The sequence below is a fragment of the Sphingopyxis sp. genome (genome assembly GCF_040216815.1).
Classification (GTDB): domain Bacteria; phylum Pseudomonadota; class Alphaproteobacteria; order Sphingomonadales; family Sphingomonadaceae; genus Sphingopyxis.
Genome location: NZ_JAVJOJ010000009.1, coordinates 458,281 through 571,896 on the forward strand (window position 1 = coordinate 458,281; position 113,616 = coordinate 571,896).

Annotated in this window: 107 protein-coding genes, 1 tRNA gene and 3 riboswitches (2 of these 111 cut by a window edge); of the genes, 56 read left to right on the forward strand and 52 right to left on the reverse strand. The window is 65.2% G+C overall.

The genetic code is table 11. The annotated features are described in order from the left end of the window. Window positions 1-544, forward strand: partial view of an oxygen-dependent tRNA uridine(34) hydroxylase TrhO gene (gene trhO, locus RIA72_RS12695; protein WP_350032422.1) — the 3' portion only. It extends 185 nt beyond the left edge of the window; 544 of the gene's 729 nt are visible here — the last part of the coding sequence; its start codon lies off the left edge, out of view; it ends in the stop codon at window positions 542-544. Window positions 545-548: 4 nt separating this feature from the next. Here the strand turns inward: trhO and RIA72_RS12700 are convergent, their stop codons facing one another. Next, window positions 549-1,175, reverse strand: a complete 627-nt coding sequence (locus tag RIA72_RS12700) for a class I SAM-dependent methyltransferase (protein WP_350032423.1) — start codon at window positions 1,173-1,175, stop codon at window positions 549-551. Further along, window positions 1,172-2,149, reverse strand: coding sequence for an SRPBCC family protein (locus tag RIA72_RS12705; RefSeq protein WP_350032424.1), 978 nt, complete (start codon window positions 2,147-2,149; stop codon window positions 1,172-1,174). The genes RIA72_RS12700 and RIA72_RS12705 overlap by 4 nt, the downstream gene beginning before the upstream one ends. Before the next feature lie 127 nt (window positions 2,150-2,276). On the opposite strand from RIA72_RS12705, the gene trxB reads away from it, so the two are divergent. The 16 genes from trxB (at window position 2,277) to cobU (ending at window position 18,238) form a co-directional block, all read left to right on the forward strand. After that, window positions 2,277-3,242 (forward strand): thioredoxin-disulfide reductase, encoded by a 966-nt coding sequence (trxB, locus tag RIA72_RS12710; protein WP_350032425.1) that lies wholly within the window; start codon window positions 2,277-2,279, stop codon window positions 3,240-3,242. A gap of 76 nt (window positions 3,243-3,318) precedes the next feature. Further along, a riboswitch (cobalamin riboswitch) is annotated at window positions 3,319-3,539 on the forward strand. Between the two features lie 176 nt (window positions 3,540-3,715). Next, window positions 3,716-5,566 (forward strand): TonB-dependent receptor plug domain-containing protein, encoded by a 1,851-nt coding sequence (locus tag RIA72_RS12715; protein ID WP_350032426.1) that lies wholly within the window; start codon window positions 3,716-3,718, stop codon window positions 5,564-5,566. Further along, the gene (gene cobO, locus RIA72_RS12720; RefSeq protein WP_350032427.1) at window positions 5,566-6,174 is read left to right on the forward strand and encodes a cob(I)yrinic acid a,c-diamide adenosyltransferase; all 609 of its coding nucleotides are present in this window, start codon (window positions 5,566-5,568) and stop codon (window positions 6,172-6,174) included. Before RIA72_RS12715 ends, cobO begins: the two co-directional genes overlap by 1 nt. Further along, on the forward strand, window positions 6,171-7,040 hold the full coding sequence (locus tag RIA72_RS12725; RefSeq protein WP_502957955.1) for an ABC transporter substrate-binding protein: 870 nt from the start codon (window positions 6,171-6,173) through the stop codon (window positions 7,038-7,040). The genes cobO and RIA72_RS12725 overlap by 4 nt, the downstream gene beginning before the upstream one ends. Window positions 7,041-7,045: 5 nt before the next feature. Next, the gene (locus RIA72_RS12730) at window positions 7,046-8,038 is read left to right on the forward strand and encodes a FecCD family ABC transporter permease (RefSeq protein ID WP_350032821.1); all 993 of its coding nucleotides are present in this window, start codon (window positions 7,046-7,048) and stop codon (window positions 8,036-8,038) included. After that, on the forward strand, window positions 8,032-8,817 hold the full coding sequence (locus RIA72_RS12735; RefSeq protein ID WP_350032428.1) for an ABC transporter ATP-binding protein: 786 nt from the start codon (window positions 8,032-8,034) through the stop codon (window positions 8,815-8,817). Before RIA72_RS12730 ends, RIA72_RS12735 begins: the two co-directional genes overlap by 7 nt. Before the next feature lie 21 nt (window positions 8,818-8,838). Further along, window positions 8,839-9,028, forward strand: a riboswitch (cobalamin riboswitch). A gap of 146 nt (window positions 9,029-9,174) precedes the next feature. Then, a complete protein-coding gene (locus tag RIA72_RS12740) occupies window positions 9,175-11,112 on the forward strand; it encodes a TonB-dependent receptor plug domain-containing protein (RefSeq protein WP_350032429.1) in 1,938 nt (645 codons plus the stop codon). Further along, on the forward strand, window positions 11,112-11,654 hold the full coding sequence (locus RIA72_RS12745) for a hypothetical protein (protein ID WP_350032430.1): 543 nt from the start codon (window positions 11,112-11,114) through the stop codon (window positions 11,652-11,654). Before RIA72_RS12740 ends, RIA72_RS12745 begins: the two co-directional genes overlap by 1 nt. Window positions 11,655-11,661: 7 nt before the next feature. After that, entirely contained in the window at window positions 11,662-12,069 is a 408-nt protein-coding gene (locus RIA72_RS12750) for a DUF1636 domain-containing protein (protein WP_350032431.1), read from the forward strand. After that, complete coding sequence (gene cobT, locus RIA72_RS12755) at window positions 12,066-13,082, forward strand: nicotinate-nucleotide--dimethylbenzimidazole phosphoribosyltransferase (RefSeq protein WP_350032432.1); 1,017 nt, start codon at window positions 12,066-12,068, stop codon at window positions 13,080-13,082. The genes RIA72_RS12750 and cobT (RIA72_RS12755) overlap by 4 nt, the downstream gene beginning before the upstream one ends. Next, on the forward strand, window positions 13,079-13,648 hold the full coding sequence (locus RIA72_RS12760) for a histidine phosphatase family protein (protein ID WP_350032433.1): 570 nt from the start codon (window positions 13,079-13,081) through the stop codon (window positions 13,646-13,648). The genes cobT (RIA72_RS12755) and RIA72_RS12760 overlap by 4 nt, the downstream gene beginning before the upstream one ends. Next, a complete protein-coding gene (locus RIA72_RS12765) occupies window positions 13,645-14,364 on the forward strand; it encodes an adenosylcobinamide-GDP ribazoletransferase (protein WP_350032434.1) in 720 nt (239 codons plus the stop codon). Before RIA72_RS12760 ends, RIA72_RS12765 begins: the two co-directional genes overlap by 4 nt. Beyond that, window positions 14,361-15,341, forward strand: a complete 981-nt coding sequence (locus RIA72_RS12770) for a threonine-phosphate decarboxylase (RefSeq protein WP_350032435.1) — start codon at window positions 14,361-14,363, stop codon at window positions 15,339-15,341. The genes RIA72_RS12765 and RIA72_RS12770 overlap by 4 nt, the downstream gene beginning before the upstream one ends. After that, the gene (gene cbiB / locus RIA72_RS12775) at window positions 15,334-16,272 is read left to right on the forward strand and encodes an adenosylcobinamide-phosphate synthase CbiB (protein ID WP_350032436.1); all 939 of its coding nucleotides are present in this window, start codon (window positions 15,334-15,336) and stop codon (window positions 16,270-16,272) included. Before RIA72_RS12770 ends, cbiB begins: the two co-directional genes overlap by 8 nt. After that, complete coding sequence (locus RIA72_RS12780) at window positions 16,260-17,729, forward strand: cobyric acid synthase (protein WP_350032437.1); 1,470 nt, start codon at window positions 16,260-16,262, stop codon at window positions 17,727-17,729. Before cbiB ends, RIA72_RS12780 begins: the two co-directional genes overlap by 13 nt. Continuing rightward, window positions 17,726-18,238, forward strand: a complete 513-nt coding sequence (gene cobU, locus RIA72_RS12785; protein ID WP_350032438.1) for a bifunctional adenosylcobinamide kinase/adenosylcobinamide-phosphate guanylyltransferase — start codon at window positions 17,726-17,728, stop codon at window positions 18,236-18,238. The genes RIA72_RS12780 and cobU overlap by 4 nt, the downstream gene beginning before the upstream one ends. A 37-nt stretch (window positions 18,239-18,275) precedes the next feature. Here the strand turns inward: cobU and RIA72_RS12790 are convergent, their stop codons facing one another. The 8 genes from RIA72_RS12790 to RIA72_RS12825 all read right to left on the reverse strand — a co-directional run bounded on the left by RIA72_RS12790 (window position 18,276) and on the right by RIA72_RS12825 (window position 28,661). Further along, the gene (locus RIA72_RS12790; protein WP_350032439.1) at window positions 18,276-18,770 is read right to left on the reverse strand and encodes a MarR family winged helix-turn-helix transcriptional regulator; all 495 of its coding nucleotides are present in this window, start codon (window positions 18,768-18,770) and stop codon (window positions 18,276-18,278) included. Window positions 18,771-18,780: 10 nt separating this feature from the next. After that, window positions 18,781-19,359: an NADPH-dependent FMN reductase gene (locus RIA72_RS12795; RefSeq protein WP_350032440.1), complete on the reverse strand. Its 579-nt coding sequence runs from the start codon at window positions 19,357-19,359 to the stop codon at window positions 18,781-18,783. 2 nt (window positions 19,360-19,361) lie between these two features. Next, on the reverse strand, window positions 19,362-21,605 hold the full coding sequence (locus RIA72_RS12800) for a TonB-dependent receptor (protein ID WP_350032441.1): 2,244 nt from the start codon (window positions 21,603-21,605) through the stop codon (window positions 19,362-19,364). Between the two features lie 23 nt (window positions 21,606-21,628). Continuing rightward, complete coding sequence (locus RIA72_RS12805) at window positions 21,629-23,335, reverse strand: sulfatase family protein (RefSeq protein WP_350032442.1); 1,707 nt, start codon at window positions 23,333-23,335, stop codon at window positions 21,629-21,631. A 120-nt stretch (window positions 23,336-23,455) separates the two neighbouring features. Beyond that, entirely contained in the window at window positions 23,456-24,730 is a 1,275-nt protein-coding gene (locus tag RIA72_RS12810) for an acyl-CoA dehydrogenase family protein (RefSeq protein WP_350032443.1), read from the reverse strand. A 79-nt stretch (window positions 24,731-24,809) separates the two neighbouring features. Further along, complete coding sequence (locus RIA72_RS12815; RefSeq protein ID WP_350032444.1) at window positions 24,810-25,301, reverse strand: MarR family winged helix-turn-helix transcriptional regulator; 492 nt, start codon at window positions 25,299-25,301, stop codon at window positions 24,810-24,812. Window positions 25,302-25,447: 146 nt separating this feature from the next. Then, on the reverse strand, window positions 25,448-26,407 hold the full coding sequence (locus RIA72_RS12820) for a 5'/3'-nucleotidase SurE (RefSeq protein WP_350032445.1): 960 nt from the start codon (window positions 26,405-26,407) through the stop codon (window positions 25,448-25,450). A 16-nt stretch (window positions 26,408-26,423) separates the two neighbouring features. Continuing rightward, window positions 26,424-28,661 carry a TonB-dependent receptor gene (locus RIA72_RS12825; protein WP_350032446.1) on the reverse strand — a complete coding sequence of 746 codons (2,238 nt, stop codon included), beginning with the start codon at window positions 28,659-28,661 and terminating at the stop codon, window positions 26,424-26,426. 340 nt (window positions 28,662-29,001) lie between these two features. On the opposite strand from RIA72_RS12825, the gene RIA72_RS12830 reads away from it, so the two are divergent. Then, entirely contained in the window at window positions 29,002-29,811 is an 810-nt protein-coding gene (locus RIA72_RS12830; RefSeq protein WP_350032447.1) for an IclR family transcriptional regulator, read from the forward strand. A 222-nt stretch (window positions 29,812-30,033) separates the two neighbouring features. Here RIA72_RS12830 and RIA72_RS12835 read toward each other — a convergent pair. Continuing rightward, window positions 30,034-30,108 (reverse strand) — tRNA-Gln (locus RIA72_RS12835). Between the two features lie 57 nt (window positions 30,109-30,165). After that, on the reverse strand, window positions 30,166-31,251 hold the full coding sequence (locus RIA72_RS12840) for a branched-chain amino acid aminotransferase (protein WP_350032448.1): 1,086 nt from the start codon (window positions 31,249-31,251) through the stop codon (window positions 30,166-30,168). A 76-nt stretch (window positions 31,252-31,327) separates the two neighbouring features. Between RIA72_RS12840 and RIA72_RS12845 the strand changes: the two genes are divergently transcribed. Further along, the gene (locus RIA72_RS12845) at window positions 31,328-31,840 is read left to right on the forward strand and encodes a MarR family winged helix-turn-helix transcriptional regulator (protein WP_350032449.1); all 513 of its coding nucleotides are present in this window, start codon (window positions 31,328-31,330) and stop codon (window positions 31,838-31,840) included. A gap of 15 nt (window positions 31,841-31,855) precedes the next feature. Here RIA72_RS12845 and proC read toward each other — a convergent pair whose 3' ends face one another. Beyond that, window positions 31,856-32,686, reverse strand: a complete 831-nt coding sequence (gene proC, locus RIA72_RS12850) for a pyrroline-5-carboxylate reductase (RefSeq protein ID WP_350032450.1) — start codon at window positions 32,684-32,686, stop codon at window positions 31,856-31,858. A gap of 14 nt (window positions 32,687-32,700) precedes the next feature. Beyond that, window positions 32,701-34,368, reverse strand: coding sequence for an alkaline phosphatase family protein (locus RIA72_RS12855; RefSeq protein WP_350032451.1), 1,668 nt, complete (start codon window positions 34,366-34,368; stop codon window positions 32,701-32,703). A 100-nt stretch (window positions 34,369-34,468) separates the two neighbouring features. Here RIA72_RS12855 and RIA72_RS12860 point away from each other — a divergent pair, with 100 nt between their 5' ends. The 5 genes from RIA72_RS12860 to RIA72_RS12880 all read left to right on the forward strand — a co-directional run bounded on the left by RIA72_RS12860 (window position 34,469) and on the right by RIA72_RS12880 (window position 39,021). After that, window positions 34,469-36,526, forward strand: a complete 2,058-nt coding sequence (locus tag RIA72_RS12860) for a protein-disulfide reductase DsbD family protein (protein ID WP_350032452.1) — start codon at window positions 34,469-34,471, stop codon at window positions 36,524-36,526. A 103-nt stretch (window positions 36,527-36,629) separates the two neighbouring features. Beyond that, window positions 36,630-37,370, forward strand: coding sequence for a TlyA family RNA methyltransferase (locus RIA72_RS12865; RefSeq protein WP_350032453.1), 741 nt, complete (start codon window positions 36,630-36,632; stop codon window positions 37,368-37,370). A 61-nt stretch (window positions 37,371-37,431) separates the two neighbouring features. Then, window positions 37,432-37,983 (forward strand): TspO/MBR family protein, encoded by a 552-nt coding sequence (locus tag RIA72_RS12870; protein WP_350032454.1) that lies wholly within the window; start codon window positions 37,432-37,434, stop codon window positions 37,981-37,983. Between the two features lie 49 nt (window positions 37,984-38,032). Then, window positions 38,033-38,374 carry an accessory factor UbiK family protein gene (locus RIA72_RS12875; protein WP_350032455.1) on the forward strand — a complete coding sequence of 114 codons (342 nt, stop codon included), beginning with the start codon at window positions 38,033-38,035 and terminating at the stop codon, window positions 38,372-38,374. Between the two features lie 140 nt (window positions 38,375-38,514). Then, a complete protein-coding gene (locus tag RIA72_RS12880) occupies window positions 38,515-39,021 on the forward strand; it encodes a type III secretion system chaperone family protein (protein ID WP_350032456.1) in 507 nt (168 codons plus the stop codon). Between the two features lie 38 nt (window positions 39,022-39,059). Here RIA72_RS12880 and RIA72_RS12885 read toward each other — a convergent pair whose 3' ends face one another. The 5 genes from RIA72_RS12885 to RIA72_RS12905 all read right to left on the reverse strand — a co-directional run bounded on the left by RIA72_RS12885 (window position 39,060) and on the right by RIA72_RS12905 (window position 45,820). After that, window positions 39,060-40,013, reverse strand: coding sequence for a right-handed parallel beta-helix repeat-containing protein (locus RIA72_RS12885; RefSeq protein ID WP_350032457.1), 954 nt, complete (start codon window positions 40,011-40,013; stop codon window positions 39,060-39,062). A gap of 93 nt (window positions 40,014-40,106) precedes the next feature. Then, on the reverse strand, window positions 40,107-42,734 hold the full coding sequence (metH, locus tag RIA72_RS12890; protein ID WP_350032458.1) for a methionine synthase: 2,628 nt from the start codon (window positions 42,732-42,734) through the stop codon (window positions 40,107-40,109). Window positions 42,735-42,852: 118 nt separating this feature from the next. Next, window positions 42,853-43,902 (reverse strand): homocysteine S-methyltransferase family protein, encoded by a 1,050-nt coding sequence (locus tag RIA72_RS12895; RefSeq protein WP_350032459.1) that lies wholly within the window; start codon window positions 43,900-43,902, stop codon window positions 42,853-42,855. After that, a complete protein-coding gene (metF, locus tag RIA72_RS12900) occupies window positions 43,899-44,837 on the reverse strand; it encodes a methylenetetrahydrofolate reductase (protein WP_350032460.1) in 939 nt (312 codons plus the stop codon). Before metF ends, RIA72_RS12895 begins: the two co-directional genes overlap by 4 nt. Then, entirely contained in the window at window positions 44,834-45,820 is a 987-nt protein-coding gene (locus RIA72_RS12905; protein ID WP_350032461.1) for an ArsR/SmtB family transcription factor, read from the reverse strand. The genes metF and RIA72_RS12905 overlap by 4 nt, the downstream gene beginning before the upstream one ends. Window positions 45,821-46,048: 228 nt before the next feature. Between RIA72_RS12905 and RIA72_RS12910 the strand changes: the two genes are divergently transcribed. The 4 genes from RIA72_RS12910 to RIA72_RS12925 all read left to right on the forward strand — a co-directional run bounded on the left by RIA72_RS12910 (window position 46,049) and on the right by RIA72_RS12925 (window position 47,931). Further along, entirely contained in the window at window positions 46,049-46,366 is a 318-nt protein-coding gene (locus tag RIA72_RS12910; RefSeq protein ID WP_350032462.1) for a hypothetical protein, read from the forward strand. 175 nt (window positions 46,367-46,541) lie between these two features. Beyond that, on the forward strand, window positions 46,542-46,838 hold the full coding sequence (locus RIA72_RS12915; RefSeq protein ID WP_350032463.1) for an entericidin EcnAB: 297 nt from the start codon (window positions 46,542-46,544) through the stop codon (window positions 46,836-46,838). A gap of 75 nt (window positions 46,839-46,913) precedes the next feature. Then, on the forward strand, window positions 46,914-47,111 hold the full coding sequence (locus tag RIA72_RS12920; RefSeq protein WP_350032464.1) for a hypothetical protein: 198 nt from the start codon (window positions 46,914-46,916) through the stop codon (window positions 47,109-47,111). A gap of 32 nt (window positions 47,112-47,143) precedes the next feature. Next, a riboswitch (ZMP/ZTP riboswitch) is annotated at window positions 47,144-47,233 on the forward strand. Between the two features lie 20 nt (window positions 47,234-47,253). Continuing rightward, entirely contained in the window at window positions 47,254-47,931 is a 678-nt protein-coding gene (locus RIA72_RS12925; protein ID WP_350032465.1) for a DJ-1/PfpI family protein, read from the forward strand. Here the strand turns inward: RIA72_RS12925 and RIA72_RS12930 are convergent. From RIA72_RS12930 to RIA72_RS12950, 5 genes are all read right to left on the reverse strand, one after another. Continuing rightward, window positions 47,928-48,692, reverse strand: coding sequence for a glutaminyl-peptide cyclotransferase (locus RIA72_RS12930; protein ID WP_350032466.1), 765 nt, complete (start codon window positions 48,690-48,692; stop codon window positions 47,928-47,930). The two genes, RIA72_RS12925 and RIA72_RS12930, sit on opposite strands and share 4 nt — an antisense overlap. A 174-nt stretch (window positions 48,693-48,866) precedes the next feature. Next, the gene (gene groL, locus RIA72_RS12935; RefSeq protein WP_350032467.1) at window positions 48,867-50,510 is read right to left on the reverse strand and encodes a chaperonin GroEL; all 1,644 of its coding nucleotides are present in this window, start codon (window positions 50,508-50,510) and stop codon (window positions 48,867-48,869) included. 63 nt (window positions 50,511-50,573) lie between these two features. Beyond that, on the reverse strand, window positions 50,574-50,861 hold the full coding sequence (groES, locus tag RIA72_RS12940; protein ID WP_350032468.1) for a co-chaperone GroES: 288 nt from the start codon (window positions 50,859-50,861) through the stop codon (window positions 50,574-50,576). Window positions 50,862-50,997: 136 nt separating this feature from the next. After that, window positions 50,998-52,431 (reverse strand): MATE family efflux transporter, encoded by a 1,434-nt coding sequence (locus RIA72_RS12945; RefSeq protein ID WP_350032469.1) that lies wholly within the window; start codon window positions 52,429-52,431, stop codon window positions 50,998-51,000. A 134-nt stretch (window positions 52,432-52,565) separates the two neighbouring features. Next, window positions 52,566-53,126: a Pycsar system effector family protein gene (locus RIA72_RS12950; RefSeq protein WP_350032470.1), complete on the reverse strand. Its 561-nt coding sequence runs from the start codon at window positions 53,124-53,126 to the stop codon at window positions 52,566-52,568. A gap of 152 nt (window positions 53,127-53,278) precedes the next feature. Between RIA72_RS12950 and RIA72_RS12955 the strand changes: the two genes are divergently transcribed. From RIA72_RS12955 to RIA72_RS12965, 3 genes are all read left to right on the forward strand, one after another. Further along, complete coding sequence (locus RIA72_RS12955; protein ID WP_350032471.1) at window positions 53,279-53,515, forward strand: acyl carrier protein; 237 nt, start codon at window positions 53,279-53,281, stop codon at window positions 53,513-53,515. A gap of 108 nt (window positions 53,516-53,623) precedes the next feature. Continuing rightward, window positions 53,624-54,826, forward strand: a complete 1,203-nt coding sequence (gene spt, locus RIA72_RS12960; protein ID WP_350032472.1) for a serine palmitoyltransferase — start codon at window positions 53,624-53,626, stop codon at window positions 54,824-54,826. 113 nt (window positions 54,827-54,939) lie between these two features. Then, window positions 54,940-56,916, forward strand: coding sequence for an ATP-binding protein (locus RIA72_RS12965; protein WP_350032473.1), 1,977 nt, complete (start codon window positions 54,940-54,942; stop codon window positions 56,914-56,916). Between the two features lie 41 nt (window positions 56,917-56,957). Here RIA72_RS12965 and RIA72_RS12970 read toward each other — a convergent pair whose 3' ends face one another. The 3 genes from RIA72_RS12970 to RIA72_RS12980 all read right to left on the reverse strand — a co-directional run bounded on the left by RIA72_RS12970 (window position 56,958) and on the right by RIA72_RS12980 (window position 59,641). After that, window positions 56,958-58,310, reverse strand: a complete 1,353-nt coding sequence (locus RIA72_RS12970; RefSeq protein ID WP_350032474.1) for a DNA recombination protein RmuC — start codon at window positions 58,308-58,310, stop codon at window positions 56,958-56,960. A 213-nt stretch (window positions 58,311-58,523) separates the two neighbouring features. Next, window positions 58,524-59,003: a vgr related protein gene (locus RIA72_RS12975; protein ID WP_350032475.1), complete on the reverse strand. Its 480-nt coding sequence runs from the start codon at window positions 59,001-59,003 to the stop codon at window positions 58,524-58,526. 107 nt (window positions 59,004-59,110) lie between these two features. Further along, the gene (locus tag RIA72_RS12980; RefSeq protein WP_350032476.1) at window positions 59,111-59,641 is read right to left on the reverse strand and encodes a copper chaperone PCu(A)C; all 531 of its coding nucleotides are present in this window, start codon (window positions 59,639-59,641) and stop codon (window positions 59,111-59,113) included. Between the two features lie 153 nt (window positions 59,642-59,794). Here RIA72_RS12980 and dnaK point away from each other — a divergent pair, with 153 nt between their 5' ends. Beyond that, window positions 59,795-61,699 (forward strand): molecular chaperone DnaK, encoded by a 1,905-nt coding sequence (gene dnaK, locus RIA72_RS12985; protein WP_350032477.1) that lies wholly within the window; start codon window positions 59,795-59,797, stop codon window positions 61,697-61,699. 58 nt (window positions 61,700-61,757) lie between these two features. After that, window positions 61,758-62,888: a molecular chaperone DnaJ gene (gene dnaJ, locus RIA72_RS12990; RefSeq protein ID WP_350032478.1), complete on the forward strand. Its 1,131-nt coding sequence runs from the start codon at window positions 61,758-61,760 to the stop codon at window positions 62,886-62,888. 100 nt (window positions 62,889-62,988) lie between these two features. Here the strand turns inward: dnaJ and RIA72_RS12995 are convergent, their stop codons facing one another. Beyond that, the gene (locus tag RIA72_RS12995) at window positions 62,989-65,304 is read right to left on the reverse strand and encodes a patatin-like protein (RefSeq protein ID WP_350032822.1); all 2,316 of its coding nucleotides are present in this window, start codon (window positions 65,302-65,304) and stop codon (window positions 62,989-62,991) included. Window positions 65,305-65,487: 183 nt separating this feature from the next. Next, on the reverse strand, window positions 65,488-66,645 hold the full coding sequence (locus RIA72_RS13000; RefSeq protein ID WP_350032479.1) for a serine hydrolase domain-containing protein: 1,158 nt from the start codon (window positions 66,643-66,645) through the stop codon (window positions 65,488-65,490). A 130-nt stretch (window positions 66,646-66,775) separates the two neighbouring features. Between RIA72_RS13000 and RIA72_RS13005 the strand changes: the two genes are divergently transcribed. Next, window positions 66,776-67,075: a hypothetical protein gene (locus RIA72_RS13005; RefSeq protein WP_350032480.1), complete on the forward strand. Its 300-nt coding sequence runs from the start codon at window positions 66,776-66,778 to the stop codon at window positions 67,073-67,075. 24 nt (window positions 67,076-67,099) lie between these two features. On the opposite strand, the gene RIA72_RS13010 is transcribed toward RIA72_RS13005, so the two are convergent. From RIA72_RS13010 to RIA72_RS13035, 6 genes are all read right to left on the reverse strand, one after another. After that, window positions 67,100-67,345, reverse strand: coding sequence for a hypothetical protein (locus tag RIA72_RS13010; protein WP_350032481.1), 246 nt, complete (start codon window positions 67,343-67,345; stop codon window positions 67,100-67,102). Beyond that, entirely contained in the window at window positions 67,345-68,133 is a 789-nt protein-coding gene (locus RIA72_RS13015; protein WP_350032482.1) for an AraC family transcriptional regulator, read from the reverse strand. The genes RIA72_RS13010 and RIA72_RS13015 overlap by 1 nt, the downstream gene beginning before the upstream one ends. Before the next feature lie 231 nt (window positions 68,134-68,364). Then, window positions 68,365-69,288, reverse strand: a complete 924-nt coding sequence (locus RIA72_RS13020; RefSeq protein WP_350032483.1) for an alpha/beta fold hydrolase — start codon at window positions 69,286-69,288, stop codon at window positions 68,365-68,367. Between the two features lie 261 nt (window positions 69,289-69,549). After that, on the reverse strand, window positions 69,550-70,434 hold the full coding sequence (locus RIA72_RS13025) for a pirin family protein (RefSeq protein ID WP_350032484.1): 885 nt from the start codon (window positions 70,432-70,434) through the stop codon (window positions 69,550-69,552). Between the two features lie 100 nt (window positions 70,435-70,534). Further along, window positions 70,535-70,894 (reverse strand): DUF2200 domain-containing protein, encoded by a 360-nt coding sequence (locus RIA72_RS13030; RefSeq protein ID WP_350032485.1) that lies wholly within the window; start codon window positions 70,892-70,894, stop codon window positions 70,535-70,537. Window positions 70,895-70,904: 10 nt separating this feature from the next. Continuing rightward, window positions 70,905-71,195 (reverse strand): BolA family protein, encoded by a 291-nt coding sequence (locus RIA72_RS13035; RefSeq protein ID WP_350032486.1) that lies wholly within the window; start codon window positions 71,193-71,195, stop codon window positions 70,905-70,907. Between the two features lie 69 nt (window positions 71,196-71,264). Between RIA72_RS13035 and RIA72_RS13040 the strand changes: the two genes are divergently transcribed. The 3 genes from RIA72_RS13040 (at window position 71,265) to cobS (ending at window position 73,389) form a co-directional block, all read left to right on the forward strand. Next, window positions 71,265-71,858, forward strand: coding sequence for a J domain-containing protein (locus tag RIA72_RS13040; protein ID WP_350032487.1), 594 nt, complete (start codon window positions 71,265-71,267; stop codon window positions 71,856-71,858). Between the two features lie 10 nt (window positions 71,859-71,868). Then, window positions 71,869-72,306, forward strand: coding sequence for a nuclear transport factor 2 family protein (locus RIA72_RS13045; protein WP_350032488.1), 438 nt, complete (start codon window positions 71,869-71,871; stop codon window positions 72,304-72,306). A 93-nt stretch (window positions 72,307-72,399) separates the two neighbouring features. Beyond that, window positions 72,400-73,389, forward strand: a complete 990-nt coding sequence (cobS, locus tag RIA72_RS13050) for a cobaltochelatase subunit CobS (protein ID WP_350032489.1) — start codon at window positions 72,400-72,402, stop codon at window positions 73,387-73,389. A 16-nt stretch (window positions 73,390-73,405) separates the two neighbouring features. Here the strand turns inward: cobS and RIA72_RS13055 are convergent, their stop codons facing one another. Continuing rightward, on the reverse strand, window positions 73,406-74,503 hold the full coding sequence (locus tag RIA72_RS13055) for a DUF5694 domain-containing protein (RefSeq protein WP_350032490.1): 1,098 nt from the start codon (window positions 74,501-74,503) through the stop codon (window positions 73,406-73,408). A gap of 180 nt (window positions 74,504-74,683) precedes the next feature. Between RIA72_RS13055 and RIA72_RS13060 the strand changes: the two genes are divergently transcribed. Beyond that, window positions 74,684-75,865, forward strand: a complete 1,182-nt coding sequence (locus RIA72_RS13060) for an alpha/beta hydrolase (protein ID WP_350032491.1) — start codon at window positions 74,684-74,686, stop codon at window positions 75,863-75,865. A 9-nt stretch (window positions 75,866-75,874) separates the two neighbouring features. Here RIA72_RS13060 and RIA72_RS13065 read toward each other — a convergent pair whose 3' ends face one another. Both RIA72_RS13065 and RIA72_RS13070 read right to left on the reverse strand, forming a co-directional pair. Continuing rightward, window positions 75,875-76,009 carry a hypothetical protein gene (locus RIA72_RS13065; RefSeq protein WP_350032492.1) on the reverse strand — a complete coding sequence of 45 codons (135 nt, stop codon included), beginning with the start codon at window positions 76,007-76,009 and terminating at the stop codon, window positions 75,875-75,877. Then, window positions 76,006-77,223, reverse strand: a complete 1,218-nt coding sequence (locus tag RIA72_RS13070; protein ID WP_350032493.1) for an MFS transporter — start codon at window positions 77,221-77,223, stop codon at window positions 76,006-76,008. The genes RIA72_RS13065 and RIA72_RS13070 overlap by 4 nt, the downstream gene beginning before the upstream one ends. Before the next feature lie 161 nt (window positions 77,224-77,384). Between RIA72_RS13070 and cobT (RIA72_RS13075) the strand changes: the two genes are divergently transcribed. From cobT (RIA72_RS13075) to RIA72_RS13095, 5 genes are all read left to right on the forward strand, one after another. Further along, complete coding sequence (gene cobT / locus RIA72_RS13075; protein WP_350032494.1) at window positions 77,385-79,208, forward strand: cobaltochelatase subunit CobT; 1,824 nt, start codon at window positions 77,385-77,387, stop codon at window positions 79,206-79,208. Between the two features lie 212 nt (window positions 79,209-79,420). After that, entirely contained in the window at window positions 79,421-81,067 is a 1,647-nt protein-coding gene (locus RIA72_RS13080) for an acetolactate synthase large subunit (RefSeq protein WP_350032495.1), read from the forward strand. A 91-nt stretch (window positions 81,068-81,158) separates the two neighbouring features. After that, window positions 81,159-82,592, forward strand: coding sequence for an aldehyde dehydrogenase family protein (locus RIA72_RS13085; RefSeq protein WP_350032496.1), 1,434 nt, complete (start codon window positions 81,159-81,161; stop codon window positions 82,590-82,592). A 230-nt stretch (window positions 82,593-82,822) separates the two neighbouring features. Further along, entirely contained in the window at window positions 82,823-83,695 is an 873-nt protein-coding gene (locus tag RIA72_RS13090; protein ID WP_350032497.1) for a UDP-2,3-diacylglucosamine diphosphatase, read from the forward strand. After that, window positions 83,692-84,744 carry a glycosyltransferase family 4 protein gene (locus RIA72_RS13095; protein WP_350032498.1) on the forward strand — a complete coding sequence of 351 codons (1,053 nt, stop codon included), beginning with the start codon at window positions 83,692-83,694 and terminating at the stop codon, window positions 84,742-84,744. Before RIA72_RS13090 ends, RIA72_RS13095 begins: the two co-directional genes overlap by 4 nt. Window positions 84,745-84,754: 10 nt before the next feature. Here RIA72_RS13095 and RIA72_RS13100 read toward each other — a convergent pair whose 3' ends face one another. Next, window positions 84,755-87,169, reverse strand: coding sequence for a TonB-dependent receptor plug domain-containing protein (locus RIA72_RS13100; protein WP_350032499.1), 2,415 nt, complete (start codon window positions 87,167-87,169; stop codon window positions 84,755-84,757). A gap of 196 nt (window positions 87,170-87,365) precedes the next feature. Here RIA72_RS13100 and guaA point away from each other — a divergent pair, with 196 nt between their 5' ends. The 3 genes from guaA to RIA72_RS13115 are packed head-to-tail and all read left to right on the forward strand — an operon-like array spanning window position 87,366 to window position 90,201. Next, window positions 87,366-88,955, forward strand: coding sequence for a glutamine-hydrolyzing GMP synthase (guaA, locus tag RIA72_RS13105; protein WP_350032500.1), 1,590 nt, complete (start codon window positions 87,366-87,368; stop codon window positions 88,953-88,955). Then, window positions 88,946-89,695, forward strand: a complete 750-nt coding sequence (locus RIA72_RS13110) for a hypothetical protein (RefSeq protein WP_350032501.1) — start codon at window positions 88,946-88,948, stop codon at window positions 89,693-89,695. Before guaA ends, RIA72_RS13110 begins: the two co-directional genes overlap by 10 nt. Window positions 89,696-89,715: 20 nt before the next feature. Further along, on the forward strand, window positions 89,716-90,201 hold the full coding sequence (locus RIA72_RS13115) for a GFA family protein (protein WP_350032502.1): 486 nt from the start codon (window positions 89,716-89,718) through the stop codon (window positions 90,199-90,201). A 147-nt stretch (window positions 90,202-90,348) separates the two neighbouring features. Here RIA72_RS13115 and ahpF read toward each other — a convergent pair whose 3' ends face one another. From ahpF to RIA72_RS13130, 3 genes are all read right to left on the reverse strand, one after another. Then, window positions 90,349-91,905, reverse strand: coding sequence for an alkyl hydroperoxide reductase subunit F (gene ahpF, locus RIA72_RS13120; protein ID WP_350032823.1), 1,557 nt, complete (start codon window positions 91,903-91,905; stop codon window positions 90,349-90,351). Window positions 91,906-92,102: 197 nt separating this feature from the next. Beyond that, window positions 92,103-92,666: an alkyl hydroperoxide reductase subunit C gene (gene ahpC, locus RIA72_RS13125; protein WP_350032503.1), complete on the reverse strand. Its 564-nt coding sequence runs from the start codon at window positions 92,664-92,666 to the stop codon at window positions 92,103-92,105. Window positions 92,667-92,927: 261 nt separating this feature from the next. Next, a complete protein-coding gene (locus RIA72_RS13130) occupies window positions 92,928-93,221 on the reverse strand; it encodes a hypothetical protein (protein WP_350032504.1) in 294 nt (97 codons plus the stop codon). Between the two features lie 145 nt (window positions 93,222-93,366). Between RIA72_RS13130 and purT the strand changes: the two genes are divergently transcribed. The 5 genes from purT to RIA72_RS13155 all read left to right on the forward strand — a co-directional run bounded on the left by purT (window position 93,367) and on the right by RIA72_RS13155 (window position 99,163). After that, complete coding sequence (gene purT, locus RIA72_RS13135) at window positions 93,367-94,545, forward strand: formate-dependent phosphoribosylglycinamide formyltransferase (RefSeq protein WP_350032505.1); 1,179 nt, start codon at window positions 93,367-93,369, stop codon at window positions 94,543-94,545. Next, window positions 94,542-95,006 carry an AAC(3)-I family aminoglycoside N-acetyltransferase gene (locus RIA72_RS13140; protein ID WP_350032506.1) on the forward strand — a complete coding sequence of 155 codons (465 nt, stop codon included), beginning with the start codon at window positions 94,542-94,544 and terminating at the stop codon, window positions 95,004-95,006. Before purT ends, RIA72_RS13140 begins: the two co-directional genes overlap by 4 nt. 57 nt (window positions 95,007-95,063) lie before the next feature. Then, window positions 95,064-97,874, forward strand: coding sequence for a DNA polymerase I (gene polA / locus RIA72_RS13145; RefSeq protein WP_350032507.1), 2,811 nt, complete (start codon window positions 95,064-95,066; stop codon window positions 97,872-97,874). Next, window positions 97,871-98,368: a hypothetical protein gene (locus RIA72_RS13150; RefSeq protein WP_350032508.1), complete on the forward strand. Its 498-nt coding sequence runs from the start codon at window positions 97,871-97,873 to the stop codon at window positions 98,366-98,368. Before polA ends, RIA72_RS13150 begins: the two co-directional genes overlap by 4 nt. A gap of 120 nt (window positions 98,369-98,488) precedes the next feature. Continuing rightward, window positions 98,489-99,163, forward strand: coding sequence for a CDP-alcohol phosphatidyltransferase family protein (locus tag RIA72_RS13155; protein ID WP_350032509.1), 675 nt, complete (start codon window positions 98,489-98,491; stop codon window positions 99,161-99,163). 9 nt (window positions 99,164-99,172) lie between these two features. On the opposite strand, the gene RIA72_RS13160 is transcribed toward RIA72_RS13155, so the two are convergent. Continuing rightward, complete coding sequence (locus RIA72_RS13160) at window positions 99,173-100,066, reverse strand: prephenate dehydratase (RefSeq protein ID WP_350032510.1); 894 nt, start codon at window positions 100,064-100,066, stop codon at window positions 99,173-99,175. A gap of 170 nt (window positions 100,067-100,236) precedes the next feature. Here RIA72_RS13160 and RIA72_RS13165 point away from each other — a divergent pair, with 170 nt between their 5' ends. Both RIA72_RS13165 and RIA72_RS13170 read left to right on the forward strand, forming a co-directional pair. Next, entirely contained in the window at window positions 100,237-100,869 is a 633-nt protein-coding gene (locus tag RIA72_RS13165; protein ID WP_350032511.1) for a c-type cytochrome, read from the forward strand. Beyond that, window positions 100,869-101,297 carry a c-type cytochrome gene (locus tag RIA72_RS13170; protein ID WP_350032512.1) on the forward strand — a complete coding sequence of 143 codons (429 nt, stop codon included), beginning with the start codon at window positions 100,869-100,871 and terminating at the stop codon, window positions 101,295-101,297. The genes RIA72_RS13165 and RIA72_RS13170 overlap by 1 nt, the downstream gene beginning before the upstream one ends. Before the next feature lie 110 nt (window positions 101,298-101,407). Here RIA72_RS13170 and RIA72_RS13175 read toward each other — a convergent pair whose 3' ends face one another. Then, window positions 101,408-102,283 (reverse strand): LOG family protein, encoded by an 876-nt coding sequence (locus RIA72_RS13175; protein ID WP_350032513.1) that lies wholly within the window; start codon window positions 102,281-102,283, stop codon window positions 101,408-101,410. Window positions 102,284-102,342: 59 nt separating this feature from the next. Further along, window positions 102,343-103,044: an extensin family protein gene (locus tag RIA72_RS13180; protein WP_350032514.1), complete on the reverse strand. Its 702-nt coding sequence runs from the start codon at window positions 103,042-103,044 to the stop codon at window positions 102,343-102,345. A gap of 171 nt (window positions 103,045-103,215) precedes the next feature. On the opposite strand from RIA72_RS13180, the gene RIA72_RS13185 reads away from it, so the two are divergent. The 3 genes from RIA72_RS13185 (at window position 103,216) to RIA72_RS13195 (ending at window position 107,318) form a co-directional block, all read left to right on the forward strand. Beyond that, entirely contained in the window at window positions 103,216-104,343 is a 1,128-nt protein-coding gene (locus RIA72_RS13185; protein WP_350032515.1) for a phosphoserine transaminase, read from the forward strand. A 104-nt stretch (window positions 104,344-104,447) separates the two neighbouring features. Further along, window positions 104,448-106,034, forward strand: coding sequence for a phosphoglycerate dehydrogenase (gene serA / locus RIA72_RS13190; RefSeq protein WP_350032516.1), 1,587 nt, complete (start codon window positions 104,448-104,450; stop codon window positions 106,032-106,034). Between the two features lie 171 nt (window positions 106,035-106,205). Further along, window positions 106,206-107,318, forward strand: coding sequence for an ATP phosphoribosyltransferase regulatory subunit (locus RIA72_RS13195; RefSeq protein WP_350032517.1), 1,113 nt, complete (start codon window positions 106,206-106,208; stop codon window positions 107,316-107,318). A gap of 3 nt (window positions 107,319-107,321) precedes the next feature. Here the strand turns inward: RIA72_RS13195 and RIA72_RS13200 are convergent, their stop codons facing one another. The 7 genes from RIA72_RS13200 to RIA72_RS13230 all read right to left on the reverse strand — a co-directional run. Further along, window positions 107,322-107,699, reverse strand: coding sequence for a DOPA 4,5-dioxygenase family protein (locus RIA72_RS13200; protein WP_350032518.1), 378 nt, complete (start codon window positions 107,697-107,699; stop codon window positions 107,322-107,324). Between the two features lie 51 nt (window positions 107,700-107,750). Continuing rightward, window positions 107,751-108,665: a hypothetical protein gene (locus RIA72_RS13205; RefSeq protein WP_350032519.1), complete on the reverse strand. Its 915-nt coding sequence runs from the start codon at window positions 108,663-108,665 to the stop codon at window positions 107,751-107,753. After that, complete coding sequence (locus RIA72_RS13210; protein ID WP_350032520.1) at window positions 108,662-109,471, reverse strand: hypothetical protein; 810 nt, start codon at window positions 109,469-109,471, stop codon at window positions 108,662-108,664. The genes RIA72_RS13205 and RIA72_RS13210 overlap by 4 nt, the downstream gene beginning before the upstream one ends. Next, window positions 109,468-110,157: a hypothetical protein gene (locus tag RIA72_RS13215; RefSeq protein ID WP_350032521.1), complete on the reverse strand. Its 690-nt coding sequence runs from the start codon at window positions 110,155-110,157 to the stop codon at window positions 109,468-109,470. The genes RIA72_RS13210 and RIA72_RS13215 overlap by 4 nt, the downstream gene beginning before the upstream one ends. Window positions 110,158-110,174: 17 nt before the next feature. Further along, complete coding sequence (locus RIA72_RS13220; protein ID WP_350032522.1) at window positions 110,175-111,950, reverse strand: hypothetical protein; 1,776 nt, start codon at window positions 111,948-111,950, stop codon at window positions 110,175-110,177. Next, the gene (locus RIA72_RS13225; protein WP_350032523.1) at window positions 111,940-112,695 is read right to left on the reverse strand and encodes a hypothetical protein; all 756 of its coding nucleotides are present in this window, start codon (window positions 112,693-112,695) and stop codon (window positions 111,940-111,942) included. The genes RIA72_RS13220 and RIA72_RS13225 overlap by 11 nt, the downstream gene beginning before the upstream one ends. 232 nt (window positions 112,696-112,927) lie before the next feature. Continuing rightward, on the reverse strand, window positions 112,928-113,616 hold the 3' portion of the coding sequence (locus RIA72_RS13230) for a hypothetical protein (RefSeq protein WP_350032524.1). 517 nt of this gene lie beyond the right edge of the window; only the last 689 of its 1,206 coding nucleotides appear in the window; its start codon lies off the right edge, out of view; it ends in the stop codon at window positions 112,928-112,930.

Below are 113,616 nucleotides of genomic sequence, written 5' to 3' on the forward strand. Positions count from 1 at the left end.
CCGCGCGCTGCCCGACTGCGCCGCGCTCGACGTCAAATTTTCCGCCGCCGCCGTCATGCCGTTCCAGCGGCTGAAAGTGCGGATCAAAAAGGAAATCGTGACGATGAAGGTGCCGGGACTCGACCCGGCGCGCAACGCCGCGCCCTATGTCGACCCTGCCGACTGGAACGCGCTCGTCGACGATCCGGACACGGTACTCATCGACACGCGCAACGGTTTCGAGGTCGGCTATGGCAGCTTTGCCGGCGCGGTCGATCCCGAAACCAAAAGCTTTGGCGACTTTCCGGACTGGTGGCGTGCGAATGCGGAACGGTTCGCGGGCAAGCGCATCGCGATGTTCTGCACCGGCGGCATCCGCTGCGAAAAATCGACCGCCTTCCTGCGCCGCGAAGGCGTCGAAGACGTCGTTCACCTGAAAGGCGGCATCCTCGCCTATCTCGAACAGGTGCCGGCGCGCGAAAGCCGATGGCACGGCAGTTGCTTCGTCTTCGACGAGCGCGTCAGCGTCGGGCACGGGCTGATCGAGGTCGGCGAAAAGAGTTGAACCGTCAGCCCGAGATCCGCGCCGCGCCATATTCGACCCAGCCGAAGGGGCGCGGCGTCTTGGGCATATAGGCAGCGCCCTGCCGCTCGACCGCAAAGCCCGCAGCGGCATAGGCGTCGCCGATCGGGCGGGTAAGGTGGCAATTGCCGCCAATACGCTTCCACACCGGCTCGATCCGCCGCTGCCATTTCGCAACCCCGCTGTCGGGTGCCCCGCCATGTTCGAGAAACAGCGCGGTGCCGCCGGGTTTCAGCACGCGGCGGATTTCGGCGAGCACCGCCGCCTGATCGGCGACCGAGCAAAGGGTAAAGGTCGTGACCACCGTATCGAAGCGCGCATCGTCGAACGGCATCGCCTCGCCCGCGCCGCCGCGAATATCGGCCGCGATGCCGCATCGCGCCGCGGCCGCGCGGCTCATCGCCAGCAGTTCGGGCGAGGGGTCGAGCCCGGTGAAGCTCGCGATCTGATCGGGCCGGTAAAATTCCATATTGATCCCGCCACCGCAGCCGAGTTCGAGCACATGCCCGCGCGCGTGCGGCACGACCCGGCTTCGAAGCTTCATGATCTGTCCCTGCGAACAGGCGCATTTGATCAGGCGCGGGACGCCGTGCCGTTCCCACCAGCTGCTCATCGCGCATTCCCCTCCATCGCATCCTGTGTGCGCCCGGCGACGATTGCGAGCACATTATCCTGAATGTCGCCCAATATACGCTCGCCCCACCAGGCGGCATAGGCGTTGAACGGCGTCGCGACATGATAGCGCGTCCACAGCCGGATCTTGGTCTGCCCGGCGGCAAGCGCGATCAGCCGATAGCCGCCGCGGTCGATCCACAGATGGCGGCCGTGCGGTTCGATATGCCGGTCGGTGCGCTCGTGGATCGACGGGTCGGGAAAGGCAAAGCGCCATTCCAGCGCTTCACCCGGCCGCCAGTCGGTGACGATCTCCTGAAAGCGGATACCGTCCTGCCAATAGGCATCGCGTACAGCCCCGGGGCCTGCGCCCGTAAGATGCGCTTCGACCGGGCGCGGCAGGCGCAGCAGGTTCTGGCTGATCGTCCAGCGTCCCTCGCCGGGCGCGATCGCGGGGATGGCGAGAAGCCGCGGCCACACCGCCGAAGCGGGCGCGTCGACGATGATTTCGCGCACGACCGTCCGCGTCTCGCGCGGCGGCGTCATCTGATGATCGAGAGCGAGCGCAAGAAAAGGAAGCAACAGCAACGCATGGGCGCGAAAGGTTGCGGGATCGACCATCCACCGACTGCGGCGATACAGATAGACCGGCCAGATGCCGAGATAGCCGAAAGCGATCCAGAAGGGCAGCACCATGATCAGGCAGACGATGCCTTCGCGCAGGAAAATCGCGCCTATCGCGGTGGCGACGAGCGCCAGCCACAACGGCACCGACAAAAAGGCGCCGCGCGACCAGTTGCGTCCGATGCTCCCTGCCCAGGCGACAAAGGCCGAAAGCGACGCGGGCAGCACGACCATCAACGCATAGCCGATCGCACCGCCAGCCCCCGCCTCGGCCACCGCATAAACCGCCAGCGCCGCGGCCAGCGCGACGAGGATTATCGCAATAAATCGCCAATTGTCGCGGCGACGCATTGTCGGCGCCGTTGCCCTCGGCCGGTCGGTCGGTATCACGCACTCCCCCTTGGCGCACAGCCTGTCCCTTGCTAGCGCGCTTGGCAACACCCATTTGTGCCTGCCAGCACCCTGTTGAAAGACCGTCATGCCCAGCACCCATCACACGAAAATGCTCATCCTCGGTTCCGGCCCCGCCGGTCTGTCGGCCGCCATCTATGCTGCGCGCGCGGGGATGCAGCCGATCGTCGTACAGGGGCTGCAACCCGGCGGACAGCTGACGATCACCACCGATGTCGAAAACTATCCCGGTTTCGCCGAAGTGATCCAGGGCCCGTGGCTGATGGAACAGATGACCGCGCAGGCAACGCATGTCGGCACGTCGATGATCTGGGACACGATCGTCGATGTCGACCTGACGCAGCGCCCGTTCCGGCTGACCGGCGACGGCGGCGACGTCTATCTCGCCGAAACGCTCGTCATCGCGACCGGCGCGCAGGCGAAATGGCTCGGCGTCCCCGGCGAGCAGGAACTGGGCGGCAAGGGCGTGTCGGCTTGCGCCACATGCGACGGCTTTTTCTATCGCGGCAAGAAGGTGGTCGTCATCGGCGGCGGCAACACCGCGGTCGAGGAGGCGCTCTACCTCACCAACCATAGCGACGACGTGACGCTGATCCATCGCCGCGATTCGCTGCGCGCCGAAAAGATCCTGCAGGACCGCCTGTTCGCCAATCCCAAGATCAAGATCCTCTGGAACAAGCAGGTCGAACGCTTCGTCGCGGGCGAGGGCGTATCGGGCCTGGTCGGCGTCGACCTGATCGACACCGTCACCGGCGCGGCGAGCCACGAGCCGACCGACGGCGGGTTCGTCGCGATCGGACACAGCCCGTCGACCGAATTGTTCAAGGGCAAGCTTCCGCTCGACGCCGACGGCTATCTCGAGGTGACGCCCGGCACCTCGCTGACGGCGATTCCCGGAGTCTTTGCCGCGGGCGACGTCACCGACAAAATCTATCGCCAGGCGGTCACTGCAGCGGGCATGGGCTGCATGGCCGCGCTCGACGCCGAGCGCTTCCTCGCCGAAGCCGAATATCACGCGATGGTCGACGCCTGAACGGTAGAGCGAGGGCAAGGAAAAGCGATTGCCAAAATATGGCATTTCGCTATGGGCCACGCCGTGAGGACAATGTCCTCGCAATGATCGCGCCGGTGCCCGAGAGGGCTTAATATGGGAACGCGGTGAGGCGGCCTTGGCAAAAGGCCGCCGAATCCGGGGCTGTCCCTGCAACTGTAAGCGGCGAGCGCGATGCACCGGTCCGATTGTTCGGATCAGCCACTGGGGCGACCTGGGAAGGCGTGCATCAAGCCTTGACCCGCGAGCCAGGAGACCTGCCGGCGCGGGTCGCTCAATGCCCCGGTCCAGGAGAAGGCCGCGGCACGGAAGCTTCCGTCGAGCGACGACCAGGCGGCCGGAGCCGCCACGGTGCCGCGTCGCAGGCGATCACGCCACCTGCGCCGCCGACATCGGCCGTTCGCCCCCGCGCGCCCGGCAGGCTCCGCCTTCGTTGCGGCGTCGAGGGGCCTTCCATGTTCAGATTCGCATCCATTTCCCTGTTCGCGCTTGCTACGGCGGCGCCCGCACTCGCACAGACGAGCGGCGACAGCGACGATATCGTCGTCACCGCATCGGGCATCGAACAGCCGCGCGATGAGGTCGGGCAGGCGATCACGCTCATCGATGCCGACACGATCGAAAGACGCCAGGCGGTCGACGTCATCGACCTGCTCGCGGCGACGCCGGGGGTTCGCTTCACGCGCAACGGCAGCACCGGGTCGGTCGCGGGCGTGTCGCTGCGCGGCGCCGAAACGACGCAGACTTTGGTGTTGATCGACGGGGTGAAGGTCAACGACCCGAGCGGCATCGGCGACGGATATGATTTCGGCCACCTCTTGACCGGCAATATCCGCCGGATCGAGGTGCTGCGCGGATCGAACTCGGTCGTCCACGGCAGCCAGGCGATCGGTGGCGTCGTCAGCCTGTCGACCGCAACCCCTGCCGAGGGGTTCGCTGGCAGCGCATCGGCGGAATATGGCTATAGCGACACGCTGACCGCCAAAGCCGATATATCGGGCTCTGCAGGCGCCGTGTCGGGCGGGATCGGCGGTGCCTATTTCCGTACCGACGGCATTTCATCGGCCGCCGTCGGCACAGAGAAGGACGGATACAAGAATTTTGCGGGCAACGCGCGCATGAAGGTCGCGTTCAGCGACGCGCTGAGCCTTGATCTTCGCGGCTATTACATCAACGCCGACCTCGATTATGACAGCTTCTTCGGCGCCCCCGCCGACAGCGCCGACATCGCCAAGCTCGACCAATATGTCGGTTATGCGGGGCTGAACCTTGGCCTGTTGGACGGCAATTTCACCAGCCGCGCCGCGGTCACGTGGATGCGGAACGAGCGAGATTATTATTTCGTGCGCGGGGCGGCGCCCGATTACGGTTATTCGGGCACCAATTTACGGTTCGAATATCAGGGCGTCGTGACGCCGGTGCAGCAAGCCAAGCTGATCTTCGGATATGAGCATGAGCGCCCCGACTATGATTTCTTCGGTTTCGGATCGACCGACAGCCAGAAGGCCAATATCGACAGCGCCTATGCGCTGGCGATCCTTCAGCCCTTTGCCGGGCTGTCGTTGTCGGGCGGCGTCCGCCACGACGATCATAGCCAGTTCGGCGGCGCGACGACATTCGGCGCCAACGCCAATTATTCGCTGGGCGGCACGACCAATTTCCGCCTGAGCTATGGCGAGGGGTTCAAGGCCCCCTCGCTCTACCAGCTTTACGACGCGTTCAGCGGCAATGCCACACTGCGCCCCGAACGGTCGAAGAGCTATGATGTCGGCATCGACCACAGCCTTGCGGACGGACGCGCGCTGATTTCGCTGACGGCGTTCCTGCGCAACACGAACGATCAGATCAATTACGACAATGCGACCTTCACCTATGGCAATGTCGACCGCACGCGCGCCAAGGGGATTGAAGCGACAGTGGCGCTGAAGCCCGTCGATGCGCTGAACGTCGCGGCGGCGTACAGCTATATCGACGTACGCGACCGCTCGGGCCGCCCGGCGTTCGACGGCAAGCGCCTGCCCCGCCGCGCCGCGCACGCGGTCAGCCTGTCGGCCGATTACGACTGGTCGTTCGGCCTCTCAACCGGCGCGACGCTGACGATGGTTGGCGACAGTTTCGACGATTTTGCCAATAACATACCGCTCGACGGCTATGCGCTCGCGGGCATTCGGGCGTCCTTCCCGGTGGGCTGCAATTTCGAGATTTACGGCCGGATCGACAATCTGTTCGACGCCGATTATGCGACCGCCTTCCGTTACGGCACCTATGGGCGTGCAGCCTATGGCGGCGTGCGGGCACGTTTCTGATGAAGGCGCGCAGCGACGCCGAACATGCGGCGAAGATGAAGAAGATCCAGGCCGCACAGGCAAAGAAGATCGCGACGAAGACCGTCGAAAAGGGGCTGGTGATCGTTCATACCGGCCCTGGCAAGGGCAAGACCTCGGCGGCGCTCGGCATGGCGGTGCGCGCGATCGGGCACGGAATGAAGGTCGGTGTCGTGCAATTCGTGAAGGGCGCGATGGCGACGGGCGAGAAAGCGGTGTTCGACCGCTTCCCCGACCTCATCGAATTCAAGCCGATGGGCGAAGGCTTTACCTGGGACACACAGGACCGCAGCCGCGACATTGCGGTGGCGCGCGAAGCGTGGGAGGAGGTCAAGCGGATGATCGCCGACCCTGCCTATGCCATGGTGATCGCCGACGAGCTGAATATCGTGCTGCGTTATGATTACCTGCCCGTCGACGAGGTACTGGCGGCGCTCGCCGCGAAACCGCATATGACGCATGTGATCGTCACCGGACGCAACGCTCCCGAAGCGCTGATCGGCGCGGCCGATCTCGTGACCGAGATGGCGCAAGTGAAGCACCCGTTCCGCGAACAGAATGTGAAAGCGCAAAAAGGTATCGAATTTTGATCGGCAGGCGCGGCCTGCTGGCGGCGGCCGCGCTGCTCGTGGGCGGCGCGGGACTGCTGTGGGCAGCCTCTCCGCCCCCTTCCCCGCGCCCCAGCGCCGCGCGTGCACCGCAGCGGATCGTGTCGATCAACCTTTGCGCCGACCAGCTGGTGCTTGCACTCGCCGACCGTGGGCAGATCGCCGGACTGACCCGAAATGCGACCGATCCCCAAATGTCGGGTGAGGCTGCCAAGGCAAAGGGCATTGCGCGGCTCAGCAATTCGGCCGAACAGATTTTGGCGATCGAACCCGATCTGATCGTCGGTATGCCCGCAAGCCGCAGCGCAGCGCTCAATGCGCTGCCGCGGCAGGATTATCCGCTGCTCGACCTTGCGACCGCCAACACGCTGCCTGAAATCTACGCCTCGATCCGCGACACCGCGGCAGCGGTCGGCCGCCCTGCACGCGGCACCGCGCTGATCGCGCGGATGGAAAGCGAACTGGCAGGCCTGCCCCGTGTGGGCAAGGGGCGCGTGGCGGCCTATTATCAGCGGCGCGGCTATATGACCGGCACGGGTACGCTGATCGACGAATTGATGACGCGCGTGGGGCTCGTCAACCTGGCCGGAAAACTCGGCAAGCCGCCGCTGTCGCAGCTGAGCCTTGAGGAGATGGTCGCCGCCCAGCCCGACTTTCTGATCGTCGAAAGCGCCACCGACGTCGTGACCGACCAGGGTAGCGAGATGCTCCACCATCCCGCGCTCGACGGCATCCCGCGCATCAGCGTGCCGCAGGCGTGGACCGTGTGCGGCAGTCCCGCCTATACGCTGGCCGCGCGCGGCATCGCGGCGCAGATCGCGCGCCACGATGCGGGCGATCGGCCGTGACGCGCCTGACCTTGCCGCGCCGGTCGCTGATCGCCGCGCTGACGGTGCTGGCGGCGGTCGCGGCGCTCGCCTCGCTCTTGTTCGGATCGGTCGACCTGTCGCTGGCGCGCCTCTTCGCCGCCGCGACGGGCAGCGGCGACCGGGTGGCGAGCATCATCCTCTTCGACCTCCGCCTGCCGCGGACGCTGCTCGCGCTCGCGGTCGGCGCGATGCTGGGCCTCGCGGGGGCGGCGCTGCAAGGTTATCTGCGTAACCCGCTGGCCGAACCCTCGGTGCTCGGCACATCGAACGCCGCCGCGCTCGGCGCTGTCGCGGCGCTCTATTTCGGGCTGGCCGAACTGCATCCCGCTGTCCTGCCGCTGCTCGCGACGGGCGGCGCGCTCGCGTCGCTGGCGCTGCTGTTCGCGCTCGCGGGCCGCGCCGAGAGCCCGCTGACGCTGATCCTCGCCGGGATCGCGGTTGCGACGCTCGCGGGCGCGGGGATCAGCCTGTCGCTGAACCTGTCGCCCAACCCGTTCGCGGCGATGGAGATCATGACCTGGCTGCTCGGTAGCCTGGAGAACCGGTCGTTCGACCATCTGTGGATCGCCCTGCCCTGCATCGCGCTGGGCACCGCCCTGCTGCTGTGGGACGGGCGCGCGCTCGACGCGCTGACGCTGGGCGAGGATGCGGCGCAGGCGCTCGGCACCGACCTTGGACGGCTGCGCCTGCGGCTGCTCATCGGCACTGCGATCGGCGTCGGCGGCGCGGTGGCGGTATCGGGGGCGATCGGCTTCGTCGGCCTGATCGTGCCGCATCTGATCCGCCCGCTGACCGACCGCAGCCCGTCGGCGATCCTGCTGCCGTCGGCAATCGGCGGCGCAGCGCTGCTGACCCTCGCCGACCTCGGCGTCCGCACCCTTCCGACGACCAACGAGCTGAAGCTCGGAGTCGTCACCGCCTTTCTCGGCGTGCCGGTGTTCCTGATTCACCTGATGCGCGAGCGGCGGCTATGGTGATGCTGGCACTCGAACAGGTCGGTGTGACATTGGGTCGCCGAACCGTCGTGCGCGGCGTCGATGCGGCGTTCGCGGCGGGGACGCTGACCGGCATTGTCGGCCCCAATGGCGCGGGCAAATCGACGCTGGCGCGCGCGATGCTGGCGCTTGTTCCGGCAACCGGCCGCGTCCTGCTGGACGGCGAAGCGGTCGCGGACATGCCGCGCGCCGAACTCGCACGGCGGATCGCCTATCTGCCGCAGGGACAGACGCTCCACTGGCCGCTGACGGTCGACCGGCTCGTCGGGCTGGGGCGCCTGCCGCACCTCGCGCCGATGTCGAAAGTCGGCGGCCCCGATGCCGAAGCGATTGCGCGCGCGATGGAGCGCGCCGACGTGATGGACCTCAAAGACCGGAACGCCACCGAATTGTCGGGCGGCGAGCGCGCGCGGGTGCTGTTCGCGCGCGCGCTGGCGGTCGAGGCGCCGGGGCTGATCGCCGACGAACCGCTCGCCAGCCTCGACCCCGGGCATCAGATCGACGTGATGGAAATGCTGCGCGGCGAGGCCGACGCGGGCGCGATGGTGGTCGCGGTGCTGCACGACCTCACCATGGCCGCGCGCTATTGCGACCGCCTGTTGCTGATCGACGGCGGCGCGGTGGCGGCGGACGGCCCACCCGCCGAGGTGCTGACCCCCGAATTGCTGCGCCAAGTGTATGGCATTGACGCGCGCGTTGAAACCGGCGGCGACTGGCCGACGGTGACGACATTCGGACGGGTGCGGGACAAGGACGATTGACCGCCACCCGGCATTCGATGTAACGGCGCGCCAGCGACAGGTTCCCCGAGAGGGGATCAAAAGGGAATGGGGTGCAAAACCCCGGCTGCCCCTGCAACTGTAAGCGGAGAGCCATCGGGCCCTATGCCATTGGGACACAAAGTCCTGAGAAGGCGGCCCGGACCGGCACCGACCCGCGAGCCAGGAGACCTGCCCGTCGCCGTCGTCTTTCGTGCGGACAGGGTGTGCCGGGCGGACGGGGAGTGAACCCGAGCGACGACAAAGGTGGCCGTGCGCGCGCACGGGCCGATGTCGTGCGTCCAATCCCGGACAACCGCATCGACCCGGCGCGCGAGCGGTCTTGTCGATGGGGTTATCATGTTCAGGACTATCATTCGTACCACGCTGTCCGTGGCCGCTCTCGCGGCTGCGCTGCCTGCGCTTGCCGAGGAAGCGGGCGAGGCCGACAGCATCATCGTCACCGCTACGCGCGCACCGCTGACGCTCGACGAAATCCCATCGTCGGTCGCGGTGCTCGACAAGCAGGCGATCGACCGCAGCCAGGACATCGGCGTCACCGAATTGCTGCTGCGCACGCCGGGGATCAGCATGTCGCGCAACGGCGGCTACGGCACCGCGACCTCGCTGCGTATCCGCGGCGCCGAATCCGAACATTCGGTGGCGGTGATCGACGGGGTGAAGCTCAACGATCCGTCGTCGACCGGCGGCGGGTTCAACTTCACCAATTTGCTCGCGGGCGACATTGCGCGGATCGAGGTGTTGCGCGGGCCGCAGTCGATCCTGTGGGGCAGCCAGGCGATCGGCGGCGTCGTGAACATCGTCACCGCTTCCCCCGAAAAGGCGCTGGAGGGCAGCTTCGACCTCGAGGCAGGGTCGCGGAGCACGGTGAGCGCGCGCGCCGCGATCGGGGGGCGCACCGGACCGCTCGCGTGGCGGATCGGCGGGCAGCGCTTCACGACCGACGGTATTTCCTCGCACGCCAGGGCATTCGGCGGAGTCGAGCGCGATGGTTATCGCAACTATAACGCCTCGGCCCGCGCCGAACTGACACTGGCCGACGGGGTCAGCATCGACCTTCGCGGCACTTATGCGAGCGGACGGGTCGAATTCGACGGCTTCAACACCGACAGCAACGACTATGGGTTGAACAGGGAATTTGTCGGCTATGCGGGGGTGAATGTCGACCTGGCGGATGGGCGTTTCCGCAACCGATTCGCCTATGCCTATACCGACACCAACCGCGACAATTTCAACCCTGACCGCGCGCGTCAGCAAAGCTTCGAGGCCGATGGCAGGAACAGGCGCTTCGAATATCAGGCCAGCGTCGACATCACCGACCGCATCGCCGCAATCTTCGGCGCCGAAAATGAGCGGTCGCGCTTCCGCAGCCGCTCGCCCTCGGCATCGCTCGCCGTTCCGGTGCCCGATTTCGCGCGCGGTGAAGCCGAAATCACAAGCTTCTATGGCCAGCTCGGCATCCAGCCGATCGACGGGCTGACGCTGAACGGCGGGGTGCGCCATGACGACCACGACCGCTACGGTGGGCAGACGCTGTTCGCCGCGGGCGGCGTGTGGCGGCTGGCGACCGGCACGGTGCTGCGCGCCAGCTATGGCGAGGGGTTCAAGGCGCCGTCGCTGTTTCAGTTGTTCAGCGAATATGGGAATGTCGCGCTCGATCCCGAGGAAGCCCATGGCTGGGAAGTGGGGATCGAGCAGCAGCTCTTCGATCGCAAGCTGGTGATCGGGGCCGCCTGGTTCGACCGCACCACGACGAACCAGATCATTTACAACAGCTGCTCCGCCACCTCGACCGAACCGCTGTGCTTCGTTCCCGGCGACCCGGCGACGCGGCGCTTCGGCTATTATCGGAACGTCGCGCGCAGCAAGGCGCACGGCATCGAGGCGGCGGCGGCGCTCACGCTCGGCGGTTTGCGGCTCGATGGCAACTACAGCTGGGTCGTCGCCGAGGACCGGTCGCCGGGCGGCGCCAATTTCGGTAACTGGCTGCCGCGGCGCCCGCGCCACACCGCCAATGCCTCGGCAAGCTATGCGTTCGGCTTCGGGCTGGAACTGGGCGGGGCTGTCCGCTGGTCGGGCAAGAGCTATGACAATGCGAGCAATGCGACGCGGCTGGACGATTATACGCTGGTCGACCTGCGCGCCGAATATGCGCTGTCGGACGCGGTAAAGCTGTTTGCGCGCGCCGAAAATCTGTTCGACGAGGAGTATATGACCGCGTTCCGCTATGGCTCGATCGGCCGCAGCATCTACGCCGGTATCAGGGGGCGCTTCTGATGGCGGCGCTCCGGATAAACGGCGCCTCTGCGCTCTGGGTGTCGCTGCTGACCGCGGCGAGTATGTCGACGACGCTCGTGCTCGCCTGCGCGACCCCCTTCCCCTCGCTCGCGGCGCTCGCGGCGGTGCATATGCGCCGCCGCGACGGCCTGGTGCTGATGCTGCTCGCGTGGGCGGCGAGCCAGTTCGTCGGCTTCTTCCTCCTCGGCTATCCACGCGACGGCAGCACGCTGGCGTGGGGCGCCGGACTCGGCACTGCCGCGATCGGCTCGGCGCTCGCAAGCTATGCAGCGCTGCGCCTCGCGGGCTATCGCTCCGCCGCGGCGCAGCTCGGTCTCGCTTACGCCGCGGGCTTCACCGCGTTCAAGGGGATCATTCTGCTCTGGGCGCTCGTGCTTGGCGGGCTGCACACCGCGATGGCGCCCGACCTGCTCGCCGAACAATTGCTGCGCAACGGCGCGATCCTGATCGGGCTGTACGCGCTTTATCGCCTGCTCGTCTTCGTCGGCGTGCCCGCGCCGCCGAAACCGGCGACCGCATGACGGGCCCGTGCTGATCCCGGTCGATCCCGGCCCCGCGATCGTGGCGTGCAGCACCTGCCGCCACGACCGGCTGGCGCGCACCGATGCCGAGGGCCGCACCGGCGGCGCACGGCTGATCGAGGCGCTGGACCGTGTCAAGGCGACCGACGCGCACTACGCCGACATCGCGGTGCAGGCGATGCCGTGCCTCTTCGCGTGCCAGGACCATTGCGCCGTCCATCTGCGGGCGCCGGGCAAGATCGGCTATGTCCTCGGCCGCTTCGCTCCCGATGAAGGGGCGGCGCGAGCAATCCTCGACTATGCCGTTCACTACGCCGCCAGCGAGCATGGCCGCGTCGCCTATGCGCTGTGGCCCGAAGGGGTGAAGGGCCATTTCATCACGCGTACCCCGCCGCCTGGATTTGTCGCCGAATGACCATCTTCGCCTCCGTCGCCGCCTTCGAAACCGCCCTCGCCGACCTGCCCGGCCCCGACAGCGAGGCGCAGAATGCCGCGCGCGCGCGGCAAGCGCAGCTCACCAAACCCGCGGGATCGCTGGGACGGCTTGAGGAGATCGCGATCTTCTTCGCTGGCTGGCAGCGCCGTGAGCGTCCGCGGCTCGATCGCGGCCGCGCCGCGATCTTCGCGGGCAATCACGGCGTCACTGCACATGGCGTCAGCGCCTTTCCACCGAGCGTGACCGCCCAGATGGTCGCCAATTTCCATCGCGGCGGCGCCGCGATCAATTCGCTTTCAGCTGTCGCCGGGCTGGAACTCGTCGTCGTGCCGCTCGACCTCGACCGTCCGACCGCCGATTTCACGGCCGGCGCTGCGATGAGCGCGACCGAATGCCTCGACGCGCTCAATGCGGGCGCCGCGGTCGTCGATGAGGATCTCGACCTGCTGTTGCTCGGCGAGATGGGGATCGGCAATTCGACCGCCGCGGCAGCGCTCTGCGCGCGCAGCTTCGGCGGCGGCGCCCACGAATGGGTCGGGCCGGGCACCGGGGTCGACGCCGAAGGCGTGGCGCGGAAGATCGGGGTCGTCGACCGTGCGCTCGCCGTCCACACCTATGCCGCCGCGTCGGCTTTTGAAACCCTCCGCCGCGTCGGCGGGCGCGAGATTGCGGCAATGGCGGGCGCCGTGCTGCGCGCGCGCCAGCTCGGCGTCCCCGTCCTGCTCGACGGGTTTATCAGCTGCGCGGCCGTCGCGCCGCTCTTTGCCGACAATCCGTCGATCGCCGATCACTGCGTCGCCGCCCACTGCTCGGCCGAGCCGGGGCACGCCTTGCTCCTCCGCAAGCTGCGGCTCGCGCCGCTGCTCATGCTCGGAATGCGGCTTGGCGAAGGGAGCGGCGCGGCGGTCGCGGCGGGCGTCGTCCGCGCGGCGCTCGCGGCGCACGACCAGATGGCGACTTTTGCAGAAGCAGCGGTATCGGAATCGCTTTGACCGGCTTTGCCCTCCACCTCCTGCGCCACGGCGCACCCGACCATCCGGGGCTTTTGATGGGGCGCACCGATGGCGCACCGACGCCGGAAGGCATCGCCGCCTGCGTCGGCCAAGCCGCCGATCTAGGCGCCGAGCAACTTGTCGCGTCCGACCTGCAACGCTGCCGCCTTGCCGGCGCGGCAATCGGCGCCCGGCTGAGCCTCCCGCTCATCATCGACGCCCGCTGGCGCGAACTCGATTTCGGTGACTGGGACGGCAAGGCGAGCGAGGACGTCGACCGCGCGGCGCTCGGCCGTTTCTGGCACGACCCGGACACCAATCCGCCGCCGGGCGGCGAAAGCTGGCGAGCGCTTGTCGCGCGCGTGTCGGCGGCCATCGACGCCCTTGCCCCGCGCCCGACGCTGGTGGTCACGCACGGCGGCGCGATCCGCGCCGCACTCCACATCCTCTGCGGGTTCGATCACCGCCAGCTCTGGTCGTTCGACCTGCCCTATGGGGTGCTTCTGTCGCTGTGCGTCTGGCCGGGCGAGCCGCCAAGCGCCCAGATCGCGGGGCTCTATCCATGAAGGGCCTTGTCGTCGCGATCCAGTTCCTGACCCGGCTGCCGACCCCCCGGCTGCATGTTTCGGCGGCCGAGTTCGCCGCCTCGATGCGCTGGTTCCCCGCCGTCGGCCTGATCGTCGGCGTAATCGTCGCTGCGGCGGCGTGGAGCGGAGCACGCCTCGACAGCTGGACCGGCGCGCTGCTCGGCCTGGTGGCGTGGGCCGTGGTTACCGGCGCGCTCCACCTCGACGGGCTCGGCGATATTGCCGACGCCAGCGGCGCGGCGCACAAGGATCGCGAACGGATGCTGGCCGTCCTGTCCGATCCGCATGTCGGCAGCTTTGCCGTCGTCACCATCGCAGTGCAGCTGGCCGCCAAGCTCGTCCTGCTCCACGCGCTCGCGGGCGCGGCGGCCTGGACCGCCATCGTGCTCGTTCCTTTTGCAGCGCGGATCGGGCCGCTGCTGTGGTCGCGCTGGCTGCCCGACCTGCATTCGGGGCTGGGTTCGCGCTTTCGCGGCGTCATCCGGCCGGTCGACCTCGCGGGCTGGGCGGCGTTGCTTGCTGCCGCCGCCTGTTGGTCGCCGTCGCTCATCGCCGCGCCGCTCGTTATCGCCGGCTGGGGCTGGTGGCTTCGAGCGCGGATCGGGGGGATTTCGGGCGATGGCCACGGCGCGGGCATCGAGGTGAGCGAGAGCCTCCTGCTGCTGGTGGCGCTCGTCTGGTCGCATCTCGCATGACCCAAAGCTGGACCTTCCACGGCGGCGATCTTGCGGCGGCGAAGCGCCACTTCGGCGATTGCGGCGCGCCGTGGATCGACCTTTCGACCGGCATCAACCCCCATCCCTGGCCCGGCGCTGCCGAAATGCCGATCGACTGGCAGCGCCTGCCCGAACCCGGCGCCCTCGCCGCGCTCGAAGCCGTCGCCGCCGCCTATTTCGGCGTCGACCCCCAATATGTCTGCGCGGTTCCCGGCACCGAGATTGGCCTTCGGCTCGCCGGACGCCTGATCGGCGGCGCCGCGCACCACATCGCCCCCGGCTATCGCACCCATGCGGCGATGATCGAGGCGAGCACCGCTATTGGATGGAGCGCGCTAGCGGACCGTCACGGAACCATCGTCTTTGCCAATCCGGGCAATCCCGACGGCCGCGTCAGCGATCCCGCCGCGCTGCGTGCGCTGCTCGATCGGCACGGCGGCGACGGCTGGTTGCTCGTCGACGAAGCCTTCGCCGACTTCGATGAGGCGCTCAGCATCGCATCGTCGATCGACGACGCCCGCCGCCTCATCCTTTTCCGGTCGTTCGGAAAATTCTTCGGCCTCGCGGGTGTGCGCTTGGGCTTCGTCCTCGGACCTCGAAGCTTCCTCGGCGATCTTCGGGCGCTGCTCGGCGCCTGGCCGCTCTCGGCCGCGGCGATCAAAATCGGCACGGCCGCTTATGCCGATGGCGACTGGATCGCGGCGGCGCGCCGCAGCCTTCCTGTCCAGGCAGCGACGCTCGACGCGCTGCTTTCCGAGAGGGGCTATGTCGCGACCGGCGATTGCCCGCTGTTCCGGCTGATCCGAACGAACCGCGCGCATGACCTGTTCTATCGGCTGGCACGGCGCGCGATCCTGACCCGCCCGTTCGCCGACGCGCCGCAATGGCTTCGTATCGGACTCCCCACAGGGGACGCAGCTCTCGCGCGCCTCAGGGCAGCGCTCGCCGATGGCTGAGCCCGTCGCTCTCGTCGCGCTGGGGATCGACGCCGCGCTCGGCTGGCCCACCGCGCTCTATCGCCGGATCGGCCATCCCGTCGGGCTGTTCGCACGGCTGATCCACCGATACGAAGCCTGCTGGAACAACGCCGCATGGCCGCCCCGAATGCGGCGCGCGCTGGGCCTCTTAACGATGCTGCTGCTGATCCTTTTCGCCGGCGGCACGGCATGGCTCGTACAAACGCTGCTTATCGACCGCCTCGGCGGCTTCGGATGGCTTGCGGTCGGCCTGCTCGCATGGCCGGCGCTTGCCCAGCGCAGCCTGTTCGATCATGTCCGTGCGGTGGCAACGGCATTGGATCATCATGGCCTGTCCGCGGCGCGGTCGGCCGTTTCCGCGATCGTCGGCCGCGACACCGCCGCTCTCGACGAAAGCGCGATTTCGCGCGCCGCGATCGAAAGCCTGGCCGAAAGCTTTTGCGATGGCGTCGTCGCCCCTGCCTTCTGGCTCCTGCTGTTCGGCTTGCCGGGCGCCTGGGCCTACAAGGCGATCAACACCGCCGACAGCCTGATCGGTCATCGCGAACCCCGTTGGCGGGCCTTTGGGTGGGCCGCGGCGCGGAGCGACGATCTGGCGAACCTGCTTCCGGCGCGTCTGTCCGGGGTGCTGCTCTGTCTGGCAGGCGGCGGCGGGTGGCGCGTCATGTGGCGCGACGCGGGCCGACATGCCTCGCCCAACGCCGGTTGGCCCGAGGCGGCGATGGCCGGTGCGCTAGGGCTTCGCCTCGCCGGGCCCGTCGCCTATGACGGCATCATGCACGACAAGGCCTGGATAGGAAGCGGCAGGGACCGCGCATCGAGCCGCGATATTCACCGGGCGCTGGGTGTCTATCTCGGCGCCTGCCTCCTGCTGTGGCTGATCGCGGGAGGCGCAGCGTGGGCGCTCTGATGCTCCAAGGCACCGGCTCGGACGTCGGCAAGTCGGTGCTCGTCGCCGGGCTCTGCCGCGCTTTCACCCAGCGCGGCCTTCGCGTCCGCCCCTTCAAACCGCAGAATATGTCGAACAATGCCGCGGTCACGATCGACGGTGGAGAGATCGGCCGCGCGCAGGCGCTGCAAGCCGCCGCCTGCAGGGTGCCGCCACACAGCGACATGAACCCGGTGTTGCTGAAGCCGCAGGCCGATCGCACGTCGCAGCTGATCGTCCACGGCCGCGTGCGCGGTGCGCTGGGCAGCGGCAATTTTCGCGAAGCACGCGGCACGCTGCTGGCCGAAGTGCTCGAAAGCTATGACCGGCTGCGCGCCGATTGCGACCTCGTCGTCGTCGAGGGCGCGGGCTCGCCCGCCGAAATCAACCTTCGCGCGGGCGACATCGCCAACATGGGCTTTGCGCGCGCCGCTTCGGTCCCCGTCATCCTGGTCGGCGACATCGATCGCGGCGGGGTGATCGCCTCGCTCGTCGGTACGCGCGCGGTGCTGGACGCGGAGGATGCGGCCATGATCCGCGGTTTCCTGATCAACAAATTTCGCGGCGATCCGGCGCTGTTCGACGATGGCTATCGCGCGATCGAGGACCGCACCGCATGGCGCGGATTCGGCGTGATCCCGTGGCTGTCCGCCGCCGCCCGCCTGCCGAGCGAAGATGCCGTGATCCTGGAGCGCCGCGTCGAAGCGAGCGAAGGGCGGCGCATGATCGCCTGCCCGATCCTGCCGCGCATTTCGAACTTCGACGACCTCGACCCGTTCAAGCTCGAACCCGGGGTCGAACTGGTGATGGTGCCGCCGGGGCGGCCGATCCCCGCGGAAGCCGCGATCATCGTCCTGCCCGGATCGAAGGCCACGATCGCCGACCTCGCCGCGCTCCGCGCGGAGGGGTGGGACGTCGACATACGGGCACACCACCGGCGGGGCGGCATGATCGTCGGGCTGTGCGGCGGCTTTCAGATGCTCGGCCGCACGGTCGCCGACCCGCTGGGTCTGGAAGGAGCGCCCTCGGCGGCGCCGGGTCTGGGCCTGCTCGACATCGAAACGACGCTGTCGCGCGAAAAAACCCTGCGCCCCGCCCGCGCCACTGCACTGGGCGCCGCAGCGGAGGGCTATGAAATGCACATGGGCGAAACCTGCGGACGGGGGCTGGAACGGCCGTTCGCCCTATTGGCCGACGATACGCCCGAGGGCGCGATCGACGCGTCGGGCAGGGTCATGGGTTCCTATATCCACGGACTCTTCGCGTCGGCCGACTTGCGCCGCGCGCTGCTGGGCCGCATCGCGGTCGCGGGCAGCGGACGCGATTATCATGCCGACGTCGACGCCGCGCTCGACGACATCGCGGCCGAGCTGGCCCGCCATCTCGACATCGACGGGCTGCTGGACCTTGCCATGACCTCTACCGGAATGCCGCGATGATCCGGCATAGTCTTTTCGTCCTCGGCGGCGCGCGTTCGGGAAAAAGCGGCTACGCGCAAAGCCGCGCCGAAGCCGTGGCCGGTCGGCATATTTTCGTCGCGACCGCTCAGGCCCATGATGACGAGATGCGCGAACGGATCACCCGGCACCGGGCCGATCGCGACGCGCGATGGCGAACAGTCGAAGCACCGCTCGACCTTGCCGCCGCAATCGGCGAAGCGAGCCAACCCAAGGCGGTGCTCGTCGTCGATTGCCTGACGTTTTGGTTATCGAACCTGATGTTTGCGGGCGCCGACATCGAAACCGCCGTTCGGCAACTCTGCGTCGCCATCGACCGCTTCGAGGGCCATCTCATCCTCGTGGCGAACGAGGTCGGGCTCGGCATCGTTCCCGATAATGCGCTGGCGCGCCGGTTCCGCGACGAGGCCGGCCGCGCGAACCAGGCCGTCGCCCAGGCTGTGGCCGAAGTGCAGATCATTTTTGCAGGGCTTCCTCAGCGCTTGAAATAGGCGCAAGCCGTCCGGCGTATGCGCGCATATGGGGCGCCTACCATTGGCCCCGGTCCAAATGTGAAGCCTCTTCCTCCACCAGATTGACGATTATGCGGCACAACAGACTGCGCAGCGCCCTCACTTCGTCGGGTGTAAAGCCGCGGGTCGCCAGTGTCTGCACGTCGCCCGTGACCGGCAGCAGGGTGCTGGCGAGCTCGCGGGCGCGCGGGGTCAGATAGACGAGCGTTTCGCGGCGATCCCGGCGATTGACGTGGCGATGGATCAGCCCTTGCTTTTCCAGTCCGCGCAGCGCGACCGTGGTGGTTGCGTCCTGCATCACGAGTCGGCGGCTGAGCTCGTGCTGGCTGAGCCCGTCCTCACGCCACAATTGCCGCAGGAAAGTCCAGTGCCCGGACGACACGCCATGCGCGCGCGTTTGCGCGTCGCGCAACATGGAAAAGGACCGAAAGATCAGGCGCGCAAGATGGCCGAGGCTGTCCTCGATGGCCCAATATGCACGGGCGGGATCCGCTTTGCTGCTCGCCGGCATCGCCCGCCTCCTACGCCCGGGCGACCTCCATGACCGACCGGACCAGATCGGCGAGCAGTCGGTCCAGAAAAGGATCGGTGAGGCGCCCCTGCGCATCGAAGGCGCGGTGCGCGTACGGTACGCTGAGCTGATCGGGCACCACCAGCGCCTGCACCGTCGTCAATATATGGCGAAGCTGCGAAAGCCCCCGCAAGCCGCCGAACGGACTCGATGATGCCGACACCAACCCGAACGCCTTGCGCCGGAATGCGCCATAGGCCTGTGGCGCCTCGCCGCCGCTCGGGCACGACATCCAGTCGATGGCGTTCTTCAGCATCACCGTGACCGATCCATTGTGTTCGGGGCTGGCAAGGATGATCGCGCCATGGCTATGAAACATCGCCTTCAGCTCCAGCGCCTCGGGCACCTCGTCGATCGATAGCGCGTCGGCACCGAACATCGGCAGCCGGTAATCGGACAGGGACAATCGGGTCGTCCGCACCCCCAATTCGTCCGCAATGTCGGCGGCGCAGCCGATGAGCCGTTCGTTGAGCGATCCGGGCCGGATGCCCCCCGCCATCAACAGCAAGTCGCCCCGCACCGCCGCCATGTTCAAAAGTCCAGCGAGAGCTGCACCGTCACCGTCCGCGGAGCGCCGACCAGCGCCATATGGCTGTTGCCGCCGAAAACCGGCGTGTTGAAGCCCTGTGTGGTGGTGATCTTGTTGGTGAGGTTGCGACCGACGAGCGCCACTTCCCATCGCCCGTCCTCGCGTCCCACCGCCAGCCGAGCGTCCAATTTGGTGAACGCGCCCTGTGAATTGAGCGGGTTCATGTCGGGTTGGAAGAAGGAACGCGACTGATGGTTCGCCGAGGCACGCGCGAGCGCGAAGAGGCGGTCTGACACCGGATATTTGGCCTCGATGAAACCGCTCGCCGTCCACTCGGGCGCACGCACAAGCCGCTCGCCGGCCAGATTGTTCGTTTGCGGCGTACAGGTCGGCGGCGCGTCATAGAGGCAGGCGCCCCCCGGATAATCCTTATAATGCGCATCGAGATAGCCCAGGCTGCCGCCGATCCGCCAATGATCGCCGAGCCCGATGTCGGTATCGACCTCCACCCCCTGCGCGATCGCCGACGCGGCGTTGCCGGTCACAAAGGCGGTGCCATTATATTCGGACACTTGCAGATCGCTGAAGTTGGTGCGGAACAACGCAATGTTGAGATTGCCCTTTCCGCCGAGGAAGCGGAATTTGCCGCCGACCTCCCACGACCTGGCGCGCTCGGAATCATATTGAAAGGTCGCGATGCCGTTCCGGATATTAAAGAGCAGCAGGGCATCGTTGGAGACAAAGCCCCCGCCCTTCGTCCCGGTCGCATAGCTCAGATAGACATAGGCATCGCGGCTGAATTCGTAGCGCGCGCGCAGCGAATAATCCCACAGGCTTTCCTTGCGCGTTTCGTTGATGTCATAGGGCAGATAGGTCGGCGGAAAAATCCCGTCGTTGAACGAGCGCGCCCGCCCGGTCCGCTTTTCGTGCGAATAGCGCAGGCTGCCGCTGAGCATGACCTGCTCGCTGACCGGCATCTCGAGCGAGACGAAGGGCGACAGCGACCGGCCCTTCTGGTCGAACTGGCGCGTCGACAGGCCGTTGAGCGGGGCGGGGCTGCCTGCGCTCGCTGCGTTGAACAGCGACGCCTGCTGGATGTGCAGGTCGGTGTCGATATAGGTCAGCCCTGCGATGAAAGCGCCGCCGTCGCCGACCGGGCGCTGCGCCCGCACTTCCTGGAACAGCGAACTCGACTGCTCGGTGATGTCCGATTCAAGAAAGGTCAACGGCCCATCGTAATCCGAATTCACCCCGCCATCGAGTTCCTGCCAGGCCGTTACCGAGGTGAAGGTCCAGTCGCCGAGATCGAGGTTCATCGTCAGCTGGGCCATCGTCGTGTCGGTGTCGTCATATTCGGGGTTCACCGTCCGCGCCGCGCGGCGATAGCTCGGATATTCGGGGACATCTTCTCCCGAATTCCGCACGGCGTTGCACAGTAAGCAGCCGGCGTCGCCGATATAGTTGAACACGGTCGTGCCGCCGTCGATCCGGTTCGATCCATGCTCGACCTTGATCAAGGCCTCGAAATTTTCGGTGGGTTCCCACAATATCTGTCCGCGCACCGCCGCGTAACGCGACCCGTTTTCGTCGCGTCCCGTGATCGTGTTGACCATCGTGTCGCCGATCGCACCGACACGTCCGGTCAGGCGAACGCTGAGCGTGTCGGACACCGGACCCGATACCGCACCTTCGAGGTTCCAGCCGCCATGTTCGACCTCGCCGCTCGCGCGCACGAAACCTTCGACGTTGCGTGTCGGACGGCGGGTTACGACGCTGATCGCACCCGCGTTGGTGTTCTTGCCGAACAGGGCGCCCTGCGGACCGCGCACCACCTCGACACGCGCGATGTCGAGCAACGGGTTCTGAAAGGCGCGCGAGCGGCTGAGATAAACGCCGTCGATGAACAGCCCGACCGATTGCTCGAACGACAGATTGCCCGTTCCAGCGCCCAGCCCGCGCATCGTGATCGCGAAATTGCCGTTGGTGCGGTCGATCTGGAGGTTGGGCACGCTGTCCTGGACATCGTCGAACAGCAATATGCCCTGCTTTTCGATCTGATCGCCGCCGACAACAGCGACCGAGATCGGGACTTCCTGCAGCGTCTGCTCGCGTCGCGTCGCCGTAACGATGATCGCTTCCGGGTCGGCGAACGTCCGTGCGCCTGTGTCCGCCGCCTCCTGCGCGAGCGCAGGCGTCCCCAGGGCAAGCGCGAGCGCGCTCCCCCCCAATAGTCTCGCAATGCTCATATCCCTCTCCCCAAATGGACGGATCAGGTCAGCTTCAATGTCCTGTATTGCGAAGCCGGACCCGGATATTCGGCGCCATTATCTTCGCCGATTTCGGCCGCAACGAGCGCGTTGGTCTGGGCATTCAGGCGCTCGATCAGCATTTTTTGCGCGTCCGGCCGCCACGCGAGATTGTCGATCTCGTCGGGGTCGTTCGCGGTGTCGTAAAGTTCAAGGTCGTTATAGGCGACAAGGTCGTCCCAGCGCCGCGGCACATGATGCTGCGCCGGCGCAAAATAGCGCGCGAATTTATAGCGTCCGTCGTGGACGCCGCGGTGGAGCCGGCGCAGCATCAGGTCGTTTTCGGCAAGCGGCCTTGCCTCGGTCACGCCCGGCGCCACATCGGGGGCGTTCCAGCCGTAGCGCACGGCATAGTTGAACAATATCCCCGCCGCATCGCGGCCGGTACGCGCAGCCGGCGCAGCGATCGCGGCAGACAGGTCGTGCCCGACGAGCGCGGGGTGCCGCTCGCGCCGCTCGGCTTCCGATACCCCCGCCATCGACAGGATCGTCGGCACAAGGTCGACCGAACTGCCGAGCGCCTGCGTCGCCCGACCGCCTGGCAGGTCGGGATGGACGACGATCAGCGGCACACCCACATCTTCCTTGTAGATCGTTCCGCCCTTCTGCCGCATCCCGTGCGCGCCCGCGCGCTCACCATGGTCGGAGGTGAAGAGAATGATCGTGTTGTCGAGCTCGCCCGACGCCGCGAGCGCGTCGAGCACCGTCTTCATGTGCCGGTCGGCATCGCGAATACAGTTCAGATAATAGTTGAGGTTGCGGCTCCACACCGCTTCATCGCCGTGCGGCATCTTGCCGTAAAACGCATATTCGCTCGCGTTGATCGCCGCGTGCGCGCGCGGCTTGCGCGCCAGATCGTCCGCATAGAAGCTGCGCGGCAGTTTGAAACCCCAGTCACGATCATAGAGCGGGTCGCCCGGCGCGGGCAGCAACGGCGCGACCAGATTGGGACGCATCCGCGTCTCTTCACCCTCGCCGGTCGCGTCAAAGAACATGATGTCGTGCGGATTGACGAAATTGACGGCCATGAACCACGGCGCATCCTCGTCGTCGGCGGCATAGGCGCGAAGCTGGCTGACCGCTTCGGCGGCGGTCACGCCGTCACTGATGAATCCTTCCCACGTCAGCCCGACGCGCTCGCCGTCGAAATTATACTGGCCGAAGCCAAAGGGCTCCAGCACATCAGCCGTGTTGGGAAAGATGCCCCCGGCAACGCCGCGGAAATTCAGTCCCTTGTTGATGTTCGAAAGATGCCATTTGCCCTTGTAGGTCGTGCGATAACCCGCCTGCCGCAACATCGTGCCGATCGTCGGAATTGCGGGGCTGAGCTCGGGATAGGGCGGGGAGTTGGGATTGGCATAGACGCCTGTATGCTGCGTATGCAGCCCGGTATAGATGCTCGACCGCGACGGTCCGCATGGCGTGGTGTTCACATGGAAGCGATCGAACGACAGGCCCCGCTCGCGCAGCCATTCGTGCGCGGGAAGCGGCAGCGACGCGGGAATATCGGCGGGTGCGCGCTCTTGGTCGGTGACGATCAGCAGAATATTTGGCCGCGTCCGCCGCCTCTGCGACCGGGCCCGCCCGGGCGCAGAGGCCGCCTCCGCACGCGCGCCCTGCGCCGCGATGATGGCGGCCGAGCCCCCGGCGAGCAAGCTACGCCGGTCCATCTCCATCTTCTCCCGCATCTCGCGCCTCCCAAAAGCTCGTGCGATGCCTTTTCTTAGTATGCTAAGATAATGCTCGTATCAATTTTTTTGTCAAGCATCTTGCGTATTATTTCATCGTGATCAGAACACCGGCGTGTTCGGGGGCAATCCGATCAGCGAGCGGCCGAGCAATTCGGTCGCGGCGTCGAAGTCGTAAACGACGTGGCTCGCCATGACGTTGATGTCGCGCATAGCGCGCTGCAGCGGGTTCGACAGCATATGCGCGCTCGATCCCGCACCCTCGACCAGCAGCCGCACGGCGTCACGGCAGAGTTCCATTGCAAGCGCGACCTGCGCACGCATCGCGATACGGTCTTCGTTACTCACCAGCCCCGCGCCCGCGGCTTCGGTCAGCGCGACATTGCGGCGCCCGACTTCGCGCAGGATCGTCTCCGCGGCTTCCGCCTTCGCCGCCGCCTCGCCAAGCCGCATGTGCGCCGACGCCTTTTCGACCTGCTTGACCGTCGTACCCAGCATCGTGCGAACGCCGATGCGCTCGCGAAAATTCGCGACCGCCGACCGTGCGACGCCGACCGCCGCGATCGCCGCGGTGATCGCGAGGAACGGCGTCATCGGCATGCGATAGATCGGATTGTGCGCGTGGATCGTCGCGCCGGGCGCACAGCCCATGCGCATCTCCCCCATGTCCATCACGCGATGTTCGGGAACGAAGACGTTCTCGCAGCGGATGTCGTTGCTGCCGGTGCCAATCATTCCGTCGACGTGCCAGGTGTCGAGCACCTCGACCTCGCCCGCGGGAACCATCAGGAACAGCTGGCGCGGGGGATCTTCGCCGGGGATCATGCCGGTGATCATCACCCAGTCGGCGTGCATGACGCCCGTGCCCCATTTCCAGCGACCGGTCAGCCGATAGCCGCCGTCCACCGGCTGCGCGACGCCGGGCGGATTGGTCGCGCCCGGCGCGATGATATAGGGAAAATCGCCGCCGAAGGTTTCGTCCTGGAGCTTTTCGGGAAACTGCGCGAGCATCCAATTATGCTCGACGCAAAAGGCTGTCACCCAGCCGGTCGAAGCGCATCCCTCGGCGATCGGCAGCATCGCGTCGATGAAACTGTCGATGTCGAATTCGAGCCCGCCATAACGCCGGGGGACGAAATGATAGAAGACACCGCTTTTGCGGATCGCATCCCACACCGCATCGACCGGGCGCCGCAAGGACTCGCACTCGGCGGCGTGCGCCGCGACCAGCGGCTTGAGCGCAGTGGTCCGCCGCACCAGTTCCTCGGGTGTCAGCGCTGCAAGTTCCTCGCGCGACAACCAATCGCCGCCTTTCGGAATACGGCGATCGGCAAAGGCCTCTTCGTCCGTCCGACGTGTCTGAACCGCGATATTCATGCCTCGTCTCTCCCAGCCGGCCCGAATCGGCCTGTCGAGACAAGAATAGTTAGGCGTCTAATTATGTCAAGAAACTTGACTAAAATCGGTCCGTCACTTGCCCGGTAGGCTGATCGGCTTCGTCCGCCACAATCACCTCGGGCGGCACCGCGGGCGGATCGCCCCAGTCCATCCGCATCGCATCGCGAAGGCCGTGATAGGCCGGCAGGCCGATGCGTTCGACGAGCTTGAGTTCGAGATAGTGAAGGATCTTCGACGCCGCGCGCCGCGTCTCGTTCGCTTCGTCGGCGAAGCGCACGATACGCGCCCGGCGGTCGTCGGGGTCGGGCACGATTTCGACGATGCCGCGCGCTTCGAGTTCGCCGAGCATCAGGCTGATCGCCTGACGCGTCACCCCCAGATTGCGCGCGATCCGCGTCGCGCGATGCTCGCCCGCCGAAATATTCGCGATCAGCATCGACTGCGCGCGCGTGACATTGGGAATGCCTGCTTCCCTGAGCGCGGCCTGGAGCGCCTCGTCGAACCAGTAGAGCGCGCTCAGCAGATTCATCATCAGATAGGGACTGTGCATCAACGGACCTTTGGCAGACCAAGTCTGCGGCATAATACGTCCGCGGCCATCAGGGCAACCGACGGTGACGGCGAACGGGTCGGCGTGCACAATTCCCGGCCTATCAGGGTAGGAGGGATAACCCCGTCGGCTGTCGCGTAACCTGATTATTTTGCCAAAGCGCGCAACATATGCCTGATGCCCGTAGCTTGGCTTGCAGGCGCATCATAAGCAAGCTGCATTACGCTGACTGCGATGTTCTCCACCGCAACCGCGGCTTCATCCCTGTCTTCGTCGGTCCGCGGCGGCTGGTCGGAGATGCAGGCAAAAAGACCCGGAAGCGGGGGTTGTCCCGCTACCGGCGCTTGCCCCATAGCCACGGAGAGGTCGGCTACGAACTTCAGATCATATTTCATATAGGTTCCGATCCTGGCGTGTTTCCAAACCGCTTTTTCCGGGGTATCGGGAAAATTGACGTTCAGTCCTGTTCCTGCTGGCAGCAACGCGCGCCCCAGCGACGCCTTTTCCAACTGGTCGATCAGTTCGAGCGACCGCTTGGCGACCTGCGTGGAGACCGGATTGACAAGTCCCGCGTCGCTCGCGCTATTCTCTCCGGCGCTGAGGGCAATGGCCGGAATGCCGCGCATCATCGCATATTGCGCGACGCTGACCGTGCCCGAACTGACGACGATGGCGCCCGAATTCTGGCCTATATTGGGGCCCGACAGCACCAGGTCGGGCGCCCTGCCCCATCTCTCGTTCGCCACGACGTCGACGCCATAGAGCATCGCCATCACTGGCGTCCCGTCGACATAGTAGAAATCCTTGCCCAGACCGGCGCGGGTCATCGGCCCCGCCCCCGGATCGCCGGCCTTCGCAGCGCCGTTCACGCAATCCGCCGCCAGCGGGCCAAGCGGTTTGAGAATCTTCAGCGCGCCGCCCATGCCGCTCTGCTGCGAACATGGCACGGCGACGATGACATCATGTCCTTCGGCCTTCAGCGCCTCATAGAGCGCCTTCACATTGGCGGTTAGGCCGTCATCGTTGCCGATGACGATATTGCGGGCCGATGCGGGACTCGCGGAAATGAGCGCAGCTGAGGCCAGAAGAGCCAGGCGGAAGGACATGATATTCTCCTGATCGTCAGAACCGAACGCGCGCTTCGATGCCATAGGTGCGCGGATCGTTGTAGCGCGTCGTCGTATTGCGGGTGGCAATGCGGAAATCGAAATAATTATAGGTCGTATTGGTCAAATTCTTCGCCCAGAGCGCAACGTCGAGCGTGCCGCCACCGACGTCGATGTCGCCGAGGGTGAGCCGCCCGTTGACGAGGAAAGCGCTGTCGGCCTTGTAATCGACCGTGCCGTTAGCGAAATAATTGCCGGCGGTGTTCGCATCGAAATGCAGCCGGAGCTCGCCGAAAGAGAAGCGCGGGAGAGTATAGTCGGCAGTCAGCGTCACCGCATGTTTGGGGGTGAAGGCGGAGCTCACCTCCTCGATCATGCCCGAGAAGATATTGCGCACGGGTGTCGGCGGCGCATCGGTGTACACATAATTGACGCCGAAGATCAGGTCGCGGACCGGCGCGAGGGTCAGATCGACCTCGACACCCTTCAGTCGGCGTTTTTCCGGCGCGTTCACCGTTTCGGTATTGGAGACAAACGCCGGGTTGATGAAATCGACCTGCTGGTTGGAAAGCCGGCTGGTGTAGGCAGCGATGTTGACCCGCGCCCGGCGGTCGAAGAGGTCCGCCTTGAGCCCCGCCTCCCATGCCACCAATTCCTCTTCGCCAAACGGGCGCAGGATGGACGAGCGCGTGTTGGCGCCGCCGGCGCGATAGGCGCGACTGACCTTTACATAGGCGTTGATGTCGTTCGTGAAATCATAGGCGATCGTCGCCATCGGATCAAAGCGGCTCGAGTTGAATTCGAAATCAAGGTTCGGGTCGACACCGCGAATTGCGGTGAGCAGGCCATCCTTATGGTCGTCGGTATAGCGCGCGCCGACTGTCACATGGAGGCCCAACAGCGCCTCCGGCGACCATGTAACCTGGCCGAACAGCGCCTTCGATTTCACATTCACCCGCGCCGCGCGATCGGGGATGCGGTTTACCCCGCCATCGGGAAGCGGCTCGGGAAACAGGTTCACCCCATTGTTCGCCGCGTTGAGGCGTCCCGATGAATAGACCGTCGCTTCGTCGGCCCCATTCTCGTTGAAATAATAGCCGCCGAAGACATATTTGAAGTCGCCCGCATCGCCGACGACCTGCAATTCCTGGCTGAACTGGTTCTGATCGACGCGTGCATAGCTTAGGCGGCCGAACAGACGATTGGGACCCCAGGCCGTGACGCCGCCGGTATCCTGGTCCCATTGCACCGACTTCAGGTCACGCCACGCGGTGATCGAACGGATCGTCAGATTGTCGGCGACATCCCATTCGGCGATCAGCGAGTGGCCGCGGGCGCGCTGCGGATTGCGAAGGACCGGCACGCCGGTGCGCGCCGTCCTTACCCGCCCCTCGCGCAAGGTGATGAAAGTCGGGCGAAGCGCTGCGGCTTGGTCGGTCGCCGTTATATCGCTGTAATTGCTTGTCGATTTATCGTGCGATTGATCATAGGAATAGAGGAGCGACAGATTGTCCGCTGGCTCCCACAGCGCCGTTGCCTTGAAGCCATATTTGCGAATTTCCGAATAATCGTGGAAGTCGGGATTGGGGTTGAGCACCAGGCCACCGCGGTCGCTGTAGAGCCCGTCGAGCTTGATCGCGATCCCCGCGATCTGCGGCAGGTTCACATGCGCCGCGACCGTACGGCTTTCATAGTTGCCGATGCCGGCCTTTACATCGACGCCGAATTCGCCGGTCGGGCGCTTGGTCACGACGCTGACCGCGCCGCCGATCGTGTTGCGGCCAAAGAGCGTTCCCTGCGGACCCCGAAGCACTTCGATGCGCTCAATGTCGGACATCTCCATCCCGAGACCCGAAACGCGGCCGACGTATACGCTGTCGATATAGATGCCCACCGTGGGGTCGCGCGTCACCTGCGTCGCATCGACAGGGACGAGCCCGCGCATACCGATCGACACGGCCGAAGCACGGCCCAGAAAGGGCGAGATTCGGAGCGAGGGGATCCCTCCCGTGAACAGGTCGCTGAGCGAATTGACGCCCTTCTGTTCGAGCGCGTCCGATCCGAATGCGACAATCGAAATCGGTGTGTCCTGAAGATTCTCCTCACGCTTCTGCGCGGTCACGACGATTTCGGCGATGCCGCCTTCATCGCTGGCCGGCGCCGTCTGCGCCCCCTCTTGCGCCAACGCCGCCGAACTCGCCGTTGCCAGCAGCAAGGCTGTCGCGGCGCGGATCAAATTTCGTCCAGTCGTCATGGTCATCCCCTTCCCCTCCCCGTTCTGACGGGGCTGCTGTCTTTGCGGCCCCTGCGGAGAAGGACGGTGGGGAAGTCGAGAGATCGTGCCCGCATCAAGGCGGCTCCCAATGTCTCGATCCCGCCCTCTTCCGGCGTGGCCCTGTTCATCTGCACGCAGGCGATTCTGCCCTCCGAATCGTGCAGCGGCTTCGGGGTGGCGGCAAAAATGTCTCTGGTCAATACATATTGTCTCGATATATAAGTTATTGTTCCAATATATGAGACATTAAATCTCTTCTGGGTGGGCAATTTAGGGTGTAGCGGTGCCGGTGCCATCGTGACGCCGGCAAGGAGGCAAGATGACCGACGACAAGCGCGGCAGCAAAGGGACGACGGAGGATGCCGGCCCCAGGGGAGCGTCGCGGCCGGTCGGCCTCGCCCTTCGCCTCGTCGAGCGGGTGGCCGAATGGCAGCCGATCGGCGCGAGCGATCTCGCACGTCGCCTTGCACTGCCCAAGGCCACCGTTCACCGGCTGTTGCTTGCGCTGGAGACCTTTGGCTGGCTTGAACGCGACGGGGGGACCCGCCCGCTGTGGTCGGTCTCGATGCGACCGATCGCCGTCGGGGGTCGCGCCATTGAACGGAAAAGCGGCCTCAGGATAGCAGCGCTTTCGGTGATGGACGCGTTGCGGCACGAGACCGGCGAGTCGGTGCATCTGGGCCTGATCGATGGCGAGAACATCGTTCTCATCGAGCGCATCGACGGCGTGAACAGCGTGAACATATTTCTTCCCGTCGGGACGAGCTGGGATCTCAGTTGGTCGAGCGGTGGCAAGTCGGTGCTCGCGCACCTGCCCGAAGCCGAGCTGGAAACCTATCTGCAGACACCGCGCTACCGCCGGAAATCGGAGACCGACATCATACCCCCGGCCGAGCTGCGTCGTGAACTCGCCAGCATCCGCGACCGCGGTTTCGCGATATCGGTGGGGGTTCCGCCTGCCGCGAGCAGCAGCATAGGCGCGGCCATATTCGACAAGCGCGGCAGGCCCTTTGCAGGTCTTTCGATTACGGGCGCTTCGGATCGGCTGCGCGAGGAGGAGCTACTTGCGCTTGCGCCCCAGCTCGTTGCTGCAGCGCGCCGGATTTCCATCGGCATGAGCATGGATTGATGCCGAAGCCGTCGGGCGTTTTTGTCGATGATTTGGCGATTTCCTCGATGCCACCCGCCTTGATGATGCAACGAAGCGGCGCGTCCGCCGCGCACCACTTCCGTTTCGCGAATAGCGCGAACGTGCCATAGCGCGGCCACCCGCCGCCCCCTTCTCCGACCGGACATTCCGGCTCTGTACAGCGAAACCGGGCTTAATCTTGCGGGGCTCGGCGGCACCGGCTGGCTGGGGCGGCAGGATTCGAACCTGCGCATGGCGGTACCAAAAACCGCTGCCTTACCGCTTGGCTACGCCCCAATGGCCGGTGCGAGCGCGTCTATAGCGTCCGCGCCATCAATGACAAGGCAGAGCTTGTCAGATCCGCGTGACCCAGCCGTAACGATCTTCGGCGCGGCCGCGCTGGATGTCGACGAGTTTGCCCTTGAGCATCTCCGTGACCTGACCGGGACCGCCCGCGCCGATGGTAAAGCTCGTCCCGCCGCGCGTCACCTTGCCGACCGGCGTGACGACCGCGGCGGTGCCGCAGGCAAAACTCTCGGTCAGCCTGCCGCTTGTCGCATCGGCCTGCCACTGGTCGATCGCATAAGGTTCCTCGCGCACCGAAAGGCCTGCGTCGCGCGCCAGCGTGATGATCGCATCGCGCGTAATGCCTGGCAGGATCGTTCCCGTCAGCGGCGGGGTGACGATGCTGCCGTCATCGAACACGAAAAACATGTTCATGCCGCCCAGCTCCTCGATCCAGCGATGTTCGGCGGCGTCGAGAAAGACGACCTGGTCGTGCCCCTTGGCAATCGCCTCGCGCTGCGCAACGAGGCTGGCGGCATAATTGCCGCCGCATTTGGCCGCACCCGTCCCCCCGGGCGCCGCGCGGGTATAATCCTCCGACACCCAGAGCGAGATGGCGGGCGCGCCCGACTTGAAATAATTGCCCACCGGCGAGGTGATGACGAGAAACTGATATTCGGATGCCGGCTTGACGCCCAGAAACACCTCGCTCGCGAACATGAAGGGGCGCAGATAGAGGGCGCCGCCGTCGACGGGCGGGAACCAGTGCGCGTCGGCGGCCACGGCCTCCTTCACCGCCGCGATGAACAGGTCCTCGGGCAGTTCGGCCATCGCCATGCGCCGCGCACTGGCATTGAAGCGCGCCGCATTGGCCTCGACGCGGAACAGCGCCATCGACCCGTCGTCGAGCCGATAGGCTTTCAGCCCCTCGAAGATTTCCTGCGCATAATGCAGCACCGCCGTCGCCGGATCGAGCGTCAGCGGTCCGCGCGGCATCACGCGCGCGTCGTGCCAGCCTTCGCCTTCCGCATAGCGGATCGACACCATATGGTCGGTGAAAACGCGTCCGAAAAGCGGGTCCGCAATCGCCGCCGCCCGTACATCGTCCGCCACCGGGCTGGGGTGGGTGAGATGGGTGAAGGCGGGAGCGGACATGCGAAAACACCTTGATTGCTGGTTTCGGGAGCGCGCCTCTTGCCAAAGAGCGGCACGGCGCGCAACGGTAGCGACTATGCCGGATGAAAATTTTCTTTCACAAGTCCCCGCCGCCTCTGCCCTTTTCTTGCGCGAGGACGAGGTGCGCCGCGGTATCGAGTTTCTGTTTTTCGCGCACGCCTCGCTGTGGCGCGCGATCGACGCACGATTGGCTGAAAAGACGCTGGGGCGCGCCCATTATCGCGCGCTCTATTTCATCGCGCGCCAGCCGGGGTTGACGATTTCGGACCTGCTCGCGCTGCTGGGCATCACCAAACAGTCGCTCGGCCGCGTGGTCAAGGAACTGGAGGCGCGCGAATATCTGACGACACGGCCGGGAAACCGCGACCGGCGCGCCAAGGAACTGCGGCTGACCGATGCCGGCCGCACGATCGAACGCGAGATATTCGCCGCGCTGCGCGACACGATGAGCCGCGCCTATACCCACGCGGGGCAACAGGCCGTCACCGGCTTCTGGCAAGTCAGCGAAGCGCTCGTTCCGGCGCGCGACCGGCAGCGCATCGCGATGCTGGGGAAGGACGCGGGTTAGGAAACCGGCGCGCGCTCAATCCTCGCCGCGCGCCAGGTCCGCCAGCTCGCGCCCGCGATCGCGCGCCGCACGCAGCACATTGGTGAGCAGCGCCGCGAGCTGGCCGTCGCTGTCGAGTACGTCAAGCCCGGCCTGGGTCGTCCCACCCTTGCTCGCGACCTGCGCGATCAGGGCGCCGGGCTTGTCGCCGCTGTCGGCGAGCAGCGCGGTGGCACCGCCGAAGGTTGCGGTGGCGAGTTTCAGCGCATCCTCTGCCGACAGGCCGAGCCGCTCGCCCGCCGCGGCATAGGATTCGATCATCCGAAAGACAAAGGCGGGGCCGCTGCCGGTAAAGGCCGTAACCAGATCCATCGTCGAATCATCCGCCAGCGCGACGACCGTGCCGAGCGGATCGAGCAGATTCGTCACCGCTGCCATGTCGGCGTCGCCGCTGGTTGCGACCGCCGACACGCCCGCGCCGATGCGCGCCGCCAGATTGGGCAGAATGCGCACATGGGCTTTTGGAGCCGGGAAGCGCGCGGCAAGGTCCGCGAGCGAGACGCCGGCAAGGATCGAGAGAAGATGCACGCCGCCGGTCGCGACATCGGCAAGGTCGCTCGCCACCTCGCCAAGCTGCTGTGGCTTCATGCCCAGCATGATCCATTCGGCCGTCCCGCCCGCAGCGCGCCATTCGGCAAGCGAGGCGAATTGCGCGACACCCTCGCGCGGCGCTGCGTGCGGATCGACAATCGCCGCCGCCGCGGCGTCCAGTCCCTCTTTCAGCCAGCGGTCGAGCATGGCGCCCGCCATATTCCCGCATCCGACCAGCAGCATCCGGCCGGCAAAGCTCTTCAAATTCGTCGTCATCGTTCCTTGTTTCTTTACTGTCGGCAACTGCTTTGCGGACCCGAAATCAGGTCGAGGCAGCGGCCATCGATCGTGTCTGCCGCAACGTCCAGCCCGATCAGCGCAGCAAGCGTCGGCATGATGTCGACGGTCATCACCGCATTGGGCTGCTCGAAACCGGCCAACCCCTTGCGCCAGAAGAGGATCGGCACGCGGCGGTCATAATCCCACACCGACCCGTGCGTGGCGACATAGCCCACGCCCGGCTCGGCGATCGGCGTCACGCGGGCTTTCAGCGCGATGATGAAATCGCCCGACCGACCGGGGTGAAAGGACGCGCGCAGCCGGTCCATCACGCTCCACATGTCGGGCGCACGTTTCGAAAGCGGGTGCGCGGCAAGTTCTTCGCGCGTCGCCACCCTCTCGACCTGCGGGTGCGCGCGCAGCCGCGGCAGGATTTCGGCCATCGCCGCCCGACGCTGCGCGGCGGTCAGCGTGGTGTTAAGATAATAATCGCCGCCTTCGCCATAGAGCAGCGGCTGCGGCAGCCCCAGTTTCCGGGCGACCTCTGCCCCCAGCGCTTCGGGGTCGAGCGCCTTGTCGACCCGCTGTGCATCGGGCCACGCATTCTGGCGGTTGCGTTCGGGCAGATCGTGCCCGCCATGGTCGGCGGTCAGCGCCACGGCATAGTCGATGCCCGCCTGGTCGAGCCGCGCGAAAAAGTCGCCGAGTTCGCGGTCGAGCCCCGCCATCTGGATGCACATTTCGCTGCCTTCGGTACCGGTGCCATGGCCGACATAGTCGGTGGCCGACAGGCCGACGATGAGCAGATCGGTGCCGCTTCCTTCGCCCATCCGGCGCGCCTGGCGAAGCGCCGCGGCGGCTGCGAGCACCGCACCGTCAGCCTCCGGCGAGGCGAGGAAACGGCGAAAATCGCCTGCCTCGCGCGCCATACGGCCGGTTCCGACCGAACCGCCCTTGTCGAGCGGAATGGCGATGTCATGCCCGGCGCATTCGGCGGGAAGCGCGAGCGGGCCGCGTGCCTCGTTGATGGCGGCGGCGATGGCGGTGCCCGCCTGCGCCGCGGTCGGCGACAGCGCCGTGCCGCGATAGCTGGTGAGACCCGTCGGCGCGAGCCACAAAATCTCGTCGGCGCGGTGCCCACCCATCATGATCGCCGCGCGATCCTTGCCCGCCACCGACACGACCTGCGCCTGCGGGTTGCGGGCCTTCATCAGATCGCCGAGCGTGGGGACGAGCAGGTGCTTCACCGACGGCGCATATTTGCCGCTACCCGAACTTGTGTCCGGCACGGCTTCATCCTCGGCGCAATATACACGCTTGTCGGAGCGCGCCGCCGACAGGTCGAAATAATGATTGGCGACAATGCCCGTGTGCGCGGGATGATTTCCGGTCAGGATCGTCGAATGGCCCGGACAGGTTTCGGTCGCGCCGTGCGCCTGATAGCCTGCGGGAAAGACGACCCCCGACGCCAGCCGTGCCAGGCCGCCACGGAACCGGCCGCGATATTCGGCAAAGAGATCCGCCGAAAACTGGTCGACCGCAATCATCACGAGCAGCTTCGGCGCCGCCGTCCGGGCATCCGCATTGGCCGTGGGGGCCGTCGCTTCCTGGGCCAGCGTCGCTCCGCCGGTGAGACAGAGCGCCGCAGCAAGGGCAAGGATCGGTTTTTTGAGCTTCACGGGCGACTTCTCCTAGGGGCGGGTGTCAGCGCGGGCTGTCCTCTCGACGAAAGCCGCCTATATGGCAAGCCTTCGAACGGCGAACCGCCACAGGGAAAGCATGAAATTGGCGAGTGAGGCTTTTGTGACACGCATCGGACGGGCGCTGATCGCCATTCTTTCCGCTATGCTTCTGCTCACCGGCAACGCGCGGGCACAAACGCATATCGCGCCGCGGCTTGTCGCGGAATCGACCACCCCGAAACCCGGCGGAACAACGACGCTCGCGCTCACCATGACGCCTGAAAAAACGTGGCACGGCTATTGGGTCAATGGCGGCGACGCGGGGTTCGGGCTGACGGTCGACTGGAACCTTCCCGATGGCGTGACCGTCGCGCCCTTTCGCTATCCGGTTCCCGACGCGCTGATCCTCTTTGGCATGATGAACCATGTCTACGAGCATCCCTATGCGCTGCTCGCCGAGCTTAAGGTCGATTCCGCCGTCGCACCGGGAAGCGACTTGACCCTGTCGGGCGTCGCGAACTGGCTCGCCTGCACCGACAAGGTGTGCGTCCCCGAAAAAGCGGTCATCTCCGCTCGATTGAAGGCCGGCGACGGGGCAATTTCCGGCGAAACCCGTGCGCGCTTCGACGGCTGGCGTGCGCTGTTGCCGCAACCGCTCGACCGACAGGGCCGCTGGGAACGACGCGGCGACAAGGTGCGTTTCGCCGTCCCTCTGCCTGCCAGCGTGGCGATCGACACACCGCATCTCTTCGTCGAAACGCAGGAAGTCATCGACTATGCAGCGCCGCAAAGCGTCAGCCGAAACGGCGACCGCATCATTGTCGAGGCGCGCGCAAAGGGCGCCAGCGAAGGCCCGGTCGCGGCGCTGCTGAAGACCGGCGACGGGCGCGGGCTGTCGCTGACGCTGACGCCTGGCGCGGTCCCCGCCGCGGGCGAGCCGATCGCCGGTGCACGCAGGATCGACATGGGCCTGTTCTGGACTGCGCTCGGCGGGGCTATCCTGGGCGGGCTGATCCTCAACCTGATGCCCTGCGTCTTTCCTATCCTGAGCCTGAAGGCGCTGAGCCTCGCGCGGTCGGGCGGCGATGCGCGAACGGCGAGGGTCGAGGCGCTCGCCTATACCGCGGGCGCGATTCTCACCGCCCTGCTGCTCGGCGGCGCGCTGCTCGCCTTGCGCGCCGCGGGCGAGCAGGTCGGCTGGGCGTTCCAGTTGCAGCATCCGGTCAGCGTGCTGGCACTCTTGATCCTTGCGCTCGCGATCACTCTCAACCTGCTCGGCTTTTTTGAACTGCCCTCCTTCGGCGGCGGACAGGCACTCGCCGATCGGGGCGGCGCGGCCGGGGGCTTCTGGACCGGCGCGCTCGCCGCTTTCGTCGCGACGCCGTGCAGCGGGCCGTTGCTCGGCGCCGCGCTCGGCGCAACGCTGGTTCTGCCGGCATGGGCAGCGCTGCCAATCTTCGGCGGACTGGGGCTGGGCCTTGCCCTCCCCTTCCTCGCCATCGGCTTTGTACCCGCGCTCCGGGGCCGCCTGCCGAAACCGGGGCCGTGGATGGACAAGTTCCGCCGGTGGATGGCGCTGCCGATGGGGCTGACCACGTTGGCACTGGTCTGGCTGCTGTGGCGCCAGCTCGGTAGCGGCGAGCAGCTTATCTGGCCCGCCGTCGCGGTCGCCATGGCGTTGGTGGCGCTCACCCAATATGGTGCAATCCAGCGCGGCGACCGGCGATCGTGGCTGCTGATCGCATCGGGTCTGCTCTTCGTCACCAGCCTTGGTGCGACCGTCAGCGAGGTGGCGCAGGCCGAGCGCACGATGGCGGGGACCGGATCGACTTTCTCGCCCGACGCGCTCGCCAACGCGCGTGCGACCGGTAAGCCCGTCTTCGTCTATTTCACCGCCGACTGGTGCCTGTCGTGCAAGGCGAACGAAGCGGGCGCGATCGATCGCGAAGCCGTGCAAAGGGCGTTCGACAAGGCGGGCGTCGTCACGCTGGTGGGCGACTGGACCAACGGAGATCCGGTCATCACGCGCACGCTCGCCGAGCATGGCCGCAACAGCGTACCGCTTTATCTGTGGTATGCGCCGGGCACCGCGAAACCGGAAATCCTGCCGCAGATATTGACTCCTGGGATGCTGACGGATTTGGCCGAGCCATGATTTTTCACCGCGTCATTGCAAGCGAAGCGAAGCAATCCAGAGCGCTTTACGCGACTCTGGATTGCCGCGTCGCTTCGCTCCTCGCAATGACGGGATTGGGCTGATGGCCAAGATCCGCGCGGACCAATTGCTCGTCGATCGCGGGCTCGCCGAAAGCCGGACGCGCGCGCAGGCGCTGATCCTCGCCGGGCTCGCCTTCGTCGGCGACCGCAAGATCGACAAGGCGGGCCAACAGATCGCCGAGGATGCCGAAATCAGCGTCAAGGGTCGCGACCATCCGTGGGTGTCGCGGGGCGGGATCAAACTCGACCATGCGCTCGATCACCTCGGCTGGGATGTGACCGGCGCGGTCGCAATCGACGTCGGATCGTCGACCGGCGGGTTCACCGACGTGCTGCTGAGCCGCGGCGCCGCGCGGGTTTACGCCATCGATTCGGGCACCAACCAGCTCGCCTGGAAGCTGCGGCAGGACGATCGCGTCATCGTCCACGAACAGACGAGCGCGCGCGTCCTCACCGCCGACCATATCCCCGAGCCGGTCGACCTGATCGTCTGCGACGCGAGCTTTATCGCGCTGTCGAAAGTGCTGCCCGTACCGATGTCCTTCGCGAAGGATCGCGCGCACATGGTGGCGCTCATCAAACCGCAGTTCGAGGCGGAACGGCATGAGGTCGGGAAAAAGGGCGTCGTCCGCGAACCCACGGTCCACGCCCGTGTGTGTGCCGAGGTTCGCGAATGGCTGACTGGCCAGGGCTGGCACGTCGCCGATCTGATCGAAAGCCCGATCACCGGCCCCGAAGGCAATGTCGAATTCCTGATCGCCGGGCGCAAGCGAGACGCTTGACGCTGCGCCGCTCAGCCGCGACAAAAATGCAACGGATTCGCCGGTGGGGGATAGAGCCGACATGACCGAAATCGCAACGCCGGGCCAGCTTCGCATGTCCTATCTTCGCTGGGCGCTCGTCACCGTTCCGGCGATCGTGCTGATCGGCAGTTTGATGGGTATGCTTTCGAACAGTGGTTATGACAATCGCTGGTTTGCGGCGCTCGATCTGCCGCCGATCACGCCGCCGGGCTGGGTCTTCGCCACCGTCTGGCCGATCCTCTATATCTGCCTCGGCCTCTCGCTTGCGATGATCCTCCATGCGCGCGGCGCGAAGGGGCGCGGTTTCGCGCTCCTCCTTTTCTTCGTTCAGCTGATCGCCAATTTTGCCTGGTCGCCGCTTTTTTTCGGTCAGCATCAGGTGACGACCGCGCTCTATCTGATCATTTTCATCCTGATGATCACGGTCGCGACCGCCTTTGCCTTTGCGCCGATCCGCAAGGCCGCGGCGTGGCTGCTGGTCCCCTATATGGCGTGGCTCAGCTTTGCCGCGATCCTCAATTTCCAGATCGATCAGCGCAATCCCGACGCCGAAACCCTTGTCCCCGCCGCCGCCAGCACCCAAATAGGCTGAAGGCGCAAGGGACAACTGGGGGATAACCCCCGACGAAGGAATATCAGACATGCAGAGCGAAAACCGCTTTTTCGACGACCTCGCCAAGATGGTGAATGGCATTGCCGGAACCGTCGCCGGCGCAGGCCGCGAAGCCGAAGCCGCGATGCGCGAGCGCGCGAAGGAATTTGTCGGCCGCATGGATTTCGTCAGCCGCGAGGAGTTCGAGGCGGTCAAGCAGATGGCCGCCACCGCGCGCGCCGAGGCCGAGGCGCTGAAGGCGCGCCTCGACAAGCTTGAAGGCGCGGCGAAGCCTGCGGCGGCACCGAAGGCCGCTCCGAAATCGGCCGCCGCCCCCAAGGCTGCGGCGAAACCGACCGCCGCGAAATCGGCGCAAAAGTCCAAATCCTGATTTCGTCATCCCGGCGAAGGCCGGGATCTCGACCTTGCATCCTGACGCACTGGCGAGACCCCGGCCTTCGCCGGGGTGACGATCTATTGGTGAGCGGTCCAGACTCGCAACTGGCCGCAAGAACGGCTAGAGCGACGCCGATGAGTGACGATATTTTTGACGACGACGACGGCCAGGACGCGGCACCGATGGACATGCTCGCCTCCTATTTCGCGGCGCACGACTGGCCGCACGAGATGGTGGGCGAGGACGAGATCGTCGCGACCGCGCAGGGCAGCTGGACGACCTATGAACTGCGCGCGGTCTGGCGCCCCGACGACGGGGTGATCCAGCTGCTCGCCTTTCCCGACATCCGTGTGGTCGAAGACAAGCGCATCGTCGCGCACGAAGCACTGGCGATGATCAACGAACAGCTGTGGCTGGGGCATTTCGAACTCTGGTCGAACAGCGGCACGATCCTGTATCGCCACGGGATGCTGCTCGGTGCCGACGCTGCGCTGCCGCTCGATCTCACCGAAACGCTCATCGAAAGCGCGATCGACGAATGCGAACGCTTTTATCCGGTGTTCCAGTTCGTGCTGTGGGGCGGCAAGACCCCCGCCGAGGCGCTCGCGGCCTCGCTCATCGAAACGCGCGGCGAGGCTTAGGGTCCGGCCCCTAAAACACTCCCTGATTGGAAGGTGGCTTATCGCTTCTCGAACCGCGCCAGCCCTGCGCCCAGTTGGTTGGCGCCGATCGCCAGCGCCTCGCCGCTCCAGTCGGCGACGAACACCGAATTGCGTCCGATCCCCGCGGGCAGGCTTGCCCGATTGCCTTCGACAACCAGCCCGCGCGACGGGTTCTTGCGTTCTTCGGCCGCGACCGCGATGAACGCCGAATAATTTTCCTTGTCGCGCCCCTGCACGAACAGATTGTTCGTGATCCGGCCGGTCGATCCCGAGGACAGGTCGATCATGTAATTGGTCCCGGTGCCCTGCGTATCGTCGAAGCTGTTGTCATTCACATCGACCGTGATCGCGCGCGTCTTCAGATAATGGCCCCCACTGCCTTTTTCAAAGCGCGTGCGGGTGACGACGACCCGGCCATAGATGCCCGTATAGACGCTGTGCGCGCAGCTCAGACCGCGATCACAGCGACCCAGCCGCGAAAAGGTCGAACGGTCGATGGCAAGCGTTGCCTGGGGATCGTCGGCGGTCAAAATACCCTGCTCGCTGTTGCGGAACAGGCTGTTGGCGACCTCCAGATCGCTTCGTTCCAGCCGGATGCCCGCGCCATTGCCGTCGGGAACGCGCATGTTCTGGAACACGACGCCATCAATCCGTGCGCCCTCGCCGCGCAGTACCAGCGCCGCCTTGCCCTCGCACGTCACACCGTCGAAAATCGCACGGCCCGGTTCAGCGGCGACAAAGGCGATCACCCCGGCGGTCTGCACCGCGCAGTCGCGATGATAGCCCGGCGCGATGCGGATCGTGCCTTCGCCTTCGCCGATCGCGTCGACCGCATCTTGCAGCCGCGTGAAGCCCCGGCCGTCGATCTGATAAGGCGCGCCGCCGGTTTGCGCGGGCAGCGGGGCCGGCGCCGCAAGCAACGGGAAGGCGAAGAGCGGCAGGAGCGGCCGGCGAAGGAGCGATCGGATCATGCAGGCGCCATAACCCATTTTGGCGCACCGGTCGCTCGCGAAGCTGGTTAACCGCGCGCGCGTCCCTTTATCGGACAAGTGGACCCGATTCCATTAATCAAGATTGGGCCGCAGCCAGCGCGTCGCCGTTTCCAGATCGACGCCGCGCCGCCGCGCATAATCTTCGAGCTGGTCGCTGCCGATCCGCGCGACCCCGAAATACTGGCTTTCGGGGTGGCCGAAATAAAAGCCGCTGACCGCCGCGGTGGGCAGCATCGCAAAGCTTTCGGTGAGTACCAGCCCCGCATTGTCGCCCGCGCGAAGCAGGTCGAACAGGATCGGCTTCAGACTGTGATCGGGACAGGCGGGATAGCCGGGCGCGGGACGAATGCCGCGATATTCCTCCTTGATCAGCGCCTCGTTGGTCAGCTGTTCGCCGGGCGCATAGCCCCACAGCGTCGTGCGCACATGCTGGTGCAGCCGCTCGGCAAAGGCTTCGGCAAAACGGTCGGCGAGCGCCTTGAGCAAAATGTCCGAATAATCGTCCTTGTCGGCGCGGAAGCGTTCCGAATGCGGCTCGATCCCGTGGATGCCGACCGCGAAACCGCCGATCCAGTCGCCCGCCGGATCGATGAAATCGGCGAGGCACATATTGGCGCGGTCGCGGCTTTTCTTGATCTGCTGGCGCAGGAAGGGCAGCGTGACGTGACGCTCCTCTTCGGCAAGATGGATGACGACATCGTCGCCATGCCGGGCGCACGGCCAGAAGGCGCAGACACCGCGCGCGGCGAGCCATTTTTCGCCGATGATCCGGTCGAGCATCGCATCGGCGTCGGCCTTCAGCGTGCGCGCGGTATCGCCGACCACATCATCGTCGAGGATCGAAGGATAGGTTCCGTGCAATTCCCACGCGCGGAAGAAGGGCGTCCAATCGATATAGTCGCGCAATTCCTCCAGCGACCAGTCGTCGAAACGGTGGAGACCCGGCTCGAGCGGCGGCGCGGGCTTGTCGCTCAAATAGGCGTCGTAAAAATTGGCGCGCGCTTCTTCGAGCGTATGGAGCACGCTCTGCCCCTTGCCCGCGCGCACGTCGCGGACATGCGCATAATCGTCCTTATAGCTCTTTACATAGGCGTCGCGCCCGGTGTCGCTGACCAGCGCGGTCGCGACGCCGACCGCGCGGCTGGCGTCGAGGACGTGGAGCACGGGTCCTTGATAGGCGGGATCGATGCGAAGCGCCGTATGCACTTTGGAGGTGGTCGCACCGCCGATCAGCAGCGGCATCGACATGCCCGCGCGCTGCATTTCCTCGGCGACCGTCACCATCTCGTCGAGCGAGGGGGTGATCAGCCCCGAAAGCCCGATCATGTCAGCGTCATTCTCGTTCGCCGCCTTCAATATCTCAGTCCAGGGCACCATCACGCCGAGGTCGACGATTTCGAAGCCATTGCACTGGAGCACGACGCCGACGATATTCTTGCCGATGTCGTGGACGTCGCCCTTGACGGTCGCCATCACCACTCTGCCCTTGCCCTTCGCACCCGGCTCTTTCGACGCCTCGATGAAGGGGAGCAGATGCGCGACCGCCTTTTTCATCACGCGCGCGGACTTCACGACTTGCGGAAGGAACATCTTGCCGGACCCGAACAGATCGCCGACGACGTTCATCCCGTCCATCAGCGGCCCTTCGATCACTTCGATCGGGCGATCCATCGCGAGGCGCATTTCTTCGGTGTCGTCGACGATATGCGCGTCGATGCCCTTGACCAGCGCATGTTCAAGCCGCTTGCGCACCTCCCACCCGCGCCATTCCTCGGCGGCCTTTTCCTGCGCGGCGTTCGTGCCCTTATAGCGTTCAGCGAGCGCAATCAGCCGCTCCGTCGGGCTTTCGCTCTCGCCTTCGACCTTGCGATTGAGGATGACGTCCTCGCAAGCGGTGCGAAGCTCGGGATCGATCGTATCGTAAACGTCGAGCTGTCCGGCGTTGACGATCGCCATATCGAGCCCCGCCGGAATGGCGTGATAGAGAAAGACGCTGTGCATCGCGCGGCGCACCGTTTCATTGCCGCGAAAGCCGAAGGAAAGATTCGACAGGCCGCCCGAAAAATGCGCGTGCGGACAGCGGACGCGGATTTCCTTTACCGCCTCGATAAAATCGACGGCGTAATTGTCATGCTCTTCCAGGCCGGTCGCGACCGCAAAGATATTGGGGTCGAAGATGATGTCCTCGGGTGGGAAGCCGATGGTCATCAAAAGCTTGTAGGCGCGCTCGCAAATCTCGACCTTGCGCGCTTTCGTGTCCGCCTGCCCGACCTCGTCGAACGCCATGACGACGACCGCGGCGCCATAGGCCATGCATTTCTTCGCCTGCGCGAGAAATTGCGCCTCGCCTTCCTTCATGCTGATCGAATTGACGATCGGTTTGCCGGGAACGCATTTCAGCCCCGCCTCGATCACATCCCATTTCGAGCTGTCGATCATCACGGGCACGCGCGCGATGTCGGGTTCGGCGGCGATCAGTTTCAAAAAGGTCGTCATCGCCCGCTCGGCGTCGAGCAGGCCTTCATCCATGTTGACGTCGATCACCTGCGCCCCATTTTCGACCTGTTGGCGCGCAACCTCGACCGCCGCAGTGAAATCGTCGGCGAGGATCAGCTTCTTGAACGCCGCGGAGCCTGTGACGTTGGTGCGCTCACCGATATTGACGAAGGTGGAGGAGGCGGCGGTGGTGTTCTCGGTCATCGGGCTCTTCTTCTCCCCTCCCGCAAGCGGGAGGGGTCGGGGGAGGGCTTGTCAATTTACGGGCGGCGCTGGAGAGGAACAGGCCCTCCCCTAACCCCTCCCGCTTGCGGGAGAGGGACTAGGCCGCCATGGTGAAGGGCTCCAGGCCCGCCAGCCGGGTGCGTACGGGCACTTCGGGAAGCTGCCGCGGCGCAAGGCCCTCGATCGCCCTCGCCATCGCCGCAATATGCTCCGGCGTCGACCCGCAGCAGCCGCCAAGGATATTGACCTGACCCTGGCTGGCCCATTCGGCGACCAGCCCCGCGGTCGTGTCGGGCAGCTCGTCATATTCGCCAAGCTCGTTCGGCAGGCCGGCATTGGGATAAACCATCACCAGCGCATCGGCGAGATCGGAAAGCACTTTGACATGCGGCCGCAGCTGCGACGCGCCGAACGAGCAGTTGAGCCCGATGGTCAGCGGCTTGGCATGGCGCACCGCGTACCAGAAGGCCTCGACCGTATGCCCCGACAGATTGCGACCGGACAGGTCGGTGAGCGTCATCGAGATCATCAGCGGCAATTCGCGCCCGACCTTCGCCTCGGCCTCCAGCGTCGCCGCAATGCCCGCCTTGGCGTTCAGCGTGTCGAAGATCGTCTCGATCAGGATGAAATCGGCGCCGCCTTCGGCCAGCGCGACGACCTGTTCCAGATAGACGTCCTTCAGCTCGTCGAAATCAATCTCGCGATAGCCGGGGTTGTTGACGTCGGGCGACAGCGACAGCGTCTTGTTCGTCGGCCCGACCGCGCCCGCGACGAAGCGGCGGCGGCCGTCGATCGCTTCATATTTCTGCGCGGTCTCGCGGCCCAGCCGGGCGCTCTCATGGTTGATGTCGGCGACCAGATGTTCGGCGCCATAATCGGCCTGGCTGATCCGGTTCGCGCTGAACGTATTGGTCGATACAATGTCCGACCCCGCGGCCAGATAGGCTTCGCCGATCGCGGTGACGACATCCTGCCGCGTCAGCGCGAGAATATCGTTGTTGCCCTTTTGGTCGTGTGACAGGCCGAGCGATCCTGCATAATCGGCCTCGTCCAGCTTGCGGTTCTGGATCTGGGTTCCCCAGCCGCCATCGGTGAGCAGGATGCGTTCCTGCGCCGCGGTCACCAAAGCTTCGCGTGGGCTGGTCATGCGGCCTGATCCTTCCGTGTCGACACCGGCCGCATCCCCAGCAGATGACAAATGGCATAGCTGAGTTCGGCGCGGTTCAATGTATAGAAATGGAAATCGCGTACCCCGCCCGCGTAGAGGCGGCGGCACATTTCGGCGGCGATCGTCGCAGCGACCAGCTGACGCGCCGCGGGATGATCGTCCAGCCCGTCGAACAGCGACACCATCCAGGCCGGAATCGCCGTGCCGCACATGTCGGCCATACGCCGCGTTTGCGATACGTTCGACACGGGCAGGATGCCGGGGATGATCGGCGCGTCGATTCCCGCCGCCGCCGCGGTATCGCGAAAGCGCAGAAAGCTGTCGGGCGAAAAGAAAAATTGGGTAATCGCGCGGTTCGCTCCGGCATCCAGCTTGCGCTTCAGATTGTCGAGATCGGCCTGCGGGCAGTCGGCATCGGGATGCACTTCGGGATAGGCGGCGACCGAAATGTCGAACGGCGCAATCGCCTTCAGCCCCGCGACCAGTTCGATCGCATTGGCATAGCCTTGCGCGTGCGGCCGATACGGCTCGCCGCCCGGCACGTCGCCACGCAGCGCGACGATATGCCGCACCCCGGCATCCCAATAGGCGCGCGCGACCTCGTCGATCTCGGCGCGCGACGCCTCGACGCAGGTGAGGTGTGCCGCAGGAGGGACCCGGCTTTCGGCCGCGATACGCGCGACCGTCGCATGGGTGCGCTCGCGCGTCGATCCGCCGGCGCCATATGTCACCGACACGAAACGGGGGCCGAACGGCTCGAGCGTGCGGAACGTATCCCACAGCTGCGCCTCCATCTTTTCCGTCTTGGGCGGAAAAAATTCAAAGCTGACGCCGACGTCGCCCTCCAGATTGGCAAAAAGGGGCGATGCGGCCGCGCGGCGCGCCTCCGCGAGCGCATTGAGATTCGACGTCATGCAGCAAGCCTTTTATTCTGTCCGCCATCGCTGACGGGGGGCTGATCCTGATCGCTCCGCCGGCGGCCGAGCCAAAGCTTGACGGCCAGTTCCCCGCCCTCGAGCGTCTGCGCGGTTTCGAGCAGCAGCCCCGCGGAGGCGAACCAGCCGCGGATTTGGGCGTCCGAAAAACCGAGGCGGGCGTGGGCCGCCAGCGTGCGCAATTCCTCATCCTCGTGCGGCGCAAAATCGACGATCAGCAGATGCCCGCCACCGCGCAGCACGCGGCTGGCCTCGGCGACGACGCGGTCGGGCTCGTGCGCAAAATGCAGTGCCTGATGAATGACGACACTGTCGACACTCGCATCGCCAACGGGCAAATCCAGAAAATCGCCCTGGAGGATGTCGATGGGCACCGGCTGCCCCTCCAGCTTCGTGCGTGCGATGCGCAGCATTTCGGGGCTGCGGTCAAGTGCGGTGATACGGCGCGCGGTCGGCGCAAAAATCTCGGCCATCCGGCCCGTCCCTGTCCCGATGTCGAGCAGATGGCCGAGCCGGCGGTTGTGCATCATCGCGAGCATCGCGGCTTCGACCTCGCTTTCGGCGACGTGACGCGAACGAATGGCATCCCATTCGGCGGCATGGTCGGCGAAATAACGCGCGGCCGCGGCAGCGCGTTCGGCGCGCACCGCGGCCAGCCGCCGCGCATCGTGCGCGATCACACGCGTCTCGCGCGGCGAGAATGGCCATTTGTCGGCCTGGGCGATCACGTCGGCGACGGGTCCGCCGCCGACGATACGCAAAAACACCCAGCTCCCTTCGCGTCGCCGTTCGACGATACCGGCCTCAACCAATATGCGGACGTGACGCGAAACACGCGGCTGGCTTTGATCGAGGACCACCGCCAGTTCGCCGATCGCCAACTCCATTTCGCGCAGCAAAGCGACGACTCGCAACCGCGTCGGGTCGGCCAAGGCACGAAAAATGTCGATCAGCTCGCTCACAAGGCATCATATAAAGCTTTCTTTATATCCGGTCAACCAACGATCAAGGCGCGATTTCCGCGGCGCCCGGCCCGCCCGCTCGCCGATTGCGGCAAAAGGCGGGAAACAAGACGAAAAGGTCGTTGCACCCCTTTTGGCGAGGCGGTAATTCTGCGCGCGATTGGCATTTTTCGGGATCGAACCGTTCCTGTGCCGGTCGGTCAGTTCAATTGAGAGGGGTATTCCCACATGAAAAAATCGATCACTCTGTCGCTCGTCCTTGCTGCTTCGCTCGGTCTTGCTGCTTGCGCCGAAAAGGCTGCTGACGATGCAGCTACCAACGACGAAGCGGCTGCAAGCGTCGAAGGTGCGGCCGACGGTGCGATGGAAGCGGCCGAAGGCGCTGCTGACGCCGCTGCGGCAGCTGGTGACGCCGCCACGGCCGCTGGCGATGCGGCTGCTGCCGGTGACGCCGCGACCGCTACCGACAAGGCCGCCGAAGCCGCCAACGCTGCCAAGGAAGCCACCGACGCCGCCAAGGGCGCGATGGAAGAAGCCACCAAGTAAGCATCTGCCGGCTTGGAAACGAAAAGGGGGTTGCCGGTCCGTCGGCAGCCCCTTTTTCATTCAGGCCGCTTTGCGGTTACAGCGGCCGGACGGCAGCGCGGTTGCCAAGCCGCGGATCGGCCGTTAGGTCTCTCGTCATGGCCCCACGCTGGCCATTGCATTCGAAAGGAAACCCATGCGCAAGATCATTATCGCTTCGATGGCCGCCGCGGCCTTCAGCCTCGCCGCCTGCTCGGAAAAGACGCAGGACGCTGCCGCCGACACTGCCGCCTCGGCCGGTGAAGACGTCGAAGCCGCAGGCGACGCCATGGCCGAAGGCGCTGCCGATGCAGCCGCTGCAACGGCCGAAGCCGCCGACGACGCCGGCAATGCCGTCGAAGGCACGGTCAACGCCGCCGGTGACGCCGCCGCGGCCGCTGGCGACAAGATCGCCGAAGAAACCGCCAAGGCCGAAGCCAACGACAAGCAGTAAGTCGTCGGCTTGCCTTTGGCAGACAGGGGGCTCCATCCAGTGCGGATGGAGCCCCTTTTTCATGGGAGCGGAGCGATGGAAAAAACCGGCGTACTGATGATCGCGCTGGCCGGATTGGCCGCGGCAGCAGGGTGCAGCCGCACGGACAACGAACCCGGCCCCGGCGGCGTAACGGTGCGCGAGGCCAAGGCGCTCGACGATGCCGCCGCGATGCTCGAAAGCCGCGACAACCTGGCGAGCGGCGAAGCGGCGCCGGAGGATCAGGGCAAATAGGCGTTGCGCGCGATCATCTTTGAGCTAGGTTCGGCGAACCTCGCGACTGGCGCTGAAGATGGAGACCCATCGGGGAGCGGGGCGGGCCGGGTGCCCATCAGCCGCGCGCCTGGGTGATCCACGACAGACAAGGACCATCCGCATGGCCGATACCCCCGTGACAACCATCGTCTTCCTGCTTTTTCCCGGTATCACCCAGCTCGACTTCACCGCGCCCGCGCAGGCACTCAGCCGAATGCCGGGGGCGGTACTCGCGGGGGTCGCCGCCACCCCTGTCCCGATCGCCACCGACAGCGGCTTTGCGATCGTCCCGACGCATGACTTCGCCTCGGCCCCGCAAGCCGACATCCTGTGCGTGCCGGGCGGGCATGGCGTCGCCGACGCGCTGCGCGACGCAGCGACCATCGACTTCCTGACGCGACAGGCGGCAGGCGCCGCATGGATCACAAGCGTCTGCACCGGCGCGTTTCTGCTCGGCCGCGCCGGGCTGCTGACGGGCAAGCGCGCGACGACGCATTGGGGATATACCCATTTGCTGCCGCTGGTCGGCGCCACCCACCAGCCCGGCCGCGTCGTCGAGGACGGCCGTATTGTAACCGCGGGCGGCGTGACGTCGGGGCTCGACTTCGCCCTGACGCTGATCGCCCGATTGCAAGGCGAAGCGGTGGCGCAGGCCATCCAGCTCGCGATCGAATATGACCCCGCGCCGCCCTTTGCAGGCGGCCACCCCGACCGGGCACCCGCGGCGGTCACGGCGGGACTGAAAGCGCGCGCCTATGATGCGGCGGCGGCACGAATGGAGACGGCACTTCGCGTCTAACGGCAATCGGCGAGCGTAATTTCGTACAGCTTCGGCCAATATTTTCCGGTGACGAACAGCCGCTTCGTCTTGGCATCCCAGGCGATGCCGTTGAGCACGCTGTCGGTACCGCCCGCGCCAGCATCGGCCTTCAGGCCGGAAAGATCGACGAGCGAAAATATGGTGCCGGTCGCGGGGTCGATGCGGACAATCACGTCGGCCATCCACAGATTGGCCCAAATCTGGCCCTCGATTGTTTCGAGCTCGTTGATCATCGCGACGGGACGCCCGGCGAAGCGCACGGTGACGCGGCGTTGTTCGGCCATGGTCGCCGGATCGAAAAAGCGCAGCTCGGGCGTTCCGTCGCTGAGAACGAGGCTGTCTCCCACCATCGTCAAACCCCACCCCTCGCCCGCATAGCGAAAGGTGCCGAGGGGCTTCAGATCTTTGAGGCGCCAGCGATGGCCGATGCCGCTTTTCCACGTCACGCCGATAATCTGGTCGCCCCAGCGGGTAATGCCTTCGCCGAACTGGTCATGGGGAAGCGGCGTCTGGACGAGCGCCTTGCCGCTTTTAAGATCGAGCCGCGCGATCCGCGACCGGCCATATTGACCGGTGGCTTCGTAAAGGTGGCCGCCGTGCCAGAACAGACCCTGCGTGAAGGAGGATGTGTCGTGCGGATAGCTTTGAACGATGCGATAACCGCAGCGTTCGACGGGCGCCGGAGCAGGCGCGGTCGCGACCGGCGGATCGGCGAGCATGGCGAGAGCGAAGACAAGCATCATCGGCGCTTAGCTATGCCGCTGAGGCTGAACAGGCAATGTCCCGCCTTGCGCATTTCGTCGTGCCAGACTTGATCCGGATGACGATAAGTCAGAGCGAAATCATGGAAAAAGGGCCGGAGGATCGCTCCCCCGGCCCCGTTTCTCATTGGCTGAGCGCCGAACGGTTGGACTTTAGAAGTCCATGCCGCCCATGCCGCCCATGCCGCCGCCGCCCATGGGCATCGCCGGCTTGTCTTCGGGCAGCTCGCTCACCGCCGCTTCGGTGGTGATGAGCAGGCCCGACACCGACGCGGCATCCTGAAGCGCGGTGCGCACAACCTTGGTCGGGTCGATGACGCCGGCGGCCTTCAGATTTTCATAGGTGTCGGTCGCGGCGTTGAAGCCGTTGTCCTGATTGTTCTCGCGCAGCAGGTTGCCGGCGACAACCGCACCGTCGTGACCGGCGTTGGCCGCAATCTGGCGCAGCGGCGTCTCGATCGCCTTGCGAACGATATCGATACCGCGGGTCTGGTCGTCGTTGGCGCCCTTCAGGCCGTCGAGAGCCTTGGTTGCATAGAGGAGCGCGGTACCGCCGCCGGGGACGATGCCTTCCTCGACCGCAGCGCGGGTCGCGTGCAGCGCGTCGTCGACGCGGTCCTTGCGTTCCTTCACCTCAACCTCGGTCGCACCGCCGACCTTGATCACTGCCACGCCGCCGGCGAGCTTCGCGAGACGCTCCTGCAGCTTTTCGCGGTCATAGTCGCTGGTCGTGGTTTCGATCTGCGCGCGGATCTGTTCGACGCGGCCCTTGATCGCTTCGGCTTCACCCGCACCGTCGACGATGGTGGTGTTGTCCTTGTCGATCGTGACGCGCTTCGCCTGGCCGAGCATGTTCAGCGTGACCGATTCGAGCTTGATGCCCAGGTCTTCGCTGATCATTTCGCCCGCGGTCAGGATCGCGATGTCCTGCAGCATCGCCTTGCGGCGATCGCCGAAGCCCGGCGCCTTCACCGCCGCAACCTTGAGGCCGCCGCGCAGGCGGTTGACGACGAGGGTGGCAAGCGCTTCGCCTTCGATGTCCTCGGCGATGATCAGCAGCGGACGGCCCGACTGCACCACCGCCTCCAGGATCGGAAGCATCGACTGGAGGTTCGACAGCTTCTTTTCGAAGATGAGGATATAGGGGTCGGTCAGCTCGACGATCATCTTTTCGGGGTTGGTGATGAAATAGGGGCTGAGGTAGCCACGATCGAACTGCATGCCTTCGACGACGTCGAGCTCGAATTCGAGGCCCTTGGCTTCCTCGACGGTGATGACGCCTTCCTTGCCGACCTTTTCCATCGCTTCGGCGATCTTTTCACCGACTTCGGTGTCGCCGTTGGCCGAAATGATGCCGACCTGGGCGATTTCCGAATTGCCGGCAACCGGGGTCGAACGGCCCTTCAGATCTTCGACGACCTTGGCGACCGCCAGGTCGATGCCGCGCTTCAGGTCCATCGGGTTCATGCCCGCGGCAACCGACTTCATGCCTTCGCGCACGATCGCCTGGGCCAGCACGGTCGCGGTCGTGGTGCCGTCACCGGCCTTGTCGTTCGCCTTCGAGGCGACTTCGCGCAGCATCTGCGCGCCCATGTTTTCGAACTTGTCCTTGAGTTCGATTTCCTTGGCAACCGACACACCGTCCTTGGTGATGCGCGGCGCGCCAAAGCTCTTGTCGATCACGACGTTGCGGCCCTTGGGGCCCAGCGTGACCTTCACCGCGTCGGCGAGGATGTCGACGCCCTTGAGGATGCGCTCGCGCGCGTCGCGCGAAAATTTAACGTCCTTGGCAGCCATGTGGATGCTCCTTCAAATAATGGCAGAAATCTGCGTAACTTTACTCGTGATTCAGAGAATCGCTCAGGCGACGACGCCGAGGATGTCCGATTCCTTCATGATCAGCAGCTCTTCGCCGTCGACCTTGACTTCGGTGCCCGACCATTTGCCGAACAGGATGCGGTCGCCGGCCTTGACGTCGAGCGGCGTCACCTTGCCGTCTTCGGCCTTCGCGCCGTTGCCAACGGCGACGACTTCGCCTTCCTGCGGCTTTTCCTTGGCAGTGTCGGGGATGATGATGCCGCCGGCCGTCTTTTCTTCGGCTTCGATACGGCGGACGAGCACGCGGTCGTGCAGCGGACGAAATTGCATGGATATCCCTCCAGAAATGCAAATGATGTCGCTTAGCACTCACAAGTGGTGAGTGCTAACAGGCGGGGATATGGGTCCAGGGTGTGACAGCGTCAAGACAGGCGCACGAAATTTTTCGGCGCCCGCCGACACTTTATTAGATGGGTTGCGAAACCGCCGTGCGCAAGGGTGCCGCGCTGCCCAGCAACCCCAGCCGTTCGCGCTGCATCCAGCGCGCGATCATCAGCACCGCGACGATGCCGAGCCCGGTGGCAAGGCCGGTCCAGATACCGACCCCGCCCCAGTCTCGCTCGAACGCCAGCCACGCGCCGACGCCGATGCCGATCACCCAGTAACCGAACAGCGCGAACAGCATCGGCACAAAGGTGTCGTGCAGCCCGCGCAGCATCCCCTGCCCCACGACCTGTGCGCCGTCGGCAATCTGGAACAGCGCCGCGATGATGAGGAAGCTGACCGCCAGCTCGGCGACTTCCGCATTCGCAGGATTGGAGCGGTCGATGAAGAAACCGGCGAGCGTTCCGGGGATCGCGAGCATGATGAGCGCCATCGCCGCCATGAACCCGGTGCCCATCGCAAAGCTGGTCCAGCCGGCCAGCCGGATATGGTTGGCATCCGCGCGACCGTATCCGATCCCGACGCGCACCGTCGCCGCCTGTGCCAGCCCCATCGGCACCATGAAGGTGAGCGAGGCGAGTTGCAGCGCGACCGCGTGCGCCGCGACCGCCGCGGTCGAAATCCAGCCCATCAGCATGACGGCGGCCGAAAAAACCCCCGCCTCGAACGCATGGCTGATCGCGATCGGGGTGCCGATGCGCGTCATCTGGAAAAAGCGCGGCCAATCGCTGCGCCACCAGCGGCCGAGCAGATGATAGCGGCGGAACCGCCGGTCGCGATAGACGACGCCGACCATCAGCAACAGCATGACCATATTGGTCAGCACGCTGCCCACCCCCGCGCCGACCAGACCGAGCGCGGGCAAGCCGAACTTGCCGAAAATCAGCGTGTAGTTGAACAGGATGTTGCCCGCGACGCCGATCACCCCGACGACCAGCGACCACATCGGCCGTTCGAGCGCGGCGAGGAAGTTGCGGAACGCCAGCGTCGCCAGGAACAGCGGGATCGACCACATATAGGCGCGCACATAATCCTGTGCGAGCGCGGCCAGCACCCGGTCCTGTCCGAGCAGGATCAGAATCGCGCCCGTGTTCCAAAGGATGAACAGCATCGGCACGGCAACGACGGTGACAAGCCACAAGGTCTGGCGAAAGGTGCGGCGGATGTCGCGCACCGAATTGGCGCGGCGCCCGATCTCGCTCGCCATCAGCGGCGACGCGCCCATCACCAGCCCCATGCCGAAAATGCCGAGCAGCATGGCGAGGTTGAAGCCGAGCGACGCCGCGGCGAGTTGCGTCGGCCCGAGCCATCCGACCATCAAAACGTCGGTAGCCCCGATCAGCGACATGGTCAGGTTGGTCAGGACCAGCGGCCAGGCAAGCGCCAGCGTTGCGCGAAATTCGGCGCGAAAACCCTGCGCACGATGCGCGACGACGGGAGCGGGCTGATGCAGCATAGCCGGCCCGGATAAGCGCGCGAATGGGACGGTTCAAGCGTGGTCGGCGGGATCGGGCAAGATTGTTGATGGGGGGTGGCAGAATGGCAACAGCGGCAGCCACGCCCTCTCCTTCAGGGGAGGGGCTTAGCGATTCACCCCGCCCACATCCGCGCCATCTCCACCCCGAACGCCACAAAGGTCAGGGTCAGCCCGACCACGAACAGCCGATAGGCATAGGCAAGGTAGCGATATTTGCGCCGCGCGAGCACCATGCCGTTCTGATAGGTGTCGCGCAGCATCGTTTCGTAAATATCTTCCTCGCTGCGCAGCCGCGCCTTGACCGCGCCGATATATTCATCCTCCTCCATCTGCGCGAAGCGGCCGAAAAAGAGGATGTTGCTGTGGTCCTTGCCGTCCTTGTAGACGACGGGCGGCGCCTGCCCGACGCGCGGCAGCACCGCCGACACCGCGAGCAGCGCCGACAGGAAGGCAAAGGTCGCAAGGATGGTGAGCGGCATCGCGAGCGCGCCGCTGCTCGCGCGGGCTTGTCCCACCGCGAGCGTGAAGACCACAAAGGTCGCCCCCATCAGGATCGACGCCTTTTGGTCGGCCATTTGCGACAATTGCATCGTGATCTGCTGCGTCGTGCGCACAAGGTGCACGGCGTTGGGCGGAAAAGCCGCGCCGGGTGCCGGTTTGGGATCGTCGGGCATAGCTCATCCCCTGCCTTCGAGCGGCCCCAGCGATGGCACGGCGCGCGTTTCTCGGCAAGATGCTGCCCTGTTCCCGCCGCAATCGCTTGCCAATCGGCACGCATCGCGGCATTCCCGCGCGCAACTTTCTTCCATTTTCGGGACGCACCCTCATGAGCACCGCCCTTCGCGACCAGATTTACGGCCTGATCGAACCCTTCAACAAAAAGGGCGTCGCGCTGACCGACGCGACGACCTTTGCCGGCGACCTGGAATGGGACAGCCTGACGGTGATGGATTTCGTCGCCGAGGTCGAGGACACGTTCGACATCATCATCAGCATGAACCAACAGGCCGAGATCGAAAATGTCGGCCAACTGGTCGCTGCGGTGGAAAAGCTGCAGGGCTAACACTTCTTTCCCCGTTCGTGTCGAGCGAAGTCGAGACACCCATCGGGATGCGCAAGGTCGAGGGACATCTCGACTTCGCTCGATGCGAACGGATTTTGGACGTTTGATATGACCGACCTCTTCAGCAAATTCGACCCGCTGATCCAGCAGCGCGAAGCGCTGCTCGCCACCGGCGTCACCGATCCGTTCAGCCTGGTGATGGAAAAGGTGCTGTCACCGACCGTCGCGATCTGCAACGGGCGCGAGACGATCCTGCTCGGCACCTATAATTATATGGGCATGACCTTCGACGCCGATGTCATCGAGGCGGGCGAAGAGGCGCTGCGGAAATTCGGCAGCGGCACCACGGGCAGCCGCGTGCTCAATGGCACCTACCAGGGACACAGGGAGTGCGAGGAAGCGCTGAAGGAATTTTACGCCATGGATCATGCCATGGTGTTTTCGACCGGATATCAGGCGAACCTCGGCATCATCAGCACCATCGCGGGCAAGGGCGACTATGTCATCCTCGACATCGACAGCCACGCGTCGATCTATGACGGGTGCAAGATGGGCGACGCCGAAATCGTCGCTTTCCGTCACAATGATGTCGAGGCGCTGGAAAAGCGGCTGAAACGCCTGCCCGCCGACGCGGGCAAACTCGTCGTGCTCGAAGGCGTCTATTCGATGCTCGGCGACGTCGCACCACTCAAGGAAATGGTCCGCATTTCCAAGGAAAATGGCGCGATGGTGCTCGTCGACGAGGCGCATTCGATGGGCTTCATCGGCGAGAATGGCCGCGGCGTCGCCGAGGCGCAGGGCGTCATCGACGACGTCGACTTCATCATCGGCACGTTCAGCAAGAGCGTCGGCACCGTCGGCGGCTTCTGCGTCTCGAACCATCCGAAGTTCGAAATCATGCGGCTCGTCTGCCGCCCCTATGTCTTCACCGCATCGCTACCCCCCAGCGTGGTCGCAACCGCGGCGACGAGCATCCGCAAGCTGATGCACGGGGGCAACAAGCGCGCGCATCTGTGGGAAAATTCAAAGACGCTGCACAAGGGCCTCCGCGACCTTGGCTTCACGCTCGGCACCGACGAGCCGCAGTCGGCGATCATCGCGGTCATCATGCCCGATCTCGAAAAGGGGGCGATGATGTGGGAGGCGCTGCTCGAAGAAGGGCTCTACGTCAATCTCGCCCGCCCGCCCGCGACCCCCGCGGGGATGACGCTGCTGCGCTGTTCGCTGTGCGCCGAACATTCGAGCGAACAGGTCGGCGAAATCCTCGGCCGTTTCGAACGCGCGGGCAAGCGCGTCGGGATCATCGGCTGAAGCGCGAGCATCGGCCGACCAGCGGATTCCTTTTCGCGCCGAACCGAGCGCGCGCCGCGACGGCCATGGCTTCGCCGCTTTGCGGCCGGGCGCTTGTCCGGTAAGACAAGCCCGTGTTCGAGCGGGATATTGACAGCGAAACCGACCGGCGGCGCGAGCGGATACGCTTTTGGCTGACGATCGGCGTGGCTACCGTGCTGGCGGGCGTCGTCGCGGCGCTCGTGCTGTTGCTCACGCGCGCCAACGACGATTATGACCGCTCGCTCGGCTGGCAGGCGCAGAGCCTGGAGGTCATCGCGCAGACGCGCTCGGTCGATGCCGCGCTGGCGCGCGCCGAAGCCGCGTTGGGACGCTTTGCCGTCGGGCTGCAAAAGAAGGACGGGCGGATCTACGAACAGCAATGGGGCCGGGCACGCCAGTTCGTGACCCAGCTCGAACGCAATGTCCGCGACAATCCGGCGCAAGCCGCACTCGTCGAGCAGTTGACGAAGGAAATGGACAGCCGCGGGGCGCAGCTCGGCGATGCAGCGCTCAGTGCCAATTACAACCAGACCGTTGCCGCCATTTCCAAATTTTATGCCGCGGGCCAGGGCGATGGCCTGGTCAAGATCGACGGGCTGCTGACGCAGATCATCACCAACGAACGCGCGCTGCTGCGCGAACGCAACCGCATCGCGGCGGCCGACCGCGCGAACCTCGACCAGGCGATCCTGCTCTTTTCGCTCCTCGGCGCGCTCGCCGCGATGCTCGCGATCGGCGCGACCTTTTCGCTGATCCGTGCCGAAAGCGAACGCCGGCTGGCGCGGCGCGAGCAGGTGGCCGAAAGCGATCGCGCGATGCAGCTGGAGGCCGCGGTCGAAGCGCGCACCGCCGAGCTCGAGCAGGCGAACGTCGCGCTGCGCAGCGAAATGACCGAACGCGAAGCCGCCGAAGAGCAGCTGCGCCAGGCGCAAAAGATGGAAGCGGTGGGCCAGCTCACCGGCGGTATCGCGCATGATTTCAACAATATGCTGGCGGTCGTCGTCGGCGGGCTCGAACTTGCCGAGCGCTGGTTGCCCGGCGAGCCCGAAAAGGCGCGGCGCCACCTCGCCAATGCTCTCGACGGCGCCAATCGCGCCGCCGACCTGACGCGGCGGTTGCTCGCCTTTGCGCGCGCCGAACCCGCGCGGCCCGAAATGACCGCGATCGACGAATCGATCGGCAGCTTTGCGCCGCTGATCGAACGCACGATCGGCGACCGGATCGCACTAACGCTCGACCTCGGCGCCGACGGCCTCGCGAGCCGGATCGACCGGCAGCAGTTTGAAAATGCGCTGCTCAACCTCGCTGTCAATGCGCGCGATGCGATGAACGGCCACGGGTCGCTGATGATCCGCACCACGCCGAGGCAGGCCGCAACGGCCGCGATGCTGGCGGTCGAGGTCATCGACACAGGGTGCGGCATGTCGCCCGAGGTGCGCGAGCGCGTCTTCGATCCTTTCTACACGACCAAGCCGGCGGGACAGGGCACCGGGCTGGGCATGAGCCAGGTCTTTGCCTTTTGCCGCCAATCGGGGGGTGAGGTGCAGATTGCATCGACCGAAGGCGAAGGCACAACCGTCGCGATGCTGCTTCCGGTCGCGAGCGCGCCGTGCGACATCATCGATGAAGCCGCGACCGATGCCGCCGTCACCGCCGGCCCGCCCGCGCATGCGCTGACCATATTGGTGGTCGAGGACGATGCGCGCGTGCTCGCCGCCACGGTCGATGCGGTGCGCGAGCTTGGCCATCGCGCCGTGGCGTGCGGCAACCCGCTGGAAGCCGAAGCGCTGGTCGAGGCGCAGCTCGCCGGGGGACAGGGCGGATTCGATCTGATCCTGTCGGACGTGCTGATGCCCGAACTCACGGGTCCCGAAATGGTGGCGCGGTTGACGCAGCGCTGGCCGGCGCTGTCGGTGCTGTTCGTGACCGGCTATGCCGGCGATGCAAGCCAGGAAGCCGCCTTTGGCGATCATGACGTGCTGCGCAAACCCTTCACCCTCGCCGCACTCGACCAGGCGATCCGGCGCACCGGAGAGGCGCGCCGCGAAACAAGGCAGCTGGCGGACTGACCGCCGGAATCCGGGCGCCAAAGGAACCGGCGCTGCGGCGTTTATTCGCCGTCGTTCACCGCGCTCGGCGCCGCCGCCAGTTTTGCCAATGGCCGCGCCGCCTGTTCGGCGACCGGCAGCGCCGGAATCTCGCGTCCCCCCGTTTCGACGTCGAGCGCCTCGAAACGCTTGGCCTGCGTCAATACCTGGCTTTCAAAGCTGCCGACAAAAGCGTTGTATGCGCCCGTCGCGGAATCGAGATTCTTGCCGACACGCGCGATGTGCGCCCCCATCGTCGACATGCGCGCATACAGCTCCTTGCCCAGCATCGCGATCTCGCGCGCCTGGTTGGCGAGCTTTTCCTGCCGCCACACCGCAGCCACCGTGCGCGCGATCGCGATCAGGTTGGTCGGCGTCGCGAGCAGAACCTTGCGCTCGAACGCATAATCCCAAAGCTCGTGGTCGTGGTCGAGCGCGGCGGCAAGGAAATGTTCGCCGGGGACGAACATCACGACGAAATCGGGCGTATCGTCGAACTGGTTCCAATAGGCCTTGGCGCCGAGCGCGTTGACATGTGCCTTCATCGCCGCGGCGTGGGCGGCGAGATGCGCCGCCTTTTCGCCCTCATCGACCGCGCCAAAGGCATCCTGATAGGCGTTCAAGGACACTTTGGCGTCGATGACGAGGCTCTGCCCGCCGGGCACTTTCACGACCACATCGGGGCGCAGCCGCCCCGCTTCTCCGCCATCGACGCTCACCTCGGTCTGGAAATCGGCATGTTCGGACAGGCCGCAGCTTTCGAGGACATTCTTAAGCTGTTGTTCGCCCCAGCGGCCGCGCGCCTTCGGCGCGTTGCGCAGCGCATTGACGAGCTTTGCCGCCTCGCTCGACACGCGCTCGCTCTGCGCGCGCATCGATTCGATCTGGCCGTGAAGCAGGCCGAACGCGCTCTGGCGCTCGGTCTCGACCTTCTTTACCTCATTCTCATATTTCTCCAGCCGCTCGTGGACCGGCTGGAGCAGCGCTTTCAGATTTTGCCCTGCGCTTTCCTCGCTCTGCCGAAAACGCGCCTCGGCGCGTTCGAGAAAGCTCTTCTGCGCCTCGCCGAGCATCGCCTGCCCGACTTCGCGGAATTGCGCGGTGAGCGCCGCCTGTGCCTGGGTGAGCTGCGCGATCTGCGCGTCGTGCGCGGCGTCGCGCGCCTTCTGTTCGGCGAGCAGCGCCGCGAGCTGGATGTCGGCCGCCTTGCGCGCCTCGGTCTCGGCGGCAAGGTCGGCGACGGCGCTTTTGAAGCGGTCGGCGAGCCCGTCGCGCTCGGCCTTCAACGCCCCCGACTCGCGACCGGCGAACAGCCAACCCACGAGCGCGCCGACGGCGAGAGCGACAAGGGCGACGACAAGCGATTGTGCATCCATGACCGGAACATAGGACGAACGCCGGTGCGTTGGCTAGGGGCTAATTGTGGCGCGGGGCAGGATGTCCGTGTTGGGGTGGTTTCCCGACCTTCCTTTATCCGTCATCCCGGCGAAGGCCGGGATCTCGCCCCAACGATTTGCCGCACCGGCGAGATCCCGGCCTTCGCCGGGATGACGATGAAAGGTATGTCGTATTTCGGTCGACCCGAGACGTTACCCCGAATCACCACCCGCAAACGGCAAGATCGCCCGATAGGCCTCGATCCCCGGCGCGCCGCCGATGATCACGCCCTGCGTCAGCAGCCAGTAATGGCGCACGATCTCCGCCTGCTGTTCAAGGCCATAGCGTTCAAGCGGCCAGCCGGGTTTCAGGGCGTAGCTGTAGGTCGCGAAGGGATGGCGCATCAGCACCAGATACCAGCGACCGCGCGTCTGCGCCTGCCACACATGCACCATTTCGTGGACGAACAGGCCTTGCAGGCGCTGCGGCGCGGCGCTGAAATCGTCGCAATAAAGGTCGCCGTGCGGGTTGAAGTGCAAATGTCCCATCGGCGCCATGACGATGTGGCGCGGCTGGAAAAAGGCCCATTTATGGTGGTTCACCCGCACGCGGTCATAGGCGATCGCATCGCCGAATACCGTCCGGGCGAGCGCGATCTCGCCAGGGGTCAGAGGGCGCGAAGAATGGGGCACTAAAGCCCCGTCATTGCGAGGCGCGTGGCGACGCGGCAATCCGGGGCTGGTGTAAAACCACTCGGGATTGCTTCGCTTCGCTCGCAATGACGAAGGTTGGAACGCACTTATTTCTTCGCCGCGTCCGGCGCTGCCTTTTCGCTCTCATGTCCCATCGCGCCATGGTCCATCGCCGCCTCGCCGCCGGCATCGCCGGTCGGCTGCTTGATCACCATGTCGAAAAGGATGCGTTCATTATTGTTGTTGGTGAAAACAAACGCCATCGGCAGCTTGCCCGCGCGCACCGCGGCGCCGTTGATACCCCAGATCATCAGATGCTTGCCGCCCTGCTTGAAGACGAGTTCGCCCTTCGCGGGCACCGCCGCGCGCTCGAGCGGCTTCATCACCATCATATTGTTTTCGCGTACGGTTTCGTGCATCTCGACGCGCTGCGCCAAGTCGGCGGTCACGGCCACCAGCTCGACATCGCGCGGTCCGCCGTCGACGCGGAAGTAGCCGACCGAAGGGCGATCGGGGGTCGCGCCCATCACGATATGGCCGCTGACGACGTTGAGCTGTTGCCCCGCGCCCAGATTTTCGCCGCAGCCCGCGAGGCTGAGCGAGGCGGCGGCGAGGGCGGCAAAAGCAAAGGGTTTCATTTCGGGAGGACTCCGTAAAAGCGCGACATTTTCGTCCCCCCGATAAGCCTTCAAAGCCCTTGTGCCAAGGATTAGCGCACCTATATCGCGCCCATGAACCCATGGATGGCGTGCCTTTTCAGGGCGCCGCAGAAGCAACAAGGACGAGTATAAATGGCCAAAGTGATCGGGATCGACCTCGGCACCACGAACAGCTGCGTCGCGGTGATGGAAGGCGGCAAGCCCAAGGTTATCGAAAATGTCGAAGGCACGCGCACGACGCCCTCGATCGTCGCCTTTGCCAAGGACGGCGAGCGGTTGATCGGCCAGCCGGCGAAGCGCCAGGCCGTCACCAACCCCGAAAACACCATCTTTGCGGTAAAGCGCCTGATCGGCCGCCGCTTCGACGATCCGATGACCAAGAAGGACATGGAACTCGTCCCCTATAATATCGTGAAGGGCGGCAATGGCGACGCCTGGGTCAAGGCAGGCGGCGAGGATTATTCGCCGTCGCAGATCAGCGCCTTCATCCTGCAGAAGATGAAGGAAACCGCCGAAGCCTATCTGGGCGAAAAGGTCGAGCAGGCGGTCATCACCGTCCCCGCTTACTTCAACGACGCGCAGCGCCAGGCGACCAAGGACGCCGGCAAGATTGCCGGCCTCGAAGTGCTGCGCATCATCAACGAGCCGACCGCGGCCGCGCTCGCCTATGGCCTCGACAAGAGCGAGAACAAGACGATCGCCGTCTATGACCTTGGCGGCGGCACCTTCGACATCTCGATTCTCGAGGTCGGCGACGGCGTGTTCGAGGTCAAATCGACCAACGGTGATACCTTCCTCGGCGGTGAGGATTTCGACAGCAAGCTGGTCGAGTTTCTGGCCGACACTTTCAAAAAGGACGAAGGCATCGACCTGCGCGGCGACAAATTGGCTTTGCAGCGCCTGAAGGAAGCCGCCGAAAAGGCGAAGATCGAACTGTCGTCGGCTGCGACGACCGAAGTGAACCTGCCCTTCATCACCGCCGACGCCAATGGGCCGAAGCACCTGGTCAAGACGATCACCCGCGCCGACCTTGAAAAGCTGGTCGAAGATCTGGTCAAGCGGACGCTCGAACCCTGCAAAAAGGCGATCAAGGACGCGGGTGTCAACGCGAGCGACATCGACGAGGTCGTGCTGGTCGGCGGCATGACGCGTATGCCGCGCGTGCGCGAGGTCGTGAAGGATTTCTTCGGCAAGGAACCGCACACCGGCGTGAACCCCGACGAAGTCGTCGCGATCGGCGCCGCGATCCAGGCGGGCGTTCTGCAGGGCGACGTCAAGGACGTGCTGCTGCTCGACGTGACGCCGCTGAGCCTTGGCATCGAGACGCTGGGCGGCATCATGACCAAGATGATCGACCGCAACACGACGATCCCGACCAAGAAGAGCCAGGTCTATTCGACCGCCGACGACAATCAGTCGGCCGTGACGATCCGCGTGTTCCAGGGCGAGCGTGAAATGGCGGCGGACAACAAGCTGCTCGGCCAGTTCGATCTGGTCGGCATCCCGCCCGCGCCGCGCGGCGTGCCGCAGATCGAAGTGACCTTCGACATCGATGCCAACGGCATCGTGTCGGTCCACGCCAAGGACAAGGGCACCGGCAAGGAACAGCAGATCAAGATCCAGGCTTCGGGCGGGCTCAGCGACGCGGACATCGACCAGATGGTCAAGGACGCCGAACAGTTCGCCGAAGAGGACAAGAAGCGCCGCGAAGCCGCCGAGGCAAAGAACAACGCCGAAAGCCTTGTCCATACGACCGAACGCCAGCTTGCCGAACATGGCGACAAGGTGGACGGCGCGCTGAAGTCCGAGATCGAGGCCGCGATCGCCGAAACCAAGACCGCCATCGAGGGCGGCGATGCCGCCGCGATGACCGAAAAGGCCGGCGCGCTGGCGCAGGTCGCGATGAAGCTTGGTCAGGCGATCTATGAAAAGGAACAGCAGGCCGCGGCATCGCCCGACGCCGATGCTGGCGAGAGCAAGGCCGACGAAGAGGTCGTCGACGCCGAATTCTCCGAAGTCGAAGACGACAAGAAGTAAGAAACTCCCCTGCCGGGTTCGTTCGCGGACCCGGCGGGCCGGAGGGGGCCTCTAACCTATGTCTCTCGACATCGACTATTACGAGCTTCTCGAAGTCGAACGCACCGCTGACGAGGCGGCGCTGAAGGCGAGCTACCGCAAGCTCGCGATGAAATATCACCCCGACCGAAATCCGGGATGCCACGACAGCGAAGCGCGTTTCAAGGCGATCAGCGAGGCCTATGACTGCCTCAAGGATCCTCAGAAGCGCGCAGCCTATGATCGTTTCGGCAAGGCCGGGGTCAATGGCGGCGCGGGGGGCTTCGGCGGCGCGGGCGGCGCCGATTTCGGCGACATCGGCGATATTTTCGAATCGATCTTCGGATCGGCGTTCGGCGGCGGCCGCCAGCAGCGCGGGCCCGCGCGCGGCGCCGACCTTCGTTATGACATGGAAATCCGGCTCGAAGATGCCTTCACCGGGGTGACGCGCGAGATTCAGGTCGATGTCGCGGCGCGCTGCGACAGCTGCGACGGTTCGGGCGCGAAGCCCGGCACATCGACCAACCGCTGCACGACCTGCGCGGGCCATGGCAAGGTTCGCGCGCAGCAGGGCTTTTTCATGGTCGAACGCACCTGCCCCGCCTGTCAGGGCGCGGGCGAGGTCATCGCCGACCCGTGCGGAGCCTGCATGGGCGAAGGCCGCGTCGACCGGCGCAAGACGTTGACCGTCAACATTCCTGCCGGCGTCGACGAAGGCACGCGCATCCGCCTGTCGGGCGAGGGCGAAAGTGGCGCGCGCGGCGCGGCGCCGGGCGACCTTTACATCTTCCTCCATATGGCGCGGCACAAGCTGTTCGAACGCGAAGGCACCACGCTCTTCACGCGCGCGCCGATCAGTTTCACCACCGCGGCGCTCGGCGGCTGCATCACCATTCCAGGCCTCGACGGCACGCGGCACGAGATCAACATTCCCGCCGGCATCCAGTCGGGCAAGCAGCTGCGCCAGCGCGGCGCGGGGATGCCGGTGCTGAACGGCCGCGGTCACGGCGACCTTGTCGTCCAGATCGACGTCGAAACCCCGACGCGACTGTCGGCGAAGCAGAAGGAATTGCTGCAGGCGTTCCGCGAAACCGAAACCGGCGAGGAATGCCCCGCAAGCCAGGGGTTTTTCGGGCGCATCAAGGATATGTGGGACGATTTGACCGATTGAGGCTTCCGTCGCCCCCGCGAAGGCGGGGGCCGCTGTCGCCTCACGCAGCGATGCGGGAAGAGGCCTTTAGCGGCCCCCGCCTTCGCGGGGGCGACGGAAGCTAGCCGATCTCGCCCCTCAGTTCCGCGATCAACGCCTTCACCTTCGGCAACCGCCCTTCCTCTTCATCGAGGATCGCGTGGAAGGCCTTTCGCTTGAGCGCCTTCAACGCATCGGCGGGCAGCGCGCCGTCGCCGGTCACGCTCGACGCCACGATGTCGATCAGCCGGTCGGCGCCGTGCAGCCGGCCCCAGAGATAATCATTCTCGCGGTAGGCGCGGCTGAAAAAGGCGCCGAAGCTGTTGAACTCGATGCCTTTCAGCATCGCCGCGGCGCCGCCGCTGCGGATTGCGGTCGCGTCGGACGGCGAGATGCGGTCGATCTTGATCGGGTCATATTCGTCGAACCCCTCGCCCTGGAGCAGCGGAAAGGTCGCGATGTCGTAGAAAGGATAGCCGAGATAGGCGAGCAGCAGCACGCGCCGATCGTCCTTCGGCATCGACGCGAGCCCGGCGGCGATCAGCGCATCCGCCTCGCCGTCGACGCCTGCAAGATCACGGCGCACGGCGATTGCATCCAGCCAGTCGCCGGGTCCGGCATCGGTAGGCAGGTCGAGGTCGGCGAGCCAGGCGTCCCCCTGCCGGTCGAGATAGAGGCCCAGCGCCGCAAAGATCGCCTCGCGCATCGCGTCGCACGCGGGGTCGCGCGCGTCGCGCTTTGCCTCGACCGCGGTGTCGAGTTCGCGCGCCAGAAAACGGAGGCGGCGGATGCGAAAATCAAGATCGTGGGTGCGGAAAAAATCGATCGCATCGCCGCTCGCCCCGGCCCCCTTCTTCCCCGAAATGCGGTCGAGTCCGCGCGCGCGCACCTCGTCCCACAAGGCGAGGCGCCGGTTCGCCCGGTGAATCGCCCCTTCGGCGGGGAGCAGCCGGTCGATGAGGCGCGCCAGATCCTCGACTGCCGCCGACAATTTGAGGTGGCCATAGGGCGCAAAGGCGAACCCGGCGCGCACCGCCGCCTGATCCTGCGCCTTCGCGCGCCATTTCCGAAGCCGTGCGGGGGTCGGCGTGTCGAGAAAGAAGGTCGTGCCGAACAGCGCGGCAACCTGTTCCTCGACCTCGACCTTCATGGCATCGACGATATGCTGCATCCGGCGGATGCGCCGCGACATACCCTCGATCGCCTCGACATTGTCGCGGATCGGCTGTTCGCGCGGAATCTCCGACAAGGCACCGAGGATCGTGGGCACGAATCCGGGCAGCCGCGGCGCATCGTCGTCGCCCGCCGCATCGCCGGGCTTGCCGAAACTGATCGAACGAAAGTCGGGTTTGGGATCGATATAGACAAAGCGCCGGTCGATCTCGCGCCGCGCGGGGCGCTGCTTGAGCGCCGCGATCGCCGGACGGAAGGGTGCGTTCGCCAGCACCGAACCGTCGATCAGCACGCGGTCGGCAGCGTCGCCGGCTTCGCCCATGGGCAATTGCGCGCGGATGAAGGCGTCGCGACCCGGCCAGGCGATCTGCCGCTTTTCGAGCACGCGGTCGATCTCGCGGAGCGTGAAAGGCGGGAAGGCGCCCGGGAAGCTGGCGGTCGCGCGCGCCGCCGCGGCAAGCCCCGGCATATCGTCGAGCCGCTTGCCGGCGCGGCCATCCTCGCGAAAATGCAGGATCAGCCGGTGCTCGTCCTCGGTCACGCGGGGCGGACTGTTGAGTGCAAGGGGGACGCGGTGTCCGGCAAAGTCGGTCACCGACACGAACAGGTCGACGGGCTGACCGTCCGGCACCAGCACCGGTCCGCGCGGCGCGGCGTCCATCGCGGCAAAGGCGTCGAAGAGCAGGTGCGCGAAGGTCTCGCCGCCGAAGGGCGGCTCGAACCAGCGCGCCCGCACGAACCGCGACAGCTTGGCGCGCACCTCGTCCTGCGCCGTTTCGCCAACGGTGCGGTCGATGCTGTTACCGCGGCGCTTCATCGCCCAGCCGGCGATCGGCACTGCCCAGAATTTGGTCATCGCCGACAGCGGCCGCGCATCAGGGTCGAGCAGATTGTCGACATCGGCGCTGTCCAGCCAGAGATCGGTCAGCGGATCGAGCGATTCGCCCGTCGCAAGCGCCCGCGCAAGGAATATGCCGTTGATCCCCCCGGCGCTTGCCCCCGCAATAATGTCGGCAAAGACGCGCAGCCGCACATTGCTGTGCGCAGCGATCCCCGCGAGCAGGTCGCGATAGACTCCGCCTGCGCCGCCGATTTCGCCGCCGTCGTGAAAGGCACGCGACGCCGCGGCGAACCGCCACACTTCCTTGGTAACGCCGTGCATATAGACGGCCAGGCTGATGCCGCCGTAGCAAATCAGGGCGAAACGCAGTTCCTTTTCCCGCATGGCCAAGGTGATAGCGCGGATCAACGGGCGGCGTCACCCCTTGCGGCGCGGGAGGCCGGTTCGGCGTGGGGCTACTGCGGTGCCCCGATAGCCTCTCCGTTAGCGCTTCGCGCTGCCACCTCGCCCTGCCTGCGGCACAGGGAGGATCTATGTCCGCTACCGGTCGTTTGCAGCCGTTCCCGCTCAAAGCGCCGCGGTCAAATCCGCCAGATGGCGGCGCAGCGCCGGAAACTGGTCGTCCTTGGTTACGCCAAGCCGCACGATCGTTAACCGCTGCGACGGCGAGACGATGATATATTGCCCCTGATGTCCGATGGCCGCGAACAGGTCGTTCGGACCGCGATCGGGCCAGAGCGCCGCGGGTGCGCCCGCGGGACGGCGGCGATTGAGCCAGATATGCCCGCCATAACCGGCATCATTGGCCGATGGCGTCAACATGAAGCGGATCCAGCTTGCCGGCAGCAACCGCTGGCCGTTCACCACCCCGTCATTGCGCAGAAACTCGCCGAAGCGGGCATAATCGCGTGCGGTGGCGTGCATGATCGACCCGCCGATCATCGTGCCTTTGGCATCGAATTCTGGGGTCAGGCTGGTCATGCCCAGCGGCTCGACAAGGCGGCCGACGATGAAATCGCGCATCGTATCGCGGCGCGCGTCGGCGCTTTGCGACGACGTCAGCGTGTCGGCGATGATGTCCGCCAGAATCACGCTGGTCGCCGAGCTGTAGTTGAAAATCTCACCCGGCTGCGCCGCGGCAGGCTTGGCCTCGGCAAATCCCGCCATATCGCCCGCGCCGCCGCCGAACAGCATCTCTACCGTGTCGCCGTCCCAGATCGGATCGCCATTTTCGATATGTTCAAGCCCCGACGACATATGGAGCAGGTGGCGGAGCGTGATCGCGCCGCGCGGGTCGCCGCTTCGCTGCCAGGCGGCAACCGGGGCCGAGCCGTCGAGTGACAATTGGCCGTCGGCGACAAGAAAGCCGGTGAGCACCGCGGTGATGCTTTTCGCCATCGACCAGCTGATGAGCTTTGTGTCGGGGCCGAACCCCGCGGCATAGCGTTCGTAGATCGGCTCGCCATCGCGCAGCACGAGCAACGCGCGCGTCTGTCCCACCGCGTCGGCATCGGTGAACAGCGCGTCGGCGCGCGCGCGAATCGCCGCAGGCAGCGGCGGGAGCGCGACCGGCGCTTCGGCCGCGGCGACGTCGCCCAGCGAAAGGCCGAACTTCGGGCCCGGCGCCGCCGGCGCGATGCTGCCTTGCCCCGCGGCGTGCGTCAGCGACCAGGCGCCGAGGATCGCGAGGGTGGCACTTGCCAGCAGCCATTTTTTCCTGATCATGGAGGGAGTGAATAGCACCAACCCCACAGACCCATCAACGGGCGCGCAACCGACGCCAGCGCCGCCGCCGCATGCGCCCGATCCGGCCCCCGTCCCACCGCGCAAAAGCCCGAGCCGCTGGGGCGGATGTTTGCCGTGGGCTTTGCTGTTCGCCGTCCTGTTCGCCGGATTCCTGATCTGGAAATTCCCTGCATTCAAGGCGCAGGCCGAGCTGGGAGCCGCCTATGCCGCGCGCGTCGGCTGTTCGTGCCGCCATGTCCAGGGGCGGAGCCTGGAGAGTTGCCAAAGCGATTTCGAGCCGGGAATGGAGGTCGTATCGCTGAGCGAAGATTCCGAAACGAAAACCGTCATAGGCAGCGTCCCGCTGCTCGCATCGCGCAGCGCGCGCTACACCGGCGCGAGCGGTTGCCTGCTCCAGCCCGAAAACTAGGGCCAGAACGCTAGGGTCAGGACCCTAACGCCAGAAGCGCCGGAGGAGCAGCGCCGCGACGGCAGGCGCGCCAAAGACAAGCAACCAGATTCCGGCTTCCTCGGCCCAGCCATAGCCGGCGTGATATACGCCGACGAGCAGGTTGCCGAGCGACACCAGCAGCCACAGGATCAGGAACAGCCGCGTTGCCCGCGCACCATCCCCGATAACAAGACGCAGCAGGATCAGCAGCGCGAACCCGGCAATCAGCATCACGGCAGTATGCGACATCAGCCCTTCCCTCCTTCGCTGTCGGACAGAATAGCCGATCGATGACGCCGCCGCCATTCGCCCGGCGACATGCCAACCTTGCGGCGGAAAATGGCACAGAGATGCGCGTGGCTGGAAAAGCCGGTGGCAAAGGCGATCTCGGCAATGGTCAGCGGGCGGTTCATCAGAAACCAGCAGGCGCGGCGAAGCCGCTGGCGCAGCACATATTGCGCAGGCGTCCGCCCTGTTGCGCGCGCAAAGTGGATAATCAGGGTGTTGACCGACATGCCGGCTTCGGCCGCCATATCCTCGACGGTCAACGGCGCCTCCAGCCGGTCCTGGATAAAGGTCATCAGCTGGTTGATCCGTTCGGCGACGGCGGGCGGATCGGGGCGCCCCGCCATGCCGGCGAGCGTTTCGCGAAGGATCGCGACGAAGGGATCGGCCGCGGCGGCGTCGCCCTCGGCAAGCGCACGACCGAGCGCCGCCAGCGCCAGGTCGTGATGCGCCGCCAGCGCGCGCGTATCGGCCGCGACGTTCAACCGCGATACCGGAATTTCAATGTCGATATAGCGCACCGCGCCGCCCCTTGCCTCGGCGCGATATACGCGCCCCGCGGGCACCAGCCACATTTCCCCCGGCAACGGATCGCCGAGCGAGGTGCGCTGCATGTCCTGCCAGGTTTCGAGCCAGTGATAGCTTCCGGCTTCATAGAGTATCAGCGCATGGACATCGCGTTCGATTGTCCATGACGCGTGGCCATCGATCCGGTCGGTGATCGAGGCGACCTTCAGTCCTCCCACGTCCATGGCACGAATATGACAGCAATGGGAGAATCTGAAAGCCTGCCATATCGGGCGATAATATGGTTAAATCGCCCCGTCCAAAGTCTTCGGCCCTGGTCGCAACCGGGTGATTTTGGGCGCGGCAATTGAGGATTTCGCGTGGCGCGGACACGCTTCAACAGACCCCCCCCCCGACGGCGGGCGGCCGATCAGCCGCCCGCCCCCTTTTTCCGGGCGGATCATATATGCGCGGGGTCAAGCTTTCGCGAGAAAGGCGTCGATCGCGGCATTCACCGCTTCGGGCGCTTCCCACGGGACGAAATGACCGCAGCCGGGCACTTCGACGATCGTGACGGCGGGGACGAGCTCAGCCATTCCGTCGAGATTGCACGGCGGCAAAGCCACATCGTCGAGCGCCCAGATGACGAGGGCCGGGATGTCGAGCGTCGGAAAGGGCGCCGCCGGTGGATCGGCATAGGGTTCGTCCATCGCGGGCACGGCGAGCGGCGAGGCACGATACCAGTCGACCATCGCGCGGCAGGCGTCGCGATCCTCCCAATCCTTTAGCAGACGGCCGATCTCGTCGGCGGGTTGCAGCCCGCCGCTCGGCACCCGTCCGGCAAAGGCGTGGGCGAGCAGGCCCGCGATACCCTGGTCGACGATGATCGCGTCGCTCGCGGGATCGCGAAAGACGCGGATATATTGGCTTGCGGCGCGCTGTTCGGCGTTGGTCGCGAGCAGGCGCTGGAAAATGGCGGGGTGCGGCGCATTGGCAATCACCGCGCGCGTCACGCGCCCCGCCCATTGGGGGTGCAATCCGCCGGGCTGCCCGCCCAGCGCGACGCCCCAGGCGATCGCGCCGCCCCAATCATGCCCGACGATGGTGAATTTCCCCACGTCCAGCGCGTCCGCGAGTGCGAATATGTCGGCGATCAGCTTGTCGGGGGTGTAGGCGCCGACATCCTGCGGTTTCGACGAACCGCGATAGCCGCGCTGGTCGGGCGCAATGCAGCGAAAACGGGTCGCGAAATGCAGCAGCTGATGCCGCCAGGTGCGGTGCGATTCGGGAAAGCCGTGCAGAAAGATCAGTACCGGCGCATCGCGGGGGCCCATGTCGACGACGTCGAGTTCGACCCCCGTGGAAAGCTTAACCCGCTGCTGCTCGAAATCGCCGATCATGCCACGCTCCTTTGGTTTCTTTTCAAAACCAATCTGGCGGCGATCGCCGCAGCTGGCAAGCTGCAACAAATGGCGGGGCGTATCGGGGGGCGGAAATCGAAGGAGTGGCCTGTCGGTTTCGGGGTGGGGAGCGGATCTCCCCTTATCCGTCATCCCGGCGACGGCCGGAATCTCACCCTATCGAAATGACGCACCGGCGAGATCCCGGCCGTAGCCGGGATGACAATGAATGGAATATCGATAACCGGTCGCGCCTGATGATCAGGGATAGCTCACCGTCTTGGGCACTTCGGGGATCGGAATAAACTCTTCGCTGTCGCCGGGGACAAGCGGGAAATTACCCTGCTTCCAGTCGTGCTTCGCCTGATTGATCCGCTCGCGCGAGGAGCTGACGAAGTTCCACCAGACATGACGCGGCGTCGTGAACGCCTCGCCGCCCAGCAGCATCACGCGCGCGGCGCTGGTGGCGCGCAGCACCATCGCCTGTCCCGGTTTCAATATATAGAGGCTGTGCCGGTCGAGCGGCTCGCCGTCGAGGCTTGCATCGCCGAGCGCGACGAGCAGCGCACGCTCGTCGGCCTCGGCATCGATCGGGATCGACGCGCCCGCGTTCATCACGATATCGGCATAGATGGTCGCGCTGTGCTGGGTGATCGGCGACGCCTTGCCCCAAAGGCTGCCCATGATGATGCGCGCCGACACGCCCTTGTCTTCGGCGAGCGGCAGATCGTCCTTCGCCACATGCTCGAATGCCGGGTCGATCTCTTCCTTGCCGTCGGGGAGCGCAAGCCATGTCTGCATCCCCGAAATCGGCGAGCCCGTCGCGCGTTCCGCCGCCGGGGTGCGTTCCGAATGGACGATCCCGCGCCCCGCGGTCATCAGGTTGCACGCGCCGGGGCGGATCGTCGCATGGGTGCCAAGGCTGTCGCGATGGTCGATCGCACCTTCGAAAAGATAGGTCACGGTGGCAAGGTTGATGTGCGGATGCGGGCGCACATCCATCCCCTTGCCGATGTCGAAATGCGCCGGACCGAACTGGTCGACAAAGATGAATGGCCCGACCATCGTGCGCGCCTTGTTGGGCAAGGTCCGGCGCACCTCGAACGCGCCGATGTCGTGGGTCGATGGCGTGATCACGTCAAACATCAGTCGAGCCTTTCCAGCTTACGCCTTGTCTTTCCGGTTACGAAATCGCCCGTATCGAACGCCGAGTCGGTTCGAATTGCAGCGCCTGAACTGTCCCGAATCACGGTGCCGGCGCCCGCAGAATCTTGTCCATCGCCTTCCCCTTCGCCAGTTCGTCGATCAACTTGTCGAGATAGCGGATCTCGCGCATCAGTGGCTCCTCGACATTCTCGACGCGCACGCCGCACACGACGCCCTTGATCTGCTCGCGTGCGGCGTTCATCGCGGGGGCGCTGGCAAAGAAGGCGGTGAAATCGACCCGCTCGGCGATCTGCTGCTCCAGCTGCTCCTGGCTGTACCCCGTCAACCAGCGGATGATTGCGTCGACCTCTTCCTTTGTGCGTCCCTTGCGCTCGGCCTTGGTCACATAATGCGGATAGACGCTCGCAAAACTCATGCCGCAAATGCGGTGTCCAGCCATCCGATCGCTCCTATTCGCCCGGCGCACCCGCCTTGATCGCCAGCGCATGAACGCGCTGTCCCGGCAGGTCGCCGAGCGCCTTGTTCACCGCGCGCTGGCGTGCGACGCGGTTCAGCCCGGCAAAGCCGGCCCATTCGATCGCAAGGCTGAAGTGCGATTCGCCGCTGCCGTCGTCGCCGGCATGGCCATGATGCTTTGCGCTGTCATTGCTGAGGGTGAATTTCGCGTCGGGAAAGGCTGCTGCCAGCAGGCTTTCCATCTCTTGCTGTACGGGGCCTTTATCCTTCATGGGCTTGACCATAAGGCTTCCGTCGCCAAATTATAAGGCCTCCCGGCGCTTATGTTGCCGTCCCGATTCCGAAAGCCTGTTTTGCCATCTTCTGCCCGCCCGACCCGATTCCATGGCCGCGTTCCGCGCGAGGAGCGATGCGCCGCGCCCGGTTGCCGCGAGGCAGGCGAGTTTCGCGCGCCCGTCTCGGCGCACCGCTCGCCCGACGGCCCGCCGCCCTATCGCTGGCTGTGCCTCGACCATGTGCGCGAATTCAATGCGGGCTATAATTTCTTTGAAGGCATGAGCGCCGATCAGATATTGGCGGCGCAATCGCCCACGGCAGGCTGGGAAACCGAAAGCCGCGCTTTCCGCGCTGCCGGCAGCGCCGATCTGCCGCCCCGCTGGGCCGATTTCAAGGATCCGATGGATGCGCTCGGCGCCCGGTTTCGGCAGCGGATGAACGCGGCGAAGCGCGAGGCGGCCAACCCCGGCCTCTCCCGCGAAGAGCATGGCGCGATGCAATTGCTCGGCCTGCCCGCCGATGCCGATCGCGGCACCTTGCGACGGCGTTACAGCGAACTTGTCCGCAAATATCACCCCGACCGCAACGGCGGCGACCGCAGTTTCGAAACGAGACTCGGCGAAGTCGTCGCGGCCTATCAGTTGCTGAGGAAGAGCAAAGCCTTCGCATAGGAGAGGCACGATGACCGACCTGGACGCAGCCCGGATCGAGGTGGTGCGCCGCCATATGGCGCTCGAAATCGCGCACGACTGGGACGGTGTCATCGCGACCTTCGATCACCCGCGCTATGAATTGATGGGGCCGGGCACGGTCTTCGATGGCGAAGCGGCCGTACGATCCTATTTCGCCTCGTCGCGCGAGCCCTTCCCCGATCAGGCGAATGAGGTGATCGCGATCGCCGCCGACGCGGCAACGGACACGGTTCTGGTCGAATTCTGGCTGACCGGCACGCATCTGGGACCATTGAAGATCGGCGTGCGGACGATCGAAGCCACCGGCAAGGCGTTCCGTATCCGCATGGCGGCGAGCTTTGAATTTGCGCCGGGGAGCGACAAGATCGTCTGCGAACGCCCCTTTTACGACCAGTCGGCCGTGATGAAGGCGCTCGGCCTCTTCTGAAAAGGCGTTGCAAGGCGCAACCCATGACGATACCGCGGCAGCCGAAGCGTCGCCCGGCGGCGACTCTCCCCGTTTGCTTGCTGGACTTTTGCCATGACCGATATTCCGAACAGCCTTCCCGACCACCATGGATCGACGCTGCTGGCGGCCCCCGATACCGAGGTTGATGCGCGCGAGCTGTTCGGGGTCGATATCGACATGAAGGTGCCGGCGTTCAGCGAGGCCGACGAACGCGTGCCCGACCTGGACCCCGCCTATGTCTTTGACGGCGACACGACGCTCGCGATCCTGGCGGGGTTCAAATATAACCGCCGCGTGATGGTGCAGGGTTATCACGGCACCGGCAAGTCGACGCATATCGAACAGGTGGCGGCGCGGCTTAAATGGCCGTGCATCCGCGTCAACCTGGACGCGCACATCAGCCGGATCGATCTGGTGGGCCGCGACGCGATCGTTCTGCGCGACGGACAGCAAGTAACGGAGTTTCGCGAAGGCCTGCTCCCCTGGGCACTCCAGACGCCGACCGCGCTGGTGTTCGACGAATATGATGCGGGGCGCCCCGACGTGATGTTCGTGATCCAGCGCGTGCTGGAGACCGAGGGCAAGCTGACGCTGCTCGACCAGAATCGCGTCATCCGCCCGAACCCGCATTTCCGCCTGTTCGCAACCGCCAACACCGTGGGCCTCGGCGACACGAGCGGACTGTATCACGGGACGCAGCAGATCAACCAGGGCCAGATGGACCGGTGGAACATCGTCGTCACGCTGAACTATCTGCCCGCCGCCACCGAAAGCGCGATCATCTTGGCCAAGGTGCCGGGCACCGACGACACGACGGTCGCCAACATGGTGAAGGTCGCCGACCTGACCCGCCAGGGCTTTATCAACGGCGACATTTCGACCGTGATGAGCCCGCGCACGGTGATCAGCTGGGCGCAGAATGCCGCGATCTTCAACAGCCTGGGCTTTGCCTTTCGCCTGTCGTTCCTGAACAAGTGCGACGAGGCCGAACGCATGATCGTCGCCGAATATTATCAGCGCGTGTTCGGTGAAGATTTGCCCGAGGGCGTCGTCAGCAAATAAGCGGCGCCGCCGCCTGCTATTTCAGCACCGCCTGCGCGTCGACCGGCCGGATGTCGTGCATCATGTGCAGATAGGCTTCGTAATAGCCCTTGTGCGAGGCGCCGACGATGGCGAGCATGCGGGTGCCGGGCCGGCGCGCCATCACGCGGCGGATATTGGCGACCATCCGCAGGTTGCGTGTTTCCCACCAGCCCGAATAGCGCCGCGCATAATTTTTGGGTGACACATCGGCGACCGCCGCGCCGAAATCGCTTTCGAAAGTGAGCCGCATCGATTCCGCGCCATTATATTCGCGGTAGATGGCGAGCACGCCTTCGCCGTCGAGCCGTTTCATCAGTTCATCGTCGATCGCCTTGCGCTTTTGGGTCGCGGGATTGTCCCAGGCGCGCTGCAGCGCCGCGCCATAGGCGGCCTGATCTTCCTGCGATTCGGACGGAAAATCGGCGCTGTGATCGTCGACCGCATGGACACGCTGGAGCCCCAGGCGCGCGGCGAGCGCCGCGGCGATCAGATAATTTTCGTTCCGCCAGCCCGCGAGCCTGTTCAACCGTTCGACCAGCGGGTCGCTGAGCCCGTCGCCTGCACGGCGTTCGGCCACGGGCAGTTGCAGCCATTGGACGAGCGCCGATGCCTGTTCCCCCCCCGCCAGAAACACCGCGGCAAGGCGGCGGCGTTCAGCCGCGGTGGGCTTTTCAGGCCAGCTGGCGAGCAGCTTTTCCGCCTCTGCCGTCGCGGCAGGCACGTCGAGCCCCGTCGCCGCGCGCGCGGGTTCCGGGTCCCAGCAATAGCTTTTGTGAACGTCGGGATAAACCGCCGCATAGCGCAGCAGCATTTCGCATTGCGGCCCTGACACAGCCTCTATCGCGATCATCTGCGGCCGCCATGCCGCGAGCCGATCAAGCAACGGATCGAGGCTCTTCGCCTGAAAATCCTTGGGGAAACTCGACAGATGCGGGGTGCCGAGCACGAGCACCTCGCCCGGCGGGCCGCCGACATTGTCCTTGAGCGCGCTGGGGTCGAAGCTGGGCACATAGGGAGGCGTGACCGCCGGGGCGGATGCGGCAGCGTTCGAGGCCGCCGCAAGGGCGAACACAAGGGCAGAAGACAAGGTCATCGGAAAATTCCTGTCAACGGCGCCAAGCGCCCGAAATACGGCAATTATATCAATGTGTATTATATAATCAATACACTATGGCCGCGATGCCTTTTTTACCTTTCCTTGCCCCCGAAGCTCTGCCAGCATCGCGCCATGTCGCTCTTCCCCTCGCGCGCTTATCCTCTTTTGCCCCGCATCTTGTCCGCGCTGGGCACCGCCCTTTTGCTGTCGGGGTGCATCACGCCGGTCAAATATGGCGAGATACGCCACACCGATTATGTCGCCGACCCGCGCTGTGCTCCGCCGCCCGGCGCGCCCATCGATGGCGAGGCGTTGCCGCTGTTTTTTGTCACCAGCCGCCTGCCCGATTGCCGCAGCGCCGACGTCCGCCTGCTCGTCCATCGCGGCGACCGGGTACGCCATGGCCGCTTTGCGGCACCGCGCGATATGGAGGTGGGCGGCAAGACGAAGTTCCGCACGCCGTTGGCGCTGCAGAATGAAGCCGACTGGTGGCAGGCATTGCAGGCCGAGACCGACCGGCGGCAGGGGCGCGTGCTGCTGTACGTCCACGGCTATCGCGAAACCTTTGAAACGACGTCGAAGGATGCGGCGCAAATGGCGCGGATGACGGGCTTTGACGGCCCGGTCATCGAATATAGCTGGCCCTCGCAGGGCGAGGTGCTGAAATATGCCGTCGACGAAACCAACATGTATCATGACGTGCGCAATTTTCGCGATTTCCTGCGCGACCTCAGCGACAAGCCGTGGGTGAAGGAAATCGTCGTGGTCGCGCATTCGCTGGGCGCGCGGCTGGCGCTTCCCGCTATAGCGGCGGCCGATCGCCTGTCGCGCCGCGCCGACCGCACGGGCAATATTTCGAACATCATCCTCGCCTCGCCCGACATCGACCGCGAGACGTTCGAGCGCGATATTGCGGGCGATGTGCTGGCGCCCGAGCGGATTGCGCTGGGCCGGCGCATCACCGTCTATGCCTCGCTGAGCGACCGGGCGCTGGCGGTATCGCGTGCGGTGCACGGCTATCCGCGGCTGGGCTCGCCCTATTGCTTCAACCCGTTCGAGGCGGCGGCGCTGAAGGAAAAGGGGCTGCCCGAACGCTGTTACCCCATCGCCATTCCGGGGCTGACGGTGATCGACACGACCGACGTTTCGCGCGGATCAACAGGCCACAGCAATTTCCTGCGCAGCGCGCCCGCGTGCCGCGACTTCATCGACGTCATTGCGAACCGGCACCAGCGGCCCGAGCGTGTGACGACCCACCTCTCGCACGTCTTTCGCCTGGTCGCCGATCCCGCCGATCCCAAGCCCGACGACGACCGGATTTGTGGCCGGACGCCGGGCGGGGTCGATCCCGAAGCCTGACCGGCGGCGTCAGATAAAGCCGCACAGGATGGCGAAATCGGTGAGCCAGACGACCGGCCCCTCGCCCCGCCAGAGCCACAGCCCACCGACGGCGACGGCCAGGAAAAGGGCGAACGCGGCCCAATCGGTGCGCTGAAGCTTCATGCCGCCTGCAACCGCCGGACCGGCGCGTCGGCGATCGGCAGATGGACCAGCCCGGCGAACAGCCCGAGCGCGATCGCAAAGCCCCAAGCGATATTATAGCTGCCGGTCGCGTCGAAGATCAGCCCCGCCATCCACGCGCCGAAAAAGCTGCCGATCTGGTGACTGAGGAACACGATGCCATAGAGCATCGAGAGATAACGCACGCCGAAGATACGCCCGACGATCCCGCTGGTGAGCGGCACGGTGCCGAGCCAGAGGAAGCCCATCGCCCCGGCAAAGACGAGTGCGCTTGCATGGGTGAGCGGCAGGAAAAGGAAGAGCGCGATGACCGCCGAGCGCGCGGTATAGAGCGCCGACAGCACATATTTCTGGCGCATGACATCGCCCGCGCGGCCGAACACATAGGAACCGAGGATGTTGAAGAGCCCGACGAGCGCGAGCACCTGTGCCCCGATTTCGATCCCCAGCCCCTTGTCGTCGAGATAGGCGGGCAAATGCGTCGCGATGAAGGCGATGTGGAAACCGCAGACGAAGAAGCCCGCGTTGAGCAGCCAGTAACCGCGATGCACCGCCGCTTCGCGGAGCGCCTCGCGCGCGCTCTGTTCCTCGACCGCCAGCGCCGCGCCGCCGTCGGGCCGCCCCGCGACGCCGATCGCGAGCAGGCCGCACAGGGCCACAAGGCCCGCCATGATCCACAATGTCTGATGATAGCCGACATCGCCGAGCAACATCGATGCGAAAGGCACGACCAGGAACTGTCCCAACGACCCCCCGGCGGTCACGATGCCGAAGGCCCCGCTGCGCTTTTCCGCACTGACGACGCGCCCGACGGCGCCGAGCACGACCACGAAGGTCGTCGCGGATTGCGCCATGCCGATAAAAATGCCGAAGCTGATATGCAGCCCGATCGCATCGGTCGCAAAGGCCGCCCCGATCAGGCCGAGCGCATAGAGGAGCGCGCCGAACAGTACGACGCGCCCGGCGCCATATTTGTCGGCGAGCGCGCCGACGAAGGGCTGGGCCAGCCCGAACAAAAGATTCTGGAGCGCCATGGCAAGGCCGAAATCGGACCGACTGATCCCGATATCGACGCTCATCTGCGGGAGAAACAGGCCGAACGACTGGCGCACGCCCATCGCAAGCGTGACGATGAACGCGGCGCAGGCGATGACGATCCACGGCCGCTTCATGGGGGAGAGTGCGGGGGAGGACATATGCGGCGGATGCGCCCGCAACGACGCGGGGTCAAGCGAGCTTAGCTATCGCCCCATTCATTCCCTCTTCGTCACCCCGGGTTTGATGAGGCCCGACGATTACAATCATTCGATCTCATCCTCTTCCTTCGCCCGCCAAAGCTGGTTAGAGCCGAATCGCAATGTCCGCCCAATCCCCCCTCGACGATTTCAAGGCCGCGCTGTCGAGCGTTGCGCGGGCCGTGACGCGCGATGCCGAGGTCGAGGTCGGCTTCACCGCCGACGCGCCGGCGCAGGTCGGCAAGGCGATCAAGGTTCCGACGCCGTCGCGTACCCTGCCCGCCGATCAGGTCGCCGAAGCGCGCGGCTTTGCCGATTCCTATGCGCTGCGCATGAAGCATCACAGCGAGAAATTGCACACCGAGGCGCGCCCGACCGAACCGGTCGCCGCCGCCGCGTTCGACGCCATGGAACGCGCCAGGGTCGAAGCGCTGGGCGCGCGGCATATGCGCGGAATGCGCAGCAATTTGGCGGCCAGCCTTGCGATGCGAATGCGGTCGGACCCGATCAGCCGCGCGCAGGGCCGCGACGATGTGCCGATGTCGAGCGCGCTCGAACTGATACTGCGCGAAGCCTTGACCGGCGAGCGGGCGCCGCAAGGGACTGAAACCGGACTGTCGCTGGTGCGCGAATGGATCAGCAAGGAAGCCGGCAGCGACCTGACCGCGCTGTCGATGCTGCTCGACGATCAGGCAGCGTTCGCCGAAACTGCAAAAATTGCGCTCCGCCACCTCGACCTCATCCAGAGCGACGAGCCGCTGGAGGAAGGCGCCGAGGACGGCGGCGAAGAGGATCAGACCGAAGCCGAAGAAAGTCAGGAAGAGCAGGAAAGCGAAGATGGCGGCGCGGGCGAAAGCCAGGTCGACGCCCGCGCCGAAATGGCGGGCGATCAGGCCGACGATGGCGACAGCGACCCCGACGCACAGGAAATGGAGGCCGACGGCGAGCCCGAAATGGGCGGCGAAGGCGACGAGGGGATGCTCCCCGTCCGTCCCAACCGCCTGCCGAGCGACATTCCCGATTTCAACTATCTACGCTTCACCGAAAAACATGACGAGATCGTCGCCGCGACCGAGCTCTGCGATGCCGACGAACTCACGCGCCTGCGTGCCTATCTCGACCAGCAGATGACGCATCTGCAAGGCGCGGTGACCAAGCTCGCGAACCGCCTTCAGCGGCGTCTGATGGCGCAGCAGAACCGCGCGTGGGACTTCGACCAGGAGGAGGGGCAGCTCGACGCCGCGCGGCTCGCGCGCGTCATCGTTTCGCCCGGCCAGTCGCTGTCGTACAAGATCGAGCGCGACACCGATTTTCGCGACACGGTCGTCTCGCTGCTCATCGACAATTCGGGGTCGATGCGCGGCCGTCCGATCAGCATCGCGGCGATCAGCGCCGACATCCTTGCGCGCACGCTCGAACGCTGCGGTGTAAAGACCGAAATCCTCGGCTTCACGACGCGGACGTGGAAGGGCGGGCAGAGCCGCGAGGACTGGCTCGCCGCGGGACGCCCCCCGCATCCCGGCCGCCTCAACGACCTGCGCCATATCATCTACAAGCCCGCCGACGAACCCTATCGCCGCGCGCGGAGGTCGCTGGGACTGATGATGCGCGAGGGACTGCTCAAGGAAAATATCGACGGCGAGGCGCTGATGTGGGCGCACAGCCGCATCATCAATCGTCCGGAAGAACGCCGCATCCTGATGGTGATCTCCGACGGCGCGCCAGTCGACGACAGCACGCTGTCGGTGAACCACGGCGCCTATCTCGACCAGCATCTGCGCCAGGTGATCGATTGGATCGAAAACCGTTCGCCGGTCGAACTCTGCGCGATCGGCATCGGGCACGACGTGACGCGCTATTACAGCCGCGCGGTGACGATCATGGACGCCGAGCAGCTGGGCGGCACGATGGTCGAGCAGCTGGCGGGATTGTTCGACGTCGATTGATCCGATCGTCGCGAGCGCAGCAAAACACGGGTGATTGTGCGGTCCGTTTCGCGCACAGGTGACAACCCCCTCCCCCCTCGTTACAAATCTTGCGCGATGCAGCCGGGACTCGCAGCCTGACAACGGGCGCCGCTGCAACGATAGGATGCCGAGGGTCGCCGGCATGATCTGGGGCCGCATCGTCTCGATGCGAGGCTGAGGGGGCGACACGCATGAAAAAAGCATCCGACCTGTTCATCGAGTGCCTGGAGGAAGAGGGCGTCGAATATATCTTCGGCGTTCCCGGCGAGGAGAATCTCGATTTTCTCGACAGCCTGTCGCGGTCGAAAAAGATCAAGCTGATCCTGACGCGCCACGAACAGGGCGCGGGCTTCATGGCCGCCACCTATGGCCGCCATACTGGCAAGACCGGCGTGTGCCTCGCGACGCTTGGCCCCGGTGCCACCAATTTCGTGACCGCGGCCGCCTATGCGCAGCTGGGCGGGATGCCGATGATGATGATCACCGGGCAGAAACCGATCAAGAAGTCGAAACAGGGGCGTTTCCAGATCCTCGACGTCGTCGCGATGATGTCGCCAATCACCAAATTCACGCACCAGATGGCATCGTCGGACAATATCCCGAGCCGCGTGCGCGAAGCCATCCGGCTGGCCGAAGAGGAAAAGCCCGGCGCGGTCCATATCGAACTGCCCGAGGATATTGCCGACGAACATACCGACAGCCTGCCGCTGAAACGCAGCCATGCGCGCCGCCCCAACGCCGACAGCAAGTCGATCCGCGAAGCGGTGAAGGCGCTCGAAAAGGCGAAATCGCCCGTACTCGTCATCGGCGCCGGCGCGAACCGCACGATGACCAGCCGGATGCTGCTGCAATTCATCGAAAAGACCGGCATTCCCTTTCTGACGACGCAGCTCGGCAAGGGGGTGATCGACGAGCGCCATCCGAAGTTTCTGGGCTGTGCGGCGCTGTCGGCGGGCGATTTCGTCCACCGCGCGGTCGAGGCGTCGGACTGTATCGTCAACCTCGGCCACGATGTGATCGAAAAACCGCCCTTTTTCATGCAGCGCGGCGGACCGACCGTCATCCACGTCTCGACCAAGACCGCCGAGGTCGATCCGGTCTATTTCCCCGATATCGAGGTGATCGGCGACATAGCCAATGCGGTGTGGCAGATGAAGGAGGACATCGTCGTGAGCGGCGGGTGGAAATTCGATCATCTGCTCGCTTATCGCAAGGCCGAGATCGACCATACGGAGCCGCTGGCGAAGGACGAGCGCTTCCCGATCTTTCCGCCCCATCTGGTGCAGCAGATCCGCGACGCGATGCCCGACGACGGGATCATCTGTCTCGACAATGGCGTCTACAAGATCTGGTTCGCGCGCGGCTATACGGCGTACAAGCCGAACACCGTGCTGCTTGACAATGCGCTGGCGACGATGGGCGCCGGCCTGCCGAGCGCAATGATGTCGGCGATGCTCTATCCCGACCGCAAGGTGATGGCGGTTTGCGGCGACGGCGGTTTCATGATGAACAGCCAGGAAATGGAGACTGCGGTGCGGCTCGGCCTCAACCTGACCGTGCTGATCCTCAACGACAACAGCTATGGCATGATCCGCTGGAAACAGGCCAATATGGGCTTCAAGGATTGGGGCCTGACCTATGGCAACCCCGATTTCGTCAAATATGCCGAAAGCTATGGCGCGCACGGCCACCGCGTCGAAAGCGCCGCGCATTTGAAGGCCGTGCTCCAGCATTGCACCGATACGCCGGGCGTCCACCTGATAGATTGTCCAGTGGACTATTCGGAGAATGACCAGATTTTGAACATCGACATCAAAAAGCTGTCGAAGGAACTTTAAAAAACCCGTTCGCCCTGAGCTTGTCGACGGGCCGTTTTTGTCTTCAAGTAAGGACAGGGCTTCGACAGGCTCAGACCGAACGGAGTAGGAAATGAAACTCAAAGACGTCTACCCGCTTTACCTCAACAACAAGGCGGTGCAGCCGAACACCGATCTTTCCGTCACCGATAAATTCACCGGCGAGATCGCCTTCCACACCGCGCTCGCCACGCCCGACGTCATCGACGAAGCGATTGCAGGCGCCGTACGCGCCGCCGAGCCGATGGCGCGGCTTGCGAGCTATGAGAAGCGCGATGTGCTCGCGCACTGTGTGGGCCGCTTTCAGGAGCGCTTCGACGAGCTCGCCTATGCGCTTTGCGTCGAGGCGGGCAAGCCGATTGCCGACAGCGAGGGCGAGGTCACGCGGCTGATCGACACCTTCCGCATCGCGGCCGAAGAAGCGACGCGCAATTATGGCGAGGTCCAGCCGCTCGACATTTCGCCGCGCGCCAGGGGCTATATGGGCATGTGGAAACGCGTGCCGATCGGCCCGTGCAGCTTTATTTCCCCGTTCAACTTTCCCCTGAACCTCGCCGCACACAAGATTGCGCCGGCGATCGCGATGGGCTGTCCCTTCGTGATGAAGCCCGCGTCGCTGACCCCCCTGGGCGCGATCATCATGGGCGAAGTGCTCGCCGAGTGCGACATCTTGCCCGAAGGCGCGTTCAGCATCCTGCCCGCCAGCCGCGACGGCGCCGACCTGTTCACCACCGACGAACGGCTGAAACTTCTCTCCTTCACCGGATCGCCGGGGGTCGGCTGGGAGTTGAAGGCCAAGGCCGGGAAGAAAAAGGTCGTGCTCGAACTCGGCGGCAACGCCGCGGTGATCGTCGACAAGGACGCCGACCTCGATCATGCGCTCGAACGGATCATCTTCGGCGGCTATTATCAGTCGGGGCAAAGCTGCATCCATGTGCAGCGCACGATCATCCATGCCGATGTCTACGACCGGTTCCGCGACATGCTGACTGCGAAGGTCAAAACTCTGAAATCGGGCGATCCCAAGAAGCGCGATACCTTCATCGGGCCGATGATTTCGGCGAAGGAAGCGCAGCGGTTGAAGCGCTGGATCGACGATGCGGTCGCGGGGGGCGCGACGCTGCTGGCGGGCGGCGGCTGCGACGGCAATATGCTGGAAGCGACGCTGCTCGAAAACGCCCCCGGCGAGAGCGACGTGGTGCGCGAGGAAGCCTTCGGTCCCGTCGTCATCCTGTCGAAATTCACCGACTGGGACGCCGCGCTCGCCGAGGTCAACGACAGCAAGTTCGGATTGCAAGCCGGGATTTTCACACGCGACATCCACAAGGTGCTGGGCGCGTGGGACCATCTCGACGTCGGCGGCATCGTCGTCAACGACGTTTCGAGCTATCGCGTCGACAACATGCCCTATGGCGGCGTCAAGGACAGCGGGCTGGGACGCGAAGGCGTGCGTTTCGCGATGGAGGATATGAGCGAAATCAGGAATTTGGTGATAAGGCGGGTCTAGCGTCGCCCCCGCGAAGGCGGGGGCCGCTGACGGCCTTGCCCCGCCCCGCCGCGTAAACCGAAACCGGCCCCCGCCTTCGCGGGAGCGCCGAGTTTTCCTTCTGTATCTTTTTGGCAATGTCACCGAACCGCCACCGATCTTTCTTCAAACTGTCGCGACTTTGATTCGGCGCCTGTAACAAAACTCCTGTCTAGGCCGGGGGCAGCCAGAGGCTGCTTACGGAGTGTGACATGGCATCGATCTCGACCCTGCCGATCCCCGCCCGCTTTGCCGACCCTTTCACGACCGAGCCGCATATTCCCGAGCGCGTGATCGGCGAACGGCGGAGCTATCGCACCGTGTGGGTAAGCGACATCCACCTTGGCACGCGCGGCTGCAACGCCGCGATGCTGATCGACTTTTTCGACCATGTCGACTGCGAGACGCTCTACCTTGTCGGCGACATCATCGACGGCTGGCGTTTGAAGAAGCGCCACTTCTGGCCGCCCGAGCATAATGACGTCGTGTGGCGCGTGCTGAAGCGCGCGAAGCGCGGAACACGCGTCGTCTATGTCCCCGGCAACCATGACGAGATGGTGCGCCCCTTCGACGGCTTCGACTTCGGCGGCGTCGAAATCCGCCGCGAAGCGGTTCACGAAACCGCCGACGGCCGCAAGCTGCTGATCGTCCACGGCGACGAGTTCGACGCCGTGATGCTCGCGCACCGCTGGCTCGCCTTCGTCGGCGATGCCGCCTACACGGCGCTGATGAAATGCAATGTCGCGGTCAACTGGGTCCGCCACAAGCTCGGCCTTCCCTATTGGTCGCTGTCGATGGTCGCCAAGCACAAGGTCAAGAATGCCGTCCAGTTCATCGGCCGGTACGAAGAAGTCGTCGCACATGCCGCCCGCTCGCGCGGGGTCGACGGCGTTGTTTGCGGCCATATCCACAGCGCGGAGATGCGCGAGATCGAGGGCACCGAATATTATAACGACGGCGACTGGGTCGAGGGATGCACCGCGCTGGTCGAACATCATGACGGCCGCATGGAGATTCTCTACTGGGCAAAGGAAGTCGCGGCGCGGAACACCCCGACGCCGCTCACGCTGCCGGCCGCGGCATGAGGATCCTGATCGTCACCGATGCGTGGGAGCCGCAGGTCAACGGCGTCGTCCGCACGCTGCAGGCGACGATCGGCGAACTGCGCGCGATGGGGCATGAGGTCGCGGTCATCTCACCCGACCTCTTCCGGTCGGTTCCCTGCCCGTCCTACGCCGAAATCCGGCTCGCCTTTGCCGGTCGGCGCGCGGTGGGGCGCCGCATCCGCGCCTTTGCGCCGCAGGCGATCCATATTTCGACCGAAGGGCCGCTGGGTCTTGCGGCGCGGCGCTGGTGTCTCGCCAACGGCTTTCCCTTCACCACCGCCTATCACACCCGCTTTCCCGAATATGTCGCGGCGCGCCTGCCCGTCTCGCCCGCCCTCGTCTGGCGCTTCATTCGCTGGTTCCACCGCCCCGCGCGGCACATCATGGTTGCAACGCACAGCCTGGCGCGCGAACTTGCCGAACAGGGCCTCGCGCAAACGATGATGTGGGAACGCGGCGTCGATCATGCGCTGTTCCGCCCCGATCGCCCGGCGCACCCCGCCTATGCGGGCCTCGCCCGCCCGATCCAGCTTTATGTCGGGCGCGTGGCGGTCGAGAAAAATATCGATGCCTTTCTCGATTGCGACCGGCCAGGGACAAAAATCGTCGTCGGCGATGGCCCCGCGCTCGCCGAGCTGAAGGAGCGGCACCCCGGCGCCGTGTTCCTCGGAAAGCTCGGCGGCGAAGCGCTCGCATCGGCCTATGCCGGGGCCGATGTGTTCGTCTTTCCGAGCCGCACCGACACCTTCGGCCTCGTCGTGATCGAAGCGCTGAGCTGCGGCACCCCCGTTGCCGCCTATCCGGTCCCCGGTCCCGGCGACATCGTGACCAGGGGCGCCGGGGCGCTCGACGCCGATCTCGGCCGCGCGATCGATACGGCGCTTTCGTGCCGTCGCAGCGATGCCGCGGCGCTGGGCGCCCGCTACAGCTGGAGCAGTTGCACCGCGCAGTTCGCACGCGCTTTGTCGTTCATTCCATCGGAGCCGCCGTCCGGCGCCTCGCGAAGCGCGGCGCGTCTCGCCGCCTAGGGTCAGGACCCTAGAAAGTCTTGCGCCACTCCAGTTCGATATAGCGGCCGAGCGGGTCGAGATAGCCGGGCTGATAATTGAGCGGCACCACGCCGTTTGCGTCGGTGATCCTGCGCTGGGCGTCGAAGACATTGTCGATCGAAAGACGCAGCCGCGAACCTTTGAGGAAGGGGAGCGCTTCGACCAGCTTGGGCCGCTGGTTCAGGTCGACGAAAAACCGCAGGTCGAAGGTCGCAAGATCGCCGAATTTCAGGTCGCCCGCGCTGCCGCCGGTCACGCTGCTGCCACTGTCGTATTTGCCCCGGAGCCGGACACCCATCCCCTTGTAGAAGATCCCGCCGTCGAGTTCGAGGAGATGGCGGTTCGCCCCGCCGCCATTGCCCGTCGCCGACCCGTCCAGCAGATCGAGTTCGGGCACGCCGGGACGGATCAGCACCGTGTCGGTCAGTTTCATCGTATGATAGAGCGAGACCTGCCAGCGGCCGCCCTGCGGTCCGCCGAACATACGGCCCGGCCCGCCGCGGCCGCCGCCGCCGGCACGCGGGCCACCGCCGCGCGGCGCCCCGGCGCCGGGCCCGCCGCCCTCGCGGCGCGGCCCGGCGCGCTGCTGCTCCTGCCCAAAGCTTTTGCCGAAATTGAGACCCCAGCGGATCTGCGAATTTTCGGTGCGGTCGAAATTGACCGGCCGCTGGTCGATCGCAACGAGCACGCCGTTCGCATCGCGCGTCACGCGATCGGGAAAGGCCGCCTCGATCTCCGGCGTGAGCAGGGGAAAGCTGTTCGCCGTGTCATAGCTTTTGTTGCGGTTGTAATTGACCGACAGATTGAGTCCCTCGATCATCGGCGGCGACCAGTTCAGCCCCAGCTTGAGGTCGCGGCGTTGCTCGGCGAGCAGGAAAGGATTACCGCCGGTGGTCGTCGTGATCTGCACCGTCCGGCCCGTCGCGAAGTCGTAATAGGTCACGGCGGGCGTCACCAGCGGCGCGGCGCCAAGCTGCTGGATGCCCGGCGCCGCTTCGTCGCTGTTGAAGCTCGCGATCAGCGACAGATTGTCGGTCACACCCCAGTTAAGGTTCGCGCCCCAGCTTTTAAGCGCCTGGAAATCGCTGGGGTTCTGGACCTGACCGCTGAGCGTCAGCGACAGGCGACCGATCTTGCCGACTTCATAATCGGGGTCGAGCAGCGGTATCGTCAGCGATCCGAACACGCCCGGCAGGTCGCGCGCCAGATCGGTCGTGGTGATGCCGTTCGCATTGTCGGAACGGCTGTCGAAGCGGAGCCCCGAATAGCTGCCCGTCATCGACAGCCGGATCGGCCCCGCCCAACCCTCGGTCACGGTGCCCGACAGATTGGCGTTGCCGCCGAAGCTCTGCTGGCTGCTTTCGAACCGGTCGGTCGACGCGACATTGTTGATAAAGCGGTCGGTGAAGGTCAGCTGGTCGGCGTCGGCATAATTGCCGGTGATCGACCAGCGCCAGTCGCCGAGCATGCCGTTGACGCTCGCGGTCGTGGTTAGGTTGCGGCTGCGGCTGTCGCGCTCGAGCGGGTCGCCGATATTGTCGCCGCGCGGACCGAGCAGCGACAAGCTATCGGTCTGATCGAAGCGCAGATTGATCGAGGCGTCGGTGACTTTGTTCAGGCTGCGCTGAACCGTCGCGTCGATCCGATATTCGTCGGACGCCCCCAGCAGGCTGCGCGCGGGGGCCTCGGCGGCCTGCGCGGGGTCTTCATAGTCGAGATCGCGCTCGCTTTCGCGCAGCATCGATTTATGTTCCCAGCCGCCATTGATATTGACCCGGCCATTGTCGCCGATGGCGAGGAAACTCGGCTCGATCTCGCTATGAAAGCGGCCGCCCTGCGTCGGGATGCCGCCTTCGGCCTCGACCGCGATCTGGCGAAAATTGGGCTTCAGCACCATGTTGACGACACGCTCATCGGCCGAATAGCCATATTGCAGCGCGACCTCTTCGGGGAAAACCTCGACCTTGGCGATCGCTTCAGGCGGCAGGTTGCGCACCTCGCCGAAACCGCCGATCCGGCGCCCGTTGATGAGGATGATCGGCCGTCCGCCGCCGCGGCCGCGGCCCGAACGGGTCTGGGGCGCCAGCGCGTCGAGCAGTTCGGAGACGTTCGATACGCCATAGCTCGCGATCGCCGCCTCATCGAGCTCGACTTCGGCCTTGATGTCGGTGTCGAGCTGTCCCGCGAGGCGCGGCGCAGTAACGACGATCTCGTCCTCGCTATAATCGTCGTAGATGTCGCCCGGCGTTTCAGGCGCAGCGGGAACGGCCTCTGCGGGCTGTTCCGCCATGGCCCCCGCGACGGGTTGGCCGATCGGCGCCTCTGCCATCGCAGGCAAGGCCAGGCACGCACCCGCGGCGAGCAGCGCAGCGCGAACGGAAAGGACGAGGCGAACATTATTCATCGGGGGAGAACCTTTATGGCTTTTCTGTCTTTGTTTTTTCTTTGCATAACGGGGCTTAACGCCTCCTGACGGCGCGCTTCGCCGGGCATTCACCTATGTCGCAATTGTCGCAACATTGTGTCGCGGCCATCGCGGTTCGACGGGCGGGCCATATCGACCGCTGGACAGCATGGCCCCCTGCCCTTATCGGCCAGCCATGCCGACTCCAGACTCTTCAGCCGCCGCCCCGGAATCGATTCTGATCATCGATTTCGGATCGCAAGTCACCCAGCTGATTGCCCGCCGCGTTCGCGAAGCCGGCGTCTATAGCGAGATCGTGCCGTTCAGCGCCGCCGAGGCCGCGCTTGAGCGGATGCGGCCCAGGGGCGTGATCCTGTCGGGTTCGCCCGCGTCGGTTCCGGCGACGGGCAGTCCGCGCGCGCCGCAGTCGGTGTTCGATAGCGGCCTGCCTATCCTCGGCATCTGCTACGGCCAGCAGGTGATGAGCCAGCAGCTCGGCGGGCAGGTCGAACCCGGCGGAATCGACGGCGAACGCGACGGCGAATTCGGGCGCGCCTTCCTGACCGTCACCGAGCCCTGCGTGCTGTTCGACGGGCTGTGGGAGGTCGGCGAGCGCCACCAGGTCTGGATGAGCCACGGCGACCGCGTCACCAAATTTGCCCCCGGTTTCCGCATCGTCGCGGTCAGCGACGGCGCGCCCTTTGCGCTGATCGCCGACGACGAGCGCCGCTATTACGGGACGCAGTTCCACCCCGAGGTCGTCCACACGCCCGACGGCGCCAAGCTGATCGCCAATTTCGTCCGCCACGTCTGCGGTTGTTCGGGTGACTGGACAATGGCCGAGTTCCGCGCCACGAAAATTGCCGAAATCCGCGAGCAGGTCGGCGGGCAGCGCGTTCTCTGCGCCCTGTCGGGCGGCGTCGACAGCGCGGTCGCGGCGGTGCTGATCCATGAAGCGATCGGCGAACAGCTGACCTGCGTTTTCGTCGACCATGGCCTGTTGCGACTGAACGAGCGCGAACAGGTCGAGCGGCTGTTTCGCGACCACTACAACATTCCGCTGGTCGTGGTGGATGCCGAGGAACGCTTTCTGGCGGGTCTCGCAGGCGTCACCGATCCCGAGGCGAAGCGCAAATTTATCGGCGCAGAATTCATCAACGTCTTCGAAGAGGAAGCGAAGAAGATCGGCGGCGCCGATTTCCTCGCGCAAGGCACGCTCTATCCCGACGTGATTGAATCGGTTTCGTTCACCGGCGGCCCAAGCGTGACGATCAAGAGCCACCACAATGTCGGCGGCCTGCCCGAACGGATGAACATGAAGCTCGTCGAACCGTTGCGCGAGCTGTTCAAGGACGAGGTGCGCCTGCTCGGCAAGGAGCTTGGCCTTCCCGACATCTTCGTCGGCCGGCACCCCTTCCCCGGCCCCGGCCTCGCCATCCGCATCCCCGGCGAAGTGTCGAAAGAGCGCTGCGACATTCTTCGCAAGGCCGACGCCGTGTATCTCGAAGAGATCCGCAACGCGGGGCTTTACGATGCCATCTGGCAGGCTTTTGCGGTGCTGCTCCCGGTCAAGACCGTCGGCGTAATGGGCGACGGGCGGACATATGACCATGTCTGCGCGCTGCGCGCGGTCACCTCGACCGACGGCATGACTGCCGACATCTACCCCTTCGACGCCGCGTTCCTTTCGCGCTGCGCCACGCGGATCATCAACGAGGTCCAGGGCATCAACCGCGTGGTCTATGACTATACGTCAAAACCGCCCGGAACGATCGAGTGGGAATAGATTGGGTAATTGAGCGATTGACGCTTGAGAATCTGAAAGAGTGGCAGACGCTCGTTTCGGGTCTTCTTGCGATATGCGCGGGCGGCTTCGTGGTATATCAAACCCGTGCTCAGGCGAGAGAGGAAAAGCGGAAACGCCTTGCCAAGTTTGAAGCTACTCGAACTCTTCTTCCCCTCACGCTTAGCGAACTGATTAGATGGACGAATGAAATTATCCGCATCCTCGAGGCGCTTAGAACAAGCAGTCACTCGCAACATCTCACAAAGGCCGAGCGTCAGATTAGCACTCCTCCGCTTCCCGCTAATCTGATCAACCAACTAAGAGATTTGGTTGAGTATAATGATGAAAAGGTATTTCGATACTATATTTCCTCTATTTTGAGAAAAATCCAAGTTTCAAGATCTAGACTAGAAACTATTGATCCGGATAAAGAACCGAACCTGATCGTCACTAGAAGCGACATTGACAATAACCTATACGATTTTCTCGAGCTTGGGCTCTGGCTTGAAAGTCTCTTCAAATTTGCCCGTAGCGAATCCAATTCTTGTCCCGAAGGTCCAGACTGGCCAAGATTTGGAACCCAGCTCTCCATTCACAACGTGAACGGAAGTGAGAATCTCGTAGCCCGTATCAAGCAAAAAATGGAAAGTATGAAATCGCACGGCCTCGAACGGCGAACATTGATCAAGAGGATATTGAGTAGTTTTAAGCGACGATGGATCCCAGAGGACAAGCGATAGCGGATTTTGGGAGAATGATAATGGACAGGATCGAAACCGAAGCGTCGGGCGGGTGCCAGTGCGGGGCGGTGCGCTATCGTGTCAGTGCCGTGCTCGACACCTCGCATATCTGCCATTGCCGCATGTGCCAGAAGGCGGCCGGCAACTTTTTCATCGCGCTGATCGGCGTCCCGCGCGACGCAGTCCGCTGGACGCGCGGCGCGCCCGCGACCTTCGCCAGCTCGGACAAGGCCGCGCGCGGTTTCTGCCGCGACTGCGGCACGCCGCTGACCTATGACTATCACGAAAGCAAGCATATCAACCTGACGACGGGATCGTTCGACGATCCCACGCAATTTGCGCCCAAATACCAGTTCGGCCTCGAAGCGCAGATGCCCTGGTTCGCAGAGCTTTCGATTCCGGCCGAGGGAACGACCGAACAGACGATGGCGGCCTATGTCGATGAGATCAAGGCGACCAATCATCAGCACCCCGACCATGACACGAAGGTGTGGCCGGACAACTAAAGGCGGTCCCAGGGCGGCTCGGTCATCCCGGCGAAGGCCGGGATCTCACCGTCGCGTGACATGATTGAGGTCGAGATCCCGACCTTCGCCGGGATGACGGGATGGTAAGATAGCTGCTTCGCCCTCTACGACGCTAGGGTCAGGACTCTAGGCGCCCGCGCGAATCAAATGGTCGAAGGCCGATAGCGACGCCTTCGATCCCTCGCCCATCGCGATGACGATCTGTTTATAGGGCACGGTCGTCACGTCGCCGGCGGCAAAGATGCCGGGCTGGCTCGTGGCGCCGCGGGCATCGACCTCGATCTCGCCGCGGTCGCTGAGGGCCACCGCATCGCCGAGCCATTCGGTGTTGGGGATAAGGCCGATCTGGACGAAGATGCCTTCGAGCTCGATCAAATGCTCCTCATCGCTGTTGCGGTCGCGATAGCGCAGCCCGACGACCCGCTCGCCATTGCCGAGCACTTCGGTGGTGAGCGCCGAGGTGATCGCGGTGACGTTGGGCAGGCTCTTGAGCTTGGTCTGGAGCACCGCATCGGCGCGAAGCTGGGCGTCAAATTCGATCAGGGTCACATGCTGGGCGAGCCCCGCCAGGTCGATCGCCGCCTCGACCCCCGAATTGCCGCCGCCGATCACCGCGACGCGCTTGCCCTTGAACAGCGGGCCGTCGCAGTGCGGGCAATAGGCGACGCCCCTGTTCCGATATTCGGCCTCGCCGGGGACGCCCATCTGGCGCCAGCGCGCGCCGGTCGACAGGATCACCGTCTTGCCCTTCACGCTCGCGCCGCTCTTGAGCCGGACTTCGTGGAGGCCGCTGGCGCCGCCGGGGATCAGCTCCGCGGCTTCCTGGACGTTCATCACGTCGACGTCATAATCCTTCACATGCGCTTCGAGCTGCGCGGCAAGCCTGGGCCCCTCGGTATGCTGGACCGAAATGAAATTTTCGATCCCCAATGTGTCGAGCACCTGCCCGCCGAAGCGTTCGGACACGATACCGGTGCGAATGCCCTTGCGCGCCGCATAGATGGCAGCAGCGGCGCCGCCCGGTCCGCCGCCGACGACGAGTACGTCGAACGGCTCCTTCGCGGCGATCTTCTCTGCCGCGCGCTGCGTCGCGCCGGTGTCGAGCTTCGCGACAATCTGCGCCAGGTCCATGCGGCCCTGACCGAAAGGTTCGCCGTTCAGGAACACCGCGGGAACCGCCATCACCTTGCGGCGTTCGACCTCGTCCTGAAACAGGGCGCCGTCGATCGCGGTGTGGCGGATATTGGGGTTGAGCGCCGCCATGATGTTGAGCGCCTGCACGACATCGGGGCAATTCTGGCACGAGAGCGAAAAGAAGGTTTCGAAGACGAAATCGCCTTCCAGTCCGCGCACCGCGTCGAGCAGTTCGGCGTCTTCCTTTGGCGGGTGGCCGCCGACATGGAGCAGCGCGAGGATCAGCGAGGTGAATTCATGCCCCATCGGCAGGCCGGCGAACACGGCTTCGGCGCGCCCTTCATCGCCGCGGATCGCGAAGGATGGGCGGCGGGCGTCGTCGCCGTCGAAGCGCGCGGTGACCAGGTCGGACTGCGCCGCGACTTCCTCCACCAACGCGCGCATCTCGGCCGATTTGGGCGAGGAATCGAGGCTTGCCACCAGTTCGATCGGACGGCGCAGATTGCCGAGATAGGTCTTGAGCTGGGCGGTCGTGTTCGCATCGAGCATCGGCATGGGGAGAGCCTTTCGGACAGGAGCAAGGGTTCGCCGCGCCGGAGCACGACGAACGAAGCTCAAACATCAGACTAATTGAAGTTCCGTGTCCCCGCGAAGGCGGGGACCCATCACCGGCCGGTTCAAAATGGCGCCGCCGGGAGATGGGCTCCCGCCTTCGCGGGAGCACGGATTCGATTCAAATGACCGGCTTAGATCTTGCCGACGAGTTCGATCGAGGGCGCGAGCGTTTCGGCGCCTTCTTCCCACTTCGCCGGGCAAACCTGGCCGGGGTTGGCGCGGACATAGACCGCGGCCTTGATCTTGCGGACGAGTTCCTCGGCATTGCGGCCGACGCCTTCGCAGGTGATTTCCATCACCTGGATCACGCCGTCAGGATCGACGACGAAGGTGGCGCGATCGGCGAGACCCGAATCGTCGCGTAGCACGCCGAAGTTGTTCGCAAGGACGTGGTTCTGGTCGCCCAGCATATGATAGTTGATCTTGCCGATCGCCGGCGAGCTGTCGTGCCAGGCCTTGTGGCTGAAATGCGTGTCGGTCGACACGGCATAGACTTCGACGTCGAGGCCTTTCAGCGTTTCATACTGGTCGGCAAGGTCTTCGAGCTCGGTCGGGCAGACGAAGGTGAAATCGGCCGGATAGAAAAAGAAGACCGCCCATTTGCCCTTGGTGTCGGCGTCGGTCACGGGGACGAACTTGCCCTGATGATACGACATGGCGTTGAACGGTTTGATCGAGCTTCCGATGATACCCATGGGAGAGTGTTTCCTTCTCTTTGCTGCACTGCGAAACAATATGCAGGGGCCAGCTATGCCGAGCGGCGCACGCACTCAACCCCAATTTTTCGGGCACACTTATCGATTCAATCGATTAGTGCACGATGAGACATTAATGGAATCGTCATCCCGGCGAAGGCCGGGATCTCGCCGGTGCGTCACATTGCCCAGGTGAGATCTCGGCCTTCGCCGGGATGACAAGGTTGGGGCCGTGACGTTTCGCTCTAGCCCGATCAAGCTTTAGCGCGCGGCACTCTGCACAGCGGCGAGCATGTCGATCACTTCGGCATCGAAACGGTCGGGCGCGCCGGGGGTGATCTTGCGGAACCGCCGCGCGCAATAGGCGGCGCGCGGACCGAGTTCGCGGACGCCACGAAAATTCAGCGCGGTTCCCGCCTGCCCCCCGACAAGATCGGGCATATCGGTGAGCACGGCGCGCACGGTGAAGACGGCGCCGGGGCGAACCTCGGGCGGGTAACGCTCGTGCCTGCTGATGCACAGCGCCAGGTCATCCACTCGCCAATCGTCGGTCATTTTGAGCCCTCCCACAGTATTCACCAGGGTGGTTGTGTCCAAGCTATCACAAGTTGACGCGCGGCGCGACGCCATTTGGCCGCTGGCAAAGTCGCGGCACGCCGATTAGGAGCGGGCGGTGTTCGGACGGGCAACGGAGCGCCACATGACCCCCACCGCAAAGATCCTTCTCCTCGGCTCGGGCGAGCTTGGCCGCGAGTTCGTGATTTCGGCGAAGCGGCTCGGCTGCCATGTGATCGCGTGCGACAGCTATGCCGGCGCGCCAGCGATGCAGGTCGCCGACGAATGTGAGGTCTTTTCGATGCTCGACGGCGACGCGCTGCGCGCCGCGATCGCCAGGCACCGGCCCGACCATATCGTGCCGGAGGTCGAGGCGATCCGCACCGAAATCCTTGCCGAGGTCGAGGCCGAGGGCTTTCATGTCGTCCCTTCGGCGCGCGCGGCGCAGCTGACGATGAACCGCGACGCGATCCGCGACCTCGCCGCGAGCGAACTGGGGCTTGCCACTTCGACCTTTGAATATGCCGAAACGCGCCAGGAACTGCACGCCGCTGCCGAGCGCATCGGCTTCCCGCTCGTCGTCAAACCCGTCATGTCCTCATCGGGCAAGGGGCAAAGCACGGTGAAGGATGCCGCCGGGGTCGATGCAGCGTGGGACTATGCCGCCGCCGGGATGCGCGGCGATCGCCTCCGCGTCATTGCCGAAGCCTTCATCGACTTCGATTACGAGATCACCCTGCTCACCGTGCGCCACAAGGACGGCGTGACCTTCTGCCCGCCGATCGGACACCGGCAGGAACGCGGCGACTATCGCGAAAGCTGGCAGCCCGCGGCGATGTCGGCGGCCGCGCTCGCAAATGCGCAGGAGATGGCAGCAAAGGTCGTCGACGCGCTCGGCGGGCACGGCATTTTCGGGGTGGAGTTTTTCGTGAAGGGGGATGCCGTCATCTTCTCCGAACTGTCGCCGCGCCCGCACGATACCGGCATGGTGACGCTGATCTCCCAATCCCTGTCGGAATTCGACCTTCATGCGCGCGCCATCCTCGGCCTGCCGATCCCCGCGATCGCGGCTCCGCACGCGAGCGCGAGCGCAGTGCTGCTCGCCGACCGCGATGCAAGCGACTTCGCGATCACCGGCCTTGCCGACGCGCTGACGCCGCCCGACGCCGAAACGTCGATCGACGTCCGCATCTTTGGCAAGCCCGTCACGCGGCCTTGGCGCCGCATGGGCGTCGCGCTGGCAAAAGTCGCGGGCGGCACCACCGGCGACGCGCGCGCCGCGGCGGTCGCGGCGGCGGACAAGCTGAAGATCGATTATCGATGACTGTCGCGATCCGCCGTCTCGGCTCCGGCGACATCGCCGCAATGCGCGGCCTCAACGCGCTGTATGCAGACGCCTTCGACGATCCGGCGACTTATCGCCGCGATCATCCCGACGACGCATGGCTGGCGCGCCAGCTTGCCAAAGATGCGGTCATCCTGCTGGTCGCCGAAAAAGAAGGGCGCATCGTCGGCGGCCTCACCGCCTATGAGCTGCCCAAGCTGGAGGCGGCGCGGAGCGAAATCTATCTCTATGACCTCGCCGTCGATGCGGCGCACCGTCGCTGCGGCATCGCCACCGCGCTGATCGCCGAGCTCCAGCATATCGCCGCCGAAACGGGCGCCTGGGCGGTGTTTGTCCAGGCCGATTATATCGACCCGCCCGCGATCGCGCTTTACACCAAGCTCGGCATTAGGGAGGACGTTCTGCATTTCGACCTGCCCCCCGTGCCGCGCGGCCGATAGGAAGAAAGCGGGAACATCGCGCTAGGCCGCCCTGCCTGCCGCTGCTACACCGCCACCATGTCGGACAAGAATCATCTCTATCTGGTCGATGGCTCCAGCTACATCTTCCGCGCCTATCACCGCCTGCCGCCGCTCACCAATCCGGCGGGTGTGCCCGTCGGCGCGGTGTACGGCTATACGACGATGCTCTGGAAGCTGGCGAAGGATTTGCACGACGCCGACGGACCGACGCACCTTGCCGTCATCCTCGATCATTCGAGCCAGTCGTTCCGCAACGAAATCTATGACCAGTACAAGGCGAACCGCCCCGAACCGCCCGAAGATCTGCGCCCGCAATTTCCGCTGATCCGCGACGCGACGCGCGCCTTTTCGCTGCCGTGCATCGAAATGGAAGGGTTCGAGGCGGACGATCTGATCGCCTCCTATACCGAGGCCGCGGTTCGCGAAGGATGGGACGTCACGATCGTCAGCAGCGACAAGGACCTGATGCAGCTGATCCGCGAACCTGCGGATGGTCCGCAGGTCGACATGCTCGACACGATGAAGAATGTCCGCCTGGGCCTGGAAGCGGTGAACGAGAAATTCGGCGTCACCCCCGACCTCGTCGGCGACGTGCTCGCGCTGATGGGCGACAGCGTCGACAATGTCCCCGGCGTGCGCGGGGTCGGACCGAAGACCGCGACCAAGCTGATTCAGGAATATGGCGGCCTGGCCGCCGCGCTCGACGGCGCCGAGACGATGAAGGCGTCGAAGCTGCGCGAAAATCTGATCGAGCATCGCGCGATGGCAGAGCTTTCGCGCATCCTCGTCGATCTGAAACGCGACTGCCCGCTTCCCGACCCGCTCGACGCGCTGAAGCTCGGCGCGATTCCGCCCGGACCGCTCAAGCTCTTCCTCGACGAGCATGGTTTCCGATCGCTGTCGGCAAAGCTCGATGGCGGCGCCGCGCCGGGCGGCCCGCCGACGCTGCCGCGTGCGGGGGCGGCCTCTGTTGCGCCCGCCGCTGCGCCCTCGACGCCCACCCTGCCCGCGATGCCGCCGATCGACCGCGCGCTTTATGAAACGGTGACAACGATCGAGGCGCTCGACCGCTGGATCGACGAAGCCAGGGTCGCGCATGTCGTCGCGATCGACACCGAGACCGCGAGCCTCGACAGCGTCACCGGCACGCTCGTCGGCGTCAGCATGGCGACCGGCGCGGGCCGGGCCTGCTACATCCCGCTCGGCCACGGGGGCACCGACATGTTCGCCGAAAAGCCGCAGCAGGTTCCGCTGTCCGACGCGATCGCGCGCCTTCGCACGCTGTTTGCCGACGATGCCGTGCTGAAGGTCGGGCATAATCTGAAATATGACATTGGCGTGCTGGCGCAGCACGGCATCACCATCGCACCCTATGACGATACGCTGGTGATGAGCTTTGCGCTCGACGCGGGGAAGCATCAGCACGGCCTCGACGAGCTCGCAAAGCTGCATCTCGATCATATCTGCCTGTCGTTCAAGGATGTGTGCGGTACCGGAAAGTCGCAGATCAGCTTTTCCGAAGTCCCGCTCGACCGCGCGACGCAATATGCCGCCGAGGATGCCGAGGTCGCGTGGCGGCTGTGGAAGCTGCTGAAACTGCGCCTTCCCATCGAGGGCGGCACACGCGTTTACGAAATGGTCGACCGTCCGCTGGCCGCCGTGGTCGAAGGCATGGAGCGCGCTGGCATCATGGTCGACCGGGAGTATCTGGCGCGCCTGTCGGGCGAATTTGCGAGCGACATGCTGCGTATGGAGGGCGAGATTCACGAGCTGGCCGGCCAGCCCTTCGCCATCGGCAGTCCCAAGCAACTCGGCGAAATATTGTTCGACAAAATGGGGCTCAAGGGCGGACGCAAGGGCAAGTCGGGCGACTGGTCGACCGACCAGAACGAACTGGAGCGGCTCGAACGCGACGGCGTCCCGATTGCGCGCAAGATTTTGGAGTGGCGCCAGCTCGCGAAGCTCAAATCGACCTACACCGACGCGTTGCAGCAACAGATCAATGCGAAGACGGGCCGCGTCCATACGAGCTACAGCCTGGTCGGCGCGCAGACCGGGCGTCTGTCGTCGACCGACCCCAATCTCCAGAACATCCCCATCCGCACCGAGACCGGGCGCCAGATTCGCGATGCCTTCATCGCGGCGCCCGGCCATCTGCTGATCGCCGCCGACTATAGCCAGATCGAGCTTCGGCTGGCGGCGCATATGGCCGATGTGCCGGAGCTGAAAGAGGCTTTTGCCCGCGGCGACGACATTCACGCCGCAACCGCGATCGAGTTGTTCGGCGAGGTCAACCGCGACACGCGCGGCAAGGCGAAGACGGTCAATTTCTCGATCCTCTATGGCATTTCGCGCTGGGGTCTCGCCGGCCGCCTCGAAATCACGCCCGACGAGGCGCAGGCGCTCATCAGCCGGTATTTCGAGCGGTTCCCCGGCATTTCGGACTATATCACCGACACGCTCGAAACCGCGCGCGCGCGCGGTTACACCGAGACCCTGTTCGGCCGCAAAACCTGGTTCCCGCGCATCAAGGCGGCGAACCAGAATGAACGCGCGGGCAGCGAACGCGCCGCGATCAACGCGCCCATTCAGGGGACGAGCGCCGACCTGATCAAGCGCGCGATGGCGCGGATGCCAAAGGCGCTCGACGAAGCCGGCCTTTCCAGCGTCAAGATGCTGCTCCAGGTCCATGACGAACTGGTGTTCGAGGCGGCGGAGGACCAGGCCGCAACCGCCGGCGAAGTGATCCGCTCGGTAATGATGGGCGCGGCGGAGCCCGCACTCAAACTGTCGGTTCCGCTTGAGGTGGAAATCGGCACGGGCAAGAGCTGGGGCGAGGCGCATTGATCGCCGCCTTGCTGTTCGCCGCGGCGCTCGTCGCCGACCCTGCGGCCGCGCCAGCGATGCCGCCGTCCGCCGCCGCCCGTCCGGCGCCGATCGCCGAGGCTGATCTGCGCGAATTTGCGGCGATCGCGGGGCGCAAGGTCGCCGGGCGGCCCGTCGGCGGCCCCTACCCCACCGCCGACAAGATATTGCTGATCGCGCGCGACGACAAAGGTTATCCGGTCATCGCGGCGAGCCTTGGCTTTCCTGTACGCCAATCCCTGCCATCGCCGCCGGCCGGAACGCTCGCGATCGTGCGGCTGCACCAGCGATCCGAAACCATCGTACCCGGCCCGACCGCCGACGACCTGGCCTTTGTCGCGAAAAACAGGTTGCCGCTGTTCGTGATCGGCGAATGGGCCCGCCCCGCGCCGATGTGGGAAGTCGCGTGGGTCGATGCGGCCGTGCGATTCCGCACGATCGGCGAGGTCGGCGAAATCGGCCCCTGGCGGGACTGATCGCCGCGCGCGAGCGGCGCACCGAATGCCCGCATCCTTTCCCGGCGGCGGTTTTGCTTCTATGACCTTTCAATGACATCTGCCTGGCGCTTTTGTGACGGGCAGCAGCAAAGGGTCCGCATGAGCAAGCTCGAACCCGGTGCCAAGGCGCCGGTCCGTATCCAGCAGAATATTCTGGCGCGCAGCGAACGCCGCCTGCTCAACTGGCTGTGCGCACGACTCCCCGCCTGGGTGACGCCCGACCAGCTGACGGCGCTGGGGTTTGCCGGGGCGGCGCTCGTCGCCGCGGGCTATCTGCTCAGCTGGCTCGACAGCGAATGGCTGGGGCTTTCGCTGGCGGGCTATATCGTCAACTGGTTCGGCGACTCGCTCGACGGCAGCCTCGCGCGCTGGCGCGGGATCGAGCGGCCGAACTATGGCTATTTCGTCGACCACAGCGTCGATGCGATCGCGACCCTGCTGATGATCAGCGCGATCGGCATGAGTCCCTATATGCGGCTCGACGTCGCGCTGATGGCGGTGATCGGCTATTTCCTGCTGTCGATCCACACCTTCATTGCGGCGCGAATCCTCGGCGAATTTCGCCTGTCCTATCTTGCCGGCGGCCCGACCGAGCTCAGGCTGATGCTGATGGCGATGACCGCTTTGATGCCGGTGATCGGCGGCGCAGACATTGCCGGCACCAATTTTTCGGTTTTCGACCTGTTCGCGCTCGTCGTCGCGAGCATCCTCGTCACGCTGTTTATCGTCCAGACCTCGACGACCGCGCGGATGCTGCGTCGCCGGGGCAACTAAACCCCTCAATCAAGGGCGCGGGCGGGCCTGCGCATAGGTGCCGAGCAGCCGCAGCGACTTGGTCTGGAAGTCGAGCTCCTCGAGCGCGCGGTCGACCCGTTCGTCGCCCGGCGCGCCAACGATGTCGGCATAAAATTTCGTCGCGGCGAAGCTGCCGCCGGTCTGATAGCTTTCGAGCTTGGTCATGTTGACGCCGTTGGTCGCAAAGCCGCCCAGCGCCTTGTAGAGCGCAGCGGGAATATTTTTGACCTCGAACATGAAGGTCGTCATCAACGGTCCGGTCAAGGCGGAAAGATCGCGCAGGGGCTCGCGCGCCAGCACGACGAAACGCGTCATATTATGGTCCGCATCTTCCATTCCGGTGCCATGCAGCGTCAAACCGTAAAGTTCGGCGGCGTGCGGCGGCGCCAGCGCCGCGAGCCCCACTTCGTCGCTGTCGGCAACCCAGGCCGCCGCGCCTGCGGTATCGCTATGCGCGACCGGCGCGATGTTGTTCGCGCGCAGCCAGTGGCGGCATTGGCCCAGCGCCTGCTCGTGACTCATCGCGCGCTTCACCGGGCCGAGTCCCCGACTCATCAATCCATAGCGGATCGGCAGGAAATGCTCGCCAACGATCGAGAGACCTGATTCGGGTAGCAGGAAATGAATGTCGGCGACGCGGCCGTGCAGGCTGTTCTCGATCGGAATGATCGCGCGATCGACGCGGCCTTCGCGCACGGCATCGATCGCATCCTCGAACGCATAGCAGGGCAGCGGCAGCGACTCCGGATCATATTCGCGCGCGGCAAGGTCGCTGTTGGCGCCCGGCGCGCCCTGGAACGCCAGCCCGCGCGCAGGCTCGGCGAGTGCCAGCGTGCGCATTTTGTCGACCAGATGCTGCGCCGAAGCCGAATAACTGCCCATGACTGCCTTCCCACGCTGGAGCCGCGGCGCATAGCGGCACCGCCGCGACCGCGCAAGGCGAGCCGTCCGCCGATTTCATCCCCTTGCGCCGCCGCCGCCGCGCCAGTAAGGGAGCCTCCAAATCACAAAGGCGCCCATCGACGGGCGCCCGCTAACGGGGCTGTTAGAGCATGGACAATCGCAACAATACCATTGCCGGCTGGGTGCTGTTCGCCGGCATTTGCGCGCTGGGCCTGACCATCGGGTCGAGCATGTTGTTCGCGACGCACGCCCCCGAAAAGCCCGGATATCCGATCGAAGATGCGGAAGCGGGCGCAGGCGGCGGCGATTCAGCCGTGCCGCTCCCCAACCTGCTCGCCGCCGCCGATCCGGCGAAGGGCGAAGCGGTCTTCGCCAAATGCGCGGCGTGCCATACGATTGACGCCGGCGGCGCCAACGGCATCGGCCCGAACCTCTATGGCGCGCTCGGCAAGGCGCATGGCCATGTTCCGGGCTTTGCCTATTCCGCCGCGCTGAAGGGCGTTCCCGGAAACTGGGATTTTGCCGGCATGGACGAATGGCTGAAAAGCCCGCGCAAATATGCCCCCGGCACAAAAATGTCCTTCGCGGGCCTCAGCAGCGCCGAAGACCGCGCCAATCTGATCGTCTATATGAACGCGCAGGGATCGAATCTGCCTCTGCCCGCCGTCGAGGCAGCACCCGCGGAAACCGCCGAAGCGGCCGAAGGGGATGCCGCCGAAGGCGCGGCGGCGGATGGCGAAGCCGCGGCGTCGGCCGCTGCACCGGCCGAAGCAACGAAATAATGCGGACTGCGCCCGTCCTGCTGGCGGGCGCGATGCTGCTCGCCGGCTGTGGCAAGAACGAGCCGTCCCCGGCCGACGCCCCGGCGGCCAGCGAACCGGCTGCCGAAGCACCTGCGGTCGAACCGACCGCCGCGATGGGCGAGCAAGTCTTTCGCCGTTGCGTCGCGTGCCACACGGTCGACAAGGGTGGACGCCACGGGATCGGTCCGAACCTCCACAGCATTGTCGGCGCGCGCGTCGCGGCCAGGCCCGATTTTTCCTATTCGGGCGCGATGAAGGCCAAAGGCGGTGTTTGGGACCAGGCCGCGCTCGATGCCTATCTGAAGGCGCCGATGAAGGACGTCCCCGGCACGCGCATGGCCTTTGCGGGGGTGATCGACGAGGCAGATCGCAAGGCGCTGATCCTGTATCTGGCTGAGCAGAAATAGGGCAATAAACCGTCGCCCCGCGCAGGCGAGGGCCGCCGTAGGCAAGACTCAACCGGCGCTGCGCAATCGGGACAGCGGCCCCCGCCGACGCGGGGGCGACGACATTGTTCTCAATGCTGCTCGTCGATCGCCGCGTAAAAATCCTGGATAATCTTCCACGCCTCGTCCGCCGTCTCGACGAACTGGAAGAGGCCCAGGTCGCGCGCGCTGATGACGCCTTCCTCGACCAGCGCCTCGAAATTGACGACGCGGTGCCAGAATTCCTTGCCGAACAGCACGATCGGGATCGGCTTGATCTTCCCCGTCTGGATCAGCGTCAACAGCTCGAACATCTCGTCGAATGTGCCGAATCCTCCCGGAAAGACGCACACCGCGCGCGCGCGAAGCAGGAAGTGCATCTTGCGAAGTGCGAAATAGTGGAACTGGAAGCTGAGCGACGGGGTGACGAAGCGGTTGGGCGCCTGCTCGTGCGGCAGCACGATGTTGAGCCCGATCGATTCGCGTCCTTCATCGGCCGCCCCGCGGTTCGCCGCCTCCATGATCGACGGACCGCCGCCCGAACAGACGACGAAATGACGGCACCCCTTGTCGTCGCAGGGATATTGGCTCGCAAGCCGCGCGAGCGCGCGCGCCTCGTCATAATATTTGGCCTTGGCCTTGAGGCGGCGGGCAATGTTGCGCGCCGCATCGTCGGTCGCCGCCGCTTCGAGCGCGTCGGCCTGCGCCGGTTCGGGAATGCGCGCCGAGCCGTAAATCACAAGCGTCGATTCGATCCCCGCCTCGTCGAGCAGCAGTTCGGGCTTCAGAAGCTCGAGCTGGAAGCGGACGGGACGCAAATCCTCGCGCAACAGGAAATCATCATCCTGAAACGCCAATCGATAGGCAGGATGCGCGGTTTGCGGGGTCGTCGTCGCCTGTTGCGCGAACTGTGCGTCATCCTTTGCCTTGTGGAAACGCGAACGATGGGGTTGTTTATCTTCTGCCATTAACGAGCGGCTATACGCTTCGCGTGACTTTGCCAAGTCAGCCACCTTCGCCCTTCCGCTCAGCGGCAGTAACCGTTGCCGCTCATGTCGAAGTGGAAATGATTATAATGGGCGGCATTATAATCGGGACCCAGCACCGTCCCGAACCGGCGACATGCCGATTTGTGAAGCGCGCGCAGGAAATCCTGCGACGCCATATCGCCTTTCCATCCCCCATCGAGGAGGATGCGCCGCCCGTCGGCCAGGACAAAGCCCGACACGTCGATCGCGTTCGAATAGGCGTGCTGCGACAAACGCCCCGACCGGCCGCCGTAGATGTTGCGGCAGCTGTACGTGCCGAAGGTTTCGATTCGGACCACCTCGGTCCCGAAATAGCGGCGCGCGGCGGGCTTCACGGCATAATGCGCCCACGCCGCAAAATTGCGCGCGAGCGGGCAGGTCATCGGCCCCAGTCCCGAAACGGGCACGCCGACATCGAGCAGCTTCACCGAATCGATCGAGGTGCAGCCGCCGCCATGATCCTGATTGGGCAGCGGGGTGAAGCGCACGCCGGCCTGCTGAAGGTCGAACGCGCACTGCTGCGCTGCGGCGCTGGTGAAGGATGGCGTGCCGACGGGTTGCGGGCGGGTGGGCTTGGTCGCCGCGGCGCGGCTGTCGCCGCCCTTCTTCATCACGTCGGGCGAGCCGAAACAGGCGGATAGCGCCAGCGCGGCGGTGGCGGCGATCAGCGTCCGGGGCTTCAGGAACGATGCGAAGGACATGGCCGTCAAAATACCGACGAAATGGTTAACAGTCCGTATACCTTTCGCTCTGCTCGTCGAAAATTTCGTGCGGACGGTGCAATTTGTTTGACAGTTGCGCCCTGCTCCCTAAACGCGGCGCCGGGCCACGCGGTCCCAACGCCGCGCGAGCTCTCTGCAAGGAGAGACTATATGAGTGAAGTGACGACGCCAGAGGTGCGCCCTGCGCGCCCCTATTTTTCTTCCGGTCCCTGCGCCAAGCCGCCGGGATGGACCCCCGAAAAGATTGCAACCGAATCGCTGGGCCGTTCGCATCGCGCGAAGATCGGCAAGTCGCGACTCGGCTATTGCATCGATCTGATGCGCGAGCTGCTCCGGCTTCCCGACACGCACCGCATCGGCATCGTTCCGGGCAGCGACACCGGCGCCTTTGAAATGGCGATGTGGACGATGCTGGGGGCGCGCCCCGTCACTACGCTCGCCTGGGAAAGCTTCGGCGAAGGGTGGGTCACCGATGCCGCCAAGCAGCTCAAGCTCGATCCCACCGTCATTCGTGCGGACTATGGCGAACTCCCCGACCTCAGCCAAGTCGACTGGTCAAACGACGTGCTCTTCACCTGGAACGGCACCACCAGCGGCGTCCGCGTCCCCGACGGCGACTGGATCGCCGCCGACCGCGCGGGGTTGAGCTTCGCCGACGCGACCTCGGCCGTATTCGCCTATGACCTGCCGTGGGACAAGATCGACGTCGCGACCTTCAGCTGGCAGAAAGTGCTCGGCGGCGAGGGCGGGCACGGCGTACTGATCCTGGGGCCCCGCGCGGTCGAACGGCTCGAATCCTACACCCCCGCCTGGCCGCTCCCCAAGGTGTTTCGCTTGATGTCGAAGGGCGCGCTGGCCGAGGGCGTTTTCAAGGGCGAAACGATCAACACCCCCTCGATGCTCGCGGTCGAGGATGCGATCTTCGCGCTCGAATGGGCGAAGTCGCTCGGCGGGCTCGACGGCCTCAAGGCCCGCAGCGATGCAAACGCCGCGGCGCTCGACAAGATCGTGGCGGAGCGCGACTGGCTGAGCCATCTCGCCGCCGATCCGGCGATCCGTTCGAAAACCTCGGTCTGCCTGTCGGTGGCGGGCGCCGATGCCGACTTCATCAAGAGGTTCGCCGGGCTGCTCGAAAAGGAAGGCGCGGCCTATGACATCGCGGGCTATCGCGACGCCCCGCCGGGGCTGCGTATCTGGTGCGGCGCGACCGTCGACACGGCCGATATCGAAGTGCTCGGCCCCTGGCTCGATTGGGCCTACGCCGAACTTCGCAAATAATTCCATCGTCATTCCGGCGAAAGCGGGAACCCAGTGCTGCCACCGCCAACGCTGGATCTGGGTCCCCGCTTTCGCGGGGATGACGAGAAAAGAGGAACAGCAAAATGACCACCCCCAAAGTTCTCATCAGCGACAAGATGGACCCCAAAGCCGCCGCGATCTTCAGGGAACGCGGCATCCATGTCGATGAAATCACCGGCAAGACCAAGGATGAGCTGATCGCGATGATCGGCGAATATGACGGCCTCGCGATCCGGTCGGCCACCAAAGTCACCGCCGACGTCCTCGCCGCCGCGACGAACCTGAAAGTCGTCGGCCGCGCCGGCATCGGCGTCGACAATGTCGATATTCCGGAGGCGTCGAAAAAGGGCGTGATCGTGATGAACACGCCGTTCGGCAACAGCATCACGACCGCCGAACATGCGATCGCGATGATGTTCGCGCTCGCGCGTCAGATCCCCGAAGCGAACGCCGGCACCCAGGCGGGCAAATGGCCGAAGAATGATTTTATGGGCGTCGAGCTGACGTCAAAAACGCTCGGCCTGATCGGCTGCGGCAATATCGGCAGCATTGTCGCCGAGCGCGCGATCGGCCTCAAGATGAAGGTCGTCGCCTTCGATCCCTTCCTGACGCCTGAGCGCGCGATCGAACTCGGCGTCGAAAAGGCCGACCTCGACACGTTGCTCGCGCGCGCCGACTTCATCACGCTGCACACGCCGCTCACCGACCAGACGCGCAATGTTCTGTCGCGCGAAAATCTTGCGAAGACCAAAAAGGGCGTGCGCATTATCAACTGCGCGCGCGGCGGGCTGATCGACGAGGCCGCGCTGAAAGACGCACTCGAATCGGGCCATGTCGCGGGCGCGGCGCTCGACGTGTTTCAGACCGAACCGCCGGCCGCCGACCATCCGCTGTTCGGCGCACCCAATTTCATCTGCACCCCGCACCTCGGCGCATCGACCGACGAGGCGCAGGTCAACGTCGCGATCCAGGTCGCCGAACAGATTTCGGACTATCTGCTGACCGGCGGCATCACCAATGCGCTCAACGTCCCCAGCCTGTCGGCCGAGGAAGCGCCGAAGCTGCGCCCCTATATGAGCCTCGCCGAAAAGCTGGGCAGCCTTGTCGGCCAGCTCGCGCACGACAATTTGACCACAATCTCGGTCGAGGTCGAGGGCGCGGCCGCCGAACTCAACTTGAAACCGATCACCGCCGCGGTGCTCACCGGGTTGATGCGCCGCTATTCGGACAGCGTGAACATGGTCAACGCCCCGCATCTGGCGCGCGAGCGCGGCCTCGACGTGCGCGAGGTACGCCACGACCGCGAGGGCGATTATCACACCCTCGTGCGCGTGACGGTGGCGACCGAAGCGGGCGACCGATCGGTCGCGGGCACGCTGTTCGGCAATAACGAGCCGCGCCTCGTCGAAATGTTCGGCATCAAGGTCGAAGCCGATCTCGACGGCGACATGCTCTATATCGTCAACGAGGACGCGCCGGGGTTCATCGGCCGTATCGGCGGTGCGCTGGGCGATGCCGGGCTCAACATCGGCACCTTCCACCTCGGCCGCCGCGCCGCCGGCGGCGAAGCGGTGCTGCTTCTGAGCCTCGATTCGGCGATGCCGGAGCCGCTGCTGTGGCAGATCTGCCAACTGCCCGGCGTGAAGACGGTGAAGGGACTGAAGTTTTAAACGACCAACGCCCTCCCCTTCAGGGGAGGGCAGCGAGACTTGGCAGCTTGCTGCCTAGTCGCAGCGGGTGGGGTCCATCGGCCTGGCGCCAAGTTGCGAGACCCCACCCCAACCCCTCCCCTGAAGGGGAGGGGCTTTCGTTTGCGGCATTCGCCGCGTAGGAGAGCCCCCATGACCAAGGCCCCCGCCCTGCTGCCCGAAGGGCTTCGCGACCGCCTGCCCGCCCAGGCCGAGGCCGCGTCGCGCGTCACGCGCGCCCTAGTCGATGCAATGCGCGCGCACGGCTATGGCCGCGTGTCGCCGCCGCTCGCCGAGTTTCGCGAAACGCTGGGCGGCAATGACGAGCGCTCGGCGCGCGACCTGCTGCGTTTCACCGATCCGGTGTCGCAGCGCACACTCGCGCTGCGCCCCGACATCACGCGGCAGGTCGGGCGCATCGCGACCTCGCTGCTCGCCGCGGCGCCGCGGCCGCTGCGGCTTTGCTATGCTGGCCAAGTCGTCAAGCTGCGCGCGAGCCAGCTTCGTCCCGCGCGCGAAATGCTTCAGGTCGGCGCCGAGCTGATCGGCAGCGACAGCGTTGCGGCGGCGCGCGAAATCGTCGGCGTCGCGATCGATGCGCTCGAAGCCGCGGGGATCGGGCCGGTGACGATCGATTTCACCCTGCCCGACGTTGTCGACCTGCTCGCGAGCGGACCGCTGCCCGTCGCGGCCGACCTCAGCCAGCTTCGCGATGAACTCGACGCAAAGGATGCCGGCGCCCTCGCGCAGATCGGCGCCGAAGCCTATCTGCCGCTGATTCGCGCGACCGGCCCGTTCGACCGCGCGATCGCCGACCTTCGCGCCTTCGATACGAGCGGCGTGCTTGGCGCGCGGATCGATGCGCTGGAGGCGATTGCTGCGCCGATCCGCGACCGCGTGACGCTGACGCTCGACCCCACCGAGCGCCATGGCTTCGCCTATCAAAGCTGGTTCGGCTTTCAGATTTTCGTGCCCGGACAGGGCGACGCGGTGGGCCGCGGCGGCGCCTATTCGATCCCCGTCGGCGAAGCCGAGGAGTCCGCGGTCGGCTTTTCGCTTTACCCCGACCCGCTGATCGACGCGGGGCTGGGCGCGGTCGATATGACCGAGCGGCGCATCTTCCTGCCCCTGGGCCACGACGCCGCGCTTGCCGCCAGCCTGCGCAGCGACGGCTGGCGAACCGTCGCTGCGCTTACCGACGCCGACGATGCGAAGCGGCTTGGGTGCAGCTGGTCGCTGGGCCCCGACGGGCCGGTCGAGGTTTAGCCGCTAAAAATCCGACACGCCAAAGCGCGGAACCCCCTGATTCAACCCCGGCGGATCGAGCACGCCCAGGTCGAGCTCGACAGGCTCGCCAATCCAGTGCGCAAGACGCGTATGGTCCGCCAGATCGTCGTCGGTCAGTGGATGGACCAAAGCGCGCAGCCCCGTCGCTTCGATCGCCGCCACGACGGCATCGCGGGAGCGCGCGAGGAAATGCACCTCATATTGCGCAATCGGGTGCGGACCGGCGGCGCCGTCGGTCATCGTCCCAACGAACAGAATCGTCGGGTCAACGCCGAACCGGTCGCGGAGCGCCATCGCCGTGGGCCGCTCGGCGGGATCATAATAGATATGGGCGTGATAGGGAGCGTCGGGGTTTGTCATGCGATTGCTGCCTTTGTCGATCCTTGAGCCCCGAACATGGCATTTCGACGATCAGAAAAAGCCGGTGCCCGCTTCTTGATAAAAAAAGGAATCAAACAGCGCCAGCACATGACGATCGTGCGCGCCCACGGGCAAAGCGGCCATAAATTCCTCGGCGCTCAGCCAGCGCTGTTCGATGCCTTCGTCGGCCGACCAGACATGGTCCTGGCGATCCGCCAGAAAGGCGCGGGCGCGCAGTTCCACCCAATCGCCGAGCCGATGATCGCTGCCGTGCGTCAGCGCCTTTACTACCGTTATTGCTTCGAAGCCGTTGGACTCGTTCACCCACACATTCGGACGACGCAGCGCCCATTGCCCTTCCAACTCGCCGGCCTTTTCGGACAGCCGCTGCGTCAGGCTGAAACCCGGCAAACGCCATTCATAACCGAACGACAGTCCGCGCGGATCGGGCGGGAAATCGCTCGACGGCGCGGCCTTGCCGGGGGCGATGCCGCGTTCGGCAAGGATGTTCGACTCTTCGTCGATCAGCAGATAAACGCGATAGCAGGCGGCGGTGGAGATTGCCCGCGGGACCCGCGGACGCGGCGCCGGTTCGCATTTTGCGAACCGCCAGCGAAGATATATTTTGATGTCGGAGATGGCACAGGCCGCCCGGCCGGCGACAAGCTCTTCCTCATCCTCCAGCAGCATCTGCAAATTGCGTTTGATGCGCTCCTTATTGTCCAGCCGGCGCAGGACGCGCGCAAGATGCCCAAGCCCGGTCGCCGCGTTCCCGCGCACCCAGGGGTCGGGATGGCCCAGCAGGTCGAGGCAGAGGCGTTCGACATCCAGCCCCTCCGGCGGGTCCATCGACAGGACAATCGGCAGCACGCGCAAATCGTCGACCGGACCGCGCGTGCGAATGTCGTCGATGGCATTGGCGGTCAGTTCGCGGTCGATCATCGTACGGAAATCCCTGTAGATCATTCCGATTGATCCCCGCCAACCGAACCGTCGCCGCCCGTCCCCGCGCCGCATTCCGCGCCATCGCCGCATTCGCTGTAGCTTTGGCAGATCGCCGTCACGCGTGCCTGGAGCCGCTCCGACAGGCTTTCGCCCGCCGGCATGGCGGGCCGGTCAAAGATCACGCGCCGCATTCCGGGATAGGCGGCCTCCCATCCTGCGCGCAATTCCCGCGCGGCGCGGGCGATTTGATCGAGATCGGGCGGGTCGGGCCCGCCGTCGGCCGGTTCGTCATATTTAAGGTCGAGCAGAAGCGCCTCGACGCGTTCGAAACGCGTCAGGAAGACGGCCATATGCTCCGCCAGATTCTGATGGCCTGCAAATTCTTCGGCCAGTGCCACAGCCAGAAATTCGGTATGATGATCGCCGCGGGGCCACCAGATGGCGCCTTCCTGAAACTGGCCGATCATCGGCGCGAGATCGAGCGGGCGGTTCATCCGCGGCAGCAGGCGGCCGAGCCGGACGATGTTCGCCTTGGCTTCGTTATGCAGGGGGCCAAAGCGGGCGGGCCAGGCGCCGCGCGATTCGCGCCCGCCGTCGCGCACCGCCCGATCCAGACCGCCCAGAAAGTCGTCGAATTGACGCTCGAAATCATCGAAGCTGCGTTCGATATAATCGGCGGCACGCGGTTCGCCTGCCCAGGCCCCCTGGTCGATATAGCAGGCGGGAAATTCCTCGCGCTCATAGGCCGCGAGATTGCCCGCGCCGCAGGCGGCGGCTGTCAGGGCCGCGGGCGCGAACAGCGCGGCGGCAAGCGATCTCGTAATCATTCCACGGCCTCCCTGCACATCTGCCGCACCTGGCCGCGCAACCGGCTTGCAAGGCTGGGGTGCCAGCCGTCGCCCAGAATATACAGCGCCGGGCGGCGGACATCGGCCTCATATGCTTCCGCAAGCGCGCCGCCAGCGAGGACCCGCAAGGCGCCGAGATCGGTGGCATCGGGGGTGTCCGCGTCCAGCAATGCCCGAGTCATGCCGAGGCGCGCCCAAAACCGTACCTTCGACCGCTCGGCTCCCGGTAGCGCAACGCTCACCATCTCGCGCAGAAAGGCCGCCCGCAACACTTCTTCACGGTCGGGTGGGTCGAAATCGGGCAGAGGAACGCCGCCGGGAATGTCTTCGATCAGGAATTTCATCGGCCACGCCTCATTTCCCGCCTCGCGCAGCGGAAGAAGGTGCGCGAGAGCGCGGTAGACAGCCTCTATCTCCGCGCGGAGGTCCGACATAGCTGCGCCATCCGGTGCCCCCTCGCCGGCGAGCACGGTTTTTTCCAGCCGCTCTGAAAAGGCGACGAAGCGCCAGTCGAACTCGCGGAAGGCTTCTTCAAACGCGCGCGCCGTCTCATTGGGATTGTCATCCACCCAACCCGCGTCCGCCGCGCAAATTTCGGATGGCGGCGCGAACCGATCTTCGGCGGCTACGGCCGACGGCATCGCAAGCGAGAGCGCGAGCGCCATGGCGACCACAAGCCGCGTCACCGGCCGGACTCCGAACACAGTGCGCGGACCTGGCGGCGCAGCCGCTCGGCAAGGCGCGGCGAACCGTCGAGGATCGCCCGTTCAAAAACGGGCCGCAGCCCGTCGCGCCAGTCGCGCACCAGCGTCTGTACGTCCGCGTCGAGCGCAGCGGCCTCAGCCCCGCCGTGCCCGGTAGCCGATGGAGCAGCGAGTCGTCGCAAACCGTAGCGGACCTTTCCAAGCGCGGTCAGGAAGGCATCGATGCGTTCGCCGGCAAGGTCGGCTGCCGCGTAATCTTCTCCCAACACCATGTCGCGGGCCAGCGCGGCGCGCAGCCACGCCACATGGCCATCGTCCGGCCGTACCGGCGCGGGGTTTTGAAACTCGAACGAACCCGCAACCCGCGCCACTGCAAGGCTGTCCGCCGGGGCCTCCACGCCGGTCAGCAGGCGCGCGAGCCGCGGCATCTGCGCGTCGAGCCGCGCTGCCAGCTGCGCGGCCGCAGCGCGGTCGGCCTTCGCCGCGCCGAGGTCGCGGGCGAGCCGTCCCGTAAAGGCGCGAAAATGCTTGTCGAACTCGTAATAGCTGTTCTTCAGATAATGCTCGGCGCGCGGGTCGGCGCCGAGCAGCCACGCCGAATCGTCCGCGCAGGGTTCGATCGCTTCGGCCTCATATCGGGCAAAGGCGGGGAAATTCTCAGGCGCAGCGAGCGCTGGCGGATCGGCCACAACGACATCCTCGAAGCGCCGCGTGTCGAGAAAGAAGAGCGCATATTCATCAGCGGTGTCCGAAAAGGCCTGGGTCGCCGGTGAACGATGGCGCTCGAAGAGCACCGCGACGCGATTGTGGCGGATCGTCGCGTCGCCGACCATTACCCGCTCATCTGGACCGAGACCGACGAAGGGCAGCGCAGGCGAAACATAGCGCTGTTCGGGAAAGGACCAGAGCCGCTGAACGCGCTCGCCGGTCGCCAGCAGACCAAGTGGGTGGAGACTCCGGTGGGCGGTCAGAAGGTTCGGCGAATAGTCGGCGACAAGCATCCGTCTGCCATCGGGACCGTAAATTTCGGTACAGACGCCTTTCGCGCCGCACACCGCGCCATTGCGCTCGACGTGGAAAGCGTAGAGGCCATAGCCCGGCGCGACCTGAAAGGGACATCCCTCGCCCGCCTCGCCGAAGGGATCGGCGACAAGTGCGGGGAGGATGTCCCGCCCGTCCTTGTCGCGCAGCCCGCAGGCCGCGCCGGTACGCCAGATGGTCAGCGCTTCATCGCGGTACGCCGCCGTCACGTCGGGAAGCGGCGGCGGCATTCGCTCGACCTCCTCCGCATTGGGCTCGTCGGCCAGTCGATCGGGCTCGGTTGATAGCGCCAGCAAGGCGATGTTGCCCTTTTCAACCCGGCGATTGAGGCGCAGATTCTCCTTGAGCGCAGCCTCGGCCTCCTGCCACGTCGAAAAGGGCATGACCTCGCGCGGCTCCCTATCGAGGCCGTGTAGCCGCTTCAGCTCGCTCGTGAAGCGGGCATGGGGATCGCCGGATTTGCTATCGAAACGCACGATATTGCTGACGATGACGGCCAGCCGTGGCTCTTCCTCCGCCGCCGTTTCGCAGATGCTGCGCGGTTCCTGGACCGGCTCCTGCATACATTGGGCGTAGAGATAGCCCCAGCGTTCGGGCTCACCTACCGCCTGCACCGACGCCGGAAAGGCCAGCGCCGCCCCTGCAAAGAGGCTTGCGACGATCCGCTGCGCCCACCGGGCCGCGTACCATCGGGGCGAGTTGCTATTTTTCATAGGTGTAAGTCGCGCGGCAAACCCATGCACGCGCGCCGCTTTCGCCCGTGGAACGACAGGTTCGCTTGCCACGATCGATCACGGTGCCGCCCTCGGCCTTGGTGCGCCGATCGCCATTAAAATATAAATAGTTAGTGGCCGTAAATTCAGTTTCCCCAAATCCTTCGGCATCAAATAAAAAGCGGCTGGCAACAGCAGGCTCGCCCTCATAGGGCTCGTCGCTGTCCTGCCCGCGCGGCATCACATATTTGGCCGACACCCAGCCGGTCAGGCACGGCCCCTCATAGGGGCGGACGCTCCCCACATTTTCTTCGGCCCGGCATGTGTCATCGGTCGGCAGGTAGCCGTTCGCCTGATAGACAATGCCGATCCAGCTGCCGCCCGCATTCTGGTCGCATATATAGACGGGCGCATCGTCCTTCAGCTTGTCGATGCGCTTCGCCTTGACCGTCGGGCCTTCGCGCACGGCGAGGAAATCGTCGGCACCGCCGGGCAGATTGGCGACCGATCCCACACCGCGGCACGCATCGGCATGGGGGCCGCCGGTGCCGACGCGAACGGGACGCTGGAGCGAGGCAGGCATTTGTGCCGCCGCCGGATCGCCCTCGGCCTTCTTTGCCGTCGCGACATCGATCGATGCGGATTGCGCGGGCGGCGGCGCGGCATTTTGCTGGCCGAGCAAATACATGACCGCGCCGACGAGCAACACGATCACCGCGACCAATCCGCCAACCGTCTTGTTCATACGCTGTCACCCCCGTCAAAAGCCGCATTCGAAACCGCTGCATCACGCGCTTCCCGGGCGGGCTGGACCGGAACGGGTGGCGGACCACCGCAAAAGGCCATGCCACCGCCGCCGCTGCACCCGCCCGAACGACCGGACAGAAGCGCCACCGACACCGCACCGAGCGCAAGAACCGCCACGGCGATACACGCGGCCGCTAACCGGCGACGCCTTCCCTGCCGAGGGCGCACGATCATGATCCCACGGCCGCCTCAACCCGCTCGATCCGCCGATGCGCATCGCGATTGGCCGCGTTCATCGCCTGCCACGCCTCGGCGATGCCCGCCAAGGGCGTGCGCAGCGTCACCGTGCCGATCCGCCCATCCTCCAGCCGCATGGCAAAGCTTGCGGTCAGAAAGTCCGCCTTGGGATGAAGGATCCACCCCATCTCCTTCGCGGTCGGTCGCATCGCGGCATGGATGCGATAGCTTGCAAAGCTGGTGTAAAAGGCCGGGGCGTTTTCGGGAACGGCATGGAAGCGAACCGGCGCGCCCAGCGTGCGCCGCGATCCGTCGCGCATCTCGACCGCCAGCGTGGCCCCCTCACTCTCGAGCAGGATGTCGAACATATAGGCCTGGAAGTGGAGACGCGGGCGCTGCACATAGCGGCCCACCGCCTCGGTCATCCCCGTTCTTTTGGCCAGCTTGCGCGCCTGGCGGATTGTTGCGGCATCGAGATCCTCCCGCTTCTGGCGCAGCATCTCGACGCTGAACGCCCATTGGCCGATCCCATGTTCGAGCGGTCGCCCGTCCGTCGCCTTCACCGCTTCGTTGGTTGCGGCGACGTAGGTAATCCCGCTCACCGACGGGCCTGCCGGAACGGGGCCGCGATTGTCCGCCGGGCGCCAGCGCGCAGGGGCAAAGGCCGCGCCCCTCGAATATA

Bases quoted from the DNA above. Each gene is read 5' to 3' on its own strand.
- RIA72_RS12700 (WP_350032423.1), bottom strand. From the start codon at position 1,175: ATGAGCAGCTGGTGGGAACGGCACGGCGTCCCGCGCCTGATCAAATGC.
- RIA72_RS12705 (WP_350032424.1), bottom strand. From the start codon at position 2,149: ATGCGTCGCCGCGACAATTGGCGATTTATTGCGATAATCCTCGTCGCG.
- trxB (WP_350032425.1), top strand. From the start codon at position 2,277: ATGCCCAGCACCCATCACACGAAAATGCTCATCCTCGGTTCCGGCCCC.
- RIA72_RS12715 (WP_350032426.1), top strand. From the start codon at position 3,716: ATGTTCAGATTCGCATCCATTTCCCTGTTCGCGCTTGCTACGGCGGCG.
- cobO (WP_350032427.1), top strand. From the start codon at position 5,566: ATGAAGGCGCGCAGCGACGCCGAACATGCGGCGAAGATGAAGAAGATC.
- RIA72_RS12735 (WP_350032428.1), top strand. From the start codon at position 8,032: ATGGTGATGCTGGCACTCGAACAGGTCGGTGTGACATTGGGTCGCCGA.
- RIA72_RS12740 (WP_350032429.1), top strand. From the start codon at position 9,175: ATGTTCAGGACTATCATTCGTACCACGCTGTCCGTGGCCGCTCTCGCG.
- RIA72_RS12745 (WP_350032430.1), top strand. From the start codon at position 11,112: ATGGCGGCGCTCCGGATAAACGGCGCCTCTGCGCTCTGGGTGTCGCTG.
- cobT (WP_350032432.1), top strand. From the start codon at position 12,066: ATGACCATCTTCGCCTCCGTCGCCGCCTTCGAAACCGCCCTCGCCGAC.
- RIA72_RS12765 (WP_350032434.1), top strand. From the start codon at position 13,645: ATGAAGGGCCTTGTCGTCGCGATCCAGTTCCTGACCCGGCTGCCGACC.
- RIA72_RS12770 (WP_350032435.1), top strand. From the start codon at position 14,361: ATGACCCAAAGCTGGACCTTCCACGGCGGCGATCTTGCGGCGGCGAAG.
- cbiB (WP_350032436.1), top strand. From the start codon at position 15,334: ATGGCTGAGCCCGTCGCTCTCGTCGCGCTGGGGATCGACGCCGCGCTC.
- cobU (WP_350032438.1), top strand. From the start codon at position 17,726: ATGATCCGGCATAGTCTTTTCGTCCTCGGCGGCGCGCGTTCGGGAAAA.
- RIA72_RS12790 (WP_350032439.1), bottom strand. From the start codon at position 18,770: ATGCCGGCGAGCAGCAAAGCGGATCCCGCCCGTGCATATTGGGCCATC.
- RIA72_RS12795 (WP_350032440.1), bottom strand. From the start codon at position 19,359: ATGGCGGCGGTGCGGGGCGACTTGCTGTTGATGGCGGGGGGCATCCGG.
- RIA72_RS12800 (WP_350032441.1), bottom strand. From the start codon at position 21,605: ATGAGCATTGCGAGACTATTGGGGGGGAGCGCGCTCGCGCTTGCCCTG.
- RIA72_RS12805 (WP_350032442.1), bottom strand. From the start codon at position 23,335: ATGGACCGGCGTAGCTTGCTCGCCGGGGGCTCGGCCGCCATCATCGCG.
- RIA72_RS12810 (WP_350032443.1), bottom strand. From the start codon at position 24,730: ATGAATATCGCGGTTCAGACACGTCGGACGGACGAAGAGGCCTTTGCC.
- RIA72_RS12815 (WP_350032444.1), bottom strand. From the start codon at position 25,301: ATGCACAGTCCCTATCTGATGATGAATCTGCTGAGCGCGCTCTACTGG.
- RIA72_RS12820 (WP_350032445.1), bottom strand. From the start codon at position 26,407: ATGTCCTTCCGCCTGGCTCTTCTGGCCTCAGCTGCGCTCATTTCCGCG.
- RIA72_RS12825 (WP_350032446.1), bottom strand. From the start codon at position 28,661: ATGACGACTGGACGAAATTTGATCCGCGCCGCGACAGCCTTGCTGCTG.
- RIA72_RS12830 (WP_350032447.1), top strand. From the start codon at position 29,002: ATGACCGACGACAAGCGCGGCAGCAAAGGGACGACGGAGGATGCCGGC.
- RIA72_RS12840 (WP_350032448.1), bottom strand. From the start codon at position 31,251: ATGTCCGCTCCCGCCTTCACCCATCTCACCCACCCCAGCCCGGTGGCG.
- RIA72_RS12845 (WP_350032449.1), top strand. From the start codon at position 31,328: ATGCCGGATGAAAATTTTCTTTCACAAGTCCCCGCCGCCTCTGCCCTT.
- proC (WP_350032450.1), bottom strand. From the start codon at position 32,686: ATGACGACGAATTTGAAGAGCTTTGCCGGCCGGATGCTGCTGGTCGGA.
- RIA72_RS12860 (WP_350032452.1), top strand. From the start codon at position 34,469: ATGAAATTGGCGAGTGAGGCTTTTGTGACACGCATCGGACGGGCGCTG.
- RIA72_RS12865 (WP_350032453.1), top strand. From the start codon at position 36,630: ATGGCCAAGATCCGCGCGGACCAATTGCTCGTCGATCGCGGGCTCGCC.
- RIA72_RS12870 (WP_350032454.1), top strand. From the start codon at position 37,432: ATGACCGAAATCGCAACGCCGGGCCAGCTTCGCATGTCCTATCTTCGC.
- RIA72_RS12875 (WP_350032455.1), top strand. From the start codon at position 38,033: ATGCAGAGCGAAAACCGCTTTTTCGACGACCTCGCCAAGATGGTGAAT.
- RIA72_RS12880 (WP_350032456.1), top strand. From the start codon at position 38,515: ATGAGTGACGATATTTTTGACGACGACGACGGCCAGGACGCGGCACCG.
- RIA72_RS12885 (WP_350032457.1), bottom strand. From the start codon at position 40,013: ATGATCCGATCGCTCCTTCGCCGGCCGCTCCTGCCGCTCTTCGCCTTC.
- metH (WP_350032458.1), bottom strand. From the start codon at position 42,734: ATGACCGAGAACACCACCGCCGCCTCCTCCACCTTCGTCAATATCGGT.
- RIA72_RS12895 (WP_350032459.1), bottom strand. From the start codon at position 43,902: ATGACCAGCCCACGCGAAGCTTTGGTGACCGCGGCGCAGGAACGCATC.
- metF (WP_350032460.1), bottom strand. From the start codon at position 44,837: ATGACGTCGAATCTCAATGCGCTCGCGGAGGCGCGCCGCGCGGCCGCA.
- RIA72_RS12910 (WP_350032462.1), top strand. From the start codon at position 46,049: ATGAAAAAATCGATCACTCTGTCGCTCGTCCTTGCTGCTTCGCTCGGT.
- RIA72_RS12915 (WP_350032463.1), top strand. From the start codon at position 46,542: ATGCGCAAGATCATTATCGCTTCGATGGCCGCCGCGGCCTTCAGCCTC.
- RIA72_RS12920 (WP_350032464.1), top strand. From the start codon at position 46,914: ATGGAAAAAACCGGCGTACTGATGATCGCGCTGGCCGGATTGGCCGCG.
- RIA72_RS12925 (WP_350032465.1), top strand. From the start codon at position 47,254: ATGGCCGATACCCCCGTGACAACCATCGTCTTCCTGCTTTTTCCCGGT.
- RIA72_RS12930 (WP_350032466.1), bottom strand. From the start codon at position 48,692: ATGCTTGTCTTCGCTCTCGCCATGCTCGCCGATCCGCCGGTCGCGACC.
- groL (WP_350032467.1), bottom strand. From the start codon at position 50,510: ATGGCTGCCAAGGACGTTAAATTTTCGCGCGACGCGCGCGAGCGCATC.
- groES (WP_350032468.1), bottom strand. From the start codon at position 50,861: ATGCAATTTCGTCCGCTGCACGACCGCGTGCTCGTCCGCCGTATCGAA.
- RIA72_RS12945 (WP_350032469.1), bottom strand. From the start codon at position 52,431: ATGCTGCATCAGCCCGCTCCCGTCGTCGCGCATCGTGCGCAGGGTTTT.
- RIA72_RS12950 (WP_350032470.1), bottom strand. From the start codon at position 53,126: ATGCCCGACGATCCCAAACCGGCACCCGGCGCGGCTTTTCCGCCCAAC.
- RIA72_RS12955 (WP_350032471.1), top strand. From the start codon at position 53,279: ATGAGCACCGCCCTTCGCGACCAGATTTACGGCCTGATCGAACCCTTC.
- spt (WP_350032472.1), top strand. From the start codon at position 53,624: ATGACCGACCTCTTCAGCAAATTCGACCCGCTGATCCAGCAGCGCGAA.
- RIA72_RS12970 (WP_350032474.1), bottom strand. From the start codon at position 58,310: ATGGATGCACAATCGCTTGTCGTCGCCCTTGTCGCTCTCGCCGTCGGC.
- RIA72_RS12980 (WP_350032476.1), bottom strand. From the start codon at position 59,641: ATGAAACCCTTTGCTTTTGCCGCCCTCGCCGCCGCCTCGCTCAGCCTC.
- dnaK (WP_350032477.1), top strand. From the start codon at position 59,795: ATGGCCAAAGTGATCGGGATCGACCTCGGCACCACGAACAGCTGCGTC.
- dnaJ (WP_350032478.1), top strand. From the start codon at position 61,758: ATGTCTCTCGACATCGACTATTACGAGCTTCTCGAAGTCGAACGCACC.
- RIA72_RS12995 (WP_350032822.1), bottom strand. From the start codon at position 65,304: ATGCGGGAAAAGGAACTGCGTTTCGCCCTGATTTGCTACGGCGGCATC.
- RIA72_RS13000 (WP_350032479.1), bottom strand. From the start codon at position 66,645: ATGATCAGGAAAAAATGGCTGCTGGCAAGTGCCACCCTCGCGATCCTC.
- RIA72_RS13010 (WP_350032481.1), bottom strand. From the start codon at position 67,345: ATGTCGCATACTGCCGTGATGCTGATTGCCGGGTTCGCGCTGCTGATC.
- RIA72_RS13015 (WP_350032482.1), bottom strand. From the start codon at position 68,133: ATGGACGTGGGAGGACTGAAGGTCGCCTCGATCACCGACCGGATCGAT.
- RIA72_RS13020 (WP_350032483.1), bottom strand. From the start codon at position 69,288: ATGATCGGCGATTTCGAGCAGCAGCGGGTTAAGCTTTCCACGGGGGTC.
- RIA72_RS13025 (WP_350032484.1), bottom strand. From the start codon at position 70,434: ATGTTTGACGTGATCACGCCATCGACCCACGACATCGGCGCGTTCGAG.
- RIA72_RS13030 (WP_350032485.1), bottom strand. From the start codon at position 70,894: ATGGCTGGACACCGCATTTGCGGCATGAGTTTTGCGAGCGTCTATCCG.
- RIA72_RS13035 (WP_350032486.1), bottom strand. From the start codon at position 71,195: ATGGTCAAGCCCATGAAGGATAAAGGCCCCGTACAGCAAGAGATGGAA.
- RIA72_RS13045 (WP_350032488.1), top strand. From the start codon at position 71,869: ATGACCGACCTGGACGCAGCCCGGATCGAGGTGGTGCGCCGCCATATG.
- cobS (WP_350032489.1), top strand. From the start codon at position 72,400: ATGACCGATATTCCGAACAGCCTTCCCGACCACCATGGATCGACGCTG.
- RIA72_RS13055 (WP_350032490.1), bottom strand. From the start codon at position 74,503: ATGACCTTGTCTTCTGCCCTTGTGTTCGCCCTTGCGGCGGCCTCGAAC.
- RIA72_RS13065 (WP_350032492.1), bottom strand. From the start codon at position 76,009: ATGAAGCTTCAGCGCACCGATTGGGCCGCGTTCGCCCTTTTCCTGGCC.
- RIA72_RS13070 (WP_350032493.1), bottom strand. From the start codon at position 77,223: ATGTCCTCCCCCGCACTCTCCCCCATGAAGCGGCCGTGGATCGTCATC.
- cobT (WP_350032494.1), top strand. From the start codon at position 77,385: ATGTCCGCCCAATCCCCCCTCGACGATTTCAAGGCCGCGCTGTCGAGC.
- RIA72_RS13080 (WP_350032495.1), top strand. From the start codon at position 79,421: ATGAAAAAAGCATCCGACCTGTTCATCGAGTGCCTGGAGGAAGAGGGC.
- RIA72_RS13085 (WP_350032496.1), top strand. From the start codon at position 81,159: ATGAAACTCAAAGACGTCTACCCGCTTTACCTCAACAACAAGGCGGTG.
- RIA72_RS13090 (WP_350032497.1), top strand. From the start codon at position 82,823: ATGGCATCGATCTCGACCCTGCCGATCCCCGCCCGCTTTGCCGACCCT.
- RIA72_RS13095 (WP_350032498.1), top strand. From the start codon at position 83,692: ATGAGGATCCTGATCGTCACCGATGCGTGGGAGCCGCAGGTCAACGGC.
- RIA72_RS13100 (WP_350032499.1), bottom strand. From the start codon at position 87,169: ATGAATAATGTTCGCCTCGTCCTTTCCGTTCGCGCTGCGCTGCTCGCC.
- guaA (WP_350032500.1), top strand. From the start codon at position 87,366: ATGCCGACTCCAGACTCTTCAGCCGCCGCCCCGGAATCGATTCTGATC.
- RIA72_RS13115 (WP_350032502.1), top strand. From the start codon at position 89,716: ATGGACAGGATCGAAACCGAAGCGTCGGGCGGGTGCCAGTGCGGGGCG.
- ahpF (WP_350032823.1), bottom strand. From the start codon at position 91,905: ATGCTCGATGCGAACACGACCGCCCAGCTCAAGACCTATCTCGGCAAT.
- ahpC (WP_350032503.1), bottom strand. From the start codon at position 92,666: ATGGGTATCATCGGAAGCTCGATCAAACCGTTCAACGCCATGTCGTAT.
- RIA72_RS13130 (WP_350032504.1), bottom strand. From the start codon at position 93,221: ATGACCGACGATTGGCGAGTGGATGACCTGGCGCTGTGCATCAGCAGG.
- purT (WP_350032505.1), top strand. From the start codon at position 93,367: ATGACCCCCACCGCAAAGATCCTTCTCCTCGGCTCGGGCGAGCTTGGC.
- RIA72_RS13140 (WP_350032506.1), top strand. From the start codon at position 94,542: ATGACTGTCGCGATCCGCCGTCTCGGCTCCGGCGACATCGCCGCAATG.
- polA (WP_350032507.1), top strand. From the start codon at position 95,064: ATGTCGGACAAGAATCATCTCTATCTGGTCGATGGCTCCAGCTACATC.
- RIA72_RS13155 (WP_350032509.1), top strand. From the start codon at position 98,489: ATGAGCAAGCTCGAACCCGGTGCCAAGGCGCCGGTCCGTATCCAGCAG.
- RIA72_RS13160 (WP_350032510.1), bottom strand. From the start codon at position 100,066: ATGGGCAGTTATTCGGCTTCGGCGCAGCATCTGGTCGACAAAATGCGC.
- RIA72_RS13165 (WP_350032511.1), top strand. From the start codon at position 100,237: ATGGACAATCGCAACAATACCATTGCCGGCTGGGTGCTGTTCGCCGGC.
- RIA72_RS13170 (WP_350032512.1), top strand. From the start codon at position 100,869: ATGCGGACTGCGCCCGTCCTGCTGGCGGGCGCGATGCTGCTCGCCGGC.
- RIA72_RS13175 (WP_350032513.1), bottom strand. From the start codon at position 102,283: ATGGCAGAAGATAAACAACCCCATCGTTCGCGTTTCCACAAGGCAAAG.
- RIA72_RS13180 (WP_350032514.1), bottom strand. From the start codon at position 103,044: ATGTCCTTCGCATCGTTCCTGAAGCCCCGGACGCTGATCGCCGCCACC.
- RIA72_RS13185 (WP_350032515.1), top strand. From the start codon at position 103,216: ATGAGTGAAGTGACGACGCCAGAGGTGCGCCCTGCGCGCCCCTATTTT.
- serA (WP_350032516.1), top strand. From the start codon at position 104,448: ATGACCACCCCCAAAGTTCTCATCAGCGACAAGATGGACCCCAAAGCC.
- RIA72_RS13195 (WP_350032517.1), top strand. From the start codon at position 106,206: ATGACCAAGGCCCCCGCCCTGCTGCCCGAAGGGCTTCGCGACCGCCTG.
- RIA72_RS13200 (WP_350032518.1), bottom strand. From the start codon at position 107,699: ATGACAAACCCCGACGCTCCCTATCACGCCCATATCTATTATGATCCC.
- RIA72_RS13205 (WP_350032519.1), bottom strand. From the start codon at position 108,665: ATGATCTACAGGGATTTCCGTACGATGATCGACCGCGAACTGACCGCC.
- RIA72_RS13210 (WP_350032520.1), bottom strand. From the start codon at position 109,471: ATGATTACGAGATCGCTTGCCGCCGCGCTGTTCGCGCCCGCGGCCCTG.
- RIA72_RS13215 (WP_350032521.1), bottom strand. From the start codon at position 110,157: ATGGCGCTCGCGCTCTCGCTTGCGATGCCGTCGGCCGTAGCCGCCGAA.
- RIA72_RS13220 (WP_350032522.1), bottom strand. From the start codon at position 111,950: ATGAAAAATAGCAACTCGCCCCGATGGTACGCGGCCCGGTGGGCGCAG.
- RIA72_RS13225 (WP_350032523.1), bottom strand. From the start codon at position 112,695: ATGAACAAGACGGTTGGCGGATTGGTCGCGGTGATCGTGTTGCTCGTC.